At 68.7% G+C, this 88,619-nt stretch carries 95 protein-coding genes, 4 tRNA genes and 1 pseudogene (1 of these 100 running past the window's edge); 70 read left to right on the plus strand and 30 right to left on the minus strand.

Annotation, left to right across the window (positions count from 1 at the left end; genetic code table 11):
• The 8 genes from ACGF7Y_RS13065 to ACGF7Y_RS13100 all read left to right on the plus strand — a co-directional run.
• A protein-coding gene (locus ACGF7Y_RS13065) for a hypothetical protein (protein ID WP_393232901.1) crosses the window boundary here: on the plus strand, positions 1 to 1,527 show its 3' portion. It extends 81 nt beyond the left edge of the window; the window shows 1,527 of its 1,608 coding nt (coding positions 82-1,608); the start codon falls outside the window, past its left edge; its stop codon occupies positions 1,525 to 1,527.
• A 115-nt stretch (positions 1,528 to 1,642) separates the two neighbouring features.
• Positions 1,643 to 2,521 carry a sugar phosphate isomerase/epimerase family protein gene (locus ACGF7Y_RS13070; RefSeq protein ID WP_393233167.1) on the plus strand — a complete coding sequence of 293 codons (879 nt, stop codon included), beginning with the start codon at positions 1,643 to 1,645 and terminating at the stop codon, positions 2,519 to 2,521.
• A 140-nt stretch (positions 2,522 to 2,661) separates the two neighbouring features.
• Complete coding sequence (locus ACGF7Y_RS13075) at positions 2,662 to 3,549, plus strand: thioesterase family protein (protein ID WP_393232903.1); 888 nt, start codon at positions 2,662 to 2,664, stop codon at positions 3,547 to 3,549.
• A 32-nt stretch (positions 3,550 to 3,581) separates the two neighbouring features.
• A complete protein-coding gene (gene proC, locus ACGF7Y_RS13080) occupies positions 3,582 to 4,400 on the plus strand; it encodes a pyrroline-5-carboxylate reductase (RefSeq protein ID WP_393232906.1) in 819 nt (272 codons plus the stop codon).
• A 145-nt stretch (positions 4,401 to 4,545) separates the two neighbouring features.
• Positions 4,546 to 4,848 (plus strand): helix-turn-helix domain-containing protein, encoded by a 303-nt coding sequence (locus ACGF7Y_RS13085; RefSeq protein WP_371855955.1) that lies wholly within the window; start codon positions 4,546 to 4,548, stop codon positions 4,846 to 4,848.
• 226 nt (positions 4,849 to 5,074) lie between these two features.
• Positions 5,075 to 5,176 (plus strand): 30S ribosomal protein bS22, encoded by a 102-nt coding sequence (locus tag ACGF7Y_RS13090; RefSeq protein ID WP_003402602.1) that lies wholly within the window; start codon positions 5,075 to 5,077, stop codon positions 5,174 to 5,176.
• A gap of 208 nt (positions 5,177 to 5,384) precedes the next feature.
• Complete coding sequence (locus tag ACGF7Y_RS13095) at positions 5,385 to 6,458, plus strand: NAD-dependent epimerase/dehydratase family protein (protein ID WP_393232912.1); 1,074 nt, start codon at positions 5,385 to 5,387, stop codon at positions 6,456 to 6,458.
• Positions 6,455 to 7,462, plus strand: coding sequence for a lysophospholipid acyltransferase family protein (locus tag ACGF7Y_RS13100; RefSeq protein WP_393232915.1), 1,008 nt, complete (start codon positions 6,455 to 6,457; stop codon positions 7,460 to 7,462). Before ACGF7Y_RS13095 ends, ACGF7Y_RS13100 begins: the two co-directional genes overlap by 4 nt.
• Positions 7,463 to 7,468: 6 nt before the next feature.
• Here ACGF7Y_RS13100 and ACGF7Y_RS13105 read toward each other — a convergent pair whose 3' ends face one another.
• Positions 7,469 to 8,413, minus strand: coding sequence for an HAD family hydrolase (locus tag ACGF7Y_RS13105; protein ID WP_393233170.1), 945 nt, complete (start codon positions 8,411 to 8,413; stop codon positions 7,469 to 7,471).
• 222 nt (positions 8,414 to 8,635) lie between these two features.
• Here ACGF7Y_RS13105 and ACGF7Y_RS13110 point away from each other — a divergent pair, with 222 nt between their 5' ends.
• The 5 genes from ACGF7Y_RS13110 to ACGF7Y_RS13130 all read left to right on the plus strand — a co-directional run bounded on the left by ACGF7Y_RS13110 (position 8,636) and on the right by ACGF7Y_RS13130 (position 14,170).
• Positions 8,636 to 8,896, plus strand: coding sequence for a glutaredoxin family protein (locus tag ACGF7Y_RS13110; protein WP_062968198.1), 261 nt, complete (start codon positions 8,636 to 8,638; stop codon positions 8,894 to 8,896).
• A gap of 239 nt (positions 8,897 to 9,135) precedes the next feature.
• A complete protein-coding gene (locus tag ACGF7Y_RS13115; protein WP_393232918.1) occupies positions 9,136 to 9,981 on the plus strand; it encodes a redox-sensing transcriptional repressor Rex in 846 nt (281 codons plus the stop codon).
• A 70-nt stretch (positions 9,982 to 10,051) separates the two neighbouring features.
• A complete protein-coding gene (locus ACGF7Y_RS13120) occupies positions 10,052 to 11,494 on the plus strand; it encodes a glutamyl-tRNA reductase (protein WP_393232921.1) in 1,443 nt (480 codons plus the stop codon).
• A complete protein-coding gene (hemC, locus tag ACGF7Y_RS13125) occupies positions 11,491 to 12,546 on the plus strand; it encodes a hydroxymethylbilane synthase (RefSeq protein WP_357131122.1) in 1,056 nt (351 codons plus the stop codon). Before ACGF7Y_RS13120 ends, hemC begins: the two co-directional genes overlap by 4 nt.
• A 61-nt stretch (positions 12,547 to 12,607) precedes the next feature.
• Positions 12,608 to 14,170: a bifunctional uroporphyrinogen-III C-methyltransferase/uroporphyrinogen-III synthase gene (locus ACGF7Y_RS13130; RefSeq protein WP_040870383.1), complete on the plus strand. Its 1,563-nt coding sequence runs from the start codon at positions 12,608 to 12,610 to the stop codon at positions 14,168 to 14,170.
• Between the two features lie 450 nt (positions 14,171 to 14,620).
• Here ACGF7Y_RS13130 and ACGF7Y_RS13135 read toward each other — a convergent pair whose 3' ends face one another.
• The 3 genes from ACGF7Y_RS13135 to ACGF7Y_RS13145 all read right to left on the minus strand — a co-directional run bounded on the left by ACGF7Y_RS13135 (position 14,621) and on the right by ACGF7Y_RS13145 (position 16,648).
• Entirely contained in the window at positions 14,621 to 14,893 is a 273-nt protein-coding gene (locus ACGF7Y_RS13135; RefSeq protein ID WP_040870381.1) for a hypothetical protein, read from the minus strand.
• Between the two features lie 114 nt (positions 14,894 to 15,007).
• A complete protein-coding gene (locus ACGF7Y_RS13140) occupies positions 15,008 to 15,817 on the minus strand; it encodes a tetratricopeptide repeat protein (protein ID WP_393232924.1) in 810 nt (269 codons plus the stop codon).
• 45 nt (positions 15,818 to 15,862) lie between these two features.
• Complete coding sequence (locus ACGF7Y_RS13145; RefSeq protein ID WP_393232927.1) at positions 15,863 to 16,648, minus strand: hypothetical protein; 786 nt, start codon at positions 16,646 to 16,648, stop codon at positions 15,863 to 15,865.
• Positions 16,649 to 16,830: 182 nt separating this feature from the next.
• Here ACGF7Y_RS13145 and hemB point away from each other — a divergent pair, with 182 nt between their 5' ends.
• From hemB to ACGF7Y_RS13175, 6 genes are all read left to right on the plus strand, one after another.
• Entirely contained in the window at positions 16,831 to 17,808 is a 978-nt protein-coding gene (gene hemB / locus ACGF7Y_RS13150; protein WP_393232929.1) for a porphobilinogen synthase, read from the plus strand.
• A 5-nt stretch (positions 17,809 to 17,813) separates the two neighbouring features.
• The gene (locus ACGF7Y_RS13155) at positions 17,814 to 18,329 is read left to right on the plus strand and encodes a hypothetical protein (RefSeq protein ID WP_393232932.1); all 516 of its coding nucleotides are present in this window, start codon (positions 17,814 to 17,816) and stop codon (positions 18,327 to 18,329) included.
• Positions 18,330 to 18,644: 315 nt separating this feature from the next.
• Complete coding sequence (locus ACGF7Y_RS13160) at positions 18,645 to 19,127, plus strand: hypothetical protein (protein ID WP_062968217.1); 483 nt, start codon at positions 18,645 to 18,647, stop codon at positions 19,125 to 19,127.
• Positions 19,124 to 19,384, plus strand: coding sequence for a hypothetical protein (locus tag ACGF7Y_RS13165; protein ID WP_393232935.1), 261 nt, complete (start codon positions 19,124 to 19,126; stop codon positions 19,382 to 19,384). The genes ACGF7Y_RS13160 and ACGF7Y_RS13165 overlap by 4 nt, the downstream gene beginning before the upstream one ends.
• Before the next feature lie 57 nt (positions 19,385 to 19,441).
• Positions 19,442 to 19,672 carry a hypothetical protein gene (locus ACGF7Y_RS13170; protein WP_393232938.1) on the plus strand — a complete coding sequence of 77 codons (231 nt, stop codon included), beginning with the start codon at positions 19,442 to 19,444 and terminating at the stop codon, positions 19,670 to 19,672.
• A gap of 169 nt (positions 19,673 to 19,841) precedes the next feature.
• Positions 19,842 to 20,063: a hypothetical protein gene (locus ACGF7Y_RS13175; protein ID WP_357034484.1), complete on the plus strand. Its 222-nt coding sequence runs from the start codon at positions 19,842 to 19,844 to the stop codon at positions 20,061 to 20,063.
• Positions 20,064 to 20,084: 21 nt separating this feature from the next.
• Here ACGF7Y_RS13175 and ACGF7Y_RS13180 read toward each other — a convergent pair whose 3' ends face one another.
• A complete protein-coding gene (locus tag ACGF7Y_RS13180) occupies positions 20,085 to 20,471 on the minus strand; it encodes a hypothetical protein (RefSeq protein WP_040870371.1) in 387 nt (128 codons plus the stop codon).
• A gap of 174 nt (positions 20,472 to 20,645) precedes the next feature.
• On the opposite strand from ACGF7Y_RS13180, the gene hemL reads away from it, so the two are divergent.
• From hemL to ACGF7Y_RS13220, 8 genes are all read left to right on the plus strand, one after another.
• The gene (hemL, locus tag ACGF7Y_RS13185; RefSeq protein WP_393232942.1) at positions 20,646 to 21,983 is read left to right on the plus strand and encodes a glutamate-1-semialdehyde 2,1-aminomutase; all 1,338 of its coding nucleotides are present in this window, start codon (positions 20,646 to 20,648) and stop codon (positions 21,981 to 21,983) included.
• 341 nt (positions 21,984 to 22,324) lie between these two features.
• The gene (locus ACGF7Y_RS13190; protein ID WP_393233172.1) at positions 22,325 to 22,972 is read left to right on the plus strand and encodes a histidine phosphatase family protein; all 648 of its coding nucleotides are present in this window, start codon (positions 22,325 to 22,327) and stop codon (positions 22,970 to 22,972) included.
• On the plus strand, positions 22,969 to 23,610 hold the full coding sequence (locus ACGF7Y_RS13195) for a TlpA disulfide reductase family protein (RefSeq protein ID WP_393232945.1): 642 nt from the start codon (positions 22,969 to 22,971) through the stop codon (positions 23,608 to 23,610). The genes ACGF7Y_RS13190 and ACGF7Y_RS13195 overlap by 4 nt, the downstream gene beginning before the upstream one ends.
• The gene (locus ACGF7Y_RS13200; protein WP_393232947.1) at positions 23,607 to 23,861 is read left to right on the plus strand and encodes a hypothetical protein; all 255 of its coding nucleotides are present in this window, start codon (positions 23,607 to 23,609) and stop codon (positions 23,859 to 23,861) included. The genes ACGF7Y_RS13195 and ACGF7Y_RS13200 overlap by 4 nt, the downstream gene beginning before the upstream one ends.
• A gap of 40 nt (positions 23,862 to 23,901) precedes the next feature.
• Positions 23,902 to 24,738, plus strand: a complete 837-nt coding sequence (locus ACGF7Y_RS13205; RefSeq protein WP_393232949.1) for a cytochrome c biogenesis CcdA family protein — start codon at positions 23,902 to 23,904, stop codon at positions 24,736 to 24,738.
• Positions 24,735 to 26,381, plus strand: coding sequence for a cytochrome c biogenesis protein ResB (locus tag ACGF7Y_RS13210; protein WP_393232952.1), 1,647 nt, complete (start codon positions 24,735 to 24,737; stop codon positions 26,379 to 26,381). The genes ACGF7Y_RS13205 and ACGF7Y_RS13210 overlap by 4 nt, the downstream gene beginning before the upstream one ends.
• A 2-nt stretch (positions 26,382 to 26,383) precedes the next feature.
• A complete protein-coding gene (gene ccsB / locus ACGF7Y_RS13215) occupies positions 26,384 to 27,349 on the plus strand; it encodes a c-type cytochrome biogenesis protein CcsB (RefSeq protein WP_393232954.1) in 966 nt (321 codons plus the stop codon).
• A 140-nt stretch (positions 27,350 to 27,489) separates the two neighbouring features.
• Positions 27,490 to 28,143, plus strand: coding sequence for a Uma2 family endonuclease (locus ACGF7Y_RS13220; protein ID WP_393232957.1), 654 nt, complete (start codon positions 27,490 to 27,492; stop codon positions 28,141 to 28,143).
• Between the two features lie 64 nt (positions 28,144 to 28,207).
• On the opposite strand, the gene ACGF7Y_RS13225 is transcribed toward ACGF7Y_RS13220, so the two are convergent.
• A complete protein-coding gene (locus tag ACGF7Y_RS13225) occupies positions 28,208 to 28,492 on the minus strand; it encodes a hypothetical protein (protein ID WP_393232960.1) in 285 nt (94 codons plus the stop codon).
• A gap of 253 nt (positions 28,493 to 28,745) precedes the next feature.
• Between ACGF7Y_RS13225 and ACGF7Y_RS13230 the strand changes: the two genes are divergently transcribed.
• A complete protein-coding gene (locus tag ACGF7Y_RS13230; RefSeq protein ID WP_393232963.1) occupies positions 28,746 to 29,216 on the plus strand; it encodes a hypothetical protein in 471 nt (156 codons plus the stop codon).
• 125 nt (positions 29,217 to 29,341) lie between these two features.
• Here ACGF7Y_RS13230 and ACGF7Y_RS13235 read toward each other — a convergent pair whose 3' ends face one another.
• Positions 29,342 to 29,986, minus strand: coding sequence for a hypothetical protein (locus tag ACGF7Y_RS13235; protein ID WP_393232965.1), 645 nt, complete (start codon positions 29,984 to 29,986; stop codon positions 29,342 to 29,344).
• 308 nt (positions 29,987 to 30,294) lie between these two features.
• Here ACGF7Y_RS13235 and ACGF7Y_RS13240 point away from each other — a divergent pair, with 308 nt between their 5' ends.
• Positions 30,295 to 30,903 carry a hypothetical protein gene (locus ACGF7Y_RS13240; RefSeq protein WP_040870361.1) on the plus strand — a complete coding sequence of 203 codons (609 nt, stop codon included), beginning with the start codon at positions 30,295 to 30,297 and terminating at the stop codon, positions 30,901 to 30,903.
• 200 nt (positions 30,904 to 31,103) lie between these two features.
• Here the strand turns inward: ACGF7Y_RS13240 and ACGF7Y_RS13245 are convergent, their stop codons facing one another.
• Positions 31,104 to 31,310: a hypothetical protein gene (locus ACGF7Y_RS13245; protein WP_393232968.1), complete on the minus strand. Its 207-nt coding sequence runs from the start codon at positions 31,308 to 31,310 to the stop codon at positions 31,104 to 31,106.
• A 118-nt stretch (positions 31,311 to 31,428) separates the two neighbouring features.
• Positions 31,429 to 31,638, minus strand: a complete 210-nt coding sequence (locus ACGF7Y_RS13250; RefSeq protein ID WP_040783886.1) for a BldC family transcriptional regulator — start codon at positions 31,636 to 31,638, stop codon at positions 31,429 to 31,431.
• Between the two features lie 184 nt (positions 31,639 to 31,822).
• On the opposite strand from ACGF7Y_RS13250, the gene ACGF7Y_RS13255 reads away from it, so the two are divergent.
• The 5 genes from ACGF7Y_RS13255 to ACGF7Y_RS13275 all read left to right on the plus strand — a co-directional run bounded on the left by ACGF7Y_RS13255 (position 31,823) and on the right by ACGF7Y_RS13275 (position 34,652).
• The gene (locus tag ACGF7Y_RS13255; protein WP_062968238.1) at positions 31,823 to 32,185 is read left to right on the plus strand and encodes a DUF4229 domain-containing protein; all 363 of its coding nucleotides are present in this window, start codon (positions 31,823 to 31,825) and stop codon (positions 32,183 to 32,185) included.
• A complete protein-coding gene (locus ACGF7Y_RS13260) occupies positions 32,182 to 33,267 on the plus strand; it encodes a PLP-dependent cysteine synthase family protein (protein ID WP_393232970.1) in 1,086 nt (361 codons plus the stop codon). The genes ACGF7Y_RS13255 and ACGF7Y_RS13260 overlap by 4 nt, the downstream gene beginning before the upstream one ends.
• 124 nt (positions 33,268 to 33,391) lie before the next feature.
• The gene (locus ACGF7Y_RS13265; protein ID WP_040870358.1) at positions 33,392 to 33,613 is read left to right on the plus strand and encodes a helix-turn-helix domain-containing protein; all 222 of its coding nucleotides are present in this window, start codon (positions 33,392 to 33,394) and stop codon (positions 33,611 to 33,613) included.
• On the plus strand, positions 33,613 to 34,194 hold the full coding sequence (locus ACGF7Y_RS13270) for a Clp protease N-terminal domain-containing protein (RefSeq protein ID WP_393232972.1): 582 nt from the start codon (positions 33,613 to 33,615) through the stop codon (positions 34,192 to 34,194). The genes ACGF7Y_RS13265 and ACGF7Y_RS13270 overlap by 1 nt, the downstream gene beginning before the upstream one ends.
• 74 nt (positions 34,195 to 34,268) lie before the next feature.
• The gene (locus ACGF7Y_RS13275; RefSeq protein WP_040870356.1) at positions 34,269 to 34,652 is read left to right on the plus strand and encodes a phage holin family protein; all 384 of its coding nucleotides are present in this window, start codon (positions 34,269 to 34,271) and stop codon (positions 34,650 to 34,652) included.
• A 56-nt stretch (positions 34,653 to 34,708) separates the two neighbouring features.
• On the opposite strand, the gene ACGF7Y_RS13280 is transcribed toward ACGF7Y_RS13275, so the two are convergent.
• Positions 34,709 to 35,578 (minus strand): 1,4-dihydroxy-2-naphthoate polyprenyltransferase, encoded by an 870-nt coding sequence (locus ACGF7Y_RS13280; RefSeq protein WP_393232974.1) that lies wholly within the window; start codon positions 35,576 to 35,578, stop codon positions 34,709 to 34,711.
• A gap of 57 nt (positions 35,579 to 35,635) precedes the next feature.
• Positions 35,636 to 36,100 carry an SRPBCC family protein gene (locus ACGF7Y_RS13285; protein WP_391462018.1) on the minus strand — a complete coding sequence of 155 codons (465 nt, stop codon included), beginning with the start codon at positions 36,098 to 36,100 and terminating at the stop codon, positions 35,636 to 35,638.
• A gap of 132 nt (positions 36,101 to 36,232) precedes the next feature.
• Here ACGF7Y_RS13285 and ACGF7Y_RS13290 point away from each other — a divergent pair, with 132 nt between their 5' ends.
• On the plus strand, positions 36,233 to 39,568 hold the full coding sequence (locus ACGF7Y_RS13290) for a BTAD domain-containing putative transcriptional regulator (RefSeq protein WP_393232977.1): 3,336 nt from the start codon (positions 36,233 to 36,235) through the stop codon (positions 39,566 to 39,568).
• Positions 39,569 to 39,693: 125 nt separating this feature from the next.
• Here ACGF7Y_RS13290 and ACGF7Y_RS13295 read toward each other — a convergent pair whose 3' ends face one another.
• The 5 genes from ACGF7Y_RS13295 to ACGF7Y_RS13315 form a co-directional block, all read right to left on the minus strand.
• Positions 39,694 to 40,527 carry an ABC transporter permease gene (locus ACGF7Y_RS13295; RefSeq protein WP_393232980.1) on the minus strand — a complete coding sequence of 278 codons (834 nt, stop codon included), beginning with the start codon at positions 40,525 to 40,527 and terminating at the stop codon, positions 39,694 to 39,696.
• A 68-nt stretch (positions 40,528 to 40,595) separates the two neighbouring features.
• Complete coding sequence (locus ACGF7Y_RS13300; protein ID WP_393232983.1) at positions 40,596 to 41,588, minus strand: ATP-binding cassette domain-containing protein; 993 nt, start codon at positions 41,586 to 41,588, stop codon at positions 40,596 to 40,598.
• A 95-nt stretch (positions 41,589 to 41,683) separates the two neighbouring features.
• Complete coding sequence (menE, locus tag ACGF7Y_RS13305) at positions 41,684 to 42,844, minus strand: o-succinylbenzoate--CoA ligase (protein ID WP_393232986.1); 1,161 nt, start codon at positions 42,842 to 42,844, stop codon at positions 41,684 to 41,686.
• Positions 42,845 to 43,182: 338 nt separating this feature from the next.
• Positions 43,183 to 43,575, minus strand: a complete 393-nt coding sequence (locus ACGF7Y_RS13310; protein ID WP_357129702.1) for a VOC family protein — start codon at positions 43,573 to 43,575, stop codon at positions 43,183 to 43,185.
• Position 43,576: 1 nt separating this feature from the next.
• The gene (locus ACGF7Y_RS13315; protein WP_063051615.1) at positions 43,577 to 44,470 is read right to left on the minus strand and encodes a 1,4-dihydroxy-2-naphthoyl-CoA synthase; all 894 of its coding nucleotides are present in this window, start codon (positions 44,468 to 44,470) and stop codon (positions 43,577 to 43,579) included.
• 94 nt (positions 44,471 to 44,564) lie between these two features.
• Between ACGF7Y_RS13315 and ACGF7Y_RS13320 the strand changes: the two genes are divergently transcribed.
• From ACGF7Y_RS13320 to menD, 3 genes are all read left to right on the plus strand, one after another.
• Positions 44,565 to 45,221, plus strand: coding sequence for a PaaI family thioesterase (locus ACGF7Y_RS13320; protein WP_393232989.1), 657 nt, complete (start codon positions 44,565 to 44,567; stop codon positions 45,219 to 45,221).
• A 74-nt stretch (positions 45,222 to 45,295) separates the two neighbouring features.
• Positions 45,296 to 45,742 carry a DUF6918 family protein gene (locus tag ACGF7Y_RS13325; RefSeq protein WP_063051613.1) on the plus strand — a complete coding sequence of 149 codons (447 nt, stop codon included), beginning with the start codon at positions 45,296 to 45,298 and terminating at the stop codon, positions 45,740 to 45,742.
• A 632-nt stretch (positions 45,743 to 46,374) separates the two neighbouring features.
• Positions 46,375 to 48,018, plus strand: a complete 1,644-nt coding sequence (menD, locus tag ACGF7Y_RS13330) for a 2-succinyl-5-enolpyruvyl-6-hydroxy-3-cyclohexene-1-carboxylic-acid synthase (protein WP_393232993.1) — start codon at positions 46,375 to 46,377, stop codon at positions 48,016 to 48,018.
• Between the two features lie 9 nt (positions 48,019 to 48,027).
• On the opposite strand, the gene ACGF7Y_RS13335 is transcribed toward menD, so the two are convergent.
• From ACGF7Y_RS13335 to ACGF7Y_RS13345, 3 genes are all read right to left on the minus strand, one after another.
• Positions 48,028 to 48,255 (minus strand): hypothetical protein, encoded by a 228-nt coding sequence (locus tag ACGF7Y_RS13335; RefSeq protein WP_393232995.1) that lies wholly within the window; start codon positions 48,253 to 48,255, stop codon positions 48,028 to 48,030.
• 129 nt (positions 48,256 to 48,384) lie between these two features.
• The gene (locus ACGF7Y_RS13340; RefSeq protein WP_062968263.1) at positions 48,385 to 48,633 is read right to left on the minus strand and encodes a hypothetical protein; all 249 of its coding nucleotides are present in this window, start codon (positions 48,631 to 48,633) and stop codon (positions 48,385 to 48,387) included.
• A 94-nt stretch (positions 48,634 to 48,727) separates the two neighbouring features.
• Positions 48,728 to 49,228, minus strand: a complete 501-nt coding sequence (locus ACGF7Y_RS13345; RefSeq protein ID WP_393232997.1) for an SgcJ/EcaC family oxidoreductase — start codon at positions 49,226 to 49,228, stop codon at positions 48,728 to 48,730.
• A 63-nt stretch (positions 49,229 to 49,291) separates the two neighbouring features.
• Here ACGF7Y_RS13345 and ACGF7Y_RS13350 point away from each other — a divergent pair, with 63 nt between their 5' ends.
• Together ACGF7Y_RS13350 and ACGF7Y_RS13355 are read left to right on the plus strand one after the other, a co-directional pair.
• Positions 49,292 to 49,750, plus strand: coding sequence for a MarR family winged helix-turn-helix transcriptional regulator (locus ACGF7Y_RS13350; RefSeq protein WP_393233000.1), 459 nt, complete (start codon positions 49,292 to 49,294; stop codon positions 49,748 to 49,750).
• A 109-nt stretch (positions 49,751 to 49,859) separates the two neighbouring features.
• Entirely contained in the window at positions 49,860 to 50,462 is a 603-nt protein-coding gene (locus ACGF7Y_RS13355) for a TIGR03086 family metal-binding protein (RefSeq protein ID WP_393233003.1), read from the plus strand.
• Here the strand turns inward: ACGF7Y_RS13355 and ACGF7Y_RS13360 are convergent.
• The gene (locus tag ACGF7Y_RS13360) at positions 50,459 to 51,088 is read right to left on the minus strand and encodes a TetR/AcrR family transcriptional regulator (RefSeq protein WP_393233004.1); all 630 of its coding nucleotides are present in this window, start codon (positions 51,086 to 51,088) and stop codon (positions 50,459 to 50,461) included. The genes ACGF7Y_RS13355 and ACGF7Y_RS13360 overlap by 4 nt on opposite strands.
• 113 nt (positions 51,089 to 51,201) lie before the next feature.
• Here ACGF7Y_RS13360 and ACGF7Y_RS13365 point away from each other — a divergent pair, with 113 nt between their 5' ends.
• Complete coding sequence (locus ACGF7Y_RS13365; protein ID WP_393233175.1) at positions 51,202 to 52,236, plus strand: aldo/keto reductase; 1,035 nt, start codon at positions 51,202 to 51,204, stop codon at positions 52,234 to 52,236.
• A 10-nt stretch (positions 52,237 to 52,246) separates the two neighbouring features.
• Here the strand turns inward: ACGF7Y_RS13365 and ACGF7Y_RS13370 are convergent, their stop codons facing one another.
• From ACGF7Y_RS13370 to ACGF7Y_RS13390, 5 genes are all read right to left on the minus strand, one after another.
• Positions 52,247 to 52,597: a hypothetical protein gene (locus ACGF7Y_RS13370; protein WP_393233006.1), complete on the minus strand. Its 351-nt coding sequence runs from the start codon at positions 52,595 to 52,597 to the stop codon at positions 52,247 to 52,249.
• Between the two features lie 394 nt (positions 52,598 to 52,991).
• Entirely contained in the window at positions 52,992 to 57,182 is a 4,191-nt protein-coding gene (locus ACGF7Y_RS13375; RefSeq protein ID WP_393233008.1) for a molybdopterin-dependent oxidoreductase, read from the minus strand.
• A gap of 114 nt (positions 57,183 to 57,296) precedes the next feature.
• Positions 57,297 to 58,001 (minus strand): demethylmenaquinone methyltransferase, encoded by a 705-nt coding sequence (locus ACGF7Y_RS13380; protein ID WP_393233010.1) that lies wholly within the window; start codon positions 57,999 to 58,001, stop codon positions 57,297 to 57,299.
• 74 nt (positions 58,002 to 58,075) lie between these two features.
• Entirely contained in the window at positions 58,076 to 59,218 is a 1,143-nt protein-coding gene (locus ACGF7Y_RS13385) for a glycosyltransferase family 4 protein (RefSeq protein ID WP_393233013.1), read from the minus strand.
• A gap of 88 nt (positions 59,219 to 59,306) precedes the next feature.
• Positions 59,307 to 59,762, minus strand: a complete 456-nt coding sequence (locus ACGF7Y_RS13390) for a DUF3592 domain-containing protein (RefSeq protein ID WP_083864084.1) — start codon at positions 59,760 to 59,762, stop codon at positions 59,307 to 59,309.
• A 39-nt stretch (positions 59,763 to 59,801) separates the two neighbouring features.
• On the opposite strand from ACGF7Y_RS13390, the gene ACGF7Y_RS13395 reads away from it, so the two are divergent.
• On the plus strand, positions 59,802 to 60,308 hold the full coding sequence (locus tag ACGF7Y_RS13395) for a DUF2505 domain-containing protein (protein WP_393233016.1): 507 nt from the start codon (positions 59,802 to 59,804) through the stop codon (positions 60,306 to 60,308).
• A gap of 45 nt (positions 60,309 to 60,353) precedes the next feature.
• Here ACGF7Y_RS13395 and ACGF7Y_RS13400 read toward each other — a convergent pair whose 3' ends face one another.
• Genes ACGF7Y_RS13400 through ACGF7Y_RS13410 form a run of 3 tightly spaced genes read right to left on the minus strand, consistent with a single transcriptional unit; the run spans position 60,354 to position 62,561 of the window.
• Positions 60,354 to 60,791 (minus strand): VOC family protein, encoded by a 438-nt coding sequence (locus ACGF7Y_RS13400; protein WP_393233019.1) that lies wholly within the window; start codon positions 60,789 to 60,791, stop codon positions 60,354 to 60,356.
• A 58-nt stretch (positions 60,792 to 60,849) separates the two neighbouring features.
• On the minus strand, positions 60,850 to 61,278 hold the full coding sequence (locus tag ACGF7Y_RS13405; RefSeq protein ID WP_393233022.1) for a helix-turn-helix transcriptional regulator: 429 nt from the start codon (positions 61,276 to 61,278) through the stop codon (positions 60,850 to 60,852).
• A gap of 14 nt (positions 61,279 to 61,292) precedes the next feature.
• On the minus strand, positions 61,293 to 62,561 hold the full coding sequence (locus ACGF7Y_RS13410; protein WP_393233024.1) for a geranylgeranyl reductase family protein: 1,269 nt from the start codon (positions 62,559 to 62,561) through the stop codon (positions 61,293 to 61,295).
• Positions 62,562 to 62,784: 223 nt separating this feature from the next.
• Here ACGF7Y_RS13410 and ACGF7Y_RS13415 point away from each other — a divergent pair, with 223 nt between their 5' ends.
• Positions 62,785 to 63,825 (plus strand): polyprenyl synthetase family protein, encoded by a 1,041-nt coding sequence (locus ACGF7Y_RS13415; protein ID WP_393233177.1) that lies wholly within the window; start codon positions 62,785 to 62,787, stop codon positions 63,823 to 63,825.
• A 108-nt stretch (positions 63,826 to 63,933) separates the two neighbouring features.
• Positions 63,934 to 64,815, plus strand: a complete 882-nt coding sequence (htpX, locus tag ACGF7Y_RS13420) for a zinc metalloprotease HtpX (RefSeq protein ID WP_357963289.1) — start codon at positions 63,934 to 63,936, stop codon at positions 64,813 to 64,815.
• A gap of 12 nt (positions 64,816 to 64,827) precedes the next feature.
• Here the strand turns inward: htpX and ACGF7Y_RS13425 are convergent, their stop codons facing one another.
• Positions 64,828 to 65,292, minus strand: coding sequence for a MarR family winged helix-turn-helix transcriptional regulator (locus ACGF7Y_RS13425; RefSeq protein WP_357963287.1), 465 nt, complete (start codon positions 65,290 to 65,292; stop codon positions 64,828 to 64,830).
• Positions 65,293 to 65,415: 123 nt separating this feature from the next.
• Between ACGF7Y_RS13425 and ACGF7Y_RS13430 the strand changes: the two genes are divergently transcribed.
• Positions 65,416 to 66,441 carry a nitroreductase/quinone reductase family protein gene (locus tag ACGF7Y_RS13430; protein ID WP_393233027.1) on the plus strand — a complete coding sequence of 342 codons (1,026 nt, stop codon included), beginning with the start codon at positions 65,416 to 65,418 and terminating at the stop codon, positions 66,439 to 66,441.
• Here ACGF7Y_RS13430 and ACGF7Y_RS13435 read toward each other — a convergent pair.
• Entirely contained in the window at positions 66,432 to 66,923 is a 492-nt protein-coding gene (locus ACGF7Y_RS13435) for a YajQ family cyclic di-GMP-binding protein (RefSeq protein WP_062968288.1), read from the minus strand. The two genes, ACGF7Y_RS13430 and ACGF7Y_RS13435, sit on opposite strands and share 10 nt — an antisense overlap.
• Before the next feature lie 174 nt (positions 66,924 to 67,097).
• Between ACGF7Y_RS13435 and ACGF7Y_RS13440 the strand changes: the two genes are divergently transcribed.
• From ACGF7Y_RS13440 to ACGF7Y_RS13560, 25 genes and pseudogenes are all read left to right on the plus strand, one after another.
• A tRNA-Tyr gene (locus ACGF7Y_RS13440) sits at positions 67,098 to 67,180 on the plus strand.
• 639 nt (positions 67,181 to 67,819) lie between these two features.
• A tRNA-Thr gene (locus ACGF7Y_RS13445) sits at positions 67,820 to 67,892 on the plus strand.
• 76 nt (positions 67,893 to 67,968) lie between these two features.
• A tRNA-Met gene (locus tag ACGF7Y_RS13450) sits at positions 67,969 to 68,044 on the plus strand.
• Between the two features lie 43 nt (positions 68,045 to 68,087).
• Positions 68,088 to 68,258: a 50S ribosomal protein L33 gene (rpmG, locus tag ACGF7Y_RS13455; RefSeq protein WP_011211653.1), complete on the plus strand. Its 171-nt coding sequence runs from the start codon at positions 68,088 to 68,090 to the stop codon at positions 68,256 to 68,258.
• Positions 68,259 to 68,441: 183 nt separating this feature from the next.
• Positions 68,442 to 69,509, plus strand: coding sequence for a fused (3R)-hydroxyacyl-ACP dehydratase subunits HadA/HadB (locus ACGF7Y_RS13460; protein WP_393233178.1), 1,068 nt, complete (start codon positions 68,442 to 68,444; stop codon positions 69,507 to 69,509).
• A 221-nt stretch (positions 69,510 to 69,730) separates the two neighbouring features.
• Positions 69,731 to 69,803, plus strand: a tRNA-Trp gene (locus ACGF7Y_RS13465).
• Between the two features lie 108 nt (positions 69,804 to 69,911).
• A complete protein-coding gene (gene secE / locus ACGF7Y_RS13470) occupies positions 69,912 to 70,310 on the plus strand; it encodes a preprotein translocase subunit SecE (protein ID WP_393233030.1) in 399 nt (132 codons plus the stop codon).
• A gap of 120 nt (positions 70,311 to 70,430) precedes the next feature.
• On the plus strand, positions 70,431 to 71,228 hold the full coding sequence (gene nusG, locus ACGF7Y_RS13475; RefSeq protein ID WP_393233180.1) for a transcription termination/antitermination protein NusG: 798 nt from the start codon (positions 70,431 to 70,433) through the stop codon (positions 71,226 to 71,228).
• A 95-nt stretch (positions 71,229 to 71,323) separates the two neighbouring features.
• Positions 71,324 to 71,758, plus strand: coding sequence for a 50S ribosomal protein L11 (gene rplK, locus ACGF7Y_RS13480; RefSeq protein ID WP_063051596.1), 435 nt, complete (start codon positions 71,324 to 71,326; stop codon positions 71,756 to 71,758).
• Between the two features lie 141 nt (positions 71,759 to 71,899).
• Positions 71,900 to 72,613 carry a 50S ribosomal protein L1 gene (rplA, locus tag ACGF7Y_RS13485; protein ID WP_040870317.1) on the plus strand — a complete coding sequence of 238 codons (714 nt, stop codon included), beginning with the start codon at positions 71,900 to 71,902 and terminating at the stop codon, positions 72,611 to 72,613.
• 98 nt (positions 72,614 to 72,711) lie between these two features.
• Entirely contained in the window at positions 72,712 to 73,251 is a 540-nt protein-coding gene (locus tag ACGF7Y_RS13490; protein ID WP_393233033.1) for an NADPH-dependent FMN reductase, read from the plus strand.
• A gap of 417 nt (positions 73,252 to 73,668) precedes the next feature.
• Positions 73,669 to 74,208 (plus strand): 50S ribosomal protein L10, encoded by a 540-nt coding sequence (gene rplJ, locus ACGF7Y_RS13495; RefSeq protein ID WP_393233036.1) that lies wholly within the window; start codon positions 73,669 to 73,671, stop codon positions 74,206 to 74,208.
• 57 nt (positions 74,209 to 74,265) lie between these two features.
• The gene (rplL, locus tag ACGF7Y_RS13500; protein WP_039802004.1) at positions 74,266 to 74,646 is read left to right on the plus strand and encodes a 50S ribosomal protein L7/L12; all 381 of its coding nucleotides are present in this window, start codon (positions 74,266 to 74,268) and stop codon (positions 74,644 to 74,646) included.
• Between the two features lie 242 nt (positions 74,647 to 74,888).
• The gene (locus ACGF7Y_RS13505; protein WP_040870444.1) at positions 74,889 to 75,965 is read left to right on the plus strand and encodes an ABC transporter ATP-binding protein; all 1,077 of its coding nucleotides are present in this window, start codon (positions 74,889 to 74,891) and stop codon (positions 75,963 to 75,965) included.
• 11 nt (positions 75,966 to 75,976) lie between these two features.
• Positions 75,977 to 76,771 carry an ABC transporter permease gene (locus ACGF7Y_RS13510; protein ID WP_051175592.1) on the plus strand — a complete coding sequence of 265 codons (795 nt, stop codon included), beginning with the start codon at positions 75,977 to 75,979 and terminating at the stop codon, positions 76,769 to 76,771.
• Positions 76,772 to 76,774: 3 nt separating this feature from the next.
• Positions 76,775 to 77,638, plus strand: coding sequence for an ABC transporter permease (locus ACGF7Y_RS13515; RefSeq protein ID WP_040870310.1), 864 nt, complete (start codon positions 76,775 to 76,777; stop codon positions 77,636 to 77,638).
• On the plus strand, positions 77,635 to 78,984 hold the full coding sequence (locus tag ACGF7Y_RS13520; RefSeq protein ID WP_393233040.1) for an MCE family protein: 1,350 nt from the start codon (positions 77,635 to 77,637) through the stop codon (positions 78,982 to 78,984). Before ACGF7Y_RS13515 ends, ACGF7Y_RS13520 begins: the two co-directional genes overlap by 4 nt.
• The gene (locus ACGF7Y_RS13525) at positions 78,981 to 80,057 is read left to right on the plus strand and encodes an MCE family protein (protein ID WP_393233041.1); all 1,077 of its coding nucleotides are present in this window, start codon (positions 78,981 to 78,983) and stop codon (positions 80,055 to 80,057) included. Before ACGF7Y_RS13520 ends, ACGF7Y_RS13525 begins: the two co-directional genes overlap by 4 nt.
• Positions 80,057 to 81,067: an MCE family protein gene (locus ACGF7Y_RS13530; RefSeq protein WP_393233043.1), complete on the plus strand. Its 1,011-nt coding sequence runs from the start codon at positions 80,057 to 80,059 to the stop codon at positions 81,065 to 81,067. The genes ACGF7Y_RS13525 and ACGF7Y_RS13530 overlap by 1 nt, the downstream gene beginning before the upstream one ends.
• 37 nt (positions 81,068 to 81,104) lie before the next feature.
• A complete protein-coding gene (locus ACGF7Y_RS13535) occupies positions 81,105 to 82,337 on the plus strand; it encodes an MCE family protein (RefSeq protein ID WP_393233182.1) in 1,233 nt (410 codons plus the stop codon).
• Positions 82,334 to 83,572: an MCE family protein gene (locus ACGF7Y_RS13540; RefSeq protein WP_393233045.1), complete on the plus strand. Its 1,239-nt coding sequence runs from the start codon at positions 82,334 to 82,336 to the stop codon at positions 83,570 to 83,572. Before ACGF7Y_RS13535 ends, ACGF7Y_RS13540 begins: the two co-directional genes overlap by 4 nt.
• Positions 83,569 to 84,810 carry an MCE family protein gene (locus ACGF7Y_RS13545; RefSeq protein ID WP_393233047.1) on the plus strand — a complete coding sequence of 414 codons (1,242 nt, stop codon included), beginning with the start codon at positions 83,569 to 83,571 and terminating at the stop codon, positions 84,808 to 84,810. The genes ACGF7Y_RS13540 and ACGF7Y_RS13545 overlap by 4 nt, the downstream gene beginning before the upstream one ends.
• A gap of 106 nt (positions 84,811 to 84,916) precedes the next feature.
• On the plus strand, positions 84,917 to 85,687 hold the full coding sequence (locus ACGF7Y_RS13550; protein WP_393233049.1) for a hypothetical protein: 771 nt from the start codon (positions 84,917 to 84,919) through the stop codon (positions 85,685 to 85,687).
• A 10-nt stretch (positions 85,688 to 85,697) separates the two neighbouring features.
• Positions 85,698 to 86,429 (plus strand): hypothetical protein, encoded by a 732-nt coding sequence (locus ACGF7Y_RS13555; protein ID WP_393233051.1) that lies wholly within the window; start codon positions 85,698 to 85,700, stop codon positions 86,427 to 86,429.
• A gap of 409 nt (positions 86,430 to 86,838) precedes the next feature.
• Positions 86,839 to 88,619: pseudogene (locus ACGF7Y_RS13560) on the plus strand (DNA-directed RNA polymerase subunit beta); the annotation flags it as partial.

The following is an 88,619-nucleotide window of genomic DNA, read 5'->3' on the forward strand; positions in this document are numbered from 1 at the left end:
GGCAGGCGTCGCCGCAGTGGCCGGGGCATCTCCGTCGCCGAACTGACCGGCGACCTGCCGGTCATCCGGGAAGGTGGTGGTCACTCCGCGCACGCGGCGCCCGATGCCGGAGCGGAGGAGCCCGCCTACGCGCCGCCCTCCTACGATCCGCCCCCGCCGGAGCCCGCGTCCTACGCGTCCGAGCCGCAGCCCGACCCGTCGTCGTATTCGCCCATGTCGGGCCCGATTTCGATGTACGACCCGCTGGCCGGCTACGCGCAGCCCGACCCGCCGCGAGCCGATCCGCCCCCCGGGCGATCCAGCCGGGTCATGCCCGGCCGGGACATGCCCTCCGCACGGCACGGCACGTCCTACGATCCCCTGTCGCCGGATACCCCGGTGTCGGACCTGTTTTCGGCGGCCCCGGGTCCGTACGTGCCCGACCTGCCGGGTGGCGTGCCCGAGACGCCTCCGCGCTCGGGGCGCAGGCGCAGGCGGGAGGAACCGGAGGAGGAGGCCACCGAGGTCCGGTCCTGGCACGAGGTCCGGCCCGAGCCGTTCGGCCGGGAGCCGCTGCCCGGTCGCGGAGCAGGCGAACCGGGCCGCAACGGCCGCGCGGAGTTCGAGGAGCCCGGCTTCGGCCGCTCGCCTCTTCCCGAGCGCAACGGCGCCGGGGGCGGTCGCGCCGCGCGGCGCAGGGCGGCGGAGGCCGCGGAAGCGGCCGAGGATCTCGGCCCGTCCACCGCGGCCTGGTCACCCGCCACCGGTGGTTTCGCCCCGGAGTCGGAACCGCTGCCCCTCCCGCCGCCGCCCGATCCGCGTCCGAAGCCGGGCAGGCCCGCGGCGCCCGATCCGCAGCCGGACGCGCATCGAAGACCAGCTCGCCGGGAGGGCGTCGGCGAGAACGGTCTGCCGGCCTGGTCGGCCCGGCGGCACAAGCCGCAGGGCGATCCCCCGCCGGAATCCGGCGGCATTCCGACGGCCGCGTGGTCGCTGGCCAACCAAGACCAGCAGTTGCTCTCCGGCCAGACGGTCGCAGGCGACCTGCTGCGCGATGGCGTCGACCGGGCCGAGCGCGGCGCTGCGCGGCGCGGCGGTCGCGGTGGGCGCGGTGGGCGCGGTGGGCGCGCCGCCGAGGTGGCGGAGATGGACGGCGTCACCGACGTCTACGAGCCGATCGAGCTGGACGAGGACGACGATGACGACCTCGCCGACGAACCTCGCGCCGCCACCAGGGCAACCGTGCCGCGCCGGTCCAGGGCGGCCAAGAAGGCGGAGGACGACGAAAACCGGCGCCAGTGGATGATCCTCGGCGGTCAGAGCATCGGCGCCGCTGTCGCGGGCATGCTGCTGTTCAAAGGCTTCGAGCGCATGTGGGAGATGCTCCCGTGGGTGGCGCTGGCGCTGGCGATGATCGTGATTCTCGGTCTGGTGGCCCTCGTGCGGATTCTGCGCAGGACCGACGACATCCTCAGCACCGTGATCGCCGTGGTCGTGGGCATCTTCGTCACGCTGGGGCCGTTGGCATTTCTTCTCAGCACGAACTGAGCAGGGAGCAGTCGTGGCGAATATAGGACAGGCGAACGAGACCGGGGTGGGGTCGCGCACCGGCGCGGGCCCCCCGGACGACGGCGGGGATCTGTCCCGGCCGAAGCCGATCCAGGTGGGGCTCTCGACCGCCTCGGTGTACCCGCAGAATACGGAGGCCGCGTTCCGGTACGCCGCCGAACTCGGTTACGACGGCGTCGAGCTGATGGTCTGGGCCGAACCCGCCAGTCAGAGCATCGCCACCGTGCAGGCCTACTCGCGCCGGTACGGTGTGCCGGTGCTCGCGGTGCACGCGCCATGCCTGTTGATCTCGCAGCGGGTGTGGGGGTCGGATCCCGTGGCGAAACTCGAGCGCAGTGTGCGCACCGCCGAGTCGCTCGGCGCGAGCACGGTGGTCGTGCACCCGCCGTTCCGCTGGCAGCGCCGCTATGCCGCCGGGTTCGCCGCGCAGGTGGCCGAGCTGGAAGACAACAGCCCGGTGATCGTCGCGGTGGAGAACATGTTCCCGATGCGGGCGGACACGCTGTTCGGCCGGCGGGAGGGCGCGGTGAAACGGCTGGAGCGGCGCGGCGGCCCGGGTCCGGCGCTCACCGCCTTCAGCCCCTCCTATGACCCGACCGACACCGGCTTCCGCCACTACACGCTGGATCTGTCGCACACCGCCACCGCCGGTGCCGACCCCTTGGCCCTGGCCGCCCGCATGGGCCCCGGTCTGGCCCATCTGCATCTGGCCGACGGCCGGGGCGCCGCGCACGACGAACATCTCGTACCCGGCGAGGGCTCCCAACCGTGCGTGGAGGTGTGCGCGACCCTGGTCCGCACCGGTTTCACCGGTCAGGTCGTCGCCGAGATCAATACGCAGAACGCGCGCACCACCAAGGAGCGGGCCGACATGCTGCATCGCACGCTGGCCTTCGCGCGCAAGCATCTGGTCGTGGCCGCCGCGCCCACGCCCGCCGGCGCGAGCCGGAGGTCGCCCGAACCACCGATGTGACGCTCGTCGCTTCGTCCGGTATGCGGCGATGCGATCCTGTCCGAGGTGCGTTGTACGCTGTACGAACCCCTCGGCGGCAGTCCGGCTACGTGGCCGCGAATGCCGCCATCGGGTGGGGTCGACGGAGGACAGGAGTGAGGATGACGACGGAGCTGACGGCCGATTTCGGCCCGGCGGCCACGACCGACGCACCGTTCAGCCGGGTGTGCGCGCTGGAAGAGGTGCCGCCCACCGCCCCGGGAACCGGTCGCTATCTGGGCATCATCGACGACATCTGGACCATCGGCCCGAAGGTGCACGGCGGGACGATGGTCGCCGCGAGCGCGGCAGCGGCGACGAATTGGCTGCGTGCGTCCGATCCCGCGCTGGTCGGCATGGCGCCGATCGCCGCCAGTTCCGATTTCCTCGGCGCCCCGAACCCCGGCGAGGTCGAGTACGAGGTGCGGGTTCGCAAGATCGGTCGACAGATCTGCCTGGCCGACACCGACCTCGTCCAGGACGGTCGCGTCCTGGTGCGCACGGCGCTGACGTTCAGCCGCCTCGACGACGCCGACCCGATCTACGCGCCGGAGCATTCCGACATGCCCGAGCAGCCGCCTGCCGACGCCGTCGGCTATGAGCCCGGCTCCACGATGGGTGACATCGTGCACGTCGGCCGCGGCGCCGAGATCCATCTCGACCGCGAGTGGGCCCGCTTCCTCGATGGCGCGAAGGGCGAGCCGCGGCTGCGCATGTGGATGCGCCCGAGGCCGGGCGACGAACAGGACCCCGACGTCGCGATGTACTTCGCCATGATGAGCGCCGACATGAGTCCGCCGGTGCCGATGAACCTCGGTCACTTCGGCTGGGCCCCCACCGTGCAGATGACCACCTACCTGCGTCGCAGGCCCGCGCCGGGCTGGCTGCGGATCATCGCGACCACGCATGAGGTGGGCGGCCGCATGTTCGATGAGGACCAGCTGGTGCTCGACTCGACCGGCGCGGTCGTCGCGCAGAGTCGTCAGCTGGCGCTCGTTCCCCAGCGCTGAGCCCCGGCGCGCGCCGTCTAGCCTTGAGCCCCATGACGAGAATTGCGGTGATCGGTGGCGGGCGCATCGGGGAGGCGTTGGTCGCCGGGTTGCTGGAGTCCGGGCGGCTGACCAAGGACCTGGTCGTCGTGGAGACCCACCGGGAGCGGGCACATCAGCTCGCCGACCGCTTCGGGATCCGGGTCACCGACGACTTGGCCGATGCCGCCATCGGCGCGGATCTGCTGGTGATCGCGGTGAAACCGGGCGATGTGGACGCCGTGCTCGCGCCGCTGGGCAAGGCGGAGATCGGCAGCGACCGCGATCAGGTCCTGGTCTCGCTGGCCGCCGGTGTGCCGACCGCGCGGCTGGAGGGCAAGATGCCCGCCGGATTCCCGGTGGTGCGGGTGATGCCGAATACGCCGATGCTGGTGGGGCAGGGGATGAGCGTCATCGCGCCGGGTCGCTACGCGCGCGACCAGCATCTGGAGCTGGTCGCCGAGATCCTCGGCGCGGTCGGCAAGGTGGTCACGGTGGCGGAGAGCCAGATGGACGCGGTCACCGCCGTGTCCGGATCGGGGCCCGCCTATTTCTTCCTGGTCGTGGAGGCCATGGTCGACGCGGGCGTCGGGCTGGGGCTCACCAGGGATGTGGCCACCCAGCTCGTCGTGCAGACCATGGTCGGCTCGGCCGCCCTGCTGGACGGCTCCGGTCAGACCGCCGCGGAACTGCGCGCCGCGGTCACCTCGCCCGCGGGCACCACCGCCGCGGCGATCCGCGAGCTGGAGCGCGGAGGACTACGCTCGGCATTCCTGGAAGCGCTCTTCGCGGCCAAGCAACGGTCGGTCGAACAAGGCGCGTCCGCGGAGTGACCGGTCTGTATGAAATCGGAAAACCCGATTTCTCACTCCCGTCGCAGTAACACCACTGGTCCCGCTAAGCTTCAAGGAGCACGTGCGTGTCTGTTCCGCCGGTGGGGAAGCCGGTGGCGCGGACGTGCCGGAGGTCAATGGTGCAATGATGTCTGCGAACAAGATGTCTGCGAATTCCGGAGCGTCCGGCGGCTCCGGTCCCGCGGGCGGTCGGGGGAATTCCCGTACCCAGCGTGAGGCCGCGACGCAGGGGCAATCCGTGCTCGGCGGCGGCACCCAGTTTCTCACCGTCGCCGAAGTGGCGAGTCTGATGCGGGTGTCCAAGATGACGGTCTACCGGCTGGTGCACTCGGGCGAGTTGCCCGCCGTGCGCGTCGGCCGATCGTTCCGGGTGCACGCCAAGGCGGTACACGACTATCTGGAAACGTCCTATTTCGACGCCGGATGAGGCGGTTTCGAGACCTGCGGGGCGTGCCGGTACGATAGACCCTCGGTTCGTGTTCGCCCGCCGGTGGCATCGCTGTTCGTTGCCTCGTGGTATCCGGCGGCGCGAACACGGGGCGTGAGCTTGCCCAGTGACCCCGGCCCGTCGGCCGGGGCCAGGGCGGACGGACGTCCGGCAATCGCGCACGGGCAGCGTGCGCGCCGAGTAGAGAGAACGCGAGGACAGCCCTATGGGTTCTGTGATCAAGAAGCGCCGCAAGCGCATGTCGAAGAAGAAGCACCGCAAGCTGCTTCGCCGCACGCGTGTCCAGCGGCGCAAACTCGGCAAGTAGGCATCGCTGCGTGTTAGCTGCGAGGGGCCCGTCACCAATAGGTGACGGGCCTTTTGTTTGAAATTTGAAATTTTGGAATCGCCATTTGTATCACGTGACTGAAGTCATCGTTAGATCCTGGTTAATACTCTCGGTGAGCGGGTAGGCAGCCGCTACGCTGGGCACTGGGAATAATCACAAGGGCGGGCTGGCAAGGGAAAGGGTGCCGGTGGGTTCTGAGGGTCGGGAAGGACACGCGCCGAAGGTAGTGCTGGTCACTGGAGCCAGCCGCTTCTTCGGCGGCACGGTCGTCGCACGCCTCGCCCAGGATCCCGGGATCGAGCGCATTCTCGCCGTCGACACGATGACCCCCGGTCGAGAGTTGCAGCGGCGCATGGGCCGCGCCGAATTCGTGCGAGCGGACATCCGAAACCCGTTGATCCGTAAGGTGATCGATGGTGGCGAGGTGGACACCGTGGTGCACACCGCCCTGCTGACCCGCCCGCCCGCGGGCGGCGGCCGCGCGGTGATGAAGGATCACAACGTCCTCGGCGCGATGCAACTGTTCGCGGTGTGCCAGAAGGTGGCTTCGGTGCGCCGGGTGGTGCTGCGCTCCTCGTCGGCGGTATACGGGTGCAGTGCGAAGGATCCCGCGAAATTCAGCGAGGAAATGAGCGCCCGCACGCCACCGCGCGGAGGGTTCGCGCGCGACATGATCGATATAGAGGGTTATGTTCGCGGCCTCGCCCGGCGGCGTCCCGATATCGCCACGTCGATTTTGCGATTCGCACCGATCGTGGGCCCGCGGCTGGCCGCCCGCGGTGCGCAATATCTGCGTTCGCCGGTGACCCCGACCGTATTCGGCCGGGACGCCAGGATGCAGCTGCTGCACGAGGAGGACGCGGTGGCCGCGCTGACCCACGCGGCCCGGCGTACAGTCAGTGGCACGTATAACATTGCGGGTGACGGCGCGCTGACGCTGTCGCAGGCGGTCCGGCGGGCGGGCCGGATCGAGTTGCCCGTTCCCTTCACGATGTTCCGCACCGCGGGTCGTTTCCTCATGAGCCCGGTGATGCGGGAGTTCTCCGCCGAACAGCTCGACTATTTCCACTTCGGCTGTGGCCTGGACACCACGCGCATGCGCACCGAACTCGAGTTCGTGCCGCGCTGGACAACGGTGCAGGCGTTCGACGATTTCATCGGGGGCGCAGCGTTGCGGCCCGTAGTCGATCCAGCGTGGATCGACGCCGCAGAACACAAACTGCTCGGCCTGCTCGGGGCCGGTACGGGAGCACACCAATGAATGACGTAGCGAAAGTCATCCAACTCCACGATCTGCAGATCGAGACGCGCCAGCGTCCGGTGCCACGCCGCCTGGCCGCTCCGAGTCCGGTGACCTCGCTGGTCGAGCGGCGCGCGGCGGTGACGCCCGCCGCGCCGCAGTCGCTGTCCGGGATGCTGCGCGGGGCGCTCGGCAAGCAGATCTCCAAGACCGCGGACTTCGCGCGCCGCAGGCTCACCGGCGACTACCAGGTCGACGAATTCGGTTTCGACGAGCACCTGCTCGAGTCGGTCATCCTGCCCGCCCTGCGCCCCCTGTCGGACCTGTGGTTCCGGGTAGAGGTCAGCGGGATCGACAACCTGCCGGAGGCGGGTGGCGCGCTGATCGTGGCCAACCACGCGGGCACCGTGCCGCTGGACGGCCTGATGCTGCAGCTGGCCGTACACGACCGGCACCCCAAGCAGCGCGCGCTGCGCTTGCTGGCGGCCGACCTGATCTTCGAGACGCCGGTGCTCGGTGTGCTGGCGCGCCGCGCGGGCCACACCCTGGCCTGCCGGGAGGATGCCGAACGACTGCTGCGCTCCGGCGAGCTGACCGGCGTGTTCCCGGAAGGGTTCAAGGGTGTCGGCAAGCAGTACACCGATCGCTACAAGCTGCAACGCTTCGGCCGGGGCGGCTTCGTCGCCGCGGCGGTGCGCACCGGCGTGCCGATCATCCCGTGCTCGATCGTCGGCTCCGAGGAGATCTACCCGAAGCTGGCCGATCTCAAGCCGCTGGCCCGGTTGCTCGGCCTCCCGTACTTCCCGGTGACGCCGCTGTTCCCGCACCTGGGCCCGCTCGGCGCGGTACCACTGCCGTCCAAGTGGTACATCGAATTCGGCACCCCCGTCCCGACCACGCCCTACGAGCCGGAGGCCGCCGACGACCCGATGACCATGTTCGAGGTCACCGACCAGGTACGCGAGACCATCCAGCAGACGCTCTACAAGCTGCTCACCAAGCGCCGCAACGTATTCACCGGGTAGGGGTTGCTAGTGGTCTTCGCGGCGGCGGGTTACGGCGGCGGCGACGGCGCCACCTGCCGCGCCGAGGGCGAGGGCGGTGGGCACGCCGATCTTCGCGGCCTTGCGGCCGGTGCGGAAGTCGCGGATCTCCCAGCCGCGGTTCTTGGCGACTTCGCGTAGGTCCGAGTCCGGGTTGATCGCCACGGCGGTGCCGACCAGCGAGAGCATCGGCACGTCGTTGTGGCTGTCGGAATACGCGGTGCAGCGCTTGAGGTTCAGGCCCTCGCGGATCGCCAGCGTGCGCACCGCGTGCGCTTTGCCCAGGCCGTGCAGGATGTCGCCGACCAGTCGCCCGGTGAACGTCCCGTCCACGCTCTCGGCCACGGTGCCCAGCGCTCCGGTGAGGCCGAGCCGCTTGGCGATCACCTGCGCCAGTTCCACCGGGGTCGCGGTCACCAGCCACACCTGCTGGCCCGCGTCCAGATGCATCTGCGCGAGCGCGCGAGTGCCGGGCCAGATCTTGTCGGCGATGATCTCGTCGTAGATCTCCTCGCCGAGCGCGGCCAGTTCGGCGGTCGAGCGCCCGGCGATGAACGCCAGCGCCTTCTCCTTGCCACTGGCCATATCGGTGCTGTTCTCCTTGCCGGTGACCCGGAATTTCACCTGTTTCCAGGCGACGTCCACCAGATCGGAGGTCTTGAAGTACTTGCGCGCCGCCAGACCGCGGGCGAAATGCACGATGGATGCGCCCTGCACCATGGTGTTGTCGACGTCGAAGAACGCCGCCGCGGTCAGGTCGCGCGGCGCCTCGATGCCGGGCTCCGCCTCGGCCGCGGCGAGTTCCGCGTCGTGCAGGGTCAGCGCCGCGTCGGCGCTCGCCTCACCGGCCAGATTGGCCCGCAATTCCTCTTCACTCGGGCCGAAAGGGCTGCGCGAGATGCGGGCGAGCTGGTCTTGCAGACCCTGGCCCATCTGGCTCAGGTTCCACCGCGCCGGAAACTCACCGAATCGTCCCGCGATGAATCCGGCCCTCGCCACCTTCGATCGTTCCGGCACCAGTACCTCCGCCCGTCGCGCGAACCATGTCAACAGTAGCCGGATCATGCGACAGTCACGGCAGAAGGCGGCGCGCGACACATTCGCGTGGCGCACACCGAGCCCTCGCGGTGTTCGGCCCCGGATTAAATTTCGGTCATGACCAATCACACACATTCGGTGACATTGCTGACTCGCGCGGGGTGCGGGCTGTGTGCGACCGCACTGCGACAGCTGAGCGTGATCTGCGCCGAATTCGGTATCGAACCGGGGACCGTCGACGTCGACGAAGCCGCCGCTACCGACCCTGGCCTGCGCGCGGAGTACGGCGACCGGCTTCCCGTCGTTCTGCTCGACGGCCGCGAACACAGCTATTTCGATGTCGACGAGACCCGATTGCGGGCGGACCTGAAGCGCTGAGTACCCCGTTTTCCGTCCGATTCGGCCGCTGCGCTGGTCGCGGCGGAAAATGAGGCCAATTTCACCGACTTTGTGCAGGGCTTCACAAGCAGTTACGGTGGTGGCACGCGACCCGCATGCCGAGGCTGCGGAGCCGCCCCGAAATCCGAAACTTCGACACCATGGCACCGGACCGTCCCCGGGTCAGCGGGGTCGAGCGACGAACCGGAGCCCGAGGCCCGGGACGAGGAGCCGACGACGTGACAGAGCAGCATGAGGCGCCAGGTGGCGTCTCCGGCAGGGCTCTGCAGAAGGACATCCCGCAGGCCACCGTCGCGCGGCTGGCTACCTACCTCCGGGTCCTCGCCATGTTGGCCGACGACGGTGTTGCCATCGTATCTAGTGAGGAACTGGCTGTCGCGGCGGGTGTCAATTCGGCCAAATTGCGCAAGGATCTGTCCTTCCTCGGCCCCAACGGTGTTCGCGGCGTCGGCTACGACGTGGCCAAGCTCCGCGCCCGGATCGAGGGCGTCCTCGGCCTGTCCCAGGGCCACCGTGTCGTGCTGGTCGGCGCGGGGAACCTGGGCCGCGCCCTGGTCGGCTACGGCGGATTCCGACGGCGCGGTTTCACGGTGGTCGGCATTTTCGACAGCGACCCCGGCGTGATCGGCATACCGGTCGCAGGCCTGGTGGTGCGTGACGTCACCGAGCTGGCGGCCGCGGTCGCCGATCTGAAGCCGACCATCGCGGTCATCACCGTGCCCGACGATGCCGCCCAGGACGTGTGCGACCGGCTCGTCGCGTCCGGACTGCAGTCGATTCTGAGCTTCGCCCCCTGCGAGCTGGTCGCACCGGCGACGGTCGAGGTCCGTCGCGTCGACCTGGCCGTCGAGATGCAGATGCTCTCGTTCGAACGGGTACGCAACGCCGAGCAGCCCCCGCTGCCGGAGGTCGCGCACGCCGGGTCGGGGCGCATCGCGCACCGTCTGCCGACGCCGCACGCGGCGCCCGCGCACCCGGCGCTCCAGCACTCGGCAACCCCGCATACGGCAACCTCGCATACGGCAACGGAGCCAAGCAGCAAGGGATCGGTGGTCACACCATGAGTGAGCGCAGCGAGCGAATCATGCAGCACAGCACGGCGGTTGGTCCCGCCCGTGCCGGGACGGTGGCGGCATGAGCGTTCTCCTCGTCGGCATCTCGCACCGCAGCGCGCCGGTCCCGGTCCTGGAGAAGGTGGCCGTCACCGATGCCGACCGGCCGAAACTGATCGACCGCCTGATCTCCTCCAGCCACGTGTCCGAGGCGATGATCGTCTCCACCTGCAACCGGGTGGAGGTCTACGCGGTGGTCGACGCCTTCCACGGCGGGCTCGCCGAGATCGGCGACCTGCTGACCAAGCACTCCGGCCTGCCGATGCCCGATCTGACCAAGCACGCCTACGTCCGTTACTCCGAGGCCGCCGCCGAGCATCTGTTCGCCGTGGCCAGTGGATTGGACTCGATGGTGGTCGGCGAGCAGCAGGTGCTCAGCCAGATCCGCGGCGCCTACGCCTCCGCCGACGCGCAGCAGGCGGTCGGGCGGACCCTGCACGAACTGGCGCAGCACGCGCTGCGGGTCGGCAAGCGGGTGCACTCCGAAACCGGCATCGATCGCGCGGGCGCGTCGGTGGTTTCGGTGGCGCTCGATCGCGCGCAGCAGGTACTCGGCCCGCTGGCCGGCCGGACCGCCGCGGTCGTCGGAGCGGGCGCCATGGGAGGTCTCGCGGTCGCGCATCTCTCGCGCGCCGGGATCGGCCGGATCATCGTGGTGAACCGCACTCTCGCGCGGGCGCGCAGACTCGCGGAGACCGCGCGAACGCACGGCGTCGAGGCCGAGGCCGTGGAGCTGTCGCGGCTCACCGAGGCGATGGCCGCGTCCGACGTGGTGGTCACCTGCACCGGTGCGGTCGGCACGGTCGTGACGCTCGCCGACACCCACCGCGCGCTCACCGAGCGCGAGCGCGGCGAGGAATTCGCCACCGTGGAGCGGCCGTTGGTGTTCTGCGATCTCGGCTTGCCGCGCGATGTCGAGCACGCCGTGGCCGGACTGCCCGGCGTCACGCTCATCGATATCGAGACATTGCAACGCGATCCGGCGGCGGGCGCCGCCGCAGGCGACACCGCGGCCGCGCGGTCGATCGTGGCCGACGAATTGGCCAAATACCTTGCCGGTCAGCGGATGGCCGAGGTCACCCCGACGGTGGCGGCGCTGCGCCAGCGCGCCGCTGAGGTGGTCGAGGCCGAACTCCTCCGGCTGGATTCGCGGTTGCCCGGCCTGGCCGACCCGGAACGCGACGAGGTCGCGCGCACGGTGCGCCGGGTGGTCGACAAGCTGCTGCACGCGCCGACGGTGCGGGTCAAGCAGCTCGCGTCCACGCCGGGCGGCGACAGCTACGCCGAAGCGCTGCGCGAATTGTTCGAACTCAAACCAGGTGCGGCCCAAGCGGTCGCCGCGCCGATGGAGATCACCGCGCTCGCCGGAGATCATGCGGAGATCACAACGGCCGACGCGGAGATCGCGCTGGCCGACGACTTCACCGCAGGCCATCGCGGCGAGGAACAGGGGCAGACGGCATGACCATGGTGCACCGAGAAGACAACGCGACCGCGGAGGGCACCCGTACCCCGTGGCGGATCGGCACCCGGGGGAGCCTGCTCGCGCTCACCCAGGCGGGCACGGTGCGCGACGCGCTGATCGCGGCCGGGCAGCCGGCCGAGCTGGTCGTCATCAAGACCGCAGGCGACCTGTCGTCGGACCCGGTGCAGAAGATCGGCGTCGGCGTGTTCACCTCCGCGCTCCGCGACGAGCTGGCGGCGGGCGCGATCGACATCGCCGTGCACTCCTACAAGGATCTGCCCACCGCGCAGGACCCGCGCTTCACCATCGCCGCGATCCCGCCCAGGGAGGACCCGCGCGACGCACTGGTCGCACGCGACGGGCTGGTGCTCGGCGAGCTGCCCGCCGGTGCCAAGGTGGGCACCTCCGCGCCGCGCCGCGCCGCGCAGCTGCGGGCGCTCGGGCTCGGCCTGGATGTCGTCCCGTTGCGCGGCAACCTGGACACCCGGTTGCGCAAGGTCAGCGAGGGCGAGCTGGACGCCGTGGTGGTGGCCAGAGCCGGACTGGCGCGCATCGACCGGCTGGACGCGGTCACCGAGGCCTTGGAGCCGGTGCAGATGCTGTCGGCGCCCGCTCAGGGTGCGCTCGCGGTGGAATGCCGCAGCGACCACGCCGCGCTGGTGGAGATCCTCTCCGGACTGGACGACGCGGCCACCCGCGCGTCGGTCGTCGCGGAGCGGTCACTGCTGGCCGAACTGGAGGCGGGCTGCACCGCGCCGATCGGCGCGCTCGCCGAAGTGGTCGAATCGCTCGACGACGACGGGCGGATCGTGGACGAGCTGTCGCTGCGCGCCTGCGCGGCCGCCGTCGACGGATCCGACGTGCTGCGGGCCTCGGTGGTCGGCGCCCCGGCCGACGCGGAGGAACTCGGCCGTGCGCTTGCCCGCGAGTTGCTCGACATGGGTGCGCGCGAGTTGCTCGCCGCCGAACCGGACGACGGTTCCCCCACCCGGGCGGTGAGTTCGCCCGCCACAGACTTGCCCAACCCCAGCCCAATGGAGAACAGCCGATGAGCGGAAGCACAGGCACCGTGCCCTCGGGTATGCCGGAGCCGAGCGCAAGCGAGGTGCAGGCATGAGCCGAGCCACGAAGAAGCACCCCGGTCGCATCCTTTTCGTCGGATCGGGTCCTGGTGACCCGGCGCTGCTCACCGTCCGGGCACGTGAGGTGATCGGACGGGCCACGCTGGCGTTCACCGACCCGGACGTCGACAAGGGCGTGCTCGCCCTGATCGGCACCTCGGTCGAGCCGGGGCCGGACGGGGAACGTCCCGTCGACGTGCGGCCCGCGCTCGGCGAGCCCGCCGAGGTGGCCAAGACACTGATCGCCGAAGCGCGCGCCGGGCACGACGTGGTGCGTGTGGTCGCGGGCGACCCCCTGACCACCGACTCGGTGATCGCCGAAGTCAACGCCGTCACCAGGTCGCACATGGTCTTCGAGGTGCTGCCCGGCCTGCCCAACGGCTCCGCGGTGCCCAGCTACGCGGGCATCGCACTTGGTTCCGGGCACACCGAGGCGGACGTGCGCGGCGAGGTCGACTGGGCCGCGCTCGCGGCCGCCCCCGGCCCGCTCGTGCTGCACGCGACCTCCGGGCATCTCGCCGAGACCGCGAGCGCCCTGGTCGAGCACGGCATGGCGCCGCAGACGCCGGTCGCGGTGACGGTGCGGGGCACCACCCGTCAGCAGCGCACCATCGAAGCCACCCTGGCCACGCTGAACAGCGCCGCCTCGGAACTGGTCGGCCCGCTGGTGGTGACCATCGGCAAGGTGGTCGCGCACCGGTCGAAGATGTCCTGGTGGGAGTCGCGCGCGCTGTACGGCTGGACCGTGCTGGTGCCGCGCACCAAGGATCAGGCCGCGGAGATGAGCGAACGGCTCGTGACGCACGGCGCCATCCCGATGGAGGTGCCGACCATCGCGGTCGAGCCACCGCGCAGCCCCGCCCAGATGGAGCGCGCGGTCAAGGGTTTGGTCGACGGGCGCTACCAGTGGGTGGTGTTCACCTCCACCAACGCGGTGCGCGCGGTCTGGGAGAAGTTCGCCGAGTTCGGCCTGGACGCGCGGGCGTTCTCCGGCGTGAAGATCGCCTGCGTGGGCGAGGCCACCGCGGAGAAGGTGCGGTCGTTCGGCATCAACCCGGAACTGGTGCCCAGCGGCGAGCAGTCCTCCGAGGGGCTGCTGGCCGACTTCCCGCCCTACGACGACGTGTTCGACCCGGTGAACCGGGTGCTGCTGCCGCGCGCCGACATCGCCACCGAGACGCTGGCCGAGGGCCTGCGCGACCGCGGCTGGGAGATCGATGACGTGACGGCCTACCGCACGGTGCGCGCCTCGCCGCCGCCCGCGGAGACCCGCGAGATGATCAAGACCGGCGGCTTCGACGCGGTCCTGTTCACCTCGTCGTCCACGGTGCGCAACCTGGTGGGCATCGCGGGCAAGCCGCACGCGCGCACCATCGTGGCGTGCATCGGCCCCAAGACCGCCGAGACCGCCATCGAATTCGGCCTGCGCGTGGACGTGCAGCCCGAGGTGGCCCAGGTCGGTCCCCTGGTCGAAGCGCTGGCCGAGCACGCGGCCCGGCTGCGCGCCGAAGGCCTCCTGCCGCCTCCGCGGAAGAAGAGCCGCCGCAGTAGGTAGCTGTGTTCGATTGCCGCGACTTCGTCGCGGCGTGTTCGCGGCCCTTTTGTGGCTCGCGTCCGAGCGGCCGCGAGCCGGGCCGCGAACGGCGCGTGCTCGGTCTCGCTTCGCTCGAAAGAAGTGGTTGGGGTGTGCTGGGCGCGTAAGGACGATCGCTCCGGACCAGAGCTCGCCGGTCTGGCCGCGTAGGGCGGGTTCCGACTGGCGGCCGCGTTTACATGCTGGGCCGCAAGACGGATGCTCGGTCTCGCTGCCAGGTGCGCGGGCGAGGTGGTCGATATCGTTCGGCGCGTTACGACCTGCATCGTGATGTGGGCTCGTGCCGTTCGCTGACTGTGCGCCCGAAAGATTTCCGGGCACCGAGATGGTCGCCTTTTCGTTCGTGCGCGGTCGCGAAGGCGCGCTGCGATACCGCCTTCGCGACCGCGAGCCGGAACGAGTGATCGGCGCTCAGTACCGCTTGCGCATCAAGGTGCGGACCATGGAGCAGGTCGCGTCGGACGGAGGTCGGATGCCGATCACCTCGGCGGTGTGCCTGATTCGCTTGTTCGTGGCATAACTCGGGGCGTAGACGCCGGAGTCGAGCAGCGCGATCGCCAGGCGCATCGCCTTCAGCCGCCGGTTGTGCAGGACATACCACGCCCGCGGACGGCCCGCGGGCAGCCTGCGCTTCTCCAGCGGAGCATAGGGGCGATCGATGAGAACGGTTTGTGGTGTGCGCATTGGCATCCCTCCCGTGGCGATCGGGGGCGGAAGCCCCCTCGAACGTACCTTCGATTCTACCCGGGGGCACCGACAAAGTTCGCAGGCCACAAGGGCTTTCGCTCGGCCGACGGCTCACAGATCGTGCAACAGCCGCAGCGACTGCGGATGGCCCAGCGCGGCCGCGCGTTCCAGCCACCGCCGAGCTTCCCGCTGCGCCGGTGTGCGCCCGGTCGCGATGGCGGCGGCGGTTCGCAGCACCTCGGGGTCGGTGAAATCGCCTGCCAGGTAAGGCGTGTTGGCCGCGCGCAGCAATAGTGCGAGATGGAACATCGAGTCGGGGTCATCCGCCTCGGCGCCCTTGCGCAGCCACCGCTCACCCTCGGTTCGGTCGCCACGGTCCAGGTGCAGCGCGCCCAGCACCGCCATCGCATCGGTTCTTCCGCGGCGCGCGGCCTCGGTGAGCAGGTCGATCGCACGGTCGAATTCGCCGCGACGCGCCAGGTGCAGGCCCAGGCTGCGCATGGCCGTCGGGTTTCCGGCACGAACCGCTCGTTCGTACCACTGCTCGGCCTCTTCGTCGCGGCCGCGCCGATTCGCGAGTACGCCCATGTTGCAGAGAGCTTCGGGCAATCCGCGCTCGGCCGCGGGCCGCAGCCAGCGCTCGGCCTCGTCCAGATTCCCGCGCTCGGTGTGCAGCAGGCCCAGCTGCATCCCCGCCGCCTCGTTCCCGCGCGCGGCGGCGGTCTCCAGCCAGCTGATCCCCTCGCCGATCCGGCCGTCGGCCCCCAGCAGGGCGCCGAGCATTCCCATGGCGGGCGCGCTGCCACCCGCGGCGGCCCGGCGCAGCCAGTGTTCGGCGCCCGCCGCGTCGCCCGCGTCCCACAGCGCTTCGGCGCGTCGTTGCATGGCGAGCAGTTCGACCTCGTTCGGTCGCTCGGTCATCTCAGCACCCCGCCTCGCGGGACTCCGCGAATTCCACGCTGTCCATCATCGCGCCTGTTGGAGCGGGGCGCGGTACCCGTTCGCCCGCGCGTACGCGGCCAGCTGCGCGTCGTAGTTGCGGAGGCTGTCCAGCAGCCAGGTGTGTCCGGTGTCCTTGACGACCACGATCGGCCCTCGGCTGCCCGGCGGAAGCGTGGGAACGGAGCCGTCGAGGTACCAGGATGTGGTCGACCACGGGAAGATGAAGGCCCAGCCGATATCGGCGACCCGCTGTGGCGGACCGAGCTGCAAGGGGTCGGCCGGGGTGGCATGGCGTGCGCTGTGCTCGGCGAGCAAGTGCCGTGCGCTGTTGCGGGCCACCCGCACGTCCAGCGGCCCCGAAGTGGTGCAGGGGAACCGCAGGCTGATCTCCGCCCCGGGGCGCAGCAGTCGGCCCGCCTCTTCCAGCACCCGGCAGGGCCTGCTCCGCAAGCGCAGGAAGACGCTGCGGGCGGTGTCGGAGAACCGCAGCTGCACCGTGGCGTCCTCGGTGCCGCCGACCAGGTGCGTACCGCGGCTGCGCACCCACTCGTGCTCGTCGGGACGGATGCCGAGGCTGGGACAGGCCACGTGCGCGCAAGGCATCACCCCGGACGCGGCCGATTGCCGGGCGAGGAACTCCACGCTGAAGTTCTGCCCCGTGGCATCGGTGGCGCGCCAGGTTCGCAGTGCGGACGCGGGCGGGGGCAGACCGTCGGTCAGTACCGGCCACCAGTCCGACAGCAGTACCGCCACCCACGACTCGAAGTCGGCGGCTCTGGCCAGCGAGATGTCGATGTGCGGATCGGTCATGCTGTCCCCCAGCGGGTCTCGCCCCTAGTCGGAGTATGCGCCTCCGCGCGCGGTGCGAGGTGTGATTTCACACACCGTTATCAGTCGGATGACAAGGCCGATCGCCGCGTAACGGGCCGGGGGCCGTAAGCGGGCGACGGGCGCTCGCGACAGCCGATCACGCCGGGCGTATCGTGCGATTCATGACCGGAATGGACCGCCCACGGCGGTTGCGCCGCACCCCGGCTTTGCGTCGTCTCGTGGCCGAAACGACACTCGAACCACGACAATTGGTACTACCGATGTTCGTGGCCGACGGCTTGGCGGAACCGCGCCCGATCGGTTCGATGCCGGGCGTGGTGCAGCACTCGCTCGACTCGCTGCGCAAGACGGCCGTCGAGGCCGTCACGGCCGGTGTGGGCGGCATCATGCTCTTCGGCGTGCCGCGCCCGGAGGACAAGGACGCCGTCGGCAGCGCCGCCGGTGACCCGCGCGGCATTCTCAACCGCGGCCTGCGCGCGCTCGCCGACGAGGTGGGCGACTCGACCGTGATCATGGCGGACACCTGCCTGGACGAGTTCACCGACCACGGCCACTGCGGCGTGCTCGCCGCCGACGGCACGGTCGACAACGACGCGACGCTGGACCGCTACGTCGAGATGGCGCTGGCCCAGGCCGAGGCGGGCGCCGACCTGCTCGGCACCAGCGGCATGATGGACGGCCAAGTCGGCGCGATCCGGCGCGGCCTGGACGCGGCCGGACGCATCGACACCGGCATCCTGGCCTACTCCGCGAAATACGCCTCGGCGTTCTACGGCCCGTTCCGGGAGGCCGTCGGCTCCTCGCTGGAAGGCGACCGGCGCACCTACCAGCAGGACCCGGCCAATCGCCGCGAGGCGATCCGCGAACTGGAATTGGACCTGGCCGAGGGTGCGGACATCGTCATGGTGAAGCCGGCCATGTCGTATCTGGACATCCTGCGCGAGGTCGCCGATCGCACGACGGTCCCGGTCGCCGCCTATCAGATATCCGGTGAGTACGCGATGATCACCGCCGCCGCCGAGCGCGGCTGGATCGACCGCCGCGGCGCTGTCCTCGAGTCACTGATGAGTATCCGCCGCGCGGGCGCGGATATCGTGCTCACGTACTGGGCGACCGAGGCCGCGAACTGGCTGTCGTGACGAACATGGCGGGACCGTTCGCCGCTGGCCCGGCCCGGCCCCCGATGCCGGAGGACGTCGGTACCGCGCGGCAGCTGTGGTGGGGTGTTATCGGATTCGGCGTCGTGCAGTTGATCGCCTCGATCATCGCCGCGCTGGATCAGCGGCGCACGTTCGCCGAAGAGGTCTTCGAGCAGGCCAGGGTGCAGGATCCGCAGGTCACGATGGCCAGCGCGGAATTGATGGTGTCGCTGGTCTACGTCGTCGTGGTGCTGATCGGGCTGGGCGTCGCGGCGCTGGTGTCGGTGATCGTGCACCAGTTCGGGCGCGGCAAGCCATGGGCGCGCACCGTGCTGACGGTGCTCGGCGCCTGGGTGGTGGTGATCGGCGTCGGCGCCCTGCTGGCGATCGAGGCGGTGGCCGGGACGGCTTCGCTCGTCGCGGGCGGCGCGTCCATCGTGCAGGCGGTGCTGGCGGTGGGCGCCATCTATCTGTCCCACCGGCCCGATTCCACCGCGTACTTCCAGCCGGGCGGGCGCTGATGCAACACGTTTCCAATTTGTCCGAGACAGTCCGGCATGTATGGTGAGGGTTGTCACAGTGGACGTGGGAACCGGTAGTCGTTTGTCATGCGTTGTCGTGTATTACGTGCGGGAACTCGGCAGATGGCTCCGGAGGATCGGAGGCATCGATGCGAGTGGTGATCCAGCAGCCGCACAGCATTCGGCGGGATCTGGCCGTCTTGAGTCTGTTGATCCTGTTCGCCGTGTTGACCGTCGCCGTGCTGTTGCTGCCCGGCCTGAGTCGCTGATCTCACTTCTCGCCGTGTCGGCGCGCGCTGCCGCGGGAGGCCCGGCGTGACCGCTGCCGCCGTCTTGTTCGCCGAACCGGGCGCCCGCTGGCGCGCGGTGGCCTACGGCCCGATCCTGTGCCTGGCCGTTCTCGTCCTCGAATTCGCCACGGGCGGTGCCGTGCACTGGTTCGCCCTGGTGTTCTGCGCCGCGCTGATCGCGGGTTTCGTCGCCCTGCAGGTTGTCGCGGGCAAGCGGCACGTCAGTGTCGAGCTCACCGAGGAGACGCTGCGTTCGGGCACCGAGTCGCTACCGCTGGACTCGATCGCGGAGGTGCTTCCCGAGCGCGACGAGGATTCCTGGGACGACGAGGACTGGGAGTCGGCCAGGGCGCTCGGTGAGCTGAGCGGGGTGCCCCGCCGCCGCACCGGCATCGGTCTGCGGCTGGCCGATGGCGGCCTCGTGCAGGCATGGGCCAGAGATCACAAGGCGCTGCGAACGGCGTTGACCGAAGCCGTCCAGCGCAGTTCGGACGGAGTGGACCGATGAGGCGCTGGATCGTCGCGGTGCTCGTGGAACTGGATCTGTTCGTGCTCGCCCTGATCGCGGCGGCGCTGAGCGCGCGCGCAGGCGTGCGCACCACCGACTTCGCGCCGGCCGGCGACGCCCCGGGTTTCACCGCCACCCGCTACGCGGGCCCTTGGTGGCTGCTGGCCACGTTGCTCGTCGCGGTGGCCGGTGTGCTCGCCATCGACGCCGGGGCCCGGCTGTGGCGCGGTCGCCGTGGCGCCGCGACCGGCGGCTGATCGGCGCGAGTTCGTCTGCGGCCGTTTGACCTCGCGGAACGCGGGAACGCCACGGACATGAAACCAACTGTCCAGCGAACACTTTTCGGTGCGGTGGCGGCCGGTGTGATCGGCGCGGCCGCGGCCGTACCCGCCACCGCGTCCGCCGAAGCCGTTCCCGGAACGCCTGTTCCGGCGACACCGGTCTTCGCCGCTACTCCGCCCGCACCGTTGCTGCATTTGCTACCCACGCCGTTGGCGTGCCTGGTGACCACCGGGTTCGCCAAGTTCTGCCTGGGTCTCACGTAGCCACGGATTGCCTGCGAACCGCTGCGGACGGCGCGCGAGCGAGTTACCGTGCAACCGCGCTCCGTCCGCTGCCCGACGCCTGCCGACTGTGCGCTTTGGCTGGAATGGCTCTGGGGCCGTTAATATTTCGGCCGTAGTTGGAACGCGCGTCAATGAAGGAAAGTGTTTGATGAACCGGTTCGCCGTGAAGATCTGTGCCGCGTTTGCCGTGGCTGCCGCCCTCGGAATCGGGGCCGCGCCCGCGGGCGCGAACCCGGGGTTGCCCCTGGAGGACGCGAACCCGGTCGACGCGCCGATTCTCGTGCCGGATTCGGGTTCGGCGGGCCCTTATAACGGGTTCATGTGCTTCCTGCACACCATGTCGGCGCAGGTCCCGTGCATGTACGCCTGACGGCGGCGTCGCGGCGCCCGCTCAGTTCCAGTGCTGGTAGATGTCCAGCACCCGGCCGTTGCGGGCGCCGGGAGCGTTGAGATAGACGGTGACCGTCCCGTCCGGATGGCCTGCGGCCTCCAGGACCACTTGGCGCAGGGTGGCGTGCACCGCGCCGCGATCATCGCGGTAGATCGCCGAGTCGTCCTTCAGCCCGGCGCCGATCCGGTTCGGCGGGACGACCATGGTGACCAGCGCCGGGATCGGTCCGCCCGCCAGCATGGTGGTCGCCGTGTGGTCCAGCGGGACGGCCAGCCGCGCCTGGTCGAGTTGATCGAACGGCTGCGCGGCGGCGGACCCGGCCCCGAGAGTCACGGCGGCTCCCGCGACGACGGCGAGCACACCCACGCTGACGATGGCAATCCGCATGCAGACCCTCCCGAACGATGGACGAATGTGAGCTGAGACTACGCACCGGCAACCGTCCAGCGATCGAATTTCGCGCGAACCTCACCTCGGCGTGTTGCCAGGCGGCTGCGGCCTGCATCACTGCACTACACCCTGTCGTCGAACCGATTTTCCGGTGCTGCGAGACTGGAACGCGTGAGTTCTTCTCCGCGCGTGACCAGTGCGACCGTGCCGGTTTCCGCTCAGCTCTTCGACCGGGCGAGTTCGGTGATTCCGGGGGGCGTCAACTCTCCGGTGCGGGCATTTCGATCCGTCGGCGGCACACCGCGATTCATCGCCTCGGCCGCCGGCTGCACACTCGTCGACGCCGACGGCAACGAGTACGTCGACCTGGTCTGTTCCTGGGGGCCGATGATCCTCGGCCACGCGCACCCCGCGGTCGTCGAGGCGGTGCGCCGTGCGGCGAGCGGCGGCCTGTCCTTCGGTGCGCCGACCGAAGCCGAGATCGAACTCGCCGAGGCGATCGTGCGCCGGGTCACGCCGGTGGAGCGGGTCCGGCTGGTGAACTCCGGCACCGAGGCAACCATGAGCGCGGTCCGGTTGGCCCGCGGCTACACCGGCCGTACCAAGATCATCAAGTTCGCCGGTTGTTATCACGGTCACGTCGACGCGCTGCTCGCCGACGCGGGCTCGGGCGTCGCCACGCTCGGTCTGCCCACCTCCCCGGGGGTGACGGGTGCGCAGGCGGCCGACACCATCGTGCTGCCCTACAACGACCTCGAGGCCGTCGCCGCCGCCTTCGCCGCGAACCCCGGCGAGATCGCCTGCGTGATCACCGAGGCGGCGGCGGGCAACATGGGCGCCGTCGCGCCGCTGCCCGGCTTCAACGCGGGCCTGCGCGCGCTCACCACCGAGCACGGTGCGCTGCTCGTCATGGACGAGGTGATGACCGGCTTCCGGGTCAGCAGTGCGGGCTGGTTCGGCCGGGAAGGCGTCGCGGGCGATCTCTACACCTTCGGCAAGGTGATGAGCGGCGGACTGCCCGCGGCCGCGTTCGGCGGACGCGCCGAGATCATGAACCACCTCGCGCCGCTCGGGCCGGTCTACCAGGCCGGCACGCTGTCCGGCAACCCGGTCGCGGTGGCCGCCGGCCTCGCCACGCTGCGGGCGGCCGACGACGCGGTCTACGCCGCACTCGACCGCAACGCACAGCGGCTCGGCGAGCTGTTCGGCTCGGCACTGAGTGCCGCGGGGGTCGGGCACCAGGTGCAATTCGCAGGCAATATGGTGAGCGTGTTCTTCGCCGAACGCCCGGTCACCGATTACGCCGCCGCCAAGGCGAGCGAGACCTGGCGCTACCCCGCGTTCTTCCACGCCCTGCTCGACGGTGGCGTGTACGCGCCGCCGAGCGCGTTCGAAGCGTGGTTCGTCTCCGCGGCGCTCGACGAGGACGCGTTCGACCGTATCGCTGCCGCCCTGCCCGCCGCCGCGCACGCGGCGGCGGCCGCCACCCCCGAAGGATCCCGCGCGTGACCTCCGACCTCGATCAGCCCGATGCCGACCGGCGCGAGCCGGCCAAGCCGTCCGCCGAGCCGGACGTGACCGCGACCAACGGCGCGGTCGCCGTCGCATCGGTCATCGACCCGGTCGCGGAGGCGACCGTGATCGACGCGGGTGAGCAGTTCGCCGCCGCGACCCGGTCCGCGACCACAGAGCCCGTGGCATCCAGCCTGGTCGACGCGGGCGCTCACTTCGCAGCGGCCGCGGGGACGACGTCGCAGGCCGGGGGAGAAGAGGTCCCCGAGGGCCCGGCGGAGGACGAGGCCCCCGAGCCGGTCGAGCGCGCCGAGGGCCGGATCAGCGCCGCCGAGCGGGTGCACGACGGCGGCGCCGCCATCGAGACGATCGTGCACGTGCTGCGGCACGGCGAGGTGCACAACCCGAACGGCATCCTCTACGGCCGCCTGCCCGGCTTCAGCCTGTCGGTGACGGGGCGCGCGCAGGCCGCCGCCGTCGCGCGGACCCTGGCCGATCACGACATCGCGCTGGTCATCGCCTCGCCGTTGCAGCGCGCCCAGGAGACCGCCGAGCCGATCGCCGCGCAGCACGACGTCATCGTCCGCACCGACGAGAACCTCCTCGAGGCGGGCAACACCTTCGAGGGCCTGCGCGTGTCGGTCGGGGACGGAGCGCTGCGCAAGCCGCGGCACTGGTGGAAGCTGCGCGATCCCTTCACCCCGTCCTGGGGCGAGCCCTACCTGCAGATCGCGCACCGCATGCTGGCCGCGGTGAACAAAGCCCGGGTCGAAGCGGCCGGGCGGGAGGCGGTGCTGGTCTCGCACCAGCTACCGGTGTGGACGCTGCGGCGGTTCCTACAGGGGCAGCGGCTCTGGCACGACCCGCGCCAGCGGCAGTGCTCGCTCGCGTCGCTGACCTCGCTGGTCTACCACGGCGACACGCTCGTCGACATCGTCTACTCCGAGCCCGCGGGCGGCTCGGACCCGTCGGTGCACGGCGCATGACCCGCTCCACCGCGTTCCCCCTCCCGCCCTCGGTGCGCACCGGGCGGGCGCTGCCGGTTCTGCTCGCGTGCGTGGCGCTGATCGCCGCGCTCGCGGGTTGTTCGACCGGTTCGGACGCGGTGGCCTCGGGCGGCACCTTCGAATTCGTCTCGCCCGGCGGCAAGACCGACATCCGCTACGACCCGCCCGCCGCGCGCGGCACCATCGGCGAACTGGCCGGTCCGGACCTGATGACGGCGGGCAAGACCACCTCGGTCGAGGACTACGCGGGCAAGGTCGTGGTGCTCAACCTGTGGGGCCAGTGGTGCGGTCCGTGCCGCGCCGAGGCGCCCGCCCTGGAGCAGGTCTACGAGGCGACCAAGGACAAAGGCGTCGCATTCCTCGGGATCAACGTCCGCGATCCGCAACAGGACAAGGCCCAGGATTTCGTGGTCGACAACAAGGTCGGCTACCCGTCCGTCTACGACCCGTCGATGCGCACGCTCTTGGCGCTCGGCGGGAATTTCCCTACCAGTGTCATCCCAACCACGCTCGTCCTCGACCGGCAACACCGGGTCGCCGCGGTCTTCCTGCGGTCCCTGCTGGCCGAGGATCTACAGCCGGTAATCGAAAGTATCGCCGCGGAGGAATCACAGTGAATCGCGACCGCCGTACCCGCCACCTGCGTGCCTGCCGGCCACGGCAGGGCGCCCGACGCATCGGCGGAGGATGGGCCGTCGACGACCGGTGGGCGGGTATCGCCACCGTGCCGCGCAGCGTCGCCGCCGACTCCCTCTTGGACTTCGCCGTATTCGAGGCGGCCGAGGAACCCACCGCCACCGAGCACAAGGTGTCGTTGCGCCGCGGCGCCGGACGACCGCCAGAGGACACGCCGGAGGAATCGGTGTGACGCTCGCGCGCACCGCGCCGCATAACGGGGAGAACCTGTGATGGTGCTCGCCGGAGTCGGTGATTCGTTCCAGCAGACGGCGGCCTCCGGGCCGCTGCTACTGGCGCTCGGCGCGTGCCTGCTCGCGGGTCTGGTGTCCTTCGCCTCGCCGTGTGTGGTGCCGCTCGTGCCCGGCTACCTCTCCTACCTGGCCGGACTGGTCGGCGCCGAGGCGCCGCCCGCCACCGTCGCGCAGGCCACCGGGGGCCGTACCGGAGGAGCGGTGACCGCCGCCGAGTCGCTTCGCTCGGGGCGGATGCGGGTCGCGGGTGCGGCCGGCTTGTTCGTGGCCGGTTTCACCGTGGTCTTCGTGCTCGCCACGGCGACCGTCTTCGGCGTCATCCAGACCCTCAACGTGAACCGTGAACTGCTGCAACGCATCGGCGGCGTGGTGACGATCCTGATGGGCTTGGTCTTCATCGGCCTGGTGCCCGCGTTGCAGCGCGACACCCGGATGGAGCCGCGCAGGCTCACCAGCATCATGGGCGCGCCGCTGCTGGGCGGAGTGTTCGCGCTGGGCTGGACACCGTGCCTGGGCCCCACGCTCTCCGGCGTCATGGCCGTGGCCGCGGGCACCGACGGGACGACGGCGGTGCGCGGGGTCGCGCTGATCGTCGCCTACTGTCTGGGACTCGGTCTGCCGTTCGTCGTGCTGGCCTTCGGTTCGGCGAGCGCGTTGCGCGGGGTGGGGTGGCTGCGCCGCAATTCCCGCACCATCCAGATCATCGGGGGCCTGTTGCTCGTCGCGGTCGGCGCCGCGCTGGTCACCGGGGCGTGGGACCAGTTCGTCGCCTGGGTGCGCGACGCGTTCGTCTCCGAGGTGACCTTGCCGATATGACCGTGACCGACCACCCGACGATCGAAAGCGCCGAGCGGCCGCCGCGCCAATCCCTGCCCGGACGGGCCTGGGCATTGCTGCGCAACACCTGGCGCGGGCTCACCAGCATGCGCACCGCCCTTGTGCTGCTGTTCCTGCTCGCCTTGGCCGCGATTCCCGGCGCGTTGCTGCCGCAGCGCAATCTCAACGAGCAGAAGGTCGACCAGTACATCGCCGACCGGCCGACGCTCGGCCCGTGGATGGACCGCTTCGAGCTGTTCGACGTGTTCTCCAGTTTCTGGTTCACCGCCGTCTACGTGCTGCTGTTCATCTCCCTGGTCGGTTGCATCCTGCCGCGCACGCTCGACCACTACCGGGCGCTGCGCACACCGCCGGTGCGGGCGCCGCGCAATCTGACCAGGCTGCCGCACCACTACTCGGGTCTGGCCGAGCGGTCGCCCCGGGAACTCGTCGACCACGCCCGCGCCCAGCTGCGCGGCTGGCGCACCGAGGTCCGCCCCGGCCCCCGCGAGGGTGAACTGGCGCTCTCGGCGGAGAAGGGCTACACCCGCGAACTCGGCAATCTGGTGTTCCATCTGGCGCTGGTCGGGCTGCTGATCGCCATCGCGGCGGGCAAGCTGTTCGGCTACGAGGGCAGCGTCATCGTGCTGGCGAACAACGGCCCCGGCTTCTGCACCACCTCGCCCGCGGTGTTCGACTCGTTCAAGGCGGGCAACGTCAACGACGGCACCGGGATGACCCCGATCTGCGTCCGGGTGAAGGATTTCCGAGCCGACTACCTGACCAATGGGCAAGCGGAGATGTTCACCGCGAACCTCGCCTACCAGGCGGGCGACGACCTGCGGACGAACGCCTGGCGCGATACCCGGGTGCAGGTCAACCACCCTTTGCGCGTCGCAGGCGACCGGCTCTACCTGCAAGGTCACGGCTACGCGCCGACCTTCACGGTCACTTTCCCCAACGGCCGGACCCGCACCGAGTCCATCCAGTGGCGTCCCGACGACGCCTCCACATTCCTGTCCAGCGGTGTGCTGCGGATCGACCCGCCCGGTGGCATGTACGCCACCGACGAGGAGCGCCGCAAGAACCAGATCGCGATCGAGGGGTTGTTCGCGCCCACGGCGATGTTCCACGGGTCGTTGCTGACCTCGGCGTTCCCCGCGATGAACGATCCCGCCGTCGCGGTCGACATCTATCGCGGCGACACCGGCCTGGATACCGGGAAGCCGCAGTCGCTGTTCGCGCTGGACCCCGAGCAGGTCAAACAGGGCCGGCTGGCCAAGGAGGCCAGGGTCAATCTGCGCCCCGGCGAGTCGACCACGCTGCCGAACGGCACCAAGGTCACCTTCGACGGCGCGCAGGAGTTCGTCAATCTCCAGGTCTCGCACGACCCCGCGCAGAAGTGGGTGCTGGTGAGCGCGCTGTTCATGATGGCGGGCCTGCTGGTCTCGCTGCTGATCAAGCGCAGGCGGATCTGGGTGCGGGTCTACCCGGCCGAGGACACGGCCGGTACCGTTGATAAACGACGCACTGTAGTAGAGATGGGCGGGCTGGCCAGGACCGACCAGGCGGGCTGGGGCGGCGAGTTCGACCGGTTGCGCGCCCGCCTGCTCGACGAGCACGCCGAGACCACGGGAGAGTGACCATGCCGATCGACGAAACCATCGCCAGGTACAGCGATCTCGCGTTCAAGACGGCGATCGTGGTGTACGCGCTGGTGCTGGTGCTGCTGATCTGGCAGTACGCGACGGCGCGCAGCCGCCAGGTCAGCGAGCGTGAACTGGTGAGCGTGGGTGGCGGACCGACACCGCAGGGTCCCGGCCGGGTCGTCGAGCCCGCGCGGCGGCCGCTGTCGGAGCGGCTCGGCAACATGGCGTTCTCGGTGCTGATGGTCGCCATCGCGTTGCACGTCGGCGCGATCGTGTTGCGCGGCTTCGCGACCAACCGGTTCCCGCTGGGCAACATGTACGAGTTCGTCACCATGGCGACGGCCGCCGCCGTGCTGGTCGGGGTGGTGCTGCTGCGCGAACAGCGCTACCGCGCGATGTGGGCGTTCCTGCTCGTCCCGGTATTGATCCTGCTGTTCCTCGCGGGCACGGTGCTCTACGCCGACGCCGCGCCCGTGGTGCCCGCGTTGAAGTCGTTCTGGCTGCCGGTGCACGTCACCATCGTGAGCGTGGGCAGCGGCGTGTTCCTGTTCGCGGGCGTGGCGAGCATGCTGTTCCTCTACCGTCTGCGCCAGCCGGACGGCCAGGAGTCCGACAACGTCCTCGGCGTCATCGCCCGCCGCCTACCCGACGCCCGCACCCTGGACCGCCTGGCCTACAAGGCCACCATCATCGGTTTCCCGCTGTTCGGCGCCGGCGTCATCCTGGGAGCCATCTGGGCCGAGGCCGCCTGGGGCCGCTTCTGGGGCTGGGACCCGAAGGAAACCTGCTCCTTCATCGCCTGGGTCCTCTACGCCGCCTACCTGCACGCCCGAGCCACCTCCGGCTGGCGCGACACCAAGGCCGCCTGGATCAACATCGCCGCCTTCGTCGCGATGTTGTTCAATCTGTTCATCATCAACATGGTGATCAGCGGGTTGCACTCCTACGCCGGTCTGAACTGAGGCTTTACCCGCGCCTTCCGGCGCTCGGCGGCGGGCTCGTCCGGGTCGCTGGGCAAGTGGGAAGGCAGCGGCCGGCTCCGTGGCGCCTGCCGGGGAAACAGCCATCCGTCGGGGCAGTGCCGCCCCGTTACCATTGCGGCATGTCCGTTCCGGATGTAGAACACTCGGACCTCCCTGAGTACATGACATGGGAGGAGTTGGAGCGACTCCCCGAGGAGATCGCGGAGCGGATCGAGTTGTGGGACGGTCGTGTGGTCTGGTTGCGTCGCGGTCCTGCCGAGCATCAGACTTTCTCCAACCGGCTCTGGGCCACACTAGAGCGCTGTGCTCGGAAGGACATGTCCGACAATCCCGAACAGTGTTGGCGCGTCACCACCGAGACGAACGTATTTCTAAGTCACACCGGCAAGTCCAACTTCCTGACACCGGACTTCCTGGTCCACCGCTGTCTCGGATCGGCCTACCAGGATGTGCGCGGCAGTGACGTCGTCCTGGTCGGGGAGGTCCTGTCGCCCGGCAACCCGCAGACCGACATCGAAGCCGAAAAGGGGCGGTACGCCGGCTCGGGCATCCCGTGGTACTGGGAGGTGACGCTGGCCCGTGAGGTCAGCGCGATCGCCACCGTCCGCGCTTACGGTCTCGACATCGGCCATGCGCAGCTTCCGGACGGGGTTCACCCGCTTCGCGCCGCCAACTACATCCTCGCGGCCGAGTGGACCCACCGGGACCCGGACGGCGTCGAGTTCGACTTTCCGTTCCCGATCAGCATTCCGTGGGCCGAACTCGAATACTGAGGAGATCGGCTCGCACATTGACGCGGCACGCCAGTGTGCGCACGCATGCCGACACCGCGATCGGTCACAGGGCTGCTGCGCCGATGATCCGGGAGTGAGGCCGGTGAGGGCCGGGGTTGTGGTCGGGTTGCCTTCCGGGGTTCAGGTTGGTCTGTCCGCCGGGGGTCAGATTCGCCTGCGGGCCGCACGCCAGATCGGGCCAGGAACAGCTCGCCAGGTTGTGGTCCTGACCGGCTTGGGCGACACCGGCCGTCACCAGACCCATACCGAGCAGGGCGGGTGCGGCGGCGATCGCCAGAGCGCGGGCGAGCCGATGGGTGCGGCGGGTCGAGCGGTGGTTTCGCATCATGTGGTGTGCTCCTCGGTGTTCGTGTGGCGGGGCGGTCCCGCTGTCGTGATGACGCTGTCCAGCCTCATGGACACGGGAATGCGCGGAAAGGACACCAAGGGTGCACGGCCACCCACCCCCTGCGGTATGCCGATTCCCCCGAGGTGGGCTTCCTTTCCGTCATCCGGCGGATGGGGTCATCGACGATCCGCGATAGTTGCAAACGCAGCTTCATCAGGCTCGATGCATATGTGCTGCCGAACGATCTGCGTTCGTGGTCGCGATCGCGCTCGGCAATCATCCTCTGGTGCGGAGGAACTCGGAGTCGGCCGGGAAACGTCGAGTGCCGGAATTGGACGCAGTAGCAGGCGAGTTGAAGCTCAGACCTTGGCGGATGTCTTCTGCCGACGTCGATCTGGTACGGGAAGCGGCGGATAACAAGCTGATTGCGCTGATCACCACGGTGCCGTCGGTCTACACCGCCGAGGTTCTCGCCGCCCACGCAGGTTGCGAGGGCATTGCCGGTACGGCGGTGGCGAACTGTGGGAAGGCGCTCGGGATCACTGAACGCCGCAACCCGTACCGGTGCGTACCCGGAATGGTATTTCCCGGAATGCTGTGGTTTTTATTGACGTCTTTGCGCGGGAACAATCTGGAGGAAAACATTTTCAGAGTTTGTGCCAGAATTGCGCGGGACCGCCTCCGGTTCACGATGCGCGCAAAGCTCCGGTCGGCAACGCGCTGAAATATCCCACAGCGGAACCGATAACGCTACGAGTCCATCGTCCTACGAGACACGAGACTTCGCATGTCTGTTAACTAACCGCGCAAGCGCCTACGGGACGCCCGTGCTGCGGCAGTCGGGTGGGTCTAGAGTCGCGCGACGCAGACGACGAAATGCCGTTGCTGGTAGACGATTCCGCTGTCGGCCGAGCCGCAGGCGTTGACGTCGACGGTGTTCTGCTTGATGTCGATCACCCGGACCGCGCCGGGGGCGGGGGCCGCGCAATCCAGTCGCTTGGGATTGCCGGGGGTCAGTTCCATGCAGCCGCCGACTACCCAGTCGATGTCCAGGCACAGCGCGGCCTGTGTCGCCCCGTGCAGGGTCTCGTTGTAGGTGTGGTCGGCGTCGGTGGGGCACGCGGCGTTCGCGGGCGCCTTCTCGATGACCTTGTAGACGGAGTTAGGGCTGCCACAAGCGGTTTTGTCGATCCCGCCCGCGCCGCCGAGCTGCACGCAGTCGCCGATGCTCACCTGCAGGCTGGTGGCGCTCTTGTTCGACGCGCCACGCATCGCCGAGGTGGTCGGCAGCGGCTCGGTGGTGGTCGGCAGTTCCTCGGTCGTCGGCGGAGGCGTCGATGTGGTTGGTGCGGTGGCGGTCTGGGCGGCTGCGGCCGGCTCCTCGGCGGGGCCGGACATCGATAGCGCGGCGACGACCACGAGGGTGGCCGCCAGTCCGGTCCCGACCATGAAGGCGGCCAGGGTGATACCGGCGCGGACACGTTGGCGCGACACGTACGTCCTCCAGAGCTGTGAACCCTTCGACCCACCTAGCGACTCGAAGTTGTGAATCTTGCGGATTGAAGACCACGCCATGCTTACACTACGCGGCACGTCCGCGTCGAGTTTTGCTTCCCAGGCATAGCGATCCGCCCTGGGAATTCACCTGCGTGCGCGCATCGGAGCTATTGTGATCACAATTGGATAACGAACTGCTCGATCGTGTGTGCCGACCGCCAGATCTGGAAACAAGTCACGGGCGCTGTACAGTCACACGCCATCCGGCCTCCGGAGCCGGTGTCTCGGTGAGAAGGAATTCCAGAATGAAGTTCGGCACTATTGCCGCCATTACGCTCGGTGCGGTTGCCGCAGTGGGCATCACGGCGGGGGCCGCGAACGCGCAACCCGTAGAACCGGATCGAGAGATCACGACAGCAGGTGTCGAACAGGGGGTGGACTACCGCACCACGGTCTCGCGCGAGACCGGGGCCATCAGCACCGCCGTCGAGCACGGCACCTTCGCGGTGGTCGATGACGGCACCAAGATCAAGCTGACCTCCGATACCGGAGCCGTGGTCGCCGAAGTGCCGCTGACCTTCCAGGTTTCCGGCAGCAAGCTCTCGGTGGCGCACGAAATCTCCGACAGCGGACGGCGTCTCGCGCTCACCCCGAAGGCGGACGCCAAGGAGATCGGCGAGATGCAGCCGATCAGCTCGATGAACCGGCTGATCGCCGAACTGAACCAGAACGTCGTAGGCGTGGTCGGCGGCGCGCTGCTCGGCGGACTGCTGGGGGCCCTGATCGGCCTGGGCTTCTTCAGCATCATCACCGGCCCGATCGGCTTGGTCGTCGGCGCGATCGCGGGCGGAGCCATCCAGGGCGGGCAGCCGTTCATGGACGCGCTGATGGCGGTCGTCAACGGCGAACCCTGATCGGTACCCGCGGATCGGGTGTGGCAGGCGCACCGCAGCGCGCCTGCCACACCCGGACCGGGGTGTCGATCGCCGTGGTGTCCGACGAGGGAGAGGGAGTTCCCCCCGGCGGAACGGCCACGGTTGATACGCGGAACAAAGAGAACGCGCGAACGCCGGATATCGCTGGACGCGTGCTATCGCGCGGGTACTGCGAACGATCAGCGCTCGGCGGAACCGGACTCGCCGTCGCGGTGCTGGCGAGATAGTCGCCAGAGGAACTCCGGGTCGTCGTCGGGTCCGATGATGCGCTTGCGCTGTGGTGAACGGGTCTGCGGGGCAGTGGGTCCAGTCCGCTCGGGGCCGAACGCCTTCCAGCACAACACCGCTATTGCCACCACCGCGATGAGTGCCAACAGGTACGTCACGTCGCTCACCTCCTGATTACGAGGGTAGCCGCGGACGTGACTCCCGCACACCGCAGACGCAGAAAATGGTCTGCGGGCGAGCGCGGACCCGAGCACGACGGGCCCGCGTGCCCTGCGATCAGCGTGCGGTCGCCTCGGTGGTCAGCGACTTGAGCAGCTGGAGTACTTCCGATTCGCGAAACCGGCGATGTCCGCCCGGTGTGCGCAGCGACCCGAGGCGCCCGGCGTGGGCCCAGCGCGTCACGGTCTTGGGGTCGACGTGGAACAGGGCAGCAACCTGGCCCGGAGTCAGCAGGGTGTCCTGGCCGCCGACGGTGATCGCAGTCATAGCAAACCTCTCCGTTCTCGACAGTTCCCTCATCAGATGGCGCCATCGTCGCACTGAAACCCCTAGGTACTCGAACCACCTACAGTTGGTAAAGGGGAGGTAATAGACAAATCGGATGCGCGCCCCACCCCCGGCATTGGGCGTGCACCGGGGGCGGGCAACAGCTTCGCATAGGCTGAGGGATGTGCGTGACGCAACTCCACCAAAAGGTGCTTCCGGACAGCAAACGGCTGGCGCAGGTCGTCGGCTGGCCCGCAATCTGGCCCTCTACACCGTCGCCAGGTTGGGTCTCGTGGTAGTGCTGACCGCGGTGATCGTGCTGGCCGCGCGACTGGTGTCGGTGGACATTCCGTTGGTGGTCGCGGCCCTGTTCGCGCTAATCATCGCGATGCCGCTGTCACTGGCCCTGTTCAAGCGGCTGCGGGCCAAGGTCAACGAGGACATCGCCGTGGTCGACGAGCGCAGGCGCCGCGACAAGGCCGAGCTACGGGCGCGGTTGCGCGGCGACGAGCCGCCCACCCCGCCGGAGTCGGGGACGTCTTCGTGAAGTCCTGCGATCACACCGCACCGCGCGACTGGGTCGACAACGCGGTGCGGTTGATCGACGCCGACTCCCAGCGCAGCGCGGATACCCACTTGCTGCGCTACCCGCTACCCGCCGGGTGGAACGTCCAGCTCTACCTCAAGGACGAGTCCACGCACATCACCGGCAGCCTCAAGCACCGCCTGGCCCGCTCGCTGTTCCTGTACGCCATCTGCAACGGCTGGGTGACGGAGGGGACGACCGTGGTGGAGGCGTCCTCCGGTTCGACCGCGGTCAGCGAGGCATACTTCGCGAAGCTGCTCGGCTTGGACTTCGTGGCGGTGATGCCCGCGAGCACCTCCCCGCAGAAGATCGCGCTGATCGAGGCGCAGGGCGGTCGCTGCCATTTCGTGCGGCGCCCGCCGGACATGTACACCGAGGCGGCGCGGTTGGCGGCCGAATGCGGCGGTCACTACATGGACCAGTTCACCCACGCCGAGCGCGCCACCGACTGGCGTGGCAACAACAACATCGCCGAGTCGATCTTCCAGCAGATGGCGTTGGAGGCCAATCCGGTGCCGGAATGGATCGTGGTCGGCGCGGGCACGGGCGGCACCAGCGCCACGATCGGCCGCTACATCCGGTATCGCAGGCATGCGACGAAGCTGGCCGTGGTCGATCCGGAGAACTCCGCTTTCTACGGCGGCTACGAGACGCGGGACGCGGGCTACCAGACCGGAATGCCTTCGCGGATCGAAGGGATCGGGCGCCCGAGGGTCGAGCCCTCGTTCGTCGGCCAGGTGGTGGACCGCATGTTCGAGGTGCCCGACGCGGCGTCCATCGCGGCGGCCAGGTTCGCGAGCGCGCGGCTGGGCCGCCGGGTCGGCGGATCGACCGGGACCAACCTGTGGGGCGTGTTCGCCCTGATCGCCGAGATGCTCGCCGAAGGGCGCGGCGGCAGCGTCGTCACCCTGCTGTGTGACGGCGGAGACCGTTATGCCGGAACGTATTTCGACGATGCGTGGGTCGCGTCCCATGGGCTGGATCTCGCCGAGCCCACCGCCGTCCTGGAGAAGTTCGTGGCGACCGGAATCTGGGACGCCTGATCGGTTCAAGCCTCGCCTGAGCGCGAAGCCTTCTTGTTCGCCGAGCGTGGAATCGGGCTCTGCTATGCCATCGCATGTCAATTTTTGTTGACATCGCGCGGGGGCGTCAATAAAAATTGACGACATGACAGAAGCAACCACCCTGGCGGCCGCCGCGGGCAGCCCCGATCCCAAGGTCGGGCTGCGCGCGGTGCTCGCGCTACGCAGGCTGCTCGAACGTCTCGAAGCGATCCAGGTGGCCAACGCCCGTGCCCAGGGCTGGTCCTGGCAGGCGATCGCGGAAGCGCTCGAGGTGAGCAAGCAGGCGGTCCATCAGAAATACAACCGGAAAGGCAGGAGCCGCTGATGTTCGAACGGTTCAGCAGGTCGGCGCGCACGGCGATCGTCGTCGCCCAGGAGGACGCGCGCGAACTCCGCGCGTCGAATATCGAGGTCGAACACGTGTTGCTCGGATTGCTCGGCCAAGCCGAGCCGGAATTGGCGGCGTTGCTCGCGGAGGCGGGACTCACGCGCGACGGCGTGCGCCGCGCGCTGGCCGAGCAGGGGAATGGGGTTCCCCTCGGACCCGAGGATGCCGAGGCATTGCGGTCCATCGGCATCGATCTGGACGCCGTCCGGGAGTCACTGGAAGCGCATTTCGGTGAGGACGCGCTCGACCGCGCCGCGCCGGATCCGCGACGTGGATCGTTCCCGTGGGGTCGCGGGGGGTACTACGGGCACATCCCGTTCACCAAAGAAGCGAAGAAAGTGCTCGAGCTCTCCCTGCGGGAGGCGCTCGGCCGCAAGGACAAGAGCATCGAATCCGGGCACATGTTGCTCGGGATCATGCGCGCCCCCAACGAGACGACGGTGCGCTTGTTCGGCGGGCCCACCGTGATCAAGGAGTTGCGCCCCAAGGTGCATGCCCTGCTCGACCGTGCGGCCTGAGCCCGCGGACATGCGCAGGCGGAGTTCGTGTCTTCCAGCGGCGCATGTCCGCACCCTGGGCCTAGCATTGGGCCATGCAGCTCGTGATTCGGTTGATCATCAACGCGGTGGCCATCTGGCTGGCCGCCTTCTGGGTCGACAAGATCGACATCCTCGCTCCCGAAGGCGGCAACGGCGCCAAGATCGCGGTCGTCCTCGCGGTGGCCGCGGTGTTCACGGTGGTGAACGCGCTGGTCAAGCCGATCGTGAAGTTGCTGTCACTACCACTGGTGATCGTGACGCTGGGCCTGTTCCTGCTCGTGATCAACGCGTTCATGCTGTGGCTGACCGCCGAGATCACCGAAGCGTTCACCGATTACGGCCTGCGCGTCGAAGGTTTCTGGGCCGCGGTGATCGGCGGCATCATCGTCTCGATCGTGAACTGGGTGCTCGGCATCCTGGTGCCGGACGAGGATTAGTTCGCCACGCCGCTCGTGCGGAACTCGTCACCGGGCCGCGTCGGTCGGCACGCGCGCTAGCCCAGCCCGACCGCGAGCGCGGTGACCGCCGACCAGGCCAGCAGGGCCAGTCCGGAATCCCGCAGCGCGGGAATCAGTTCCAGGCCGCCCTTGCCGCCGCGCACCGGCGCGTTGGCGCGCACCGCGAGCGGGATCGCGATCAAGCCGGCCAGTGCCCACGGTGTGCGGGCGACCAGCGCCAACGTCACGAGGAACGGCACGGCGAGCAACGCGAGGTGCAGCGTGCGGGTGCGCGGGTCGCCGAGTTTCACCGCGAGCGTGACCTTCCCGGATTCGGTGTCGGTGGGGATGTCGCGCAGGTTGTTCGCGACGAGCACGGCGCTGGAGAACGCGCCCACCGCGACCGCCAGCAGCGCGCCCACCCAGTCGATCCGGTCCGCCTGCACGAACTGGGTGCCGAGCACCGCGACCAGGCCGAAGAAGACGAACACCGCCACTTCGCCGAATCCGCTGTAGCCGTACGGGTTGCTGCCGCCGGTGTAGTACCAGGCCCCCGCCAGGCAGGCCGCGCCGATGAGCAGCAGCCACCACGCGCTGGTGAACACCAGCACCAGACCGAAGACCGCGCCGATGACCAGGCTGACGATCGCGGCGGTCTTCACCGCGCCGGGCGAGGCCAGCTTCTGCCCGACCAGGCGCAACGGGCCGACCCGGACGTCGTCGGTGCCGCGGACGCCGTCGGAGTAGTCGTTGGCGTAGTTCACGCCGATGATCAGCGCCAGCGAAACGAGCAGCGCGAGAATCGCTTTCCACCACACCGCACCGTCGAGGGACGCGGCTGCACCGGTTCCGGCGAGCACCGGGGCGATCGCGTTCGGCAGGGTACGGGGTCGCGCGCCCTCGATCCATTGCGCTGCAGTAGCCATGTCCGCAGCATAATGGGCGCATTCGGACACGGCCCGCCCTCAGCTCGCGCGCGGCGATCAGGCCGTTTCGGTCGTCGCCGCCTGCTGCAACCGCGCGAGCCCCTTTTCGAAGTCCCGGCCGACGAATCTGTCCATCGGGATGAACTTGCCGATGACGCCCATCAGGCCGGTCTGCCTGCCGGTCATCCGCCAAGTCACTTCGGTGCCGGTCTCGACCGGGTCCAGGATGAAGGTCACCATGTTGGTCGCCTTCATCGGCTTCAGGAAATCCAGGCGAACGCCGATCTCGCGGTCGGCGCTGCCGATGATCTCCATGCTGCCCGCGCCGGCCTTGCGGTTGCCGCTCCAGGCGTAGCGCGCGCCGACACCGGAGTCCGCGCCGGAATAACTGCGCTGCAGCTGCGGGTCGAGGTCCTCCCATGGCGACCACTCGACCCACTTGTGGAAATCGTTGATCAGCCTGTGTACACGCGCGGGCTCGGCCGTGACCACGGCCGATCGGACCACCTCGAACTCAGCCATGGGGGTCAGACTATGCCACCGACCGCGCACAGTCCCGGCAAAAAAATCGTGTCGGCCGCGTCGGGTCCGCTCGCCTACGATGACCGCGGGATGTTTCCGGAGCGCAGCGGCCCGCACGGCCACAGTCGAGCAGTGACGACGCCCGCAGGCGAATCGGTCGTGGTGGCCCTGCTGGGCGAGGTCGCGCTGCGCCGTGACGGCCTGCTGACGCCGCTGCCCGGCGCGCGATCCCGGCTGCTGCTCACCGCCCTCGCGCTGCGGCCCGGCCGCAGCCGCCGCGCGCACGCCCTGATCGAGGATGTCTGGGGCGAACAGCCGCCACGGTCGCCGATGAACGCGCTGCACACCCAGGTCTCCCGGCTGCGGTCGGCACTGCCGGAGGGCGCGCTGGAAATCGGCCCGGCGGGCTACCGGTTGACGCTCGCCGCCGAACAGGTCGATTTGTCCTCGGTAGGCGAGCGCGTCACGCGGGCGCGCGAGCTGCACGCCGCGGGTGACCTTTCCGGATGTTTGGCGCAGATCGCGAGCGCGCGGGTGCTGTGGCGCGGGGATCCCGGCGCCGACCTGCCACCGGGTGACCTCGCCGACGAGTTACGCCACGCGGCCGGGCGGCGAAGCGCCGAACTCGATGAGCTCGAACTCGCCGCACGCGAGGGCGGCGGTGACATCGACGGCGCCTTGGACCTGGCTCGGCTGCGCGCCGCCGCGGACCCGTTGGACGAGCCCGCGCAGCTGACCCTGATGCGTCTGCTCGCGACCTCGGGACGGAGCAACGAGGCGCTGGAATCGTTCGCGGCCTTCCGTTCGCGATTGGCCGACCAGCTCGGCGCCGATCCCGGACCGGCGCTTTCCGCGGCGCATACGGCGATCCTGCGCGGAGAGCCGATCGGGCCCACCGCGTCGCCGCGTGCCACGACGCCGGTGGCGAGCGCGGGCTACCGATCCGGGTCCCCGGCCACTTCCACGCCCTCGGCCGAAGCGGCCCCGGAATCGCAGCCCGCCGCGATGGGTCTGCGCGCCGCCCCCAACGCGCTGCTCGGCCGGACGGACGATCTCGCCGCGCTCACCGATCTGCTGGACGACTCCAGGGTGGTGACCGTGCTCGGCCCGGGCGGCGCGGGCAAGACCAGGGTCGCGAACGAGCTCGGTGCGCGGGTGGCGCGCACCCGCCCGGTGGCGCTGGTGGAGCTGGCCTCGGTGCGTGCCGAAGGAGGCGACGCCAGGGTCGAGATCGAGGCGGCGATCGCCGCGGTGCTCGGGCTCAGCGAGGTCACCTTCGACGCGGCGGCGCTGCGCGCCGGGCAGACGGTCGATCTGCGCAGGCGGTTGCGCGACGCGGTGTCGGCGCGCTCGATGCTGCTGATCCTGGACAACTGCGAGCATCTGGTCGACGCGGTCGCCGTGGTGGTCGCCGACCTGATCGGCGTCGCGCCACGGCTGACCGTGCTCACCACGAGCCGATCGCCGCTGACGATCACCGCGGAGACCGTGTATCCGTTGCCGCCGCTGACCATCGATCCGGCGGGCTCACCCGCCACCGAGCTGTTCGCCGCCCGTGCCAGGGCCGTGCGCCCGGCGGCCCGGCTGGACCCCGAGATCGTCGCCCAGCTCTGCCACACGCTCGACGGGCTGCCGCTGGCCATCGAACTGGCCGCCGCCCGTGTCCGGGTGATGAGCGTCGAGGAGATCAACGAGCGATTGGCCGATCGGTTCGCGCTGCTGCGCCACGGCGACCGCAGTTCGCCCGAACGGCATCGCACGCTGCACGCGGTGATCGACTGGAGCTGGAACCTGCTCGATACCGAACAGCAAGCGACACTGCGCCGGTTGTGTCGATTCCCGGCCGGTTTCACGCTTTCGGCCGCCGAGGCGGTCGCCGGTGGAGCCGACGTGACCGATGTCGCCGCGGCCGTCGACGGTCTGGTCAACCAATCGCTGCTCACCGTGCTGGACGACGACCTGCTCGGCACCCGCTATCGCATGCTGGAGACGGTGCGGGAATTCGGTGAAGAGCAGTTGGCCGCCACGGCGGGGGAGCCGGACGCGGTCGACACCCGGATGATGCGGTGGGCCAAGGACTACGCCGACGACGCGGCGAGCCGGTATATGACCGGCGATCAGGTTCACCTCGCCCTCTCCGTGGCGGCGGAGCTGGACAACTTGCTCGCCGCGCTGCGTTGTGGCATCGAACGACGGGACGCGGCGACGGCCTACACGGTGTTCCCGGTCGTCGCCACGCTGTGGGTGATCCGCGGATCGCATATGGAAGTGATCGCCTGGGCCCAGCGGGTCATCGAACTGGAGCCGGCCGACTTCGGCCAGGAAGGTCCGCGTCCGGACCTCGTGCTCGTCACCTACCAGATGACGTTCCTGCATCTCGCTTACACCAACGGCAGCGCCAGGGAGATCGCCGTGCTGCGCCTGCGCGTGCGCCGATTGCTTCGTCGCTCCGTCGAACTCAGCGAGAACAGCCGATTCATCGCCCGGGTGGTGCTCACCAGAGCCGATGCGCGCGGACTCAGCAGGCTGCTCGCCGAGGCGGCGCGTTCGGCCGATCCGGAGACCAGGGGCACGGCGCTGTTGCTGCGGGCCAACATTCGGGAAAACCTCGGCGACGTGCGCGGATCCACCATCGATGCGATGAAGGCGCTGGAGGTCCTCGGACACGAGAACGTCTGGAGCGTGGCCATGGTGAGCAGGCACCTCGGACAGGTCTGTGGACAGATCGCCCAGTACGCCGAATCGGTGACCTATTACCGCCGCTCGCTCGACTTGCTGCAGCGGCTCGGCGCCTACGAGGACACGGTGGAGATCCGCAGCCTGCTGGTGGCTTCGCTGGTAGGTGCCGGCGATCTGGAGCAGGCCCGGCGGGAACTCGACCTCGCGCTGGGCACGCCGGACCTGGACACCTCGTCTCTCGGACAGAATCGGCTGCTGTCCACGGTGATGCAGAGTTCGGCGGAAGTGGCGTTCGCGATGGGTGACACCGCAGGCGGTTTCGCGCGCTACGAGCGGGCACTGGAGCTGTTCGGCTGGCCGGACCAGGCGCTCGGTCCCGGACCCGGCGCCCTGATGCTCGCCGCCGCGGCGCTCGCCGCGCAGGTACTCCACGGCGGCGTCGGCTCGAGCGCGGTCCTGGCCGTACAGCTGGCCGAACTCACCGTGCCGATGATGACCCAGTACCGGGACCTGCCGCAGATCGGCGGTGTCGCCTGCGCGGTCGGGTCGTATCTCATCGCCGTCGACCGCGAGGTCGGCACGGGTCTTGACTTGTTGATGCTGGCGCCGAACGTCTTCTGCCGTCAGGATTTCCCCTCCATGCGCTGGCAACGGCACCTGGACGCGGCGATCGCGAAGCTCGGTGCCGACCAGGTCGCGCAAGCCCGCCGCAGCCTCGGCCACCTGCGCCGCGGTGAATCCGCCGACCGCATCATGCGAATGCTTCACAGCCTGAGGGCCACCCACTGACGGTCTTCGCTTACGTCATTCGTTCTTCGCCGACGTTCTGGCGTGCGCGGGGGATTCCGGTGTCGTACGAAATAAAGCAGGCCGGGTAACAGTCGTCACCCGGCCTGCTCGTGTGTGGAGAAGGCTCACGCCCGCCGCATGTACGCCTTGACCGTGAGCGGTGCGAAGATCGCGATGACGACCAGCGCGCCGATCAACGACCAGGCCAGGTCGCCGCCGAAACCGGCGCCGTTCATCAATCCGCGGCACGCGTTCACCATGTAGTACACGGGGTTCACGTGATTGAGCCCCTGCATCCAGCCCGGCATCGTGCTCACCATGGCGAATGCGCCGGACATGAAGGTCAGCGGGAACATGATCATCATCGAGATCCCCTGCACGCCCGCGGCACTCTTGCCGGTGACGCCGACCAGCGCCCAGATCCAGCTGATCGCGAACGAGCAGACCACGATGACCAGACCCGCCGCGACCACGCCGAGCACACCGCCCTCCGGGCGATAGCCGATGGCGACGCCGACGACGATGGTGAGCACGGTCGCGATGACGTAGCGCACCATGTCGGCCAGCAGCGCGCCCGCCAGCGCCGAGATGCGGGCGATGGGCAGGGACTTGAACCGGTCGAAGACGCCCTTGTCCATGTCCTCACGCAACTGGGTGCCGGTGACCACCGAGGTGAGCACCACGGTCTGCACCAGGATGCCGGGGATCAGGACCGGCAGGTAGTCGTGCACGCTGCCGCCGATGGCGCCGCCGAAGATGTAGGCGAACAAGGCGGTGAACAGGATCGGCTGGATCGTCACGTCGAACAGCTGCTCGGGCTTGTGCTTGATCTTCAGCAGGCCGCGGTAGGCCATGGTGAACGAATTCGATACCGCCTGGCCCAGCGGAACGTGGTTGCTGACTTCGGGAATCTTCGTCGGCGCGGCATGGCGCGCCTCGGTCGTGGTGATGGTGGTCATGCTGGGTTCCTTATCGGCGTGCGCGGGCGCTTCGTGGTCGCGCAGGCTGCCGCCTGCGGGCCGGGCGTTCACGCCGCGCTCTTGTCGGACTCGTCGGTGGTGGCGTCGGCGGGGTGGCCGGTGATGGTGAGGAAGACCTCGTCCAGGCTCGGCTTGGTCACGGTGATCTCGTCGACGCCGATCTCGCGCTCGCGCAGGCGGATCAGCAGATCGGCGGTGACGCCCGCGTCGGTCAATGGCGCGGTGAGCCGCCCGGCCTCCGGGGTGATCTGCGCTTCGACGCCGAGGAAATCGCCGATGATGTGGCGCGCCTCATCGAGCCTGCCGCGATCGACCAAGGTCAGGTGCAGGCTGGAGCCGCCCACGGAGGCCTTCAGTTCGTCGGCCGTGCCGTCGGCGATCACCTTGCCGTGGTCGATCACCGCGATCCGGTCGGCCAGCTGGTCGGCCTCGTCCAGATACTGGGTGGTGAGCAGCACCGTGGCGCCTTCGCGGACGAGGCGGCGGATGGTCTCCCACATCTGGGCGCGGGTGCGCGGGTCGAGGCCGGTGGTCGGTTCGTCGAGGAACAGCAGCGGCGGCGTCGCGATCAGGCTGGCCGCCAGATCGAGCCTGCGCCGCATGCCGCCGGAGAAGTTCCGCAGCGGCTTGTTCGCCGCCTCGGTGAGATCGAACTCCTCCAGCAGGTCGGCCGCTTTGCGCCGGGCATCGATGCTGCTGAGCCCGAGCAGGCGGGAGAAGACGATCAGGTTCTCGGTGGCGGTCAGGTCCTCGTCGACGGAGGCGTACTGGCCCGTGACGCCGATGAGCGAGCGGACCGCCGTCGGCTCCGCCACCACGTCGTGGCCGAAGATGCGGCCGCGGCCGCCGTCCGGTCGCAGCAGGGTCGCGAGCATGCGGATGGTCGTGGTCTTGCCCGCGCCGTTCGGACCGAGCACGCCGTACACCGAGCCCTGCGGCACCGCCAGGCTCACCCCATCGACGGCACGCTGTTCCCCGAACACCTTGACCAGGCCGTCCGCCTCGACGGCGAGCGCTGAAGTTGGTGCGAAAGAAGTCATGTGGACAACTGTGGACACCGAGACTTGCACGGCTCTTGCACGGCGCTGTCGCACGACGTGCCGGACGGAGAGGGGCAGCGCGCTGCCTGCTGTCGCTAGTGGGTCGAGTCGGCCAAAAGGTATTCGCGGACTTTGGCGCGGTCGGGCTTCCCGGGGCCGCGGAGGGGGAACTCGTCGAGAACGGCGAGTTCGCGGGGAGCGGCGATGGAGTCCAGTTCGTCGGCGACGTATTCGCGCAGCTCGGCCAGGTCGGGGGTGGCGCCCGGGGCGGGGATCACGGCGACGGCGACGCGCTGGCCGAGGCGTTCGTCCGGCAGGCCGACGACGACCACCTCGCTGATCGTGGGGTGGTTGATCAGCACGGCCTCGACCACCTGCGGGATCACCAGCAGGCCGCCGGTGGTGATCGCCTCGTCGAGCCGTCCGGTGATGCTCAGCAGGCCGTTGTCGAAGGCACCCGCGTCCTCGGTGCGGAACCAGCCCGGTTCGGCGAAGGCGGGATGGTCGGGCTGATTGCGGTAGCCCGTGGCGATCATGGCGCCGCCCAGCACCACCCGGCCGTCTTCGATCCGGACCTTCGTGCCCTCCAGCGGCACGCCGTCGTATACGCAGCCGCCGCAGGTCTCGCTCATGCCATAGGTGCGCACCACGGTGATGCCCGCGGCTCGCGCGCGCTCGTAGACCGGCAGCGGAGTGGCCGCGCCGCCCACCAGTACGCAGTCGAGCTCGGCCAGCGCGGTGGTGGCCACCGGCGACTCGAGCGCCTTGATCAGCTGGGTCGGGACCAGGGATGTGTAGCGCCGTTCACCGCGCATACCCGTGATCGCGCCGGCCAGCGCCTCGGGCAGGAATCCGCCGGACACGTCCAGCACGGTGGGTTCGGTCCCCGCCAGGATGCTGCGCAGCAGCACCTGGATACCGGCGATGTGATGGGTGGGCAGGGCCAGCAACCAGTTGCCGGGACCGCCGAGCCGGTCGTGTGTGGCGGTGCCGCTCGCGCGCAGGGCCGCCGAACTCAGCATCGCGCCCTTCGGCACGCCCGTGGTGCCGGAGGTGGTCACCACCAGAGCGACTTCCTCGTCGATCGGCTCGCCGGGGGAGAGAGCGTCGCTCAAGCGTCTCGACTCGCGTCGATCGCTGTTGGGAACGGGCAGCCACGCGGCCCCGCTACCTTCCAGCGCCGCCCGCAGATGGGGCATGACATCGCCGAGACCGGACCCGGTGGGCATCGGCAAGGTGCGCAGTGTCTTACTCATGCCATGCCTCGCCGCTCGCCAGGCTCGGTCGTGCCCAGAGCCGCTGTCCCCATGGCTCGCTCGCTGCACTCCCTCACGGTAGGGATCGTGTCATGCCCGCGTAACCGCGTGCGGAACGGGTCGGTATGCCGGAGTGGCGCACCCGCGGCGCGGTCACCCGGTCGGATCGGGGCTCAAGTACGACAGACATCGAGACTGCGATTCACTCGGTCGGACGGGACACGGACACAGCCGGCCCGGACGTCGGCGGTCGGGTGGCCGTCCGAGCGTTATCGTCCTCGCCGGTTCTCGCGTTGGCAACTCGGTGGCGCCCGCCGAACTACCGATCCGAACCGTTGCTACGACGGCGACCAGCGGGAATCCCGCCTGATCGGATGCGACGGCGGGACCTCCACCAGAACGACCGGCACGCCGTCGGGATCGTGCACCCACATCTCGTGCAAGCCCCACGGCTCCTCGACCGGTGCGCGGTCGATCGCGATGCCCTTCAGCGCCAGTTCCACGGCGGCGGCGGACACGTCGCGCACCTGGAGCCAGATGGCGCCCTCGAACGACGACGATTCCCCCGACCCGCCATGCGCGGCCACCTCGATCAGCGACTGGCCCGCGAAGAAGACGGTGCCGCCCGGATATTCCCGCGCGATGGCCAGCTCCAGGCCGTCCCGGTAGAACGCGAGCGTGGCCTGGTAATCGGCGGGCCGCAGGATGATTCGGCTGCTGAGGATGTCCATGTCAGAAGTACCAGGGGTAGGGAGTCCAGTCCGGCTCGCGTTTCTGCAGGAACGCGTCGCGGCCTTCGACGGCTTCGTCGGTCATGTAGGCCATCCTGGTCGCCTCGCCCGCGAAGAGTTGCTGGCCGACCAGACCGTCGTCCAGCAAATTGAACGCGTACTTCAGCATGCGCTGCGCCTGCGGGGATTTGCCGTTGATGTCGGCGGTCCACTCCAGTGCGACGTCCTCCAGTTCGGCGTGGTCGACGACCTTGTTCACCGCGCCCATCTGATGCATTTCCTCGGCGGTGTAGGGGCGGCCGAGGAAGAAGATCTCGCGGGCGAACTTCTGGCCGACCATCTTGGCCAGGTAGGCGCTGCCGTAGCCGCCGTCGAAGCTGCCCACGTCGGCGTCGGTCTGCTTGAAGCGGGCGTGCTCGCGGCTGGCCAGGGTGAGGTCGCAGACCACGTGCAGGCTGTGACCACCGCCCGCGGCCCACCCGTTCACCAGGGCGATCACCACCTTCGGCATGAAACGGATCAACCGCTGCACCTCCAGGATGTGCAGGCGGCCCGCGCGGGCCTGGTCGACCGTGTCCGCGGTGTCACCGCTGGCGTACTGGTATCCGCTGCGGCCGCGGATGCGCTGGTCACCGCCGGAGCAGAACGCCCAGCCGCCGTCCTTCGGGCTGGGACCGTTGCCGGTGAGCAGCACCGCGCCGACGTCCGAAGTCATCCGCGCGTGGTCGAGTGCCCGGAAGAGTTCGTCGACCGTGTGCGGGCGGAACGCATTGCGCACCTCCGGCCGGTCGAACGCCACACGCACGGTGCCCTGCTCGATGTGCCGGTGATAGGTGATGTCGGTCAGGTTCTCGAATCCCGGAACGGGACGCCACAGCTTCGGATTGAACGTCACCCGGGCAATGCTAGGTCGCGCTGCGCCCGAAAGTCGTGAGCGGGCAGAGGGATCTCGATTTGACGGTGTAAAAATACGCGTTACCGTGCAAGTTATGAGCGAGCAAGTGAAACCGGTTATCGACCGGAGCGCGGTGGACGGGTCCCGGTACGAGAAGCACGGCGGATTCCCGAAGGTCACCCCCGCGCGGGTCGGGCCGAACTTCGGCGGATTCGTGGAAGCCATGCGGACGTTGCAGGATCTCGCCGTGTCCGTGGACGCGCCCGACGACGTGTTCGGAGCCGCGCAGGCCAAAGCCCGCGAGCTGATCGATCTGCTGGAGCCCTACCGCGCGCCCGAGTTGCAGGGACCGGCCGGCCGCGCCGTCGAACTGCCGGGACGGGGAAGCCTTCTGCTGCTGCCGTGGCAAGTGGTCGAGGCGGGGCCGGACGGCATCGAGATGACGGGAGTGTTCCGCCGTTTCCATCTCGGCGGCAACGGCGCCGCGCACGGCGGTGTGCTGCCGCTGCTGTTCGACGATCTGCTCGGCATGATCGTGCACTACGCCGGACGGCCGATCAGCCGCACCGCGTACCTTCATGTGAACTATCGCAAGATCACTCCGCTGGAAACACAACTGACGGTTCGCGGACGGGTCGACCGGATCGAAGGGCGCAAAACTTTCATCGCCGCCGAATTGCTCGATGAGCAGGGCGATCTGCTCGCCGACTGCGAAGGTCTGATGGTGGAGTTGCTGCCGTGGCAGCCGTAGCCGGGTGAATGCTGGCGCGGGTGCGTATAGTTGCCCTCGCTCGTTCATCGATACCGATCCGGAGGAACCTGAAAGTGGTTGCAGCACTGTCTGAATCCCTGCTCGACGACGCGAAGCGCCCGGCTTTCCTTGCCGACGCCGTCGAGGTTCTCGATGCCGAGGTCTCGGACAAGGGTGGTGCGTCCGGCCTGGCTGTGAAGGGTGGCTACGCGGCGGTCAAGAAGATCAGCCCGTCCATCGTGCCCGATGCGCTGGAGTCGTTGGCGCCCAAGTTCGTCGCGCAGCTGGAGCCGTTCTGGCAGGAGTACACGGCGTCGGGCTCCGGCAAGTTCGCCGATCTGCTCGTCGCCAAGTCGGACGAGGTCGCCGAGGCGTTGCTCGCCGTCACCGACGCTCGGGCCGAATCCTCCACTCGCCCGGCCCTGCAGAAGGTCTACTCCTCGATGCGTTCCTCGGCGAAGAAGAACGTCATCGAGGCGCTGCCGCGCGTGGGCGACCTGATCCAGAAGCACGCTCAGTAGTTTTCCCAGCGCCTGCGGCGCTGGGTGTTCGCGGCCCCCTAGTGGCTCGCGCCCGGGCGACCACCGCTCGCGACTTCGTCGCGGACGCGGCGGCCACTCGGACGCGAGCCGGGCCGTGTCGGTTTTTCCAGCGCCTGCGGCGCTGGGTGTTCGCGGCCCCCTCTTGGCTTGCGTTCGCGCGACCGCCGCTTGCTCCTTCGTCGCCTACGCGACGGCCACTCGGACGCGAGCCGGGCCGCGAACGGCGCATGCTCGGTCTCGCTTCGCTCGAAACCGGGAGCCGGGCCGTGTGGCCGAGTGAGTAGGTCAGGGCACGCTCTCAGCCCTCCTTGGAGGGTCGCGGTCCGAGTGATTGCCGCTGGCCCTGTCATTCGTGGTGGTAGCTGCTGGGCGAGAGCTGGGCGGTGTTTGTCGAGCGCCTGCCGAGCCGAGGGTCGCGGGCCCCTCCTCGGATCGCGACCGAGCATCCATCGATAGCGACCCCCCTGCCGCGTGCTCGCACGTCAGCCGAGCCGCGCGGGCTCGTCGGCCTCCTCGGGAGCGATCGCGGCCCGGAGGCAGTGTCCGAGGACACGTGTGATTGCGAGCCTCCCGGCGGCGACTTCCAGTTGACTGTCTGCCAGTCTGGAGACGTGAACCCGTCAACAGCACAAGCGCAGGTCGTCGTCGACGAACTCGTGCGCGGGGGCGTGCGGGATGTCGTCCTGTGCCCCGGCTCCCGGAACGCTCCGCTGGCCTTCGCCCTCCAGGCTGCCGACGCGGTGGGGCGGCTGCGGCTGCACATGCGGATCGACGAGCGAACGGCGGGCTTTCTCGCCGTCGGGCTCGCGATCGCGAGCGGGCACCCGGTCCCGGTCGTGATGACCTCGGGTACCGCGGTGGCCAACCTCGGGCCTGCCGTGCTGGAGGCGAACTACGCCCGCGTCCCGCTGGTGGTGCTCAGCGCCAACCGACCCTATGAACTGCTCGGCTCCGGAGCCAACCAGACCGTCGAACAGCTCGGCCTGTTCGGCAGCCAGGTCCGGGCCACCATCTCGCTCGGCCTGGCAGAGCGGGAGGCCGGGGACGCCGAGCACCCGCCCTATGACCAGCAGAACAGCCAGTGGCGTTCGGCGGTGTGCCGGGTGCTGGCGGCGGCGCGCGGCACCCGCTCCGGCAACGCGGGCCCGGTGCACTTCGATGTCCCGCTGCGTGAGCCGCTGGTCCCCGACCTGGCGCCGGGTGAGTCGGCTCCCACGGGTCGCGCGGGCGAGTGCGCCTGGACCGAGACCCAGTACGCCACCCTGGACGTGCCGCTCGATCTCGACCTCACACCGGACACGGTGGTGATCTCCGGACACGGCGCCGGGTTGCGCCCGGAGCTGGCGGATCTGCCGACCGTCGCCGAGCCCACCGCCCCCATGCACGGCCCCGCGCTGCATCCGCTGGTGCTGTCGCTGCTGCGGCCGAAGCAGGCGATCATCACCGGCCGCCCGACCCTGCACCGGCAGGTCTCGAAGGTGCTCGCCGATCCGGACGTCCGGGTCTACGCGCTCACCACGGGTCCACGCTGGCCCGACGTCTCCGGCAACGTGGTCGGTACCGGTACGCGCGCGGTCATCAGCGGCGCTCCCAGCGCGCGATGGCTGGAGCAGTGTCGTGAACTGAACGCGAAAGCCGACCAGGTGGTGCGCGCCGAACTCGCGCGGCATCCGAAACCCACCGGGCTGCACGTCGCCGCGGTCGTGATGGACGCGCTGCGGGACGGCGACCAACTGCTGCTCGGCGCCTCCAACCCGGTGCGGGACGCCGCGCTGGTGTCGCATCCGCGGCCGGGGATCAAGGTGCTGTCGAATCGCGGCGTGGCCGGGATCGACGGCACGGTGTCCACCGCGGTGGGCGCCGCCCTGCACCACGAGGGGCGCACCATCGCGCTGATCGGCGACCTGACCTTCCTGCACGACGCGTCCGGTCTGCTGATCGGCCCCGGCGAACCGCGACCGGCCGACTTGACCATCGTGGTGGCCAACGACGACGGCGGCGGCATCTTCGAGCTGCTCGAGCAGGGCGACCCGCAGTACGCGGGCGTGTTCGAACGGGTCTTCGGCACCCCGCACGGCATGGATCTCGCCGCCCTGTGCGCCGCCTATCGCATCCCGCACCGGCAGGTGGACCCGCAACAGTTGGCCGTCGAGCTGACCGGGCACGCCCATGGCATGCGGGTGCTCGAGGTGGCCACCGAGCGGTCCAGCCTGCGGGAACTGCACGCGACGGTGCGGGCGAAGATCCAGCCCTGAGCCGTACGGTCAGAAGCCGAATTCGTCCTCGGGGTCGTCGTCCATCGGAACCACGATGGACTGCTCGAGCACGTCCGCCGGATTCGCCTCCAAGACGTCGCGCTCGGGAATCGCCCGTCCGACGGCGTCGTCCTGCTCCGGCAGGTCGTCGGCGACCACCGGCTCCTCCGGATACGCCGGGATGGACTGCTCGGCGAGATCCGCCTCCGGGACCGCGTCGGCAAGGGGATCTGACATCGTGCGCTCCTCTCCGCGTAGGCGTCTCGATGGGCATACCCGTCGCGGGATGCCGCAATCGAGGCGGACGATCGACTCCGACTGCATCGAGGATGCCCGTGGTCGGGACGGACGGCAAGCATTTTCGCCTCAGCGTTGTCGCTCTTCGTCGACCCGCGCCGCCGTGGCATCGGCGGGGTGCTCGACCAGTGCGAGCGTGCGCCCGGCCATGAACCGCGCGGTCCGCACCGCCGTCCCCGATCGCGTCACTTCGCTGACTTCGACCACGCCACGCGCGATCCTGACCTCGACCCGCCGCCCCGCCCGGGTAGCCGCGATCTCGTAACTGCGAGATCCGTCGCCGACGTCGACGACGATCTCCACCCGATCACCCTTCATCTACCAATTATCCGCTTTTCCAGCGCATTTCGCCGCTACGAGTGCGTAACGGCGGTACCTCGCGCGGCGGTCGAGGCGGCCCGGTTCCGCGCGGTTACCGAGCGGGCCGGCGCGGTCCGACTCCGAGCCTGCGTGCCGCGCGGCCCATGAGGCGAGACATTCCGGCCGGAAAGGAATCCGGTTCGGGAACCGTCACCGGGCGGATCCGGCCATTGTGGATCGCGGTTATCCGCCAGCCCTCGGAGGTGCGTAGCAGCACCAGCGTCTGGCGCGATCGCCTGCGCTCGGGCAGCCGCGATCGCCACGGCATCAGTACCGACGCCGTGCCGTGCAGGATCGCCACGTCCGGGGTGACGAAGCGAATCGACTCCAGGTCGCCGACCAGTGCGGAGCCTGCCAGCACGCCTCGGAAGAGCTTGTCGTGATTGCGCTGGTGCTCCGCTCGGCCGATCGCGCGGGTGCCGTCATAGGACACGTAGTCGGAGTCGGCGGTGAAATGGCCGGCGTAGGCCTCGGCGTCGTTGTCGGTCCATGCCTGCATGAGGTCGCGGAACAGCGTGCGGATCTCGGCGTCGTCGATGTCGGTGTCGTGCATGGGAGCGTCCTTGTGCGTGCTATTATTTCGATGAACGAAAGATACGATAGCAGAAAGTTTCGAATGTCGAAAGAAACCCTTATCGGCGCCATCGGCACGCAGTTGCGACTGCTCCAGCAGAGCTTCGACGTCTTCGACGAGGCGGTCGCCGCGCACCTGGGCATGAACCGCACCGATCTTCGCTGCCTCGATGTGGTGCTCGGCCGTGGCCCGCTGCCCGCGGGTGAGTTGAGCGCGGCGGTGCGACTCAGCCCCGCGGCCACCACCGCGGTGATCGATCGACTGGAGCGGGCGGGATTCGTCACACGCGGTCAGGATCCGGCCAATCGGCGCCGTGTGCTGGTAACCGCCACTGCCGCCGCACACGACATGGCGGAGCGGATCTTCGAGCCGGTCGGCCGGGCGGGTGCGCGGGCTCTCGGTCGCTACGACCCCGACCAGCTCTCGCTGATTCTCGACTTCCTGCACACGGCCTTGGATGTGCATCGCGCACAGACCGACCGCATCGCATCGCAGAGCTGACCGGAGCGCTACTTCCTGCGGTGTTCGACTTCGCGTTCCTCCGGACCGATGAGTTCGGCCCGGCTGGGACGTCTGCATGGATGAACCTGTCCCCGGCTCAGGAGATTCGATGAATCCGGAATTCGATTTCGAACCCGCCGCTGTCGCTCTGTCGTCCGTGGTCGGCCGCATCACCGACGACCAGCTCGCCGCGCCGACGCCGTGCGCCGACACCACGGTGCGTGATCTGCTCGCGCACGTGCTCGATCTGACCGAGGCGTTTCGTCGAGCGGCCACCAAGGAGGCCGTCGGTGGTTCGGTCGCGCCGGCTCCGCCGGTGGAGCGCGCCTTGCCCGAGGACTGGCGCGAGCGCGTTCCGGCCCAGCTCGATGCCCTGGTGGCAGCGTGGCGGGAGCCCGTGTCCTGGGACGGGGTGACCGAGGCGGGCGGAGTGAGCGAACCGGCCCCGGTGATGGCCAGGATCGCGCTGGACGAGGTTGTGGTGCACGGCTGGGATCTCGCGAAGGCCACGGGGCAGCCCTTCGCCTGCGACGACGGGCACTTGGCGATCCTGCTGGACATGCTGCGCGAGACCCCGGCCGAAGGGGTGCCCGGTCTGTTCGGACCGGTGGTGCCGGTCGCGCCCGACGCGCCGGCCTTGGCGCGAATGCTCGCTTACACCGGTCGCCGCGACGACTGGACCGCGGACGCCAGGGGAGCGGTGCTCGGCTAGTCGAGCGACGAATCGGGGGTTACGAACGTGCCCGCGATCACGGCATCGACCGCGGCGTGCGCGGCGGTATCCGCGGCGGCGTCGTCGATCGGGTCGCCGCTGGCGAGCAGCCGGTAGTAGAGCGGGGCCGACACCGCGGACAGCACCGCGCGTGCGTCGGTGCGCTCCGGCGCTTCGCCGCGCGCGACGGCGGCCGCTACGCACGCCGACCACTCGGTGAGCCGCACGTCGTAGAAGCGGCGCAGAGCGGTCGCGGCGGACTCGTCGCAGGTGGCGGCGGCGATCACGGCGCGGAATAGCTTGCCTTGGCGTGGATCGGACAGCGTTTTCGCGACCAGGCGGGCGTTGGCGGTGAGATCGCCGAGCAGCGAGCCGGTGTCGGCGTGCGGCAGCGACTGCTCGGCCATGTCGGTCAGCAGGTCGGCGATCAGGCCGGTGGGCGTGCGCCAGCGGCGGTAGACGGTGGTCTTGCCGACTTCGGCGCGCGCCGCGACCTCGGCGAGGTCGAGGTGGGCGAACCCGTGTTCGGCCAGCAGGTCGCCCGCCGCTCGCAGGACGGCGGCGCGAACCCGCGCGGTCCGCCCACCGGGTCGAACCGATCCGGGTGTGGCCTCTTCCGGCTCCATAACGGCACTCCAGTTTCATTTATCGGCGAACGGGTGTACCGTCCGAAGTTTTAATGGAACTATAGATCCTTTAGGAGGGCTGTCCAGTGAACGTTCGGATGGTCGACACACAGATGGAGTACCGGCGGCTCGGCGCATCAGGTCTGCACGTCCCGGCCTTGAGCTTCGGCGCGGGCACTTTCGGCGGCCGGGGTGAACTGTTCGGCGCGTGGGGCGACACCGATGCCGAACAGGCGCGGCGGCTGGTCGACATCAGCTTGGACGCGGGCGTGAATATGTTCGACACCGCCGACGTCTACTCCGACGGCGCCTCCGAGGAGGTGCTGGGCGCCGCCGTCCAGGGCAGGCGTGATCGGGTGCTGCTGTCCACCAAGGCGACGCTGCCGACCGGCCCCGGCCCGGCGGACGCCGGTTCCGGCCGGGCCAGGCTGATCGGTGCGGTGGAGGCGTCGCTGCGCAGGCTGGGCACGGACTACATCGATCTGTTCCAGCTGCACGCCTTCGACGCGGGCACGCCGGTGGAGGAAGTGGTCGCGGCCCTGGACGATCTGGTGCGCGCGGGCAAGATCCGCTACGTCGGCGCGTCGAACTTCGCGGGCTGGCAGCTGATGAAATCCCTCGCCGCGGCGGATCGCGACGGACTGACCAGGTACGTCGCGCACCAGGTCTACTACTCGCTGGTCGGGCGGGACTACGAGTGGGAGCTCATGCCGCTCGGCCGCGACCAAGGTGTCGGCGCGGTGGTCTGGAGTCCCCTCGGCTGGGGCAGGCTCACCGGCAAGATCCGTCGCGGCCAACCGCTTCCGGAAGGCAGTCGCCTGCACCGGACCGCCGAGGCCGGTCCACCGGTGGACGAGGAGAAGCTCTACGACGTGGTCGACGTCCTCGACGAGCTGGCCGCCGAAACCGGCAAGACCGTGCCGCAGATCGCCCTCAACTGGCTGCTGCGCCGCCCCACCGTCGCCACCGTCATCGTCGGCGCCCGCAACGAGGAGCAGCTACGCCAGAACCTCGGCGCGATCGGCTGGGAACTCGACGCCGACCAGATCGCCCGCCTGGACAAAGCAAGCGCCACCACCCCGCCCTACCCCTACTACCCGTACTACCGCCTCCCGGACTTCACCCGCCTGAACCCGCCCGCGGTGTGAGCCGAGGACGTCACTCCGCTCGGATCGGCGTCGCGGTGAAGCCGAACTTGCCGATGGTGATCACGGCCGGACCGCCCACGCGGTCCAGGTCGTACATCGCCTCCCCGAGGTGGGTGGACATCAAGTCCATCCACCACTCCCAAGGGGATTCGGGTCTGCCACGCAGGGCATCCTCCGCGATCTTGCGGTAGTACTCCTGCAGAGTGTCCGGCGTGAAGCGCATGGCAACCGGAGGAGTCAGCGCCGCGCCATCGCGTTCGACAATGTACGGAATGCCGTCCTTCATGCGAACTTTGAGCCCTTCCCAGTTCGCGGCTCGAACGATGGAGTCCGTCAGCTCTTCGTAGGTCGGCTCATGCACGGCAAGCCTTCCTCCCATGTCGCTTTGCTGTAGCCAGCGACGACCTTGTCCTGCTTGGATGACACTCCGCAGGCGCCCCATACCTGTGCCGCGTTGGCTGGAGCGAATGCAGATGCATTGATGAAGCCCGCCACGGCGATAGCGACGGCGCTAACGGTGAGCGAAGCGCGAGTGTTCATGGGAGCCCCTGATTGTGCCGATGGACACCCATTTATTCGGTGACGTGCAGATCAGAACCGGCGGCGCCGTAGAAGATGGCTCGTTCGACGTTTGCTGCTCCATCCGACCTTCGGGTTCGATCAGAGAGTTCGACGGCGCTTGGCAGCGTCCGGTTCCGTATTGTGATCGCGATCACTGAACGATGTGCGCGGTGTGGAATGGCTGTTGTGGGCCGTCAGTAGACGTCGCGGACGTAGCGCCTTTCGGCGACGAGCTGCTTCTTGAAGGCCAGTGCGCCGTCTTCGTCGAGCTTGCCGTGGATGCGCGCGATCCGCAGGAGGGCCTCGTCGACGTCTTTGGCCATGCGGCTCGCGTCGCCGCAGACGTAGAAGTGGGCGCCATCGCGCAGCCAGGACCACAGCTCGGCGCCGTGTTCGATCATGCGGTGCTGCACGTAGATCCGCTCCCGCTGGTCCCGGGAGAAGGCCAGGTCGAGGCGGGTCAGGAAGCCGGAACGGAACATGTCCTCCAGTTCGGCGCGGTAGTAGAAGTTCTGCGCCGCATGCTGATCGCCGAAGAACAGCCAGTTGCGCCCGGTGCAGCCGAGGGCCCTGCGCTCGTGCAGGAACCCCCGGAAGGGCGCGATGCCGGTGCCCGGGCCCACCATGATCATCGGTGCGGCCGGGTCGGCCGGAGGACGGAAGTGCGGTGCGCGTTGCAGGAAGATCGGCACCGCCGCGCCGGTATAATCGGCGGCCGCCCGATCGGCGAGGAAGGTCGAGCACACTCCGCCGCGCCGCGCCGCCGAACCGGTGGCGGCCGGATCGCCGTAGCGCACGATGCCGACGGTCAGCTCCACCTCATCCGGGCTGACCAGCGGACTCGACGAGATCGAATACTGGCGCGGCTGTAGCTTCTTCAGCGTGCCGAGCCACTCCACCAGATCGGCTCGAATCGGGAAGTCGCGCAGCACGTCCACGGCCTGCCTGTCCCACAGGTAACTCGCCAGTTCGTTGCGGTTGTCGCGGCGCAGCAGTTTGGCGAGTTTGCCGCTGTGGTTGTGCTCGGCGAGGAAGCCGAGCAAATCCTGACCGACCTTGGTGATGTCGTAGTGCGTGCGCAGCGCCTCCGCCAGCGAGAGTTCGCGCTCGTCGACCTCGACCACGCGGCGACCATCCAGCCCGGTGGCGTCCAGCCATTCGGTGACCAGCGCGGCGCTGTTCACCGGCCAGACGCCCAAGGAGTCGCCCACCTCGTAGGTGGCGTCCAGGCCGCGCAGATCGAACCCGAAGCGACGCACCTCTTTCGTCGATCCTCCGGTCGACAGCAACTCGTTGCGCAGCAACGGGGCACGCAGCGGCGCGGTGCGGGTGAACGGCGCGGAAGCGGTGCGGGTGCGCCCGAGCGCCGGTGCGGCACTCGGCATTTCCAGCGTCGCGACTCCGCCGCCCCGGGGCGTGGCGCGGCCGGTGCCGCCTGCGCCGCGCACCGGCGGATCGGCGGGGGACCCGGATTCCTCGGCGCCGAACGCGGTGAGCACGTCGTCGAGCCAGCGCTGTGCCGCGTCTTCGTAGTCGGGTTCGCTGTCGACGCGCGTAAGCAATCGGGTCGCGCCGAGTTCGGCGAATTTCTCGTCGAGTTTGCGACCGTAGCCGCAGAAGTCGTCATAGGAGGAGTCGCCGAGGGCGAATACCGCGTAGCGCACACCGGTCAGCCGCACGACGGTGTCGGCCAGGCGATCCCAGAAATCGGCTCCGTTGTCCGGCGGCCCTCCGTCGCCGAACGTGCTGCTGACCACCAGCACGTCGCCATGAAGCGTGCTGAGGTCGCAGGAGTCCAGCTCCAGTAGGCGCGGCGTGAAGCCGTGCCCGGCGAGGTGTGCCGAGACGGTGGCCGCGAATTCCTCCGCGGTGCCGGTTTGCGAGGCCCACAGCACGGTGATCGCGCGGGCGGCCGCACCCTCGTCCACCGCGGGCGCCGGGCCCGCCGCACCGCGGGAATACATCCCCGCCAGCAACCCGTCGACCCATAGCCTGCTGTGTGCGGACATCGGCGCCGAGTCCGGGAGCACCGGCTGACCGGTCACCGGAAGCGCCTGCAGCGCGGCCAGGTATCCGCTGAGGTAGATCCGCTCGGTTTCGCTGAGCGTGGGGGCGGTGCCGCTGTCGAGACCGAGTACGGCCGCCAGCGGATGCGCCGACTCCGCGGGGGGCAGCGCGGCGGGCGTCTCGGGCCGCGGCACGACGGCCACCCTGCGCAGCGCCACCGCGCAAGCCTTGAACTCCGGTTGCAGCGAGGCCGGATCGACCGCGTCGTTGGTGACGGCGTTGATGGTCAGGTATTCGCCCTGCTCGTCGTTCCAGTGGAACGGCGCGAAGCAATCGCCCGGCCGCACACGGTCGCTGACCTGGACCGGAAGCACCGCTCGACCCCGGCGCGAGGCGATCTCGAGCTGGTCGCCCTCGCGCAGACCGAGGCGTTCCGCGTCGGCCGGGTGCACCTCGACGAACGGCGCGCCGGTCAGCTTGGTCAGCTTGCCGATCCTGCCGGTCTTGGTCATCGTGTGCCACTGGTGCTGCAGGCGTCCGGTGTTGAGCAGGAACGGGTAGTCGTCGTCCGGCATCTCCGCGGGCAGCAGGTGCGGGCGCGGCCAGAACACCGCGCGGCGGCTCGGGGTGGCGAAGGCCAGTCGGGGCCGGTGGCCGTGGGCGTCGACGAACAACGTCTGGCTGACACCGTCGTTGCGGTACCGGATCGGATTGCGCCTGCGCTCCGGCTCGGCGCACGGCCACTGCATCGGCCCGTCACGCAGCGCCTCGTAGTTGACGCCGCGCAGGTCGTAGCCGGTCGCGGGATTCGCGAAGCGCTTGATCTCCTCGAAGATCTCGGCACCGGAGGCGAAGCGGAAACCGGGGAACCCCATGGCGGTGGCGATGTCGGCGATGATCCGCCAGTCCGGCCGCGCGTCGCCGGTGGGCGGGACCGACTGCCGCATCAGGGTGAGGTTGCGCTCGGAATTCACCATCACCCCCTCGGCTTCCGCCCACAGCGTGGCGGGAAGCAGCAGGTCGGCGTAGGCGTTGGTCGCGGTCTCGGTGTAGGCGTCCTGGGCGATCACCAGTTCGGCGGCTTCCAGGCCCGCGATCACGGTCTTGCGGTTCGACACGGTGGCGACGGGATTGGTGCAGATGATCCAGGCGGCTTTGATCGTGCCTTCGGACAGGTTGCGGAACATCTCCACCGTGCCGGGCCCGGCTTCGGTGCGCAGCGTGCCGGGCTCGACGTCCCACACGGTCTCCGCGAACGCGCGGTCCTCGGCGGAGAGCACGCTGCGCTGGCCGGGCAGGCCGGGGCCCATGTACCCCATCTCCCGGCCGCCCATCGCGTTCGGCTGCCCGGTGAGCGAGAACGGCCCGCTGCCGGGGCGGCAGATGGCGCCCGTGGCCAGGTGCAGGTTGCACAGCGCGTTGGTGTTCCAGGTGCCGTGCGTGGACTGGTTGAGTCCCATCGTCCACAGGGACATCCATTCGCCTGCTTCGCCGATCCACTGGGCTGCGGTGCGGATGTCGGCCTCGGCCAGCCCGGTGATCTCGGCCACCCGCTGCGGCGGATAGTCGGCGAGGAACTCCGGCATCGCCGCCCAGCCCTCGGTGTGCTCGGCGATGAACTCCTCATCGATGTGCCCGCCCTCGACCAGCAGGTGCAGCAGCCCGTTCAACAGGGCGAGATCCGTGCCGGGGGCGATCTGCAGGAAGAGATCGGCGCGCGCGGCGGTCTCGGTGCGGCGCGGGTCGACCACGATGAGCCGCGCGCCCGCCTTGAGCCGGTCGGCCATCCGCAGGAACAGGATGGGATGGCAGTCGGCCATGTTCGCGCCGATCACGAAGAACAGGTCGGCGTGTTCGAAGTCGTCGTAGGAGCCGGGCGGTCCATCCGCGCCGAGCGACTGCTTGTACCCGGTCCCGGCGCTGGCCATGCACAGCCGCGAGTTCGCCTCGATGTGCACCGTGCGCAGGTAACCCTTGGCGAGCTTGGTGGCGAGGTACTGCGCCTCCAGCGACATCTGCCCGGAAACGTAGAGCGCGATCGCGTCGGGACCGTGCTCGTCCAGGATCGCCCGCAATCGGGTGGCCGCCTCGTGCACCGCCTCGTCCACGGGGAAGGGCACCGGGACCTGGCCGCGCTCGGAGCGCCGGTAGGCGGTCTCCATCCGTCCGGTGGCGCGCATCAGCTCCGCGTGCGTCGCGCCCTTGGTGCACAGCCTGCCCGCGTTGGACGGGTGCAACTTGTCGCCGCTGACCTTGGCGATCATCGGTTTCCCCGCCCCATCCGCGGCGGTCGTCACGGTGATCCCGCAGCCCACGCCGCAGTACGAGCACGCCGTTCGGGCGGTGCCGTCGCTGTGGCCGGTCACTGGGTCGGACATGCCTTCGATCATGCGGACCGCCGATTGCGCGGGATTTACCCCGCGTTATCGCCAGGTGACATTCCACCTCACAGTGCTCGAATCCGGCGGTGAGGTGTGACCGGGGTCTCCGGTTCAGTCGAGTTTGTAGGCCCGGTGCAGGGCGACGACGCCCCCGGTGAGGTTGCGCCACTTCACCGACGACCACCCGTTCGCCGCGATCCGCATCGCCAACCTGCGCTGATTGGGCCACTCCGTGATGGATTCGGCGAGGTAGACGTAGGCGTCGGGGTTGCTGCTCACCACCCGCGCCACCTTCGGCAGCGCTTTCATCAGATACTCCAGGTACACCGTGCGGAATACCGGGAGCACCGGCGCGGAGAATTCGCACACCACCAGCCTGCCGCCGGGCTTGGTGACCCGCAGCATCTCACGCAGGGCGAGGTCGGTGTCGGCCACGTTGCGCAGCCCGAACGAGATGGTCACCGCGTCGAAGGAGTCGTCGGCGAACGGCAGCGCCATCGCGTCGGCCGCCACCATCGGCACGTCGCGGAACCGGCCCGCGCTGAGCATGCCCTTGGAGAAGTCGGCTGCGAGGCACCAGGCGCCGGACTTCTGCAGCTCCAGCGTCGATACACCCGTGCCCGCGGCGAGATCGAGCAGCCGCTCACCCGGCCGCAGCGCCAGCGCCTTGCGGGTCGCCCAGCGCCAGTAGCGATCCTGCCCCGCGGAGATCACGGTGTTGGTCAGGTCGTATCGCCGGGCGACGCCGTCGAACATCGCCGCGACTTCGTGCGGCTGCTTGTCCAAGGAGGCCCGGTTCGATTGCGTTTTCGCCACGCGAAGACCCTAACTCGCGGTCTGTTACGAACCGAGCGTGGCGCGGGGATACTTCCGTCACGCTGAAGCGCGGTTCAGGCCGTATGGGGCAAGGAGATTTGGGTGCCCGACACCTCGGCGTAGTGGCCCATCAGCTGGGTACAGACGGCGGGCCAGGTCCGCGACAGCACCGACTTCCTGGCCGCCCCGGCGAACCGGGTCCGCAAGCGCGGATCGTGCAACGCCCCGACGGCACTGGGCAGCAACTCGCCGAAACGATCCACCGGAAGAAGATAGCCGTTCCGGCAGTGGGCGATCAGATCGCGTGGCCCGCCCGCGTCGGGGCCGATCACCGGGACGCCCGACGCCAGCGCCTCCTGCACGCCCTGGCAGAACGTCTCGTGCTCGCCCGCGTGCACCATGACGTCGAGACTGGCGTACGCACGTGCCAGCTCGTCGCCGCCGAGTTCGCCGGTGAACACCGCGGTCGGCATCAGCCGGGCGAGCCGCCTGCGTTCCGGCCCGTCGCCGACGATCACCAACTGGACATCCGGGTCGGTCCCGAGCACCGCGAGCCGCTCGACGTGCTTCTCCGGCGCGAGCCGCCCCACGAAGCCCACCAGCAGGCGGTCGCGGCCGGCGAGCCAGGCGTCGCGCAGCTCGGCGGAGCGGGCATCGGGCGTGAACCGCGCGATGTCGACGCCGCGCCCCCACCGGTGCACGCGCGGGACGCCGTGCCGGGCCAAGTCCTCCGCCGCCGCCCGGGACGGCGCGAGCGTGCGGGTGGCTCCCTCGTGGATGCGCCGAGTCCAGGCCCAGGCGGCGCGGCTCGTCAGCCCGAGCCCGTAACTCTTGGCGAAGCCCGCGACGTCGGTCTGGTACACCGCGACGGTCGGCAGATCCAGCCGCAGCGCCGCCCCCAGTCCGCCCGCGCCGAGCAGAAACGGAGAGGCCAGGTGGACCACGTCGGCGCCGAAGTCGTCGATGGCCGAGACGATGCCCGGCTGCGGCAGCCCGACCGGCAGCGAGCTGATCCTCGGCACCATGACCGCGGGGACTCGGTGGACCCGGAAACGGTGATACTCCCGCGGCGCGGCAGGCTGCCCGCGCGGTGTGTCGGGCGCGATGATCAGGGCGTCGTGTCCGTGCCGGTCCAAGTGCTCCAGCACCCGCAGCACGGAGTTGACGACGCCGTTCATATTCGGCAGAAACGACTCCGCGACGATCGCTACACGCACATTCCCAGCCTGACCGGTGCACCGCGCCGCCCCGCCACACCGAAGTGAAGGGCACGGAAAGATCCGGCGAACTGTCGGGGCGCGCGGATCAACCCACCGGCGTCGGGCCGCGCCTGTTCACGCGGGACAGCAACCACAGTGCGGGCAGCGCGAGCAGCCACACCACCACGATGACCGACAACGCGGGCGGAACGGCGACGCGCACGTCCCGGCCTTCCACGCGCACCAGGTCGGGATCGCTGCGGCTGTATTCCACGCGAATCCGCTCACCCGCGGTCAGGTTCGTCGGATACAGGACGCCGACCTTCGGATTGTGCGTCTCACCGTCCGGTGTGACGTACATGACCGCCGAGCGCAGCCGCCCCGCCGAGAGCACCTCGGCCGTGGTGCTGCCCTTGTCGGAGCTGATCAGATAGTCGTTGCGCCACGCCGCGAGCACCAGCAGCCCGACGAGCACGCTCACCGCCGTCGCGGCGATCAGCACCCCGATCCTGGCCCGCCGCAGGCGGATCGGCCGCCCGTTGGACTGGCTGGTTTCCGACACCGCCACAGGCTACCGACCGGCTCGGCTACGGTGGCGGCCATGTCCCGAAAATTCAGCTTCACCGTGCCGTACGCAGTCCCGGTCGAAGATCTCCACCGGGCACTCACCACCGACGACGTCTGGCGGGCCCGCTTCGCCGACGCGCCCACCGCCACGCTGGAGGTGTCGCATCCCGGCGGCGCGGGCACCATTCGCGTCCATATGACCGAAAAGGCCGCCGAAGACAAGGTACCCGCGCTGGTCCGCAAGGTACTCAAGAGCGAACTCACGTTCTCCCGCACCGACAACTGGCAGCAGCTGGTCGGCGAGGTCGCCAAAGGCACCTTCGAGGCCACCACCGGTGGCATCAACACCGCGATGTCCGGTTCCTACGAGATCCGTTCCACCGCGGAAGGTTCCGAGATCGAGGTCGCGGGCACCGTGCAGGTGAAGGTGCCCGTGGTCGGCGGCGCGATCGAGCCGCTCGCCGAGCAGTTGCACCATCGGGTGCTCAACAGCGAGCGCAAATTCATCGAGGAGTGGCTGTCGGCGAAGCCGACCGCTTGACCACGGGTGTTGCCCCGGCAGGCGCTGGGGCAACATCGCCGCGTCCTAGGCGAAGTCCTGCGGTGAGTACTCCTTCCGCTCCACCAGGACCAGCCAGTTCCCGGAATTGTCCCGGACCACCGCCTCGGTCCCGTAGGGCCGCTCGGCGGGCGGCTGGACGAACTCCACCCCCTTGGCGGTCAGCTCTTCGAAGGTCTTCTGGCAGTTCTCGGTTCGCAGGCCGAGCGAGCCGTGCGTGCCGTTGGCCAGCGCGCGCCGGACGGCCTCGGCGTAGTGCTCGTCCAGCGGCGGGCCCGGGATCATCAGCGTGATCTCCAGCTCCGGGTGCGCGGGGTGGGCGATGGTCACCCAGCGGAAACCGTTGTCGCCCATGGTGACGTCGGCGGTCTCCACGAACCCCAGCTTTTCGATGTACCACTCCTTGGCCGCGTCCTGGTCCGTGACGTACACCGTGACCAGGGAAACGTTCGTAATCGTCGTCATGCGGGCCAGGCTATGGCCCGCGCCGTGCCACGGGCTTCTCCGAAATTGCGCCGTTCGCTCAGCGGGGCGGCTTGCGGTCGGACAGCCCGTGCATGAAGACGAAACAGCCGGGGATGCGCGGAGCGCCGTCGGCGAACTTCGCCTGGTACTCCGACGGCGTCACACCGACCAGCTGCCGGAACTTGCCGCTGAACGAGCCGAGGCTGCTGTACCCGACCAGCATGCACACCTCGGTGACGGTGAGATTGGTCGCGCGCAGCAGGTCCTGGGCGCGTTCGATGCGCCGCTCGGCCAGGTACGCGCCGGGGGTCAGGCCGTAGACCGCGGCGAACGCGCGCAGGAAGTGGTATTTCGACACCCCCGCGGCCGCCGCCAGCGCATCCAGATTCAGCGGGTCGGCGTAGTGACGGTCCGCCACGTCCTTGGCTCGGCGCAGATGCGGCAGCAAATATAGCGCGGGCAATCCGCGCGCTCGCTGTTCGCCCATCGCGCCACCCGTTCCTAGGCGAACGGCGGACGCTCGTCGAAACGCAGCGACACCCGGCCCGCCATCCGCCAAGCCCGCGCGGTCAGGTCGACGTCCTCGTCGGTCACCAGGTTGCCCATCACCCGGACCGCGGTGCGCTGCAGATACTTCGAGCGCATCACGGGGGGACCGCCCAGCGGCACCATGCGCGGGTGCGTGGCCAGGCCCGCGATCCGCCGGGCCACCGAGAACGTGCGTCCGTAGCGGGCGCGCAGCACCTGCGGCCAGATCACGGTGAAGTCGGGCTCGTCCAACAGCTCCGACAGCAGGTGACCGCCCTCCAAGCCGTAATCGATGCCTTCGCCGTTGAGCGGGTTCACACAACCCGCGGCGTCACCGATCAGCACCCAGTTGCGCCCCGCGACGTTCGAGACCGCCCCGCCCATCGGCAGCAGGGCCGAGGCCACCGCGCGCAGCGAGCCCTCGAATTCCCATTCCTCCGTGCGCTGCGCGGTGTAGTGCGCCAGCAAGGGCTTCAAAGCGATGTGCGAGGGCCGGCGTTCCGTGGCCAGTGACCCCACCCCGATGTTCACCTCGCCATTGCCCAGCGGGAACACCCAGCCGTAGCCGGGAACCAGCTCGCCGGAGGCGTCGCGCAACTCCAGATGCGAGGTGATCCACTGATCGTCGCTGCGTCCCGACTTGATGTAGGCCCGCGCGGCGGTGCCGTACGCGTACTGCCGATGCCAGACGCGGCCGAGCAGCCGTCCGATCGGTGAACGCACCCCGTCGGCGACCACCAGCGTCCGGCAGCCGATCGTGCGCGTGCCGTCGGCTGTTCGCACCGTCACGCCCGTGACCCGGTCACCCTCGCGGGTGACGTCGACCACTTTCGTCCCGTCCACCATGCGCGCGCCGGACTTCACCGCCGTCTCGCGCAGTTTGTCGTCGAGTTCGGTTCGAGGAACCGCGCTTCCGTAGGTCGGGAAGGATCCGCCCGGCCAGCTCAGCAGCGCCTCGCGGCCGAAGCCGGTCATCCGGAGGCCGTGGTTGACGACGTGCGCGCGTACCCACTCGCCGAGGCCGAGTTGCTCCAGTTCGGCGGTAGCGCGCGGGGTCAGCCCATCGCCGCAGGTCTTGTCCCTGGGAAAGACGGCGGAATCGATGAGCACCACGTCCCGTCCCGCCCGTGCCGCCCAGGCCGCCGACGCCGACCCGGCCGGGCCCGCGCCGACGACCAGCACCTCGGCTCGGCTGGGCAACGCGTCCTCGTCGCGCGCGGGACTCGCTTCCGGTGCACCCATGCGCTCCATACTCGCAGGGCCGTCTCGTCCATGTCGACGGCGGCCGCGCTCGCGTCGTGGATGATCACCGGTGAAGCGACGTGCGAGTGGCCGATACACCACAGAGTGACGGTGTTCATGGGCCATCCGCCGGGGACACGCTAGGTTCTCTACCGTGGGGTCGGACGCATCGCTGGGAGAAGAAATGAGCACATCGGCCATGAGCGAGCGCAGCGAGCGAAGCATGGACGCGGCGCACGGCGGGCACAGCGGAGCCGCGGGCGACGTGAGCACGGTCGTGGCCGGGGTCGACCTCGGTGACGTCAAGCTAGCCGACACGGTGCGCGACGGCCTGGCCGAAGTGGAGAAACTCCTGGTCGAGGAGCTGTCCGACGGTGCGGAATTCCTCCAGGAGGCCGCGCTGCACCTGGCCAGGGCCGGCGGCAAGCGCTTCCGTCCGCTCTTCACCATCCTCACCGGACAGCTCGGCCCGCACCCCACCGATCCCGCCCTGATCACCGCGGGCACCGTCGTCGAACTCGTGCACCTGGCCACGCTGTACCACGACGACGTGATGGACGAGGCCACCATGCGCCGCGGCGCCCCGAGCGTCAACTCGCGGTGGGGGAACAACATCGCCATCCTCGCGGGCGACTATCTGTTCGCGCACGCGTCCCGGCTCACCTCCACCCTCGGCCCCGACGCTGTGCGCATCATCGCCGAGACCTTCGCCGAACTCGTCACCGGTCAGATGCGCGAGACCATGGGCGCCCGCGAATCCCAGGACCCGGTCGAGCACTACCTGCGCGTGGTGTGGGAGAAGACCGGCTCGCTCATCGCCGCGGCCGGGCGTTTCGGCGGCACCTTCTCGGGCGCGGACGCGGAGCACGTCGAACGGCTGGCCCGCCTCGGCGACGCGGTCGGCACCGCCTTCCAGATCTCCGACGACATCATCGACATCTCCTCCGCGTCCGAGCAATCGGGCAAGACCCCCGGCACCGACCTGCGTGAGGGTGTGCACACCCTGCCGGTGCTGTTCGCGCTGCGCGAGGAGGGCGCCGACGGCGACCGCCTGCGCAAGCTGCTGGCCCGTCCGCTGGAAACCGACGACGAGGTCGAAGAGGCACTCGCCTTGCTCGCCGACTCCCGCGGCATGGCGCTGGCCAAGGAGAAACTCCAGGGCTATGCCGACCTCGCCTACGCCGAGCTGTCCGCCCTGCCCGACGGCCCGGCCAACGACGCGCTCGAGCGGCTGGTCCGCTACACCATCGAACGCGTGGGGTGAGGGTGCGTTGTCGGCGCGGCGCGGGCCGCACCGGAACTTTGCTCGCGGCTTCTATCGTTGAGCTGCTGTAAGGCGACTCGGTGAACGGGGGAGCGGCAAGGGAGACGTATGCACGGGCACGGGTTTGCGAACGGGCTGAAAACCTTCGGGCTGATGGTGGGCCTTTCCGCCATGATCGTGTTCATCGGTGCGCTGTTCCGCAACCCGACGATCCTCGTCGTGGCGATCGTGCTCGCGGTGGGCATGAACGCCTACGCGTACTTCAACAGCGACAAGATCGCGTTGAAGGCCATGCACGCGCAGCCGGTCAGCGAGCTGGAAGCCCCGGTCATGTACCGGATCGTGCGTGAGCTGGCCACCATCGCGCGGCAGCCGATGCCCCGGCTGTACATCAGCCCGACGAACGCGCCCAACGCCTTCGCCACCGGACGCAATCCCCGCCGCGCCGCTGTCTGTTGCACCAGCGGCATCCTGCAGATTCTCGACGAACGAGAACTGCGGGCCGTGCTCGGGCACGAACTCTCCCACGTCTACAACCGCGACATCCTCATTTCCTCGATCGCGGGCGCGCTCGCAGCCGTCATCTCGGGCGTGGCGAACCTGGCGGTGTACATGTCGATGTTCGGCGGCAACCGCAACGGCGAGGGCCCGAACGTGCTCGCCGTGCTGCTGGTGTCGCTGCTCGGTCCGATCGCCGCGTCGCTGATCAAGCTGGCCGTCTCGCGCTCGCGCGAATTCCAGGCCGACCAGTCCGGCGCCGAACTGACCGGCGACCCGCTGGCGCTGGCGTCGGCGCTGCGGAAGATCGAACGCGGCGTGCACACCGCCCCGCTCCCGCCCGAGCCCCGGCTGGCGGCGCAGTCGCATCTGATGATCGCCAACCCGTTCCGTCCGGGCGAGAAGGTCGCCCGCTGGTTCTCCACCCATCCGCCGATGAACGAACGCATCGCCCGGCTGGAGGAGATGGCAGGCGGCCCGCGCCGGTACTGAGTCCCGGCAGCGTCAGTCGTCCGAGGCCAGCTGGTCTTCGTACGCGCGAAACGTATCGACGAACAACTTCCGCTGCTGCGCGGTGAGCGGCTCGAGGACCGTACGCCAGGCTCGGGCACTGCGCCCCAGCCATTTGCGCACGGACTTCTCGTGCGCCGGTGCGATGGCGACGATGGTGCGTCTGCGGTCGTCCGGATCCGCGCCGCGCTCGAGCACACCCTGCTTGCTGAGTTCGCCGACCATCAAGCTCACCGTCGTGGGCGCCACCTCGAGGCGGGCGGCCAGATCCGTCACCGTGGTCGGTCCGTCGAACACCAGATTGGCCAGCAGCGACAGGTGCCGAGGCGCCAGCGAGAACGATTCCAGCTCCTTGGGAACGCCCAGTTTCTTGGCCCGTCCGACGACACGCGGCATGAGCAGCAGCAGCATGCGGATGCCGTCGTCCACGCCGAGCCCGTTCCGCTCCTCGGTTGACATGCCGACCGCCTCTCAATAGCCTTTGTTTGCAAAACAGTTTTGCTTGCAAAGCAAAACTCACTCTCGTCATCAGGCTATAACCGGCGGTCGCGGTGTGCGGCGCGCCGTGGAAGGGGCGTGGACATGACCGATCCGGAGCGGATCCAGCCGGGAGAGTTCAACCGGGCGATCATCGCGGAGTTCCGCGCGAACGGGGGCGAAGTCGGCGGGATGTTCGAAGGGGCGTCGCTGCTACTGCTCACCACCGTCGGAGCGAGAACCGGACGCGGGCACACCGTGCCGGTCGTCTACCGCCGCGACGGTGCTCGTGTGCTGGTGTTCGGATCCAACGCGGGCGCGGACATTCATCCCGCCTGGGTCCACAATGTGCGGGCGAATCCGGAGGTCACCGTGGAGATCAGGGCGGGGGAGCGGATCGAGACCTACGCGGCCGACGCCCGAATTCTGCAGGGCGCGGAGCGGGACCGTCACTACGCCGCGCAAGCGAGCGACGATCCGGCCTTCGCCGCCTATCAGGCGGCGACCGATCGGACTATTCCCGTGGTCGCGGTGGAGCGGGTGACACGTGCCGGGCTGGGCCGGCGCCGCTTTCTGGCGGGAGTGGGTGCGACCGCCACCGCGGCGGCGGGTGTCGGGGGTGCGACGGCCCTGGCCGGCTCGCCCGACGCGGCCGCGCCCGGGCAACAGCGCGCGGCGGCGATCGGCGACCACCTCCGTCACGTCCATGCCCAGCTGCGCCGCGATCTCGCCACCGTCCGAATGGGCCTCGAGCAGCACGTACGCGCGCCGGACGGGGTGGGCAAGCCGGCCCTGCCGCAGGAGCTGCGCACCCATTGTCTCGCGTTCTGCGGCGCGCTCGGCGAACATCACACCGGCGAGGACGGCGTCTTCCCTGCCCTGGCCCGGCTGCACCCCGAACTCGTGCCGGTGATCGACCGGCTGAATCGCGAGCACGGTGTGGTCGCGGGCGCGTTGACCGAGCTGCGGACGCTCCTCCACGCCGCGGAACCGGGCGACCCGGCGCGCCTGCTCTCCGAATTCGACCGCCTCGCGACGGAATTGGAAACCCACTTCACCTACGAGGAGAACACGCTCCTGGACACGCTGAACGCGACCGACCCGGCCGCCCTGCGGCCCGGTCAGCGGTAGTTGACGAACTGCAGCGCGATCCCGAAATCCTCGCCCTTCAGCAGCGCGATCACCGCTTGGAGATCGTCGCGCTTCTTGCTGCTCACCCGCAGCTCGTCGCCCTGGATCTGCGCCTTCACACCCTTGGGGCCCTCGTCCCGGATCTTCTTGGAGATCTTCTTCGCGTGCTCGGAATCGATGCCCTGCACCAGCGAGCCGGTGATCTTGTACACCTTGCCGGAGGAGACCGGCTCGCCCGCGTCGAACGCCTTCAGCGAGATGTCGCGGCGGATCAGTTTCTCCTTGAACACCTCGAGCGCGGCCTTGACGCGCTCCTCCGCCTCCGCGGTGAGCACGATCTTGTCCTCGCCGGACCATTCGATCGACGCGCCGGTGCCGCGGAAGTCGTAGCGGGTGCCGAGTTCCTTCTCCGCCTGATGCAGGGCGTTGTCGACCTCCTGCCGGTCGACCTTGCTCACAACATCGAAAGACGAATCAGCCACGCTGCGCTCCTGTTCTGACGGTCCGACGGGTGAGCTGAGCGGGACGCTTCCAGCCATCGTCAGTTCTACCCGGAGCCCCGAGGGTAGTCGCGTCGCAGGGCCGATAGCCAGCCGGTTTGCATTCAGGGTGCGGGTTCGATGTATTCTGCTCAGCGCGTGAAACAATGCGCGAACGGCAGGTTGCCCGAGCGGCCAATGGGAGCAGACTGTAAATCTGTCGGTGAAAGCCTACGTAGGTTCGAATCCTACACCTGCCACTCCGCTCACCAGGCGAGCCCTGTACGCAGAATCTGCGTACAGGGCTCGCTTCGTAATGTCTTGTGGGGGTGCGACCCCACGCCCCGCCCGGCGGGGCTTCGCCCCCCGGACCCCCTTCCAGTGGTTGCGTTGGTCACAGGTGTTTCGTTGCTCGTTCACCCAGGCGCGTCGATGACCGACGTCCTCATCGAGCCGATTCGCGTGTCGGTGCCGCCGGCTCTGCCTCACCCCCGATTCGGCGGTCGCTTCGGTCGTCTCCTCGTCGGCCCGCCGCTTCGATGCCGGCCTCGAACCGGCAGTTGCTCGGTCGAAGACCCATGGCATGTTCGTTCGAGGCCGCCGCGTTGTCGGGTCGACGTAGGGACGCATCTCGTGCCCACACGCAGCGCGGTTCTTTGCGATCGCCTAGTGGCCGATGTTTGCGTCGCAGTGGCCGGGTCCGCATGGGAACGGGCCTTGTATCGCGAGCGGGCGTTACTCCCGAATGGGCCGTCAAGGCGCCTCGAAGTGCTGCGACTGCGCAGTAAAACACCCCTCTGACCACACGGTTTGGTGCGAAGACCGGTGAGTGTGTAACCTCGTTCAAGACTTCACCGCGCTGAGGTCGAGTATTTCGGACTCGGTGCGCAAGTAGTCATGCCCCCTTAGCTCAGTCGGCAGAGCGTTTCCATGGTAAGGAAAAGGTCAACGGTTCGATTCCGTTAGGGGGCTCGCCGGATTGCCGGTGGTGACCGACTCGGCATCGCTCCCGTAGTGCGGGCTCGGCACCATGGCAATGCGACGCCGTGGCGGTGTAGCTCAGTCGGTAGAGCAAACGACTCATAATCGTTGTGTCGCCGGTTCAAGTCCGGCCATCGCTACCACAACCCGATACAAGACCATCAGGTACCGGAAAGAAGGCATATCGTGGCCGCGAAGTCCACCGATGTCCGGCCAAAGATCACCTTGGCCTGCGAGCAGTGCAAGCACCGCAACTACATCACCAAGAAGAACCGGCGCAACGACCCGGACCGGCTGGAGCTGAAGAAGTTCTGCCCGAACTGCGGCACGCACCGGGCGCACCGCGAATCCCGCTAGCCCTCCACGCGTGAACTACCGCGTGGTGTAGCGCCGGGAGTCGCATCCCGGTATCTCGGGCCGTGGCACCGCGAGGGCCGGACAACTGTCCGGCCCTGACGCATTTTCACGGTGTGGGTGCGGTGGTGAGCGCTCCGCAGACTCCGGGTGACGGGGTCAGATAGGTACAGTCCTCCCGTGACAATCAACACCGGTACAGACGAAGCGGTCCAGACGGGCGAGGAGCTCGACCCCGCGGCGAACGCCGCGGCGATGGTCGGTCACCACTACCGCGTCGACGACTACTACGAGGTCGGCCGCGAAAAGGTGCGTGAGTACGCCCGCGCCGTGCAGGACTACCACCCGGTGCACTGGGACGAGGACGCGGCGCAGGAGTACGGGTACGACAACCTGCTCGCGCCGGTCACCTTCATCTCCCTGGTCGGGATTCTCGCGCAGCGCAAATTGTTCGAAGAGGTCGTCACCGGTTACGACCTCAGCCAGATCATGCAGACCGACCAGATCCTGGAATTCCATCGCCCGATCAAGGTCGGCGACCAGCTCACCTGCGATGTCCACCTGCACTCGTTCCGGCAGGCCTTCGGCGGCGACATCATGGTGACCAAGAACATCGTCACCGCGCAGAACGACGAACTGGTGCTCACCACCTACACCACCCTCGTCGGACGCAGCGGCGGCGACATCGACCCGAACCTCAACGCCGCCGTCCGCAACGTGCTCATGCACGGCATCGGCGAGGACGCGCCGGGGCATCGCCCGCGCAGCGCGCTCGCGGTGACCGAGGCACCGACTCCGGTCGTGCCGCCCGCGGACGGGGTGCGCACGAAGCACGCCATCCGCTTCGAGGACGTCTCCGTCGGCGACGAACTGCCCGCGCGCATCGTCCGGCTCACCCGCGGTGATCTGGTGAACTACGCGGGCGTCTCCGGCGACGCCAACCCGATCCACTGGAGCGACGAGGTCGTGAAGCTGGTCGGCCTGGACAACGTCGTGGCGCACGGCATGCTCACCATGGGCCTAGGCGGCGGATTCGTCACCTCGTGGCTCGGCGACCCCGGCGCGATCAAGGAGTACAACGTCCGCTTCACCAGCCCGGTCTACGTGGGCTCCGACGAGGCCGCCGAGATCGAGTACACCGGTAAGGTGAAATCGGTCGATCCGGAGACCAGGACCGCGGTCGTGGCCATCGTGGCGAAGGCGGCGGGCAAGAAGATCTTCGGCCGCGCCACCGCGACCGTGCAACTGGCCTGACCAGGGACAGCGACCCGGATTGGCTAATGCCGCGCACGGTAACGTACACTCAGGTTTCTGGGGTCGCCAGCCGCTGCGCGCTGCTCTGAGGGGCTGGTTCCAGGCGGTCCGCGAGGATCGTCCAAGGGGCCGGCAACTACCGGAGTGGCGCGCGTGTTGTGTGACACCAGGGAACAACTGAATATCGAACAGTGGTTGGACAGCCAACACCGTCCGACCAAAGGGGCGTAGCTCAACTGGCAGAGCAGCGGTCTCCAAAACCGCAGGTTGCAGGTTCAAGTCCTGTCGCCCCTGCCCTGGATGCCAGCGACGAGAGAGGACCGACGTGAGCGAGCGTAGCGAGCGAGCCATTGGCACAGCGCGCATCGCGCACGGCGGCACCGAGCGCAGCGAGGAGAAGGCGTGAGCGACGAGCGGGACACTCGCCGCGGCGCACATGCCGCCGACGACGGCGACGACACCGCCGCAGCGACACGACCGAGCGGAAAGCGTTCCGCCCGGCGGACCCGCGCTGCGTCCTCGCAGGTCGATACGGGCACTGTCGCCACGCTCGACCGTCCGTCGCGGAAGGCAGCCAAGACGACCGATCGGGCCGAACGCAAGACGACGGGTAATCCGTTCAAGCGTTTGCTCAAGTTCCTGCGTGAGGTCATCGCGGAACTGCGCAAGGTGATCTGGCCCAACCGGAAGCAGATGGTCACCTATACGAGCGTTGTTCTGGTGTTCGTGATTTTCATGGTCGCGTACATCAGCGGGTTGGATCTGGCGTTCATCAAGGGTGTCAACTGGCTGTTCGGCTAGCTGAACGACGCCGACGCCGGTAGCCGATCCCGGGGCGGACACGGGTGGAAGCGATTTCGCCGCGCGCCCGGCCCCGGCACGCAGAGGATGTACGTGACGACACAGGAAGCGAGTGCCCCAGTGAGCACCCCGGAGAACGACACACACGACAAGTTCCCGGCCGACGACGCGGTGGCCGAGCCCACCGACTCCGTCGAGGAGTTCGCGACCGACGAGCCCGCGGTCGAGGAATCGGAGCCCGCTGAGCCCGCTGAGTCCGTCCCTGCCGCCCCGATCGATGCCGAGCCCGCCGATCCGGTCGCCGAGATGAAGGCAGCGCTGCGGCGCGCCCCCGGCGAGTGGTACGTGATCCACTCCTACGCCGGCTATGAGAACAAGGTGAAGGCCAACCTCGAGACCCGCGTGCAGAACCTGGACCTGGAGGACTACATCTTCCAGGTCGAGGTGCCCACCGAAGAGGTCACCGAGATCAAGAACGGGCAGCGCAAGCACGTCAACCGCAAGGTGCTGCCCGGTTACATCCTGGTCCGCATGGAGCTCAACGACGAGTCGTGGGGCGCGGTGCGCAACACCCCCGGCGTCACCGGCTTCGTCGGCGCCACCTCCCGTCCGTCGCCGCTGTCCATCGACGACGTGGTGAAGTTCCTCGTGCCCGCCGCCCAGCAGCAGAAGAAGCCCGCGGCCGCGGCCGCGTCGGCGGCCGCCGACTCCGCGGGTGGCGAGGTCGCGCCGAAGCCGGTCATCGAGGTCGACTTCGAGGTCGGCGAGTCGGTGACCGTCATGGACGGCCCCTTCGCGACGTTGCCCGCCAGCATCTCCGAGGTCAACGCCGAACAGCAGAAGCTCAAGGTGCTCGTGTCGATCTTCGGCCGCGAGACCCCGGTCGAGCTGGCGTTCACCCAGGTCGCGAAGATCTAGATCCGTTCCGTCGACGACGGGATGAATCGGCCCGCGCGGCGGGTTGATTCACAGACTTGCAAAGAGCAAGGACACCAAACACCTAGGAAAGAAAGATGCCCCCCAAGAAGAAGAAGCTCGCCGGGATCATCAAGCTTCAGATCCAGGCCGGCCAGGCGAACCCGGCCCCTCCGGTCGGCCCCGCGCTCGGTCAGCACGGCGTCAACATCATGGAGTTCTGCAAGGCGTACAACGCCGCGACCGAGTCGCAGCGCGGCAACGTCATCCCGGTCGAGATCTCGGTGTACGAGGACCGGTCGTTCGACTTCAAGCTGAAGACCCCGCCCGCCGCCAAGCTGCTGCTCAAGGCCGCAGGCGTGCAGAAGGGCTCGGCGGAGCCGCACCGCAACAAGGTCGCCAAGGTGACCATGGACCAGGTGCGCGAGATCGCCAAGACCAAGCAGGAAGATCTGAACGCCAACGACATCGAGCAGGCGGCCAAGATCATCGCGGGTACCGCGCGTTCGATGGGTATCACCGTCGAAGGCTGAGCGGAATCGCTCCCCGGTGGGAGGGCCGGCCAGGCCCGATAACCACGTCTGAACTACCAACACAGCGGCGCGAGCGACGGACCAGCCTGCGTGACCACGCAGAGTCCCGGGAGCGCCGCGGATCGAACAGGACAGAGAATCATGGCAAAACGAAGCAAGGCGTACCTCGCCGCGGCCGAGAAGGTCGATCGCACCCAGCTCTACTCCCCGCTGGCCGCCGCGCGCCTGGCGAAGGAGACCGCCAGCACCAAGACCGACGCGACCGTCGAGGTCGCCGTGCGTCTCGGTGTGGATCCCCGCAAGGCCGACCAGATGGTCCGCGGCACGGTCAACCTGCCGCACGGCACCGGTAAGACCGCCCGCGTCATCGTCTTCGCCGCGGGCGAGAAGGCCGCCGAGGCCGAGGCCGCGGGCGCGGATGCCGTCGGCGCCGAGGACCTGATCGAGCGGATCCAGGGCGGCTGGCTGGACTTCGACGCCGCGATCGCCACCCCGGACCAGATGGCCAAGGTCGGCCGGATCGCGCGTGTTCTCGGCCCGCGCGGCCTGATGCCGAACCCGAAGACGGGCACGGTCACCACCGACGTGACCAAGGCCGTCAACGACATCAAGGGCGGCAAGATCAACTTCCGCGTCGACAAGCAGGCCAACCTGCACTTCGTCATCGGCAAGGCGTCCTTCGACGACGCCAAGCTGGTGGAGAACTACGGCGCCGCGCTGGACGAGATCCTGCGTGCCAAGCCGTCGACCGCCAAGGGCCGCTACGTCAAGAAGGTGACGGTCTCGACGAACACCGGACCGGGCATCCCGGTGGACCCGAACCGCACCCGCAACCTCCTCGACGAGGACGCGTAAACAGCGGCTGAGCCGACCGCAACGGCGGGAACGCGTAATGCGTTCCCGCCGTTGCGCGTTTTCGGACTAATCCGCCCGGCGGCGTGGTTGGGTTCGATGTGACCGTCGTTCTTCTGATCTCCGGCAGCACTCGCGCCGCCTCCACCAATTCCGCCGCACTCCGGACCGCCTCGGCCGTCGCCCCGGATGGCGTCGGAACCGTCTGGTACGACGGTCTCGCGGACTTGCCCGCGTTCAACCCGGATGACGACGGCACCGCTCATCCATCGGTCGTCGCGCTGCGCGAACACCTTTCGCGCGCCGACGCCGTGCTGTTCTGCACCCCCGAATACGCGGGCACCTTGCCGGGCAGCCTGAAGAACCTCCTGGACTGGACCGTCGGGACCGGTGATCTCTACCGCAAGCCGGTCGCCTGGATCACCGTGGCGGCCCCCGGGCGTGGTGACGGCGCGACCGCGACGCTGCGCAGCGTGCTCGGCTATGTCGGGGCCGAGATCGATCCGGATGTCTGCCGGCGGCTGCCCGTGCTGCGCGAGGGCGTCGGCCCGGACGGGCTGATCGCCGACCCCGAATTCCGGTTGGGCGCCGTGGCCGCGCTGCGCGGGCTCGCCCGGTTCGCGCAGAACGCGACGCCGTGAGAAAAGTCACGGCGGGAGCGGAGCGGCCCCATCGACGGGCGCGGGCGAAAAAGCTTGTCGTAGCACAACGATTCGACGGCTGACAGGTTTCGGTCAGGCGTCCTGCCCGGGCCCGTTTTGGCAGATGGGAACCCGTCCGGGTACATTGGACATCAGTTATCGACTAGTTCGATCGCTACCCAATCCGTTCTACCGAAGACCGTTGGTCGCCGATCCCGCATGGGTTCGGTCGAAGGTCCGGCGACATTGCCGGCGGCCCACGCAGGGAGAGCCGAGGCTGGGAATTGATCCGGGTACGTCCCGGCTCGGTTTTCTGTTGCGCCCCGGAACGCTCTGCGTTCGGGGCGTTTGTTTTGTCGCCGGCCCCTGATCGGTAGTTCGCGTACACGAACCGACCAATCAGAGAGGAGGCGAAGTATGGCAAAACCCGAGAAGGTCACCGCGGTCGAGGAGATCGCGGAGCAGTTCAAGAGCTCGACGGCCACCGTCGTCACGGAATACCGTGGCCTGTCGGTCGGCAAGCTCACCGAGCTGCGGCGCGCGCTCGGCGCCGACGCCACGTACTCCGTCGCCAAGAACACCCTGGTCAAGCGTGCCGCCGCCGAGGCGGGCGTGGAAGGCCTCGACGAGCTGTTCGTCGGGCCGACCGCGATCACCTTCATCACCGGTGAGCCGGTCAACGCGGCCAAGGCCCTGAAGACCTTCGCGAAGGACAACAAGTCGCTCATCATCAAGGGCGGCTACATGGACGGCGCGCCGCTGTCCGTGTCCGAGGTCGAGCGGATCGCCGACCTGGAGACCCGTGAGGTGCTGCTGGCCAAGCTGGCCGGCGCGCTCAAGGGCAACCTCGCAAAGGCCGCCGGTCTGTTCAACGCTCCCGCTTCGCAGGTGGCCCGCTTGGCCGCCGCGCTGCAGGAGAAGAAGCAGGCCGAAGAAGGCGGATCCGCCGCCGAGTAATGCCCGTGCGGCACGACTCGCCCCGCTCAGACATCCACTACCGAAAGGAAAACAACAATGGCCAACGTTGACGAACTGCTCGAGACCTTCGGCAACATGACCCTGCTCGAGCTGTCGGACTTCGTGAAGAAGTTCGAGGAGAAGTTCGAGGTCACCGCGGCTGCTCCGGTCGCCGTCGCCGCCGTCGGCGGTGCCGCCGCTCCGGCCGAGGCCGTCGAGGAGCAGGACGAGTTCGACGTCGTGCTCGAGGGTGCGGGCGACAAGAAGATCCAGGTCATCAAGGTGGTCCGCGAGATCGTCTCCGGCCTGGGCCTGAAGGAAGCCAAGGACCTGGTCGAGAGCGCCCCGAAGCCGATCCTGGAGAAGGTCGCCAAGGACGCCGCCGAGGCCGCCAAGGCGAAGCTGGAAGAGGCCGGCGCCAAGGTCTCGGTCAAGTAATTCACGACCGGACACGCCGAACGGGCGATCCCCTGGTGGGGATCGCCCGTTCGCGTTTTTCCGGCAATCTCGCCGCTATCGTCCATACCGAAACTATTGCGGAGTTACTACGCAGTCAGGTTGGGGTGTGCCCGATCTGTCCCATGAGTTACAGTGACCGAACCCACTGTGACGTGACGCACCGCGATATCCGAGCGCGCGGTTCGCCGGTGGGCAGCTCGCTGAGAATTGTGGAGGTTGGCGTGGGCGTCGAGGTCAGGACCGAGAGTGTAACCAAGTCTTTCGGTTCCCAGCGAATTTGGCAGGACGTGTCTCTGACGTTGCCCTCGGGCGAGGTCAGCGCGCTGCTGGGCCCATCGGGCACCGGTAAGTCGGTGTTCCTGAAGTCGCTGATCGGACTTCTGCGCCCCGAGCGCGGCTCGATCTACATCGACGGCACCGATATCACCACCTGCTCCAACAAAGAGCTCTACGAGATCCGCAAGCTCTTCGGCGTGCTGTTCCAAGACGGCGCGCTGTTCGGCTCGATGAATCTGTTCGACAACGTGGCCTTCCCGCTGCGCGAGCACACCAAGAAGAGCGAATCCGAGATCAAGAAGATCGTCATGGAGAAGCTGGAGCTCACCGGTCTGCTCGGGGCCGAGGGCAAGCTGCCCGGCGAGATCTCCGGCGGTATGCGCAAGCGCGCCGGGCTGGCCCGCGCCCTGGTGCTGGATCCGCAGATCATCCTCGTCGACGAGCCGGACTCGGGTCTGGACCCGGTCCGCACCTCCTACCTGAGCCAGCTGCTGATCGACATCAACGCTCAGATCGACGCCACCATCCTGATCGTCACGCACAACATCAATCTGGCGCGTACGGTGCCGGACAACATCGGCATGCTGTTCCGCCGCCAGCTGGTCATGTTCGGCCCGCGCGAGGTGCTGCTCACCTCGGACGAGCCGGTGGTCAAGCAGTTCCTCAACGGCCGGATGATCGGCCCGATCGGTATGTCCGAGGAGAAGGACGAGGCGCAGATGGCGCGCGAGCAGGCGCTCGTGGACGCCGGGCACCACCACGGCGGCGCCGAGGAGGTCGAGGGCATCATCCCGCAGATGCGCGCGACCCCGGGTATGCCGGTGCGCCAGGGCGTGCTTCGTCGCAAGGAACGTGTGCGCGAAATCATGCACACGCTGCCGCATGCGGCCCAGGTCGCGATCCGCGAATCACTTGCGGAGAACGACGATACGCAGGTGATGGCGTACAACAGCGGCGACCTGGCTAATTATCAGGGCGGCTCGTACGACACCACCGTGCGACACAACACAACTAACGGGTAACATCTGCGATCGTGAATTCGACCCTGGCGCGATTGCGAACTCCCCTGGAGTCGGGGTTTGCCCAGGCCGGCAATATCTTTGCGCTGCTCATCGACGTTTTGCGGAAGACATTCCGTCGCCCCTTCGAGTGGCGGGAGTTCATCGAGCAGTCGTGGTTCATCGCGAGTGTCTCGATCCTGCCCAGCGCGCTGGTCGCGATTCCGTTCGGCGCGGTCGTGGCATTGCAGACCGGTTCGCTGATCAAGCAGCTCGGCGCGGAATCGTTCACGGGCGCGACCAGTGTGCTGGCAACCGTCCAGCAGGCGGCTCCCGTCGTGACGGCCCTGATCATCGCGGGCGCGGCCGGGTCGGCGGTGGCCGCCGATCTCGGCTCGCGCACCATCCGCGAGGAAATCGACGCGATGGAAGTGCTCGGCATCGATCCGGTGCGAAAGCTGGTGGTGCCGCGCGTGCTCGGCATGATGCTGGTCGCGCTGCTGCTCAACGGCCTGGTCTCGGTGGTCGGCATCGCGGGCGGGTACTTCTTCAACGTGCTGCTGCAGGGCGGCACGCCCGGCGCCTACCTGGCGTCGTTCTCCGCGCTCGCCCAGTTGCCGGACCTGTGGATCGGCGAGATCAAGGCGGCGGTGTTCGGTCTGCTCGCCGGCGTCATCGCCGCGTACAAGGGGCTGCATCCCAAGGGGGGCCCGAAAGGAGTCGGTGACGCGGTGAACCAATCCGTGGTGATCACGTTCATGGTGCTGTTCTTCGTGAATCTCATCCTGACCCTGGTGTACCTACAGGTCGTTCCGGCCAAGGGCGCCTGACCGATGGCCACGTCGTACCGAACCCCGGTCGCCAAGTCCATGCGCCGGGTGGGTGAAATCGCTCGGATGCCGCTCAACGTGATCGATCGCGCGGGCGAGCAGATGTCGTTCTACACGCGGGCCATCGCGTGGATCCCGCGGACCGCGGTGCACTACCGCAAGGAAGTCATGCGGCTGCTCGCCGAGGTCACCTTCGGCACCGGAGCGCTCGCGGTGATCGGCGGCACCATCGGCGTCATCGTGTTCATGTCCGGTTCCGTCGGCGTCGTTGTCGGCCTACAGGGTTTCAAGGCCCTCGACGCGCTCGGCAGCTCGGTGCTCACCGGCTTCCTCACCGCCTACATCAACACCCGCGAGATCGCCCCACTGGTCGCCGCGCTCGCCCTGTCCGCCACGGTCGGTTGTGGTTTCACCGCGCAGTTGGGCGCCATGCGGATCTCCGAGGAGATCGATGCGCTCGAGGTGATGGCGGTGCCGGGCGTGCCGTTCCTGGTGACCAGCCGGGTGATCGCCGGATTCCTCGCGGTGATCCCGCTCTACATCGTCGGGCTGCTCGGCACGTTCCTGGCGTCGCGGGCGATCAGCATCTGGTTCAACGGGCAATCCAGCGGGTCCTACGACCACTACTTCAGTTTGTTCCTGCCACCGGAGGACGTGCTCTATTCGTTCCTCAAGGTGCTGGTCTTCGCCTTCGTGATCATCATGGTGCACTGCTACTACGGGTTCCACGCCACCGGCGGGCCCGCGGGCGTCGGCGTCGCGGTCGGCCGCGCGGTCCGCGCCGCGATCGTCCTGGTGAATGTGCTCGACTTCTTCCTCAGCCTCGCGATCTGGGGCACCACCACCACGGTGCGGGTGGCCGGATGAGCCGCACCCAGGCCTGGCGCTCGACCGCGAAGCTACGCATCCGAGTGCTGGGGATCGCCTTCTTCGTCGTGGTCGCGTTGTTCCTCTGGACCACCATCGCGATCTACAACAAGCAGTTCGTGCGCACCGTGCACGTCGACCTGATCACCGACAGCGTGGGCAACGCGCTGACCCGCAATGCGGACGTGAAGGTGCGCGGCATCACCGTCGGCGAGGTGCGCTCGAGCAGTTCCGAGGGCGGCGAGGTGACCTTGGACCTGGCCATCAATCCGGACAAGGCGCAGCAGATCCCGGCCAACGCGACCGCGCGCCTGCTGCCCAAGACGCTGTTCGGCGAGCGCTATGTGGATCTGGTGATCCCGGAGAACCCCAGCCCCCAGCATCTGACCGACGGGCTGACGCTGCGCCAGGACGTCAGCGGCAACGCCATCGAGCTGAGCAAACTGCTCGACGACCTGCTCCCGCTGCTGCAGTCCATCCCGCCGCAAGATCTCGCGGCCACCCTCGGCGCGCTGTCGCAGGCGCTGGCCGGTCAGGGCTCCGCGCTCGGCGAGACCGTGGACAAGCTGGACGACGCCTTCCGCCAAGTCAATGCGGTGCTGCCGGACCTGCAGGCGGACCTGCGCAGCTTCGCCGAGGTGGCGGCCACCTATTCCGACGCCGCCCCGCAGCTGATCCAGGCACTGGACAACCTGCGCACGACCAACGCCACCATCGTGCAGCGGCGCACCGACATCGACGTCCTCTACGCGACGCTGACGCCGACCGCGGCCACCACCACCGATTTCCTGATCGCCAACCGCGACAACATCATCGACGTGGCCGCCGATTCCAGGCCCGCGCTGGAGCAGCTGGCCTACTACTCGCCGAACTACGCCTGCTCGCTGGCGAACTTCGCGCAGCTCAAGCCGCGCATCGACCGGATCTTCGGCAAGGGCACCGACCTGCCCGGCTCGCGGGTGACCATCGAACTCACCAACACGCGCGGCAAGTACCTGCCCAACCAGGACGAACCGCGCTGGCTGGACCCCAGGGGGCCGTGGTGCATCCCCGAGATGCCGCTGGGCGTCGACCCCGGCCAGTACACCGGCGGCCCGAACAACGACGGCTCCTACGCCGTCCCCAGTCGCAACCCCGGTGACCAGCAGATCGGAAATCTGGAACCGCCGCAGTTCGGCGTCCACCCGGCGAGCAAGATGCCGACGATCGCCGGTTCGCCCATGGAGCAGCAGTCGCTCGGCGCGATCTACGGCGCGGCCAATGGCGTCGCTCCTGATCAGGTGCCCGGCTGGGTGACCAGGGCCGGTGCGCCCGCGTTCCGCGGAAGCGAGGTGAGCGTGCGATGAAGCAGCATCTGCGCGGCCTGGGCGGCCCGCTGACCAAGCTGATCATCTTCGTCGTGGTGACCCTGTTCGTGACGGTCATGCTCGCGCTGTCCATCGCCAATTACAGCGGCGGCGGCACCGGGTTCAAGGCCAGGTTCACCGACGTCACCGCGCTCAATCCCGGCGACGAGGTCCGCATCGCGGGCGTTCGGGTCGGCAAGGTCACCGACGTCTCGATCGTGGACAAGCGCCTGGCCGAGGTGAAGTTCGAACTCACCGACCGGGATTGGCTGCCCTCCTCGACCACCGCCACGATCAAGTACCGCAACCTGGTCGGCCAGCGCTACATCGCGCTGGAGCAGGGGACCGGCGAGCAGGGCCGCAAGCTGAACGAGGGCGGCACCATCCCGCTCGAGCACACCAGGCCCGCGCTGAACCTGACCACGCTGTTCAACGGCTTCCGGCCGCTGTTCCGCACGCTGAGCGCCGACGATGTCAACAAGCTGTCGTTCGAGATCATCCAGGTCTTCCAGGGCGAGCAGGGCACCATCCACGATCTGGTGGCGACCACCGCGAACCTGACCAACAAGATCGCCGACAAGGACGCGGTGATCGGTGAGCTGACCCGCAACCTGACCGCCGTGCTGGACACCGTCAATCAGCGCGACGACCAGTTCGACCAGTTGATCGTGAACACCGAGGCGCTGATCAGCGGCCTGAACGCCGAGCGCGACACGATCGGGCGCTCGGTGACCTCACTCGCCGACCTGACCTCGGCGACGTCCGACCTGCTCGTCCCGGTGCGCCCGACGCTGCAAGGGTCGATCGCGGGCCTGAGCCAATTGACCGGCACGCTCGACGAGCGCCAGGACGAGGTGAACGAAGCGCTGTACAACCTGCCGCTGAAGATGGAGAAGCTCGGCCGCGCCGCCAGCTACGGCTCCTGGTTCCAGTTCTATCTGTGCGGCATCGACATCGTCGTCGGACCGGGCGCCGTCGACGCGCCGCAGCTCAACCTGCCCGCGGGCATGCCGACGATCAATCAGCCGCTGTACACCAACGCCGCGCCGCGCTGCCACGGGAAGGCTCGCTGATGGACGACCGCATTCTGTTCGGCAAGCGCAGCCCGGCGTTCCTGGGCGCGCTCGGCATCGCCGTCGTGCTGTTGGTGACGGTGTCGGCCTTCTTCCTGGATCGGTTGCCGATCATCGGGGCGGGGACGAAGTACACCGCGGAATTCAGCGAGGCGGCGGGCCTGAAGAAGGGCAACGAAGTCCGGGTGGCCGGCGTCAAGGTGGGCTCGGTGTCCGATGTCCGGCTCGACGGTGACCGCGTGCTCGTGGACTTCCGCACCAAGGACACCTGGATCGGCAACGAGACCACCGCGTCCATCCAGATCAAGACGCTGCTCGGGCAGAAGTACCTCGCGCTCGACCCGAGGGGCTCCAAGCCGGCCACGCCGAGTTCGCGGATCCCGCTCTCGCGCACCGTCTCCCCGTACGACGTGGTGGACGCGTTCACCGACGCCGCGCGCACCATCGACCAGATCGACACCGCGCAGCTGGCCAAGAGCATGCAAGTGCTGTCGGAGGCGTTCGAGACGACACCGCCGGAGATCCGCGGGTCCATCGACGGTGTCGCCCGGCTGTCGGAGACGCTGGCCAAACGCGATCAGGAGCTGAAGAAGCTGTTCGCCGCGACCAGGCAGACCACCCAGATCCTCGCCGACCGCAACGCCGAGTTCGAGCGGCTGCTGGCCAACGGCGGCCAGCTGCTGGCCGAGCTGAACATCAGGCAGCAGTCGATCAAGCAGTTGCTGGTCGGCGCGCAGACGGTCTCGACCGAACTGAGCGCCCTCGTGCACGACAACGAGGAACAGATCGGCCCGGCGCTGAAGAATCTGCGCGCCGCGATCGATCTGCTCAACTCCAACCAGCAGAACGTCTCCAAGACGCTGGAACTCGCGGCGCCGTTCTACAGCCTCTACGCCAACGTGCTCGGCACCGGACGTTGGTTCGACGCGGTGATCGTCAACGTGCTGCCGCCCGCCCTGCCCGACATCCCCGGCTACCGTCAGCCGATCCGCACTCTGGGAGGTAACTGACGTGGCGGACAACTGGCGCAGCGATCCGGTCGGCGCGGTGCGCGGTTCCAGCCGCGGAGCCAAGGTGGGCATCGCGCTGGTCCTCGTCCTCGCCGTGCTGGTCGCGGTGGTGCTGTGGTGGCTGTTCAACCGGCTGACCACCACCAAGATCACCGCTTACTTCGATCGCTCGGTCGGTATCTACGAGGGTTCGGACGTCCGGATTCTCGGCGTGCCGGTCGGTTCGGTGGATTCGGTGGAGCCGCAGGGCGATCAGGTCAAGATCGTGATGAGCGTGGACCGCAAGTTCGACGTGCCCGCGGGCGCGCGAGCCGCGCAGATCACGCCCTCCATCGTGTCGGACCGCTACATCCAGCTCACCCCCGCCTACACCGGTGGCCCGAAGATGGCGCGCGACGCGACCATTCCGCGCGAGCGCACGGCCACGCCCGTCGAAGTGGACCAGCTGTACAAGAGCATCACCGAACTCTCCGAGGCGCTGGGGCCCAACGGCGCCAACGCCGACGGGGCGGTGAACGACCTGGTGCGCACCGGCGCGGCGAACCTGGCGGGCAACGGCGAGGCGCTGGCCAACAGCCTCACCCAGTTGTCCCGGGCGGCCCGCTACCTGTCGGACGCGCGTGGCGACATCTTCGACACGGTGAAGAATCTGCAGTCCTTCATCACCATGCTGGCGCAGAACGACCAGCAGGTGCGGCAATTCAACACGCAGCTGGCCGACCTGTCGACGTTCCTCGCCGACGAGCGGCAGGATCTCGGCGCGGCACTGAATCTGCTGTCGATCGCGCTGGGCGACGTCGCGCGCTTCGTCGACGACAACCGGGGCTTGATCGCGAGCAATGCCGAAGGGCTGATCCAGCTCACCAAGACACTGTCCGATCAGCGCGACGACGTGGCGGCCCTGCTGCCGGTCCTGCCGTTGGCGTTGAGCAACCTGATCAACGTGCACAATGCCGAATCGGGCACCCTCGACATGCGCGCGAACTTCCCGGAAACCCAGGACCCGTTCGGCGCGGTGTGCAAGATGCTGGACCTGTCCAAACTGATGCCCGGCGATCCCAAGTTCGAGGCGCTCGGCAAGCAGATGCGGCCGATCCTGGACCACTGCAAGGAGATCACCGACCAGATCACCGCCGGGGTGCAGACTCCGACGTTGAACCTGCCGTTCGGCATCCTCAGCGGCGAGAACCAGCAGCGTGACCCGGTGCCGGGCACCGTGCCCGGCACGCCGTCGGACCGGCTTCCACCGTCGCAGGGAGGGGAGCGATGAGCATTCGAATCCGTTCCGTCACACGCGGTCTCGGCGCGGCGCTGGCGCTCGGCCTTTCCGCGACGCTGGTCACCTCGTGTGCCTCCGACGGCATCTACAGCGTGCCGCTGCCCGGCGGCGCCGATGTGGGCGAGCACCCGATGCACATCGACATCCAGTTCGAAGACGTCCTCGATCTGGTCCCGCAGTCGGCGGTCAAGGTCGAGGGCGTGCCGGTGGGCCGGGTCGAGAAGATCAGCATCGGCAAGGATCAGTGGACCGCCACCGTGCGCACCTTGGTCAACTCGTCGGTGAGCCTGCCCGCGAACGCGCACGCCGAGGTCCGGCAGTCGAACCTGCTCGGCGAGAAGTTCATCGAGCTGTCCCGGCCCTCGGCCGATCCGGAACCCGGCAGGCTGGCCGACGGCTCGGTGATCCCGGTCGACCGCACCCGGCACGCCACCGAGGTCGAACAGGTGCTCGGCGCGCTGTCGCTGCTGCTCAACGGCGGCGGCGTCGCGCAGTTGCAGCCGATCGTCACCGAGCTGAACAAGACCCTGGGCGGACGGGAAGACCGGGTGCGCTCGCTGATCGAGCAGGCGAACACGCTGATCGGCGGCCTGAACCAGCAGGTGGACGACATCACCCGCGCGCTGGACGGCCTCGATGTGCTCAGCAGCCGGGTGAGCAGGCAGACCGATCAGATCGGCAAGATCCTCGACCAGCTGCCCCAGGGCATCAAGATCCTGGAGGAGCAGCGCCCGCAACTGGTCGCCCTGCTGGCCCAGCTCGACCGGCTCGGCCAGGCGGGCTTCGATGTGCTGAACACCTCGAAGAACGACCTGATCCGCGACCTCACCTCGCTGCGGCCGACATTGCAGGAGCTGGGCCGTTCCGCGCCGGATCTGGTCTCGGCCGTCCCGCTGATCCCGACCTACCCGTTCCCGGACTCGGCGCTGGAGAGCACCTTCGGCGGCAGCGTGAACACGTGGTTGTCGGTGGACCAGCAGATCGGCGTCACGCTCAGCAATCTCGGTGTGGGCAAACCCGATCCGGTGTACATCCCGCCGATCGGTCCGCCCGTGCCGGTGAACCCGACCAATCCGTACTACAACGGCAACGGCCCGCGTCCGGGCTGGCCCACTGTGTCGATCCTGCCGCTGCCGCCGCTGATGGCGCAGCCGCCCGCACCCGGCGTGCCCGGTCCGGTCGGGGCGATCCTCGAGCAACTCGGCGTAGGGAGTGGTCCGCGATGACCCGTCTGGTGCGGTGGCAGCTCATCGCGTTCGTGGTGATCGCGGTGATCGGCGTCGTGTACGTCGGCGGCAGGTACATCCGGCTCGACCACATGTTCGGGCTCAACGAGTACACGGTGAAGCTGCGGGCGGCGCAGACCGGCGGCATCTACAAGGGCGCCGAGGTGACCTATCGCGGCGTCCCGGTCGGCCGGGTCGGTGAGCTGGAACTCACCGGCGAGGGCGTGGTGATGAATCTCGTCATCGACACGAGCTCGCCGAAGATCCCGGCGTCGGCGAAAGCCGTGGTGGCCAACCGCTCCGCGATCGGTGAGCAGTACGTCGACCTGCAGCCCGATTCGGACGCGGGCCCGTACCTGCGCGACAACTCCGTGATCACCTCGGCGACCCTGCCGGTGTCGGTCGAGGAGCTGCTGTCCAGCGTGGACACCTTCGCCGGCTCGGTGGACCTGTACGCGCTCAACACGACGGTCCGCGAACTGGGCAAAGCGTTCGACGGCAAGGGCGACGACCTGCAAGTGCTGATCGACTCGCTGAACAAGTTCACCGAGACCTTCCACGCGACGCTGCCGCAGACCGTTCAGCTGGTCCGCGACGGCCGCATCGCCCTCGGCACGCAGGCCGAGCAGTCCTCGCAGATCCGCGAGTTCAGCGACGGCCTGGACAAGCTCACCGCCCAGTTGCGCTCCAGCGACCCCGACGTGCGCAGGCTCATCGGCACCGGAACCGACGCGGGTGAGCAGCTCGGCGCGCTGATCGACGAGAGCGGTGGCTCGCTCACTCAGGACCTGGCCAACCTGCGGCTGCTGCTGCAGGCGATCTCGCCGAAGTTCTACGCGATCAAGCCGTTGCTGCAGATGCTCCCGCAGCTGTCGATCGGCGGCTCTTCCACCGCGCCCGGCGACGGGACCAGCCACTTCGGCCTGGTGCTCGAGGTGAACAACCCACCCACCTGTACCGTGGGCTACGAGGGCACGTATCGGATTCTCGAACAGATGAAGGCGCAGAACCCGGACTTCGACGACACGCGCGACGAGTTCCCCTTCAACAAAGACGCCAAATGTCTTGTGCCGTTCGGTAATCCGACCGCCGTCCGGGGTGGCGCGCGAGCCGAATACGCCGATCCGGCCATCGTCCAGCCCTGGGATTCCAACCCCAAAACCGATCCGGAAAAGCTGAACCTGACTCCGGCCGCCGTGCAGCTGTCGACCCTGCTGGGGGTCACGCCGAAGCGGTGACCAGGAGCAATGACGTTAGGGTGTCTCGCGTGAGTGACTGCAGCGAGCGAACCACGGCCATCCGGCCCTGGGGCGCGACCGAGCCGACCGACGGCGAGGCGATGTCGTGACCGCCGATCCGACCAAGCGGTCCGATTCGGCGTCGCAGGACACGCCGGACACCCCGACGACCGCGGCGGACACGTCCGCCCCCTCCGCGAAGCCGGATGCGAGTCCCTCCGCGAAGCCGGACGCGAGCGATCGGAAGTCTGCCGAGCAGACCGGCGGCGCGTCCGAGCATGTGGTCGGCGCGTCCAGGCTCGGCCGGGTGGCCTTGATCTGCTCCGCCGTGGTGCTCGTGATCGCGTTGGCCGGCGCCGCGTGGTTCGGCGCGGGCTGGGTGCGGGCCGCACTCACCGACGGCCCGCGCGCGGACGCCCGTGACACCGCGCTGGACGCCGCCCGCCAAGCCGCGATCAACATGACCTCGATGAACCTGGACGACGTGCCCGGCTCGCTGGCGCTGGCCAGGTCCTCGATGACCGGCGCGCTGCTGGACTCGGCCACGAAGAACAAGGACCAGGCGGAGAAGCTGGCCCAGCAGAGCGGGGTCGCGATGAACTCGAAGGTGCTCGGCGCGGCGCTCACCTCGCTCAACAGCGAGGAGGACAAGGCATCGGCGCTGGTCGTGCTGCAGGTCACCGAGAACGGCAAGGACAAGCCCGCCGCCGACTACCGCTACACCTGGACCGTCGACGTGGCCAAGGACGGCGACGTCTGGAAGGCCGAGCAGATCTCCTCGCTCGGCCAGCCGGTGTTGCTGAGCGGCGGCCCCGCCGCGCAGACGTCCGCACCGGCGGGCGAGCAGCCGCCTGCCGCGCCGAAGCCGGGATCGTAGGAGGACACCCATGACGTCTCGCCGACCGGTCAACCGGGTCACCTCCAAGCGCAGGCCCACCACCGAAACGGCGCGCGCCGCGTCCGCGCGGCCCGCAGCGGCCCGCAAACCGCGCGTGGCGGGCGTTTCGCGCACCACCGCGGAACAGGACACCCTCCGCGCCGAACGGCGGTCTGTGGCCGCGCCCGGTTCGTCGTGGTGGCGCACGATCGCGTCGCGTGGGAAAGGCCGTCCGCGGCGGCGGCCTGCCGGGCGTGCGCGCTGGGGCGTCAGCGCGGCCATGCTGCTCGCCGCGGTCCTGCTGGGCGGTTTCGCATGGCTCGCCGCGCAACAGCCCGGGGTGAACACGTCGAATCAGGCGTATGTGGACAACGAGGCCACCCAGGAGGTGCGGGCGGCCGCCGACAACGCGCTGCGGACCGTCTACGCCTACGACGTGAAGAACATCGACGGGTACCGGGACACCGCGAAGCAGGTGCTCACCGGAAAGATGCTCGCCGATCTGGACAAGTACGCCGACACCACCATCTCGGCCGTCAAACAGGCGCAGACCAGTGCCGACGCGAAGGCCGATCCGATTGCTGTGACGTTGCTCACGGATGATCGCGCGGAGCTGATCGTCAACTTGGTGGTGAGCGCCACCAAGGACGGAGTGGCGCAGCAGAGCGTCGCCGGACCCGTGGTCCTGCACATGCAGAAGGTCGACGGACGCTGGCTGGCCAGCGACATCGTCGACCAGTAACGGCTACCGCGGCGGCCGGGATGACGCAGCGCGGCAGGCGATCTCGACGGTGCCCGGACCGGGCCTGCCACTTGACGAGTTTCGCCCGAACCGTCACGCTATTCACAACAGCGGCAGCTGTCACAGTGGCTTCCAGCGCACCGCGGCTCACGACGCAGCCAGCGAATTCGGCCCGGCGCGCCAGCCATGCGGACGATCACACGGGTGGTACTTTGACACCCCCGTGTACTTGGGTGTAGGTTTGGACGTTGCGCTGGCTGCCTCCTGTCCATACCTCGAATCGCACTCGTGAGTTCACCCTTCCGGTGTTACTTCCGTTGGTGCCTGTTTCGAGTTTCGTTCGGGTAGTAACCAGCGGAATTCGTAGCAGACAAGCGACGGTCGCGGACCACCACGCGACGCGCGTGAGGTGCTGGAAGGACGCATCTTGGCAGTCTCCACCCAGACCAAGGCAGTTGCCGGAATCCCCGGAGCCCCGTTGCGGGTGTCTTTCGCGAAGATCCGTGAACCCTTGGAGGTGCCCGGACTTCTCGATCTACAAACGGAATCGTTCGCCTGGTTGATCGGTTCGCCGGATTGGCGCGAACGCGCGGCCGCTCGCGGCGACGTCGGCCTAGTCGGTGGCCTCGAGGAGGTGCTCGAGGAACTCTCGCCGATCGAGGACTTCTCCGGCTCCATGTCGCTGTCGTTCTCCGACCCGCGCTTCGAAGAGGTCAAGGCCTCGATCGATGAGTGCAAAGACAAGGACATGACGTATGCGGCTCCGCTGTTCGTGACGGCGGAGTTCATCAACAACAACACCGGTGAGATCAAGAGCCAGACGGTCTTCATGGGTGATTTCCCGATGATGACCGACAAGGGCACGTTCATCATCAACGGCACCGAGCGTGTCGTGGTGTCGCAGCTGGTGCGTTCGCCGGGTGTGTACTTCGACCACAGTGTCGACAAGGGCACGGAGAAGGACCTGCACAGTGTGCGGGTGATTCCGTCGCGCGGTGCGTGGCTGGAGTTCGACGTGGACAAGCGCGACACCGTGGGTGTGCGCATCGACCGCAAGCGCCGCCAGCCGGTCACCGTGCTGCTGAAGGCGCTGGGCTGGACCACCGAGGAGATCGTCGAGCGCTTCGGCTTCTCCGAGATCATGATGTCGACCCTGGAGAAGGACAACACCGCCGGTCAGGACGAGGCGCTGCTGGACATCTACCGCAAGCTGCGTCCGGGTGAGCCGCCGACCAAGGAGTCCGCGCAGACCCTGCTGGAGAACCTGTTCTTCAAGGAGAAGCGCTACGACCTGGCGCGCGTCGGTCGCTACAAGATCAACAAGAAGCTCGGCATCCACGTGGGCGAGCAGGTCGTCGGTTCGGTGCTGACGAAGGAAGACATCGTCAACACCATCGAGTACCTGGTCCGCCTGCACTCGGGCGACAAGACCATGACCGCCCCCGGTGGCGCCGAGGTTCCCGTGGAAGTGGACGACATCGACCACTTCGGCAACCGTCGCCTGCGTACCGTCGGCGAGCTGATCCAGAACCAGATCCGGGTCGGTCTCTCCCGCATGGAGCGTGTCGTCCGCGAGCGGATGACCACTCAGGACGTCGAGGCGATCACGCCGCAGACGCTGATCAACATCCGCCCGGTCGTCGCCGCGATCAAGGAGTTCTTCGGAACCTCCCAGCTGTCGCAGTTCATGGACCAGAACAACCCGCTGTCGGGCCTGACCCACAAGCGCCGCCTCTCGGCGCTGGGCCCGGGTGGTCTGTCCCGTGAGCGCGCCGGCCTGGAAGTCCGTGACGTCCACCCGTCGCACTACGGCCGCATGTGCCCGATCGAGACCCCGGAAGGCCCGAACATCGGCCTGATCGGCTCGCTGTCGGTGTACGCGCGGGTCAACCCGTTCGGCTTCATCGAGACCCCGTACCGCAAGGTCGTCGACGGCCGGGTGACCGACGAGGTTCGTTACCTGACCGCCGACGAGGAGGACCGGCACGTTCGCGCGCAGGCCAACTCGCCGGTCGACGCCGATGGCCGCTTCCTCGAGGACCGCGTGCTGTGCCGGCGTGGCAACGAGGAGAACGAGCTCGTCGCCGCCACCGAGGTCGACTACATGGACGTGTCGCCGCGTCAGATGGTGTCGGTCGCGACGGCGATGATCCCGTTCCTCGAGCACGACGACGCCAACCGCGCCCTGAT

The sequence above is a fragment of the Nocardia sp. NPDC047654 genome (assembly GCF_043205035.1).
Classification (GTDB): domain Bacteria; phylum Actinomycetota; class Actinomycetes; order Mycobacteriales; family Mycobacteriaceae; genus Nocardia.

Coding starts and splice junctions, on each gene's coding strand:
- ACGF7Y_RS13375 (WP_393233008.1), bottom strand. CDS start 57,182: ATGTCCGACCCAGTGACCGGCCACAGCGACGGCACCGCCCGAACGGCG.
- ACGF7Y_RS13415 (WP_393233177.1), top strand. CDS start 62,785: ATGGACGCGGCGCACGGCGGGCACAGCGGAGCCGCGGGCGACGTGAGC.
- ACGF7Y_RS13220 (WP_393232957.1), top strand. CDS start 27,490: ATGTCCGTTCCGGATGTAGAACACTCGGACCTCCCTGAGTACATGACA.
- ACGF7Y_RS13175 (WP_357034484.1), top strand. CDS start 19,842: ATGAACCGGTTCGCCGTGAAGATCTGTGCCGCGTTTGCCGTGGCTGCC.
- ACGF7Y_RS13295 (WP_393232980.1), bottom strand. CDS start 40,527: ATGACCACCATCACCACGACCGAGGCGCGCCATGCCGCGCCGACGAAG.
- ACGF7Y_RS13265 (WP_040870358.1), top strand. CDS start 33,392: ATGACAGAAGCAACCACCCTGGCGGCCGCCGCGGGCAGCCCCGATCCC.
- proC (WP_393232906.1), top strand. CDS start 3,582: ATGACGAGAATTGCGGTGATCGGTGGCGGGCGCATCGGGGAGGCGTTG.
- menE (WP_393232986.1), bottom strand. CDS start 42,844: ATGAGTAAGACACTGCGCACCTTGCCGATGCCCACCGGGTCCGGTCTC.
- ACGF7Y_RS13405 (WP_393233022.1), bottom strand. CDS start 61,278: ATGGGCGAACAGCGAGCGCGCGGATTGCCCGCGCTATATTTGCTGCCG.
- ACGF7Y_RS13520 (WP_393233040.1), top strand. CDS start 77,635: ATGAGCCGCACCCAGGCCTGGCGCTCGACCGCGAAGCTACGCATCCGA.
- ACGF7Y_RS13085 (WP_371855955.1), top strand. CDS start 4,546: ATGATGTCTGCGAACAAGATGTCTGCGAATTCCGGAGCGTCCGGCGGC.
- ccsB (WP_393232954.1), top strand. CDS start 26,384: ATGCCGATCGACGAAACCATCGCCAGGTACAGCGATCTCGCGTTCAAG.
- ACGF7Y_RS13540 (WP_393233045.1), top strand. CDS start 82,334: ATGAGCATTCGAATCCGTTCCGTCACACGCGGTCTCGGCGCGGCGCTG.
- ACGF7Y_RS13165 (WP_393232935.1), top strand. CDS start 19,124: ATGAGGCGCTGGATCGTCGCGGTGCTCGTGGAACTGGATCTGTTCGTG.
- ACGF7Y_RS13240 (WP_040870361.1), top strand. CDS start 30,295: ATGAAGTTCGGCACTATTGCCGCCATTACGCTCGGTGCGGTTGCCGCA.
- rplK (WP_063051596.1), top strand. CDS start 71,324: ATGCCCCCCAAGAAGAAGAAGCTCGCCGGGATCATCAAGCTTCAGATC.
- ACGF7Y_RS13310 (WP_357129702.1), bottom strand. CDS start 43,575: ATGGACATCCTCAGCAGCCGAATCATCCTGCGGCCCGCCGATTACCAG.
- ACGF7Y_RS13335 (WP_393232995.1), bottom strand. CDS start 48,255: ATGTCAGATCCCCTTGCCGACGCGGTCCCGGAGGCGGATCTCGCCGAG.
- ACGF7Y_RS13545 (WP_393233047.1), top strand. CDS start 83,569: ATGACCCGTCTGGTGCGGTGGCAGCTCATCGCGTTCGTGGTGATCGCG.
- ACGF7Y_RS13090 (WP_003402602.1), top strand. CDS start 5,075: ATGGGTTCTGTGATCAAGAAGCGCCGCAAGCGCATGTCGAAGAAGAAG.
- htpX (WP_357963289.1), top strand. CDS start 63,934: ATGCACGGGCACGGGTTTGCGAACGGGCTGAAAACCTTCGGGCTGATG.
- rplL (WP_039802004.1), top strand. CDS start 74,266: ATGGCCAACGTTGACGAACTGCTCGAGACCTTCGGCAACATGACCCTG.
- ACGF7Y_RS13345 (WP_393232997.1), bottom strand. CDS start 49,228: ATGCACGACACCGACATCGACGACGCCGAGATCCGCACGCTGTTCCGC.
- ACGF7Y_RS13365 (WP_393233175.1), top strand. CDS start 51,202: ATGGAGTACCGGCGGCTCGGCGCATCAGGTCTGCACGTCCCGGCCTTG.
- ACGF7Y_RS13525 (WP_393233041.1), top strand. CDS start 78,981: ATGAAGCAGCATCTGCGCGGCCTGGGCGGCCCGCTGACCAAGCTGATC.
- ACGF7Y_RS13140 (WP_393232924.1), bottom strand. CDS start 15,817: ATGACCGAGCGACCGAACGAGGTCGAACTGCTCGCCATGCAACGACGC.
- ACGF7Y_RS13360 (WP_393233004.1), bottom strand. CDS start 51,088: ATGGAGCCGGAAGAGGCCACACCCGGATCGGTTCGACCCGGTGGGCGG.
- ACGF7Y_RS13340 (WP_062968263.1), bottom strand. CDS start 48,633: ATGAAGGGTGATCGGGTGGAGATCGTCGTCGACGTCGGCGACGGATCT.
- hemC (WP_357131122.1), top strand. CDS start 11,491: ATGACCATGGTGCACCGAGAAGACAACGCGACCGCGGAGGGCACCCGT.
- ACGF7Y_RS13555 (WP_393233051.1), top strand. CDS start 85,698: ATGACGTCTCGCCGACCGGTCAACCGGGTCACCTCCAAGCGCAGGCCC.
- ACGF7Y_RS13075 (WP_393232903.1), top strand. CDS start 2,662: ATGACGACGGAGCTGACGGCCGATTTCGGCCCGGCGGCCACGACCGAC.
- ACGF7Y_RS13300 (WP_393232983.1), bottom strand. CDS start 41,588: ATGACTTCTTTCGCACCAACTTCAGCGCTCGCCGTCGAGGCGGACGGC.
- ACGF7Y_RS13395 (WP_393233016.1), top strand. CDS start 59,802: ATGTCCCGAAAATTCAGCTTCACCGTGCCGTACGCAGTCCCGGTCGAA.
- ACGF7Y_RS13250 (WP_040783886.1), bottom strand. CDS start 31,638: ATGACTGCGATCACCGTCGGCGGCCAGGACACCCTGCTGACTCCGGGC.
- ACGF7Y_RS13110 (WP_062968198.1), top strand. CDS start 8,636: ATGACCAATCACACACATTCGGTGACATTGCTGACTCGCGCGGGGTGC.
- ACGF7Y_RS13180 (WP_040870371.1), bottom strand. CDS start 20,471: ATGCGGATTGCCATCGTCAGCGTGGGTGTGCTCGCCGTCGTCGCGGGA.
- ACGF7Y_RS13105 (WP_393233170.1), bottom strand. CDS start 8,413: ATGGGCCAGGGTCTGCAAGACCAGCTCGCCCGCATCTCGCGCAGCCCT.
- ACGF7Y_RS13425 (WP_357963287.1), bottom strand. CDS start 65,292: ATGTCAACCGAGGAGCGGAACGGGCTCGGCGTGGACGACGGCATCCGC.
- hemB (WP_393232929.1), top strand. CDS start 16,831: ATGACCGGAATGGACCGCCCACGGCGGTTGCGCCGCACCCCGGCTTTG.
- ACGF7Y_RS13120 (WP_393232921.1), top strand. CDS start 10,052: ATGAGCGTTCTCCTCGTCGGCATCTCGCACCGCAGCGCGCCGGTCCCG.
- ACGF7Y_RS13400 (WP_393233019.1), bottom strand. CDS start 60,791: ATGACGACGATTACGAACGTTTCCCTGGTCACGGTGTACGTCACGGAC.
- ACGF7Y_RS13205 (WP_393232949.1), top strand. CDS start 23,902: ATGGTGCTCGCCGGAGTCGGTGATTCGTTCCAGCAGACGGCGGCCTCC.
- ACGF7Y_RS13410 (WP_393233024.1), bottom strand. CDS start 62,561: ATGGGTGCACCGGAAGCGAGTCCCGCGCGCGACGAGGACGCGTTGCCC.
- ACGF7Y_RS13275 (WP_040870356.1), top strand. CDS start 34,269: ATGCAGCTCGTGATTCGGTTGATCATCAACGCGGTGGCCATCTGGCTG.
- ACGF7Y_RS13225 (WP_393232960.1), bottom strand. CDS start 28,492: ATGATGCGAAACCACCGCTCGACCCGCCGCACCCATCGGCTCGCCCGC.
- rplA (WP_040870317.1), top strand. CDS start 71,900: ATGGCAAAACGAAGCAAGGCGTACCTCGCCGCGGCCGAGAAGGTCGAT.
- ACGF7Y_RS13210 (WP_393232952.1), top strand. CDS start 24,735: ATGACCGTGACCGACCACCCGACGATCGAAAGCGCCGAGCGGCCGCCG.
- ACGF7Y_RS13515 (WP_040870310.1), top strand. CDS start 76,775: ATGGCCACGTCGTACCGAACCCCGGTCGCCAAGTCCATGCGCCGGGTG.
- ACGF7Y_RS13355 (WP_393233003.1), top strand. CDS start 49,860: ATGAATCCGGAATTCGATTTCGAACCCGCCGCTGTCGCTCTGTCGTCC.
- ACGF7Y_RS13350 (WP_393233000.1), top strand. CDS start 49,292: ATGTCGAAAGAAACCCTTATCGGCGCCATCGGCACGCAGTTGCGACTG.
- ACGF7Y_RS13320 (WP_393232989.1), top strand. CDS start 44,565: ATGAGCGAGCAAGTGAAACCGGTTATCGACCGGAGCGCGGTGGACGGG.
- ACGF7Y_RS13195 (WP_393232945.1), top strand. CDS start 22,969: ATGACCCGCTCCACCGCGTTCCCCCTCCCGCCCTCGGTGCGCACCGGG.
- ACGF7Y_RS13285 (WP_391462018.1), bottom strand. CDS start 36,100: ATGGCTGAGTTCGAGGTGGTCCGATCGGCCGTGGTCACGGCCGAGCCC.
- ACGF7Y_RS13145 (WP_393232927.1), bottom strand. CDS start 16,648: ATGACCGATCCGCACATCGACATCTCGCTGGCCAGAGCCGCCGACTTC.
- ACGF7Y_RS13155 (WP_393232932.1), top strand. CDS start 17,814: ATGGCGGGACCGTTCGCCGCTGGCCCGGCCCGGCCCCCGATGCCGGAG.
- ACGF7Y_RS13530 (WP_393233043.1), top strand. CDS start 80,057: ATGGACGACCGCATTCTGTTCGGCAAGCGCAGCCCGGCGTTCCTGGGC.
- ACGF7Y_RS13430 (WP_393233027.1), top strand. CDS start 65,416: ATGACCGATCCGGAGCGGATCCAGCCGGGAGAGTTCAACCGGGCGATC.
- ACGF7Y_RS13130 (WP_040870383.1), top strand. CDS start 12,608: ATGAGCCGAGCCACGAAGAAGCACCCCGGTCGCATCCTTTTCGTCGGA.
- ACGF7Y_RS13270 (WP_393232972.1), top strand. CDS start 33,613: ATGTTCGAACGGTTCAGCAGGTCGGCGCGCACGGCGATCGTCGTCGCC.
- ACGF7Y_RS13135 (WP_040870381.1), bottom strand. CDS start 14,893: ATGCGCACACCACAAACCGTTCTCATCGATCGCCCCTATGCTCCGCTG.
- ACGF7Y_RS13280 (WP_393232974.1), bottom strand. CDS start 35,578: ATGGCTACTGCAGCGCAATGGATCGAGGGCGCGCGACCCCGTACCCTG.
- ACGF7Y_RS13170 (WP_393232938.1), top strand. CDS start 19,442: ATGAAACCAACTGTCCAGCGAACACTTTTCGGTGCGGTGGCGGCCGGT.
- rplJ (WP_393233036.1), top strand. CDS start 73,669: ATGGCAAAACCCGAGAAGGTCACCGCGGTCGAGGAGATCGCGGAGCAG.
- ACGF7Y_RS13100 (WP_393232915.1), top strand. CDS start 6,455: ATGAATGACGTAGCGAAAGTCATCCAACTCCACGATCTGCAGATCGAG.